General features: G+C 65.9%; 105 protein-coding genes and 1 tRNA gene (2 of these 106 running past the window's edge). 33 read left to right on the top strand and 73 right to left on the bottom strand.

What is annotated here, in order from left to right; all coding sequences use genetic code 11:
* Nucleotides 1-257 carry the final stretch of a dimethyl sulfoxide reductase anchor subunit family protein gene (locus BKM74_RS12525; RefSeq protein WP_086466049.1) on the top strand. It extends 691 nt beyond the left edge of the window, so only the last 257 of its 948 coding nucleotides appear in the window; its start codon lies off the left edge, out of view; it ends in the stop codon at nucleotides 255-257.
* A 3-nt stretch (nucleotides 258-260) separates the two neighbouring features.
* Here BKM74_RS12525 and BKM74_RS12530 read toward each other — a convergent pair whose 3' ends face one another.
* Nucleotides 261-2,570, bottom strand: coding sequence for a molybdopterin guanine dinucleotide-containing S/N-oxide reductase (locus BKM74_RS12530; protein WP_086466050.1), 2,310 nt, complete (start codon nucleotides 2,568-2,570; stop codon nucleotides 261-263).
* 142 nt (nucleotides 2,571-2,712) lie between these two features.
* On the opposite strand from BKM74_RS12530, the gene BKM74_RS12535 reads away from it, so the two are divergent.
* The 3 genes from BKM74_RS12535 to BKM74_RS12545 all read left to right on the top strand — a co-directional run bounded on the left by BKM74_RS12535 (nucleotide 2,713) and on the right by BKM74_RS12545 (nucleotide 5,912).
* Entirely contained in the window at nucleotides 2,713-3,738 is a 1,026-nt protein-coding gene (locus BKM74_RS12535; RefSeq protein WP_086466051.1) for a ligase-associated DNA damage response exonuclease, read from the top strand.
* A 1-nt stretch (nucleotide 3,739) separates the two neighbouring features.
* Nucleotides 3,740-5,332 carry a cisplatin damage response ATP-dependent DNA ligase gene (locus BKM74_RS12540; protein ID WP_086466052.1) on the top strand — a complete coding sequence of 531 codons (1,593 nt, stop codon included), beginning with the start codon at nucleotides 3,740-3,742 and terminating at the stop codon, nucleotides 5,330-5,332.
* Nucleotides 5,333-5,417: 85 nt separating this feature from the next.
* The gene (locus BKM74_RS12545) at nucleotides 5,418-5,912 is read left to right on the top strand and encodes a PAS domain-containing protein (RefSeq protein ID WP_245825925.1); all 495 of its coding nucleotides are present in this window, start codon (nucleotides 5,418-5,420) and stop codon (nucleotides 5,910-5,912) included.
* 22 nt (nucleotides 5,913-5,934) lie between these two features.
* Here BKM74_RS12545 and pdeM read toward each other — a convergent pair whose 3' ends face one another.
* From pdeM to BKM74_RS12565, 4 genes are all read right to left on the bottom strand, one after another.
* Nucleotides 5,935-6,621, bottom strand: coding sequence for a ligase-associated DNA damage response endonuclease PdeM (gene pdeM, locus BKM74_RS12550; protein WP_322096665.1), 687 nt, complete (start codon nucleotides 6,619-6,621; stop codon nucleotides 5,935-5,937).
* An 18-nt stretch (nucleotides 6,622-6,639) separates the two neighbouring features.
* Entirely contained in the window at nucleotides 6,640-9,114 is a 2,475-nt protein-coding gene (locus BKM74_RS12555; protein WP_281251460.1) for a ligase-associated DNA damage response DEXH box helicase, read from the bottom strand.
* Nucleotides 9,115-9,177: 63 nt separating this feature from the next.
* A complete protein-coding gene (locus tag BKM74_RS12560) occupies nucleotides 9,178-9,450 on the bottom strand; it encodes a MoaD/ThiS family protein (RefSeq protein WP_086466056.1) in 273 nt (90 codons plus the stop codon).
* An 11-nt stretch (nucleotides 9,451-9,461) separates the two neighbouring features.
* Entirely contained in the window at nucleotides 9,462-10,547 is a 1,086-nt protein-coding gene (locus BKM74_RS12565; RefSeq protein ID WP_086466057.1) for a WD40/YVTN/BNR-like repeat-containing protein, read from the bottom strand.
* A 131-nt stretch (nucleotides 10,548-10,678) separates the two neighbouring features.
* On the opposite strand from BKM74_RS12565, the gene BKM74_RS12570 reads away from it, so the two are divergent.
* From BKM74_RS12570 to BKM74_RS12590, 5 genes are all read left to right on the top strand, one after another.
* The gene (locus BKM74_RS12570; RefSeq protein WP_407668695.1) at nucleotides 10,679-11,083 is read left to right on the top strand and encodes a MarR family winged helix-turn-helix transcriptional regulator; all 405 of its coding nucleotides are present in this window, start codon (nucleotides 10,679-10,681) and stop codon (nucleotides 11,081-11,083) included.
* A gap of 146 nt (nucleotides 11,084-11,229) precedes the next feature.
* On the top strand, nucleotides 11,230-12,195 hold the full coding sequence (locus BKM74_RS12575) for a dihydrodipicolinate synthase family protein (protein WP_086466059.1): 966 nt from the start codon (nucleotides 11,230-11,232) through the stop codon (nucleotides 12,193-12,195).
* A gap of 12 nt (nucleotides 12,196-12,207) precedes the next feature.
* Nucleotides 12,208-14,001, top strand: coding sequence for an NADH:flavin oxidoreductase (locus BKM74_RS12580; RefSeq protein WP_086466060.1), 1,794 nt, complete (start codon nucleotides 12,208-12,210; stop codon nucleotides 13,999-14,001).
* 5 nt (nucleotides 14,002-14,006) lie between these two features.
* Nucleotides 14,007-14,771: an SDR family NAD(P)-dependent oxidoreductase gene (locus BKM74_RS12585; RefSeq protein ID WP_086466061.1), complete on the top strand. Its 765-nt coding sequence runs from the start codon at nucleotides 14,007-14,009 to the stop codon at nucleotides 14,769-14,771.
* A gap of 34 nt (nucleotides 14,772-14,805) precedes the next feature.
* A complete protein-coding gene (locus BKM74_RS12590; RefSeq protein ID WP_086466062.1) occupies nucleotides 14,806-15,567 on the top strand; it encodes an SDR family oxidoreductase in 762 nt (253 codons plus the stop codon).
* A 12-nt stretch (nucleotides 15,568-15,579) separates the two neighbouring features.
* On the opposite strand, the gene BKM74_RS12595 is transcribed toward BKM74_RS12590, so the two are convergent.
* Nucleotides 15,580-17,259 carry a glycosyltransferase family 4 protein gene (locus BKM74_RS12595; RefSeq protein ID WP_140056081.1) on the bottom strand — a complete coding sequence of 560 codons (1,680 nt, stop codon included), beginning with the start codon at nucleotides 17,257-17,259 and terminating at the stop codon, nucleotides 15,580-15,582.
* Nucleotides 17,260-17,339: 80 nt separating this feature from the next.
* Nucleotides 17,340-19,514 (bottom strand): alpha-ketoacid dehydrogenase subunit alpha/beta, encoded by a 2,175-nt coding sequence (locus tag BKM74_RS12600; protein ID WP_086466064.1) that lies wholly within the window; start codon nucleotides 19,512-19,514, stop codon nucleotides 17,340-17,342.
* Nucleotides 19,515-19,625: 111 nt separating this feature from the next.
* Here BKM74_RS12600 and BKM74_RS12605 point away from each other — a divergent pair, with 111 nt between their 5' ends.
* Nucleotides 19,626-20,360, top strand: a complete 735-nt coding sequence (locus BKM74_RS12605) for an SDR family NAD(P)-dependent oxidoreductase (protein WP_086466065.1) — start codon at nucleotides 19,626-19,628, stop codon at nucleotides 20,358-20,360.
* Between the two features lie 19 nt (nucleotides 20,361-20,379).
* Here the strand turns inward: BKM74_RS12605 and BKM74_RS18760 are convergent, their stop codons facing one another.
* The 4 genes from BKM74_RS18760 to BKM74_RS12620 all read right to left on the bottom strand — a co-directional run bounded on the left by BKM74_RS18760 (nucleotide 20,380) and on the right by BKM74_RS12620 (nucleotide 24,351).
* Nucleotides 20,380-20,556, bottom strand: coding sequence for a hypothetical protein (locus BKM74_RS18760; RefSeq protein WP_176342519.1), 177 nt, complete (start codon nucleotides 20,554-20,556; stop codon nucleotides 20,380-20,382).
* A gap of 73 nt (nucleotides 20,557-20,629) precedes the next feature.
* Nucleotides 20,630-21,037 (bottom strand): hypothetical protein, encoded by a 408-nt coding sequence (locus BKM74_RS12610; RefSeq protein WP_086466066.1) that lies wholly within the window; start codon nucleotides 21,035-21,037, stop codon nucleotides 20,630-20,632.
* A 131-nt stretch (nucleotides 21,038-21,168) separates the two neighbouring features.
* On the bottom strand, nucleotides 21,169-23,466 hold the full coding sequence (locus tag BKM74_RS12615) for a xanthine dehydrogenase family protein molybdopterin-binding subunit (protein WP_086466067.1): 2,298 nt from the start codon (nucleotides 23,464-23,466) through the stop codon (nucleotides 21,169-21,171).
* 96 nt (nucleotides 23,467-23,562) lie between these two features.
* The gene (locus tag BKM74_RS12620; protein WP_086466068.1) at nucleotides 23,563-24,351 is read right to left on the bottom strand and encodes an N-acyl homoserine lactonase family protein; all 789 of its coding nucleotides are present in this window, start codon (nucleotides 24,349-24,351) and stop codon (nucleotides 23,563-23,565) included.
* Nucleotides 24,352-24,514: 163 nt separating this feature from the next.
* Between BKM74_RS12620 and BKM74_RS12625 the strand changes: the two genes are divergently transcribed.
* On the top strand, nucleotides 24,515-27,220 hold the full coding sequence (locus BKM74_RS12625) for an HAD-IC family P-type ATPase (RefSeq protein ID WP_086466069.1): 2,706 nt from the start codon (nucleotides 24,515-24,517) through the stop codon (nucleotides 27,218-27,220).
* A 33-nt stretch (nucleotides 27,221-27,253) separates the two neighbouring features.
* On the opposite strand, the gene BKM74_RS12630 is transcribed toward BKM74_RS12625, so the two are convergent.
* From BKM74_RS12630 to BKM74_RS12675, 10 genes are all read right to left on the bottom strand, one after another.
* Nucleotides 27,254-27,643 (bottom strand): hypothetical protein, encoded by a 390-nt coding sequence (locus BKM74_RS12630; RefSeq protein ID WP_086466070.1) that lies wholly within the window; start codon nucleotides 27,641-27,643, stop codon nucleotides 27,254-27,256.
* A gap of 92 nt (nucleotides 27,644-27,735) precedes the next feature.
* The gene (locus tag BKM74_RS12635) at nucleotides 27,736-27,939 is read right to left on the bottom strand and encodes a hypothetical protein (protein ID WP_140056082.1); all 204 of its coding nucleotides are present in this window, start codon (nucleotides 27,937-27,939) and stop codon (nucleotides 27,736-27,738) included.
* A 155-nt stretch (nucleotides 27,940-28,094) separates the two neighbouring features.
* Nucleotides 28,095-28,661 (bottom strand): hemerythrin domain-containing protein, encoded by a 567-nt coding sequence (locus tag BKM74_RS12640; RefSeq protein ID WP_086466072.1) that lies wholly within the window; start codon nucleotides 28,659-28,661, stop codon nucleotides 28,095-28,097.
* Entirely contained in the window at nucleotides 28,658-28,966 is a 309-nt protein-coding gene (locus tag BKM74_RS12645; protein WP_086466073.1) for a hypothetical protein, read from the bottom strand. The genes BKM74_RS12640 and BKM74_RS12645 overlap by 4 nt, the downstream gene beginning before the upstream one ends.
* 15 nt (nucleotides 28,967-28,981) lie before the next feature.
* On the bottom strand, nucleotides 28,982-29,839 hold the full coding sequence (locus tag BKM74_RS12650; RefSeq protein ID WP_086466074.1) for a peptidylprolyl isomerase: 858 nt from the start codon (nucleotides 29,837-29,839) through the stop codon (nucleotides 28,982-28,984).
* 12 nt (nucleotides 29,840-29,851) lie between these two features.
* Nucleotides 29,852-30,553, bottom strand: a complete 702-nt coding sequence (narI, locus tag BKM74_RS12655) for a respiratory nitrate reductase subunit gamma (protein ID WP_086466075.1) — start codon at nucleotides 30,551-30,553, stop codon at nucleotides 29,852-29,854.
* Nucleotides 30,554-30,572: 19 nt separating this feature from the next.
* Entirely contained in the window at nucleotides 30,573-31,268 is a 696-nt protein-coding gene (gene narJ, locus BKM74_RS12660) for a nitrate reductase molybdenum cofactor assembly chaperone (protein ID WP_086466076.1), read from the bottom strand.
* Nucleotides 31,268-32,794, bottom strand: a complete 1,527-nt coding sequence (gene narH / locus BKM74_RS12665) for a nitrate reductase subunit beta (protein WP_086466077.1) — start codon at nucleotides 32,792-32,794, stop codon at nucleotides 31,268-31,270. The genes narJ and narH overlap by 1 nt, the downstream gene beginning before the upstream one ends.
* Entirely contained in the window at nucleotides 32,791-36,564 is a 3,774-nt protein-coding gene (locus tag BKM74_RS12670) for a nitrate reductase subunit alpha (protein WP_086466078.1), read from the bottom strand. The genes narH and BKM74_RS12670 overlap by 4 nt, the downstream gene beginning before the upstream one ends.
* A 30-nt stretch (nucleotides 36,565-36,594) precedes the next feature.
* Complete coding sequence (locus BKM74_RS12675) at nucleotides 36,595-39,339, bottom strand: nitrate/nitrite transporter (RefSeq protein WP_086466079.1); 2,745 nt, start codon at nucleotides 39,337-39,339, stop codon at nucleotides 36,595-36,597.
* A 247-nt stretch (nucleotides 39,340-39,586) separates the two neighbouring features.
* Between BKM74_RS12675 and BKM74_RS12680 the strand changes: the two genes are divergently transcribed.
* Nucleotides 39,587-40,282 carry a cyclic nucleotide-binding domain-containing protein gene (locus BKM74_RS12680; RefSeq protein ID WP_086466080.1) on the top strand — a complete coding sequence of 232 codons (696 nt, stop codon included), beginning with the start codon at nucleotides 39,587-39,589 and terminating at the stop codon, nucleotides 40,280-40,282.
* A gap of 96 nt (nucleotides 40,283-40,378) precedes the next feature.
* Nucleotides 40,379-41,608, top strand: coding sequence for an NnrS family protein (locus BKM74_RS12685; RefSeq protein WP_086466081.1), 1,230 nt, complete (start codon nucleotides 40,379-40,381; stop codon nucleotides 41,606-41,608).
* A gap of 97 nt (nucleotides 41,609-41,705) precedes the next feature.
* On the opposite strand, the gene BKM74_RS12690 is transcribed toward BKM74_RS12685, so the two are convergent.
* The gene (locus BKM74_RS12690; RefSeq protein ID WP_245825926.1) at nucleotides 41,706-41,924 is read right to left on the bottom strand and encodes a LysR substrate-binding domain-containing protein; all 219 of its coding nucleotides are present in this window, start codon (nucleotides 41,922-41,924) and stop codon (nucleotides 41,706-41,708) included.
* Nucleotides 41,925-41,963: 39 nt separating this feature from the next.
* On the opposite strand from BKM74_RS12690, the gene BKM74_RS12695 reads away from it, so the two are divergent.
* Entirely contained in the window at nucleotides 41,964-42,803 is an 840-nt protein-coding gene (locus tag BKM74_RS12695; RefSeq protein ID WP_176342521.1) for a molybdopterin cofactor-binding domain-containing protein, read from the top strand.
* A gap of 511 nt (nucleotides 42,804-43,314) precedes the next feature.
* On the opposite strand, the gene BKM74_RS12705 is transcribed toward BKM74_RS12695, so the two are convergent.
* The 10 genes from BKM74_RS12705 to BKM74_RS19210 all read right to left on the bottom strand — a co-directional run bounded on the left by BKM74_RS12705 (nucleotide 43,315) and on the right by BKM74_RS19210 (nucleotide 48,904).
* Nucleotides 43,315-43,836, bottom strand: a complete 522-nt coding sequence (locus tag BKM74_RS12705; protein ID WP_217895476.1) for a hypothetical protein — start codon at nucleotides 43,834-43,836, stop codon at nucleotides 43,315-43,317.
* Nucleotides 43,833-44,525, bottom strand: coding sequence for an SCO family protein (locus BKM74_RS12710; RefSeq protein WP_086466184.1), 693 nt, complete (start codon nucleotides 44,523-44,525; stop codon nucleotides 43,833-43,835). The genes BKM74_RS12705 and BKM74_RS12710 overlap by 4 nt, the downstream gene beginning before the upstream one ends.
* Nucleotides 44,526-44,572: 47 nt before the next feature.
* Complete coding sequence (locus BKM74_RS12715; RefSeq protein WP_217895477.1) at nucleotides 44,573-44,869, bottom strand: hypothetical protein; 297 nt, start codon at nucleotides 44,867-44,869, stop codon at nucleotides 44,573-44,575.
* Nucleotides 44,866-45,411: a TlpA family protein disulfide reductase gene (locus tag BKM74_RS12720; RefSeq protein WP_086466083.1), complete on the bottom strand. Its 546-nt coding sequence runs from the start codon at nucleotides 45,409-45,411 to the stop codon at nucleotides 44,866-44,868. The genes BKM74_RS12715 and BKM74_RS12720 overlap by 4 nt, the downstream gene beginning before the upstream one ends.
* The gene (locus tag BKM74_RS12725) at nucleotides 45,408-45,872 is read right to left on the bottom strand and encodes a c-type cytochrome (protein ID WP_086466084.1); all 465 of its coding nucleotides are present in this window, start codon (nucleotides 45,870-45,872) and stop codon (nucleotides 45,408-45,410) included. The genes BKM74_RS12720 and BKM74_RS12725 overlap by 4 nt, the downstream gene beginning before the upstream one ends.
* Nucleotides 45,872-46,027, bottom strand: coding sequence for a hypothetical protein (locus BKM74_RS18765; protein WP_176342504.1), 156 nt, complete (start codon nucleotides 46,025-46,027; stop codon nucleotides 45,872-45,874). The genes BKM74_RS12725 and BKM74_RS18765 overlap by 1 nt, the downstream gene beginning before the upstream one ends.
* Before the next feature lie 12 nt (nucleotides 46,028-46,039).
* Nucleotides 46,040-46,486: a DUF411 domain-containing protein gene (locus BKM74_RS12730; protein ID WP_086466085.1), complete on the bottom strand. Its 447-nt coding sequence runs from the start codon at nucleotides 46,484-46,486 to the stop codon at nucleotides 46,040-46,042.
* A 24-nt stretch (nucleotides 46,487-46,510) separates the two neighbouring features.
* A complete protein-coding gene (locus BKM74_RS12735) occupies nucleotides 46,511-47,983 on the bottom strand; it encodes a multicopper oxidase family protein (protein WP_086466086.1) in 1,473 nt (490 codons plus the stop codon).
* Between the two features lie 141 nt (nucleotides 47,984-48,124).
* Entirely contained in the window at nucleotides 48,125-48,508 is a 384-nt protein-coding gene (locus BKM74_RS12740) for a hypothetical protein (protein WP_140056083.1), read from the bottom strand.
* A gap of 135 nt (nucleotides 48,509-48,643) precedes the next feature.
* Nucleotides 48,644-48,904 carry a hypothetical protein gene (locus BKM74_RS19210; RefSeq protein WP_416054095.1) on the bottom strand — a complete coding sequence of 87 codons (261 nt, stop codon included), beginning with the start codon at nucleotides 48,902-48,904 and terminating at the stop codon, nucleotides 48,644-48,646.
* 812 nt (nucleotides 48,905-49,716) lie between these two features.
* Between BKM74_RS19210 and BKM74_RS12755 the strand changes: the two genes are divergently transcribed.
* The 8 genes from BKM74_RS12755 to BKM74_RS12790 all read left to right on the top strand — a co-directional run bounded on the left by BKM74_RS12755 (nucleotide 49,717) and on the right by BKM74_RS12790 (nucleotide 58,102).
* Entirely contained in the window at nucleotides 49,717-50,271 is a 555-nt protein-coding gene (locus BKM74_RS12755) for a cupredoxin domain-containing protein (RefSeq protein WP_086466089.1), read from the top strand.
* 17 nt (nucleotides 50,272-50,288) lie between these two features.
* A complete protein-coding gene (locus BKM74_RS12760) occupies nucleotides 50,289-52,034 on the top strand; it encodes a copper resistance system multicopper oxidase (protein WP_086466090.1) in 1,746 nt (581 codons plus the stop codon).
* 9 nt (nucleotides 52,035-52,043) lie between these two features.
* The gene (locus BKM74_RS12765; RefSeq protein WP_245825927.1) at nucleotides 52,044-52,781 is read left to right on the top strand and encodes a copper resistance protein B; all 738 of its coding nucleotides are present in this window, start codon (nucleotides 52,044-52,046) and stop codon (nucleotides 52,779-52,781) included.
* An 88-nt stretch (nucleotides 52,782-52,869) separates the two neighbouring features.
* Complete coding sequence (locus tag BKM74_RS12770; RefSeq protein ID WP_176342522.1) at nucleotides 52,870-53,238, top strand: pseudoazurin; 369 nt, start codon at nucleotides 52,870-52,872, stop codon at nucleotides 53,236-53,238.
* A 128-nt stretch (nucleotides 53,239-53,366) separates the two neighbouring features.
* On the top strand, nucleotides 53,367-53,789 hold the full coding sequence (locus BKM74_RS12775) for a copper chaperone PCu(A)C (protein ID WP_176342523.1): 423 nt from the start codon (nucleotides 53,367-53,369) through the stop codon (nucleotides 53,787-53,789).
* An 88-nt stretch (nucleotides 53,790-53,877) separates the two neighbouring features.
* On the top strand, nucleotides 53,878-55,185 hold the full coding sequence (locus BKM74_RS12780; RefSeq protein ID WP_086466093.1) for an APC family permease: 1,308 nt from the start codon (nucleotides 53,878-53,880) through the stop codon (nucleotides 55,183-55,185).
* A gap of 65 nt (nucleotides 55,186-55,250) precedes the next feature.
* Nucleotides 55,251-57,584, top strand: coding sequence for a heavy metal translocating P-type ATPase (locus tag BKM74_RS12785; protein WP_086466094.1), 2,334 nt, complete (start codon nucleotides 55,251-55,253; stop codon nucleotides 57,582-57,584).
* Nucleotides 57,585-57,622: 38 nt separating this feature from the next.
* The gene (locus tag BKM74_RS12790; RefSeq protein ID WP_086466095.1) at nucleotides 57,623-58,102 is read left to right on the top strand and encodes a DUF411 domain-containing protein; all 480 of its coding nucleotides are present in this window, start codon (nucleotides 57,623-57,625) and stop codon (nucleotides 58,100-58,102) included.
* A gap of 26 nt (nucleotides 58,103-58,128) precedes the next feature.
* Here the strand turns inward: BKM74_RS12790 and BKM74_RS12795 are convergent, their stop codons facing one another.
* From BKM74_RS12795 to BKM74_RS18990, 19 genes are all read right to left on the bottom strand, one after another.
* On the bottom strand, nucleotides 58,129-58,332 hold the full coding sequence (locus BKM74_RS12795) for a hypothetical protein (RefSeq protein ID WP_217895484.1): 204 nt from the start codon (nucleotides 58,330-58,332) through the stop codon (nucleotides 58,129-58,131).
* Nucleotides 58,295-58,552 carry a hypothetical protein gene (locus BKM74_RS12800; RefSeq protein WP_086466097.1) on the bottom strand — a complete coding sequence of 86 codons (258 nt, stop codon included), beginning with the start codon at nucleotides 58,550-58,552 and terminating at the stop codon, nucleotides 58,295-58,297. Before BKM74_RS12800 ends, BKM74_RS12795 begins: the two co-directional genes overlap by 38 nt.
* On the bottom strand, nucleotides 58,549-59,190 hold the full coding sequence (locus tag BKM74_RS12805) for a YcbK family protein (RefSeq protein WP_245825929.1): 642 nt from the start codon (nucleotides 59,188-59,190) through the stop codon (nucleotides 58,549-58,551). Before BKM74_RS12805 ends, BKM74_RS12800 begins: the two co-directional genes overlap by 4 nt.
* Before the next feature lie 107 nt (nucleotides 59,191-59,297).
* On the bottom strand, nucleotides 59,298-59,609 hold the full coding sequence (locus BKM74_RS12810; RefSeq protein WP_232315203.1) for a DUF6127 family protein: 312 nt from the start codon (nucleotides 59,607-59,609) through the stop codon (nucleotides 59,298-59,300).
* 125 nt (nucleotides 59,610-59,734) lie between these two features.
* On the bottom strand, nucleotides 59,735-62,008 hold the full coding sequence (locus BKM74_RS12815; protein WP_086466098.1) for a phage head spike fiber domain-containing protein: 2,274 nt from the start codon (nucleotides 62,006-62,008) through the stop codon (nucleotides 59,735-59,737).
* A 1-nt stretch (nucleotide 62,009) separates the two neighbouring features.
* On the bottom strand, nucleotides 62,010-64,196 hold the full coding sequence (locus tag BKM74_RS12820) for a phage head spike fiber domain-containing protein (protein ID WP_086466099.1): 2,187 nt from the start codon (nucleotides 64,194-64,196) through the stop codon (nucleotides 62,010-62,012).
* Complete coding sequence (locus tag BKM74_RS12825; protein ID WP_086466100.1) at nucleotides 64,193-68,704, bottom strand: phage tail tape measure protein; 4,512 nt, start codon at nucleotides 68,702-68,704, stop codon at nucleotides 64,193-64,195. The genes BKM74_RS12820 and BKM74_RS12825 overlap by 4 nt, the downstream gene beginning before the upstream one ends.
* Before the next feature lie 77 nt (nucleotides 68,705-68,781).
* Nucleotides 68,782-69,444: a DUF6441 family protein gene (locus BKM74_RS12830; RefSeq protein ID WP_086466101.1), complete on the bottom strand. Its 663-nt coding sequence runs from the start codon at nucleotides 69,442-69,444 to the stop codon at nucleotides 68,782-68,784.
* Complete coding sequence (locus BKM74_RS12835) at nucleotides 69,441-69,740, bottom strand: hypothetical protein (RefSeq protein ID WP_086466102.1); 300 nt, start codon at nucleotides 69,738-69,740, stop codon at nucleotides 69,441-69,443. The genes BKM74_RS12830 and BKM74_RS12835 overlap by 4 nt, the downstream gene beginning before the upstream one ends.
* A gap of 11 nt (nucleotides 69,741-69,751) precedes the next feature.
* Nucleotides 69,752-70,489: a hypothetical protein gene (locus BKM74_RS12840; RefSeq protein WP_086466103.1), complete on the bottom strand. Its 738-nt coding sequence runs from the start codon at nucleotides 70,487-70,489 to the stop codon at nucleotides 69,752-69,754.
* Nucleotides 70,489-71,889 carry a hypothetical protein gene (locus BKM74_RS12845; protein WP_086466104.1) on the bottom strand — a complete coding sequence of 467 codons (1,401 nt, stop codon included), beginning with the start codon at nucleotides 71,887-71,889 and terminating at the stop codon, nucleotides 70,489-70,491. The genes BKM74_RS12840 and BKM74_RS12845 overlap by 1 nt, the downstream gene beginning before the upstream one ends.
* A 323-nt stretch (nucleotides 71,890-72,212) precedes the next feature.
* Nucleotides 72,213-72,674, bottom strand: a complete 462-nt coding sequence (locus tag BKM74_RS12850) for a hypothetical protein (RefSeq protein WP_086466105.1) — start codon at nucleotides 72,672-72,674, stop codon at nucleotides 72,213-72,215.
* 3 nt (nucleotides 72,675-72,677) lie between these two features.
* Entirely contained in the window at nucleotides 72,678-73,031 is a 354-nt protein-coding gene (locus BKM74_RS12855) for a head-tail joining protein (RefSeq protein ID WP_176342524.1), read from the bottom strand.
* Nucleotides 73,032-73,087: 56 nt separating this feature from the next.
* Nucleotides 73,088-73,423, bottom strand: a complete 336-nt coding sequence (locus BKM74_RS12860) for a DUF2190 family protein (protein WP_086466107.1) — start codon at nucleotides 73,421-73,423, stop codon at nucleotides 73,088-73,090.
* Between the two features lie 83 nt (nucleotides 73,424-73,506).
* Nucleotides 73,507-75,558: a prohead protease/major capsid protein fusion protein gene (locus BKM74_RS12865; RefSeq protein ID WP_086466108.1), complete on the bottom strand. Its 2,052-nt coding sequence runs from the start codon at nucleotides 75,556-75,558 to the stop codon at nucleotides 73,507-73,509.
* A 15-nt stretch (nucleotides 75,559-75,573) separates the two neighbouring features.
* Nucleotides 75,574-77,091 (bottom strand): phage portal protein, encoded by a 1,518-nt coding sequence (locus BKM74_RS12870; RefSeq protein WP_245825930.1) that lies wholly within the window; start codon nucleotides 77,089-77,091, stop codon nucleotides 75,574-75,576.
* Nucleotides 77,091-77,297, bottom strand: a complete 207-nt coding sequence (locus BKM74_RS12875) for a phage head-tail joining protein (protein WP_086466110.1) — start codon at nucleotides 77,295-77,297, stop codon at nucleotides 77,091-77,093. The genes BKM74_RS12870 and BKM74_RS12875 overlap by 1 nt, the downstream gene beginning before the upstream one ends.
* A 79-nt stretch (nucleotides 77,298-77,376) precedes the next feature.
* A complete protein-coding gene (locus tag BKM74_RS12880) occupies nucleotides 77,377-79,371 on the bottom strand; it encodes a phage terminase large subunit family protein (RefSeq protein WP_086466111.1) in 1,995 nt (664 codons plus the stop codon).
* Nucleotides 79,322-79,897, bottom strand: coding sequence for an elements of external origin (locus BKM74_RS18990; protein ID WP_245825931.1), 576 nt, complete (start codon nucleotides 79,895-79,897; stop codon nucleotides 79,322-79,324). Before BKM74_RS18990 ends, BKM74_RS12880 begins: the two co-directional genes overlap by 50 nt.
* A gap of 89 nt (nucleotides 79,898-79,986) precedes the next feature.
* On the opposite strand from BKM74_RS18990, the gene BKM74_RS12890 reads away from it, so the two are divergent.
* The gene (locus BKM74_RS12890) at nucleotides 79,987-80,262 is read left to right on the top strand and encodes a hypothetical protein (RefSeq protein WP_245825932.1); all 276 of its coding nucleotides are present in this window, start codon (nucleotides 79,987-79,989) and stop codon (nucleotides 80,260-80,262) included.
* A gap of 94 nt (nucleotides 80,263-80,356) precedes the next feature.
* On the top strand, nucleotides 80,357-80,878 hold the full coding sequence (locus BKM74_RS12895; RefSeq protein WP_086466112.1) for a DUF3489 domain-containing protein: 522 nt from the start codon (nucleotides 80,357-80,359) through the stop codon (nucleotides 80,876-80,878).
* On the opposite strand, the gene BKM74_RS18995 is transcribed toward BKM74_RS12895, so the two are convergent.
* The 16 genes from BKM74_RS18995 to BKM74_RS12975 all read right to left on the bottom strand — a co-directional run bounded on the left by BKM74_RS18995 (nucleotide 80,860) and on the right by BKM74_RS12975 (nucleotide 95,310).
* A complete protein-coding gene (locus BKM74_RS18995) occupies nucleotides 80,860-81,180 on the bottom strand; it encodes a DUF7220 family protein (RefSeq protein ID WP_245825933.1) in 321 nt (106 codons plus the stop codon). The genes BKM74_RS12895 and BKM74_RS18995 overlap by 19 nt on opposite strands.
* A gap of 145 nt (nucleotides 81,181-81,325) precedes the next feature.
* Nucleotides 81,326-82,654, bottom strand: a complete 1,329-nt coding sequence (locus BKM74_RS12905) for a site-specific DNA-methyltransferase (protein ID WP_086466113.1) — start codon at nucleotides 82,652-82,654, stop codon at nucleotides 81,326-81,328.
* 424 nt (nucleotides 82,655-83,078) lie between these two features.
* Nucleotides 83,079-83,459 (bottom strand): DUF6362 family protein, encoded by a 381-nt coding sequence (locus tag BKM74_RS12910; protein WP_067559316.1) that lies wholly within the window; start codon nucleotides 83,457-83,459, stop codon nucleotides 83,079-83,081.
* Nucleotides 83,452-83,652: a hypothetical protein gene (locus tag BKM74_RS12915; protein ID WP_067559318.1), complete on the bottom strand. Its 201-nt coding sequence runs from the start codon at nucleotides 83,650-83,652 to the stop codon at nucleotides 83,452-83,454. Before BKM74_RS12915 ends, BKM74_RS12910 begins: the two co-directional genes overlap by 8 nt.
* Nucleotides 83,649-84,188 carry a crossover junction endodeoxyribonuclease RuvC gene (locus BKM74_RS12920; RefSeq protein WP_067559321.1) on the bottom strand — a complete coding sequence of 180 codons (540 nt, stop codon included), beginning with the start codon at nucleotides 84,186-84,188 and terminating at the stop codon, nucleotides 83,649-83,651. The genes BKM74_RS12915 and BKM74_RS12920 overlap by 4 nt, the downstream gene beginning before the upstream one ends.
* Before the next feature lie 341 nt (nucleotides 84,189-84,529).
* On the bottom strand, nucleotides 84,530-86,851 hold the full coding sequence (locus BKM74_RS12925; RefSeq protein ID WP_232315204.1) for an AAA family ATPase: 2,322 nt from the start codon (nucleotides 86,849-86,851) through the stop codon (nucleotides 84,530-84,532).
* On the bottom strand, nucleotides 86,848-87,618 hold the full coding sequence (locus tag BKM74_RS12930; protein WP_067559327.1) for a PD-(D/E)XK nuclease family protein: 771 nt from the start codon (nucleotides 87,616-87,618) through the stop codon (nucleotides 86,848-86,850). The genes BKM74_RS12925 and BKM74_RS12930 overlap by 4 nt, the downstream gene beginning before the upstream one ends.
* A complete protein-coding gene (locus BKM74_RS19000; RefSeq protein ID WP_245825934.1) occupies nucleotides 87,615-88,025 on the bottom strand; it encodes a DUF6511 domain-containing protein in 411 nt (136 codons plus the stop codon). Before BKM74_RS19000 ends, BKM74_RS12930 begins: the two co-directional genes overlap by 4 nt.
* Before the next feature lie 3 nt (nucleotides 88,026-88,028).
* Entirely contained in the window at nucleotides 88,029-89,711 is a 1,683-nt protein-coding gene (locus BKM74_RS12940) for a DEAD/DEAH box helicase (RefSeq protein WP_067559334.1), read from the bottom strand.
* Between the two features lie 13 nt (nucleotides 89,712-89,724).
* On the bottom strand, nucleotides 89,725-90,345 hold the full coding sequence (locus BKM74_RS12945; RefSeq protein WP_067559337.1) for a hypothetical protein: 621 nt from the start codon (nucleotides 90,343-90,345) through the stop codon (nucleotides 89,725-89,727).
* 101 nt (nucleotides 90,346-90,446) lie between these two features.
* Nucleotides 90,447-91,322, bottom strand: coding sequence for an ATP-binding protein (locus BKM74_RS12950; protein ID WP_067559341.1), 876 nt, complete (start codon nucleotides 91,320-91,322; stop codon nucleotides 90,447-90,449).
* The gene (locus tag BKM74_RS12955; protein ID WP_067559344.1) at nucleotides 91,322-91,657 is read right to left on the bottom strand and encodes a hypothetical protein; all 336 of its coding nucleotides are present in this window, start codon (nucleotides 91,655-91,657) and stop codon (nucleotides 91,322-91,324) included. Before BKM74_RS12955 ends, BKM74_RS12950 begins: the two co-directional genes overlap by 1 nt.
* A complete protein-coding gene (locus BKM74_RS12960; protein ID WP_067559345.1) occupies nucleotides 91,657-91,851 on the bottom strand; it encodes a hypothetical protein in 195 nt (64 codons plus the stop codon). Before BKM74_RS12960 ends, BKM74_RS12955 begins: the two co-directional genes overlap by 1 nt.
* 84 nt (nucleotides 91,852-91,935) lie before the next feature.
* The gene (locus tag BKM74_RS12965; RefSeq protein WP_067559348.1) at nucleotides 91,936-92,658 is read right to left on the bottom strand and encodes an RNA polymerase sigma factor; all 723 of its coding nucleotides are present in this window, start codon (nucleotides 92,656-92,658) and stop codon (nucleotides 91,936-91,938) included.
* A gap of 98 nt (nucleotides 92,659-92,756) precedes the next feature.
* A complete protein-coding gene (locus BKM74_RS12970; RefSeq protein WP_099045579.1) occupies nucleotides 92,757-93,002 on the bottom strand; it encodes a hypothetical protein in 246 nt (81 codons plus the stop codon).
* Nucleotides 93,003-93,081: 79 nt separating this feature from the next.
* The gene (locus BKM74_RS12975) at nucleotides 93,082-95,310 is read right to left on the bottom strand and encodes a hypothetical protein (RefSeq protein ID WP_140056086.1); all 2,229 of its coding nucleotides are present in this window, start codon (nucleotides 95,308-95,310) and stop codon (nucleotides 93,082-93,084) included.
* 398 nt (nucleotides 95,311-95,708) lie between these two features.
* On the opposite strand from BKM74_RS12975, the gene BKM74_RS12985 reads away from it, so the two are divergent.
* The 6 genes from BKM74_RS12985 (at nucleotide 95,709) to BKM74_RS13010 (ending at nucleotide 102,190) form a co-directional block, all read left to right on the top strand.
* Entirely contained in the window at nucleotides 95,709-96,161 is a 453-nt protein-coding gene (locus tag BKM74_RS12985; RefSeq protein WP_086466116.1) for a DUF2924 domain-containing protein, read from the top strand.
* Nucleotides 96,158-97,465: a recombinase family protein gene (locus tag BKM74_RS12990; protein WP_086466117.1), complete on the top strand. Its 1,308-nt coding sequence runs from the start codon at nucleotides 96,158-96,160 to the stop codon at nucleotides 97,463-97,465. Before BKM74_RS12985 ends, BKM74_RS12990 begins: the two co-directional genes overlap by 4 nt.
* Complete coding sequence (locus BKM74_RS12995) at nucleotides 97,462-97,845, top strand: hypothetical protein (protein ID WP_086466118.1); 384 nt, start codon at nucleotides 97,462-97,464, stop codon at nucleotides 97,843-97,845. Before BKM74_RS12990 ends, BKM74_RS12995 begins: the two co-directional genes overlap by 4 nt.
* A 222-nt stretch (nucleotides 97,846-98,067) precedes the next feature.
* Complete coding sequence (locus tag BKM74_RS13000; RefSeq protein WP_086466119.1) at nucleotides 98,068-99,435, top strand: DNA cytosine methyltransferase; 1,368 nt, start codon at nucleotides 98,068-98,070, stop codon at nucleotides 99,433-99,435.
* A gap of 26 nt (nucleotides 99,436-99,461) precedes the next feature.
* A complete protein-coding gene (locus BKM74_RS13005; protein ID WP_086466120.1) occupies nucleotides 99,462-100,892 on the top strand; it encodes an McrB family protein in 1,431 nt (476 codons plus the stop codon).
* The gene (locus BKM74_RS13010) at nucleotides 100,892-102,190 is read left to right on the top strand and encodes an McrC family protein (protein WP_086466121.1); all 1,299 of its coding nucleotides are present in this window, start codon (nucleotides 100,892-100,894) and stop codon (nucleotides 102,188-102,190) included. The genes BKM74_RS13005 and BKM74_RS13010 overlap by 1 nt, the downstream gene beginning before the upstream one ends.
* Nucleotides 102,191-102,585: 395 nt before the next feature.
* Here BKM74_RS13010 and BKM74_RS13015 read toward each other — a convergent pair.
* Nucleotides 102,586-102,677: transfer RNA gene (locus BKM74_RS13015), tRNA-Ser, on the bottom strand.
* Between the two features lie 160 nt (nucleotides 102,678-102,837).
* The gene (locus BKM74_RS13020; RefSeq protein ID WP_086466122.1) at nucleotides 102,838-103,458 is read right to left on the bottom strand and encodes a glutathione S-transferase family protein; all 621 of its coding nucleotides are present in this window, start codon (nucleotides 103,456-103,458) and stop codon (nucleotides 102,838-102,840) included.
* Nucleotides 103,459-103,772: 314 nt separating this feature from the next.
* Between BKM74_RS13020 and BKM74_RS13025 the strand changes: the two genes are divergently transcribed.
* Both BKM74_RS13025 and BKM74_RS13030 read left to right on the top strand, forming a co-directional pair.
* Nucleotides 103,773-105,062: a tetratricopeptide repeat protein gene (locus BKM74_RS13025; protein ID WP_176342525.1), complete on the top strand. Its 1,290-nt coding sequence runs from the start codon at nucleotides 103,773-103,775 to the stop codon at nucleotides 105,060-105,062.
* A gap of 89 nt (nucleotides 105,063-105,151) precedes the next feature.
* A complete protein-coding gene (locus BKM74_RS13030) occupies nucleotides 105,152-106,111 on the top strand; it encodes a DMT family transporter (RefSeq protein WP_086466124.1) in 960 nt (319 codons plus the stop codon).
* Here BKM74_RS13030 and BKM74_RS13035 read toward each other — a convergent pair.
* Nucleotides 106,108-108,555, bottom strand: a complete 2,448-nt coding sequence (locus BKM74_RS13035; RefSeq protein ID WP_086466125.1) for a mechanosensitive ion channel domain-containing protein — start codon at nucleotides 108,553-108,555, stop codon at nucleotides 106,108-106,110. The genes BKM74_RS13030 and BKM74_RS13035 overlap by 4 nt on opposite strands.
* 260 nt (nucleotides 108,556-108,815) lie before the next feature.
* Here BKM74_RS13035 and acs point away from each other — a divergent pair, with 260 nt between their 5' ends.
* Complete coding sequence (acs, locus tag BKM74_RS13040; protein WP_086466126.1) at nucleotides 108,816-110,762, top strand: acetate--CoA ligase; 1,947 nt, start codon at nucleotides 108,816-108,818, stop codon at nucleotides 110,760-110,762.
* A 121-nt stretch (nucleotides 110,763-110,883) separates the two neighbouring features.
* Here acs and BKM74_RS13045 read toward each other — a convergent pair whose 3' ends face one another.
* The 3 genes in view from BKM74_RS13045 to BKM74_RS13055 are tightly spaced (each overlapping or abutting the next) and all read right to left on the bottom strand, a layout consistent with a single transcriptional unit that may run on beyond the window.
* Complete coding sequence (locus tag BKM74_RS13045; protein ID WP_086466127.1) at nucleotides 110,884-111,672, bottom strand: ABC transporter ATP-binding protein; 789 nt, start codon at nucleotides 111,670-111,672, stop codon at nucleotides 110,884-110,886.
* Nucleotides 111,669-112,700: a FecCD family ABC transporter permease gene (locus BKM74_RS13050; RefSeq protein ID WP_086466128.1), complete on the bottom strand. Its 1,032-nt coding sequence runs from the start codon at nucleotides 112,698-112,700 to the stop codon at nucleotides 111,669-111,671. Before BKM74_RS13050 ends, BKM74_RS13045 begins: the two co-directional genes overlap by 4 nt.
* A protein-coding gene (locus tag BKM74_RS13055; protein ID WP_176342526.1) for an ABC transporter substrate-binding protein crosses the window boundary here: on the bottom strand, nucleotides 112,697-113,260 show its 3' portion. 264 nt of this gene lie beyond the right edge of the window; only the last 564 of its 828 coding nucleotides appear in the window; the start codon falls outside the window, past its right edge; it ends in the stop codon at nucleotides 112,697-112,699. The genes BKM74_RS13050 and BKM74_RS13055 overlap by 4 nt, the downstream gene beginning before the upstream one ends.

Genomic DNA, 113,260 nt, shown 5'->3' on the forward strand with positions numbered 1-113,260 from the left:
ATCTGCTGAAGGAAATGGGCTTCAAGGTCGGCCGCAAGCATGCCGCGAAGCTGCGCCGCATCGCGCTGATCGCGGGCTTCTACATCCCGATCCTGCTGACCATGCTGGCGCTGACCTCCGCCGGGCAGAGTGTGGCGGTGGCCTCGTCCCTGCTGTCGGTCCTCAGCATCGCCATCGGCATCGTGGCCGAACGCTGGCTGTTCTTCGCCGAGGCGAAGCACACGGTCATGCTCTATTACGGCGCCGAACGGGTCTGACCGTCAGGCCACAGCCGGCTGGTTGAAGGCCGTTATTTCCGGCAGATCCTCGCGCCACAGCTCTATCTCGACCAGGCAGCTATGCGCCACCGGCCCCTGCGCCAGGCGCGAGGTGCCGCGGTCGCGGGTCAGCACGTTGGGGTTGCCGTGCTTCTCCAGGCTGCCGGGATGCTCCGGCTCCAGCGGGTCGAACCAGGCGCCGGTCGCCAGCTGCACCACGCCCGGCCTCACCACGTCGGAGACGATGACACCGGCCAGCAGCGCGCCGCGCCCGTTGAACACGCGCACTACGTCGCCATCGGTCACGCCGCGCGCCTTCGCGTCGTCGGGGTGGATCCAGACCGGCTCCCGCCCCTGGATCTTGCTGGCGCGGCTGACCGTGCCATTGTCGAGCTGGCCGTGCAGGCGGGTGCGCGGCTGGTTCGACATCATGTGCAGCGGATAGTCGCGCGCCTTCTCCGAGCCCAGCCATTCCTGCGGCGCGCGCCAGACCGGATGGCCCGGGCAATCGTCATAGCCGAAGCCGGCAATGGTTTCCGAGAAGATCTCGATCCTGCCCGACGGCGTGTTCAGCGGCTGCGCGTCCGGGTCGGCGCGGAAGCCCTCGAACAGGGTGAAGGGCTTGTCCGGTGCCGGAATCTCGACATGGCCGGCCTCCCAGAATGCATCGAAGGACGGCACCGTCACCTCATGCTCGGCGATGCGCTGCTGCCAGACCTCATAGAGGTGGCGCACCCATTCCATCTCGTTGCGGCCCTCGGTGAAGGCATCGCGGAAGCCCAGCCGCTCGGCCATGCCGGCAAAGATGTCGTGGTCGTGCCGCGCCTCGCCCACCGGCTCGACCGCCTTGTGCATGGCCATGACGAAACGGTCGCGCGGGCTGGAGCCGAGATCGTTGCGCTCCAGAGTCGTGGTTGCCGGGAACACGATATCGGCATGGCGCGCCGTGGCGGTCCACCAGGGCTCGTTCACGATCACCGTGTCGGGCTGGCGGAAGGCACGGACCAGCCGGTTCAGATCCTGATGATGATGGAACGGGTTGCCGCCGCACCAATAGACGATCTTGATGTCCGGGTAGGTGCGCTTCTCGCCGTCATAATCGTAGGTAGCGCCCGGCTCCAGCAGCATGTCGGCGATGCGCGCGACCGGGATGAAATTATCGGCAGCGCCCCTGCCGGCCAGCATGTTCGGCGTCGGCAGCTTCCGGCGCGGTGCGCCCATCGCCGCCTCGCAGCCATAGCCGAAGCCGTAGCCGCCGCCGGGCAGGCCGATCTGTCCCAGCATCGCCGCCAGCGTGACGGTCATCCAGTAGGGCTGTTCGCCATGGTCGGCGCGCTGCAGCGACCAGGCGGTGGCGATCATGGTGCGGGTGCCGGCCATGCGCCGGGCGAGGCCACGGATGGTTTCCGCCGGGATGCCGCAGAGACCTGCCGCCCAGCCGGCGTCCTTCGGCTGGCCGTCGGTCTTGCCCAGCAGATAGGGCAGGAATGCGTCGAACCCGACCGTATAGCGGTCGAGGAAGCCCTGATCGTGAAGATTCTCCGTCACCAGCGTATGGGCCAGCGCCAGCATCAGCGCGGTATCGCTGTTCGGGCGCACCGGCAGCCATTCGGCGCCGAGGAATTCCTCCGCATCGTCGCGCAGCGGACTGATGTTCACGAATTCGACGCCAGCCTGCCTGCAGCGTTCCAGCCAGGGCTTCGACACATGCGAACCGACGCCGCCGGAATCGATCTGCGCGTTCTTCAGCGGCACGCCGCCGAAGCAGACCATCAGCTTCGTGTGCTTGGCGATGCCGTCCCAGGAGGAGAGCGGCCCCTGCACCGATTCCAGCGAGCCGACGATGCGCGGCAGCAGGGTGATGGCAGCGGCATAGCTGTAATTCTGCACCTGCCGCGTGAAGCCGCCCATGCCGTTCAGGAAGCGGTGCAGCTGGGTGCGCGCATGGTGGAAGCGCCCGGCGCTCGACCAGCCGTAGGAGCCGCCGAAGATCGCCTCATTGCCATGGGTATCGCTGACCCGCTTCAGCTCGGCGGCGGCGAGGTCCAGCGCCTTGTCCCAGGAGACCGGCACGAAGGCCTCCGCTCCGCGCAGATGACGGCGGCCACCCGGCCCTTCCTCCAGCCAGCCCTTGCGAATCATCGGCTGGCGGATGCGACTTTCATCGTACAGCGCCTCCGGCATGGAGGTGATGAGCGGCGACGGATCCTCATCCTTCTCGAAGGGGGTGACGCCGACAACCCGCCCGTCCGTTACCTGGGCGCGGAACGCGCCCCAGTGCGAGCTGTGAATGACGCCCTTGCCGCCGGCCATGAATGCCTCCCTTTTGTAACCGCATCTTCTCAATAAGAGAGGAACGGGCGCACTTCAATATCCGCCGATGCGAACCAGCCCTGCAATACACTCCCCTCGGCGCTGGCCGAACCTTGGCGCCGGGGCCATATAGTGTCGCGTCATGTCGAACACAAAAGCCGAAAACTGGCCGGGAAACTGGGTCGAGACGCGGCCCGAGGGGCTCTATGTCCGCCCCGGTGGCTTTTATGTCGATCCCCTGCGCCCGGTGGACCGTGCCGTCATCACCCATGGCCATGCCGACCATGCCCGCCCCGGCCACAGGGCGGTGCTGGCGACCGCGGGCACGCTGGCGATCATGCGCGCCCGCTATGGTGAGGAGGCCGGCCAGGCGCGGCAGGCGCTGGCCTATGGCGAGAGTATCCGCATCGGCGAGGTCGATGTCGCCCTGCATCCGGCCGGCCATGTGCTGGGCAGCGCGCAGGTCAGCCTCACCTGGCGTGGCGCGCGCCTCGTTGTCTCCGGCGACTACAAGCGCCGGCGCGACCCGACCTGCTCTGCCTTCGAGCCCGTACCCTGCGATGTCTTCGTGACCGAGGCAACCTTCGGCCTGCCGGTGTTCCGCCATCCGCCCGACACTGAGGAAATCGCGAAACTGCTGCATTCGCTGGCGGTGTTCCCGGAACGCGCGCATGTCGTCGGTGTCTATGCGCTGGGCAAGGCGCAGCGGCTGATCCGGCTGCTGCGCGAGGCCGGCTATGACCAGCCGCTCTATGTGCATGGCGCGCTGCAGGCGCTGTGCGACCTCTATGAGGCGGAGGGCGTGCCGCTGGGGCCGCTGCGCCCGGCGCTGGCGGCGGAGAAGGAAGCCTTCCGGGGGCAGATCGTGCTGGCCCCGCCCTCGGCCATTGCCGACCGCTGGTCGCGCCGCCTGCCCGATCCGCTGACTGCCGCCGCCTCGGGCTGGATGCGGGTGCGCCAGCGCGCCAAGCAGCGCGGCGTGGAGATGCCGCTGGTGATCTCCGACCATGCCGACTGGGACGAGCTAATGCGGACGCTGGACGATGTCGGCGCGCCGGAAGTCTGGGTCACGCATGGCCGGGAGGAGGCGCTGGTGCATGCCGCCCGGCAGCGCGGCATCGCGGCGCGCGCGCTGTCGCTGATCGGTTTCGAGGAAGAGGGGCAATAGCGTGAAGCCCTTCGCCACCCTGCTGGATGCGCTGATCTTCACCCCGTCACGCAACGCTAAGCTGCGGCTGATCGCCGACTATATGGCCAACACGCCCGACCCGGACCGCGGCTATGCGCTGGCGGCGCTGACCGGCGACCTCACCTTCCGCGCGGCGAAGCCGGCGCTGATCCGCCAGCTGGTGGCCGAGCGTGTCGATCCCGAACTGTTCGGCTGGTCCTACGATTTCGTCGGCGACCTGGCGGAAACGGCGGCGCTGATCTGGCCGGAAAGGCCCAGCATCCGGGGCAGCAACCGCGACTGGCCGCATCTGGCCGAAGTGGTGGAGCGGTTGGACAGTGCGGGCCGTGCCGAGGTGCCGGGCCTGCTGGCGGAATGGCTGGACGCGCTGGACGCGACCGGGCGCTGGGCGCTGCTGAAGCTGATCACCGGCGGCCTGCGCGTCGGCGTCTCGGCGCGGCTGGCCAAGACCGCCGTAGCCGCGCTGGGCACTATCGATCCCGCCGAGGTGGAGGAAGTCTGGCACGGGCTGGAAATGCCCTATGCCCCGCTGTTCGCCTGGGTGGAGGGCAAGGCACCCCGCCCCGCCGTCGAGGCCGGCGCCGGGTTCCGCCCGCTGATGCTGGCCAACCCGCTGGAAGAGCGCGAGATCGAGGCGCTGGACGCAGCCGCCTACCGTGCCGAATGGAAATGGGACGGCATCCGTGTGCAGATCGCCGCGCGCGGCGGGCAGCGGCGGCTCTATTCCCGCACCGGCGACGATATCTCGCGCACCTTCCCCGATATTCTGGAGGCGATGGATTTCGACGCGGTGCTGGATGGCGAGCTGCTGGTGCTGCGCGCGGGCGAGATCGCCCCCTTCAACGACCTGCAACAGCGGCTGAACCGCAAGAGCGTGACGCCGAAGCTGCTGCGCGAACATCCGGCGCATGTGCGGCTCTACGATCTGCTGTTCGATGGCGACGAGGATCTGCGCCCCCTGCCCTTCGATACCCGCCGCGCAAAGCTGGAGGGGTGGCACGCCCGCACCGGGCCGGACCGCATGGATGTGTCGCCGCTGATCCCCTTCGCGCATCTGGACGAATTGAAGGCGCTGCGAGCCGGCGCCCGCGACGCCGCCATCGAGGGGCTGATGCTGAAACGCGGCGACAGCCCCTATCTGGCCGGTCGGCCGAAAGGCCCCTGGTTCAAATGGAAGCGCGATCCGCTGACGCTGGATGTCGTGCTGATGTACGCCCAGCGCGGACATGGCAAGCGCTCCTCCTTCTATTCCGATTATACGTTCGGCGTCTGGCGCGGAACGGAGCCGGGGGCGGAGCTGGTGCCGGTCGGCAAGGCCTATTCCGGTTTCACCGATGCGGAACTGCTGGAGCTGGACAAATGGGTGCGCAATCACACGACCGACCGGTTCGGCCCGGTGCGCGCGGTCGAAGCCGGCCTGGTGCTGGAAGTCGCCTTCGACAGCGCGCACCCCTCGCCCCGGCACAAGAGCGGCTATGCGCTGCGCTTCCCGCGCATCCACCGCATCCGCTGGGACAAGCCGGCGGAGGAAGCCGACCGCATCGAGACGGTGACGGGACTAGCCATGACATAATCAAGTATGATTCAATCGATTCGCTGTGCAGAAGATTAGGATGCCACACCTTGCCTTACGGTCGTTTGCCCCTGGGAATGACTTCGTGACCGAGACTGAACGTGACTGGTTTCTGGTCGAAGAGACGACGGACCGTCAGGATTGGCACCCCCTTGTGCGCACGCTGCACGATTACTGGCGGCAGATCGCGCCCCCTGGTGGCCTGCCGGGCCGCCAGCATATGGACCCGCTGGACATACCGGACCTGCTGCCGCGCATCTGGCTGCTCGATGTGGTGCAGCCGGGACCGCGTTTCCGGTTCCGGCTTGTCGGCAGCCGCATCGCGGACCGGCTCGGCTACGACCCTACCGGCGAATGGCTGGAGGACGCGCTCCTTGATTATGAGAGCAATCCAAGCCTGACGGACCGCTATAGGGCGACCGTGGAAAGCGGCCGCCCGACATACCGGCTGGGTCCGCAAAGACTGACCCGCACCCGGGATTTCGAGTTCGTGGAGAACATCTTCCTGCCGATGGCGGAGGATGGGCGGACGGTCGATATGCTGATGGCGCTGTCGGTGCTGGTGGAGAATCCCGATTAATACCGGCGCTTAACGCCGCCGCTTAACGCCGCCTGGGCAGGCTGTGCACCTTGGCGCGGCCGATCAGGTGGATATCGAAGCCAGCTGGAAACAGCCGGCCAATGGCCGGGTCGGAGACGTCCAACCCACCAGCATAGGCGCCGAAGGCCGGCAGGATCAACCGCCTGCCATCGGTCACGAAACAGCGCCCCGACACCCGGCGTGCCCGGGTCTGCACCGTGGCCTTCGGGTGGTAATGGCCGCTGACCTCGCCTTCCGCGCGGCCGGCCAGCGCCTCGTGCCGGAACACCAGCGGCCCCAGCACGATCTCGGACTCAACGCGCCCGCCCCAGTCCGCCGGCGGAGCGGGATCGTGATTGCCGGCGATCCAGCGCCAGTCGCAGGACGAAGTTAACCGTGACAGCACCGTGATATCATCCGTATCCAGCCGCGTCGCAGCGCCGCCATCGTGGAAGCTGTCGCCCAGGCAGATCAGTGTTGCCGGCTTCAGCCGCGCCATCACCGCCTCCAGCCGGGCCAGCGTCTCCCGCGTGTCGTAGGGCGGCAGCAGCGTACCGCGCGCAGCGAAGCCGGTGCCCTTTTCCAGGTGCAGATCGGCAGCGACCAGCAGCCGGCGCTCCTCCCACCACAGCGCGCCGCTGAAATCCGCGGTCAGGAGGGTGCCGTTGAGCAGGAATCGGGCGGCACTATCCATAGGATCCTGGTTCACGCAGGGTTCACGCAGAGTTCACAGCGGCAGGCTGGCTTGCGGCGGCAGGCGGGTGGCGTCGTCGATCAGCGCTTCGGCGGCCTCATCCAGCAGATCGTCAAGGCCGGCACCATAGACCTGCTCCCGCCCGATCTCCAGCATGACCGGCACGGCCAGCGGCGAGATACGGTCGAGCCGGCGATGCGTGATCCGGCCCTTGATGCGGCCCAGCATGGCGGACAGGCGGGAAATGTCGGTGAGGCCACCCGCCGCGTCGGCGCGGGTGGCGCGCAGCAGCACATGGGATGGCTCGTGCTTCCTCAGCACGTCATAGATCAGGTCGGTGCTGAAGGTGACCTGCCGGCCGGTCTTCTCCTGCCCCGGCGCGCGTTTCTCGATCAGCCCGGCAATGACCGCAACATTGCGGAAGGTGCGGCGGAGCATGCTGCTCTCATCCATCCATTCTTCCAGATCGTCGCCCAGCAGATCCTCCGCGAAGAGGTCGTCCATCGCGGCGGCCGGCACCGGCGTCACGCTCCAAACCGCCAGCACATAGTCGGAGGCGACGAAGCCCAGCGGGCCGAACCCCATGCGCTCCATCCGCCGCGTCAGCAGCATGCCCAGCGTCTGATGCGCGTTGCGGCCCTCGAAGCAATAGGCGACCAGGAATTCCTTGCCGCCGCGCGGGAAGCTCTCGACCAGCAGCCCGTCGCGGCGCGGCATGACGGAACGGAACTGCTGCATGCGCAGCCATTCCTCGACCGGCGCCGGCAGGGTCGGCCAGTTCGCATCATCCTGCAACAAGCCACGCACCCGGTCGGCCAGAGAGGTGGACAACGGCAATCGCCCGCCGGCATAGGCCGGTATCTTCGGCGCATCGCCCGTGGCCGGGCTGGCCTGCACCATCGTCTCCCGCAACCCGTCAAAGCGCAGCAGCCGGCCGGCGAACAGGAAGGTGTCGCCGGGTTCCAGCCCCATGACGAAATATTCCTCGACCTCGCCCAGGATCGGCCCGCGGTTCAGCCGCACCTTCAGCGTCACCGCCTCGACGATGGTGCCGACATTCATCCGGTAGCGGCGCAGGTGCGACGGGTGCGACAGCCGCCAGCCGCCGTCACTCCCCTTTGGTCCGTCGCCGATCAGCCGCCGGTAGCGCTCATAGCTGCGCAGCGCATAGCCGCCGGTGGCACAGAATTCCAGAACATCGTCAAAGGTCTGGCGGTCGAGGCCGGCATAGGGCGCGGCTCTGGCGATCTCGGCATACAGCGCGTCGGCCTGGAATGGCCCGGCGCAGGCGGTACCGACAATATGCTGGGCCAGCACGTCCAAGCCGCCGGGGCGCGGCGGGTCGCCATCCAGCTCCATCGCGCGGATGCCGTCCAGCGCCGCCTTGCATTCCAGCACCTCGAAGCGGTTGGCTGGCACCAGCAGAGCGCGGCTCGGCGTATCCAGCCGGTGATTGGCGCGACCAATGCGCTGCAGCAGCCGGCTGACCCCCTTCGGTGCCCCGATCTGCACCACCAGATCGACCGCTGCCCAGTCGATGCCGAGATCGAGCGAGGAGGTTGCCACCACCGCACGCAGGGCGCCGCGCGCCATCGCCGCCTCAACCTTGCGGCGCTGCTCGACGGCGAGGCTGCCATGATGCAGGCCGATGGGCAAATTGTCGTCGTTCAGCCGCCACAGCTCCTGGAACACGATCTCCGCCTGGGCGCGGGTATTCACGAAGATGATGGCGGTTTTCGCCGCCTTCACCGCCTCATAGACCTCCGGCAGGGCAAAGACCGCCATATGGCCCGACCAGGGCATGCGCCCGCGCGGCAGCAGGATCTTCACCTCCGGCTTAGCCGCTTCGCCGCCTGCCACCAGCGCCACATCGCCGGCATCGGCCCGGCCCTCCGCCGACAGATAGGCCAGCAGCGGATCGCGGTGCGCCACCGTGGCCGACAGGCCGACGCGCCGGCAGCCGGGGGCCAGGCTCGACAGCCGCGCCAGACCCAGCGCCAGCAGATCGCCGCGCTTCGTGCCGGCAATCGCGTGCAGCTCGTCCAGCACCACGCATTTCAGCCCGGCGAACATCTGCGGTGCATCCGGGTAGGACAGCAGCAGCGCCAGCGATTCCGGCGTGGTCAGCAGCATCTGCGGCGGTTTCGTGCGCTGACGCAGCCGTTTGGATTGCGGCGTGTCGCCGGTCCGCGTTTCGATGCGGATCGGCAGGCCCATCTCGGCCACCGGCACTTCCAGATTGCGGTGGATATCGACCGCCAGCGCCTTCAGAGGCGAGACATAGAGCGTGTGCAGGCCCGAATAGTCACCATCCGCCAGTTCGACCAGACTGGGCAGGAAGCCGGCCAGCGTCTTGCCGCCGCCGGTTGGCGCGATCAGCAGCGCCGAGCGCCCCGCCCGCGCCGCCGCCAGCATGGCCAGCTGATGGGCATGCGCCTGCCAGCCACGCCGGGCGAACCAGGCGCGGAAGCTTTCGGGCAGCAAGTCGCTGATCGGACCTGTGGTCACATATTCGGGCATCGCCGCAGATGTAAGCCGAAGCAGGGCGCGGTCAAAGCCCCATCCGCGCGCTCACCCGCCGCTGACCGCCGTGATGATGAAGACCTCCGTGCCCGGCGGCAGCGGTGTGGCGAGCGTTGCCCGCCTGCCCTCCACGAACACATTGATGTGCCGACGGATGGCCGGGCGGCTGTCGCACAGCCGGTCGCGCATGCCGGGCCAGCGCGCCTCCAGCGCGTCCATCACCTCGTCCACCGTGCCGGCTTCCAGTTGCAGCAGACCCGGCGCGCCGGGAAACAGCGGCAGCAGCGCCGCCGGCAGGGTGACGGAAACCATTTTGCCCATTACGCCACGCGTCACGCCGCCCTGAGCAGCGTCTCGACCGAGAAAATCGCCGGCAGGTGCTGGGCCAGGCATGTCCAGTTCTCGCCCTCGTCATTGCTGGCGTAGAGCGCGCCGCCGCTGGTGCCGAAATAGACCCCGGCCTTGTCCAGCCGGTCGGTTGCCAGCGCCTGCCGCAACACACCGAAGAAGGCGCCCTGCTGCGGCAGGCCGGCGCGCTTGTCCTGCCAGCTTGCCCCGCTATCGCTGGTGCGCCAGACCGCCGCCTTGGCGCCGGGCATGTAGCGGCCGGCGATATCGCCGTTTAGTGGCAGCAGGAACAGCGTGTCGGGATCGCGCGGATGGGCCGCCGCCGGAAAGCCAAAGCTGGAGGGCAGCCCCGCCTCGATGCTGTGCCACTGCCGCCCGCCATCGTCGCTGCGGTACATGCCGCAATGATTCTGCTGGTACAGCCGTTCCGGCATGCCGGGCGCCATCACGATGGAATGGACGCACTGGCCAATCTCCGGATAGCGCTGGTCCTCCGGGTTGTAGTCACAGCGCGTGCCCTGGTTACGCGGCTCCCAGCTCTCCCCGCCATCCTCGGTGTAGAACACGCCGGCGGTGGAGATGCCGGCCCACAGCTTCTTCGGGTCGGTCGGGTGCGGCACCAGCGAGTGCAGGATCAGCCCGCCGCCGCCCGGCATCCAGCGATCACGGGTCGGATGCGCGTTCAGCCCGGTCACCGGCACCCAGCTCTCGCCGCCATCGGTGCTGCGGAACAGGCCGGCCGGCTCCACCCCGGCATAGAGGCTGCCATCGGCCGCCCGGGCCAGGCTCCAGACCGACTTTATCGGCTCCTGGCCTTCCGGATAGGCGAGGCCGGCGCTGGAATGGCTCCAGCTCTCGCCGCCATCGGCCGATTTCCACACCGCCGGCCCGAACCAGGCATCGCCGCCGCCGGCATAGATGGTGCCGGTCTGTGGATCGCCGATCACATGATTGACCGGCCAGGTCTGGCAGAACGGGCCGCGCAGCGTGAAATCCTTCCGGGCCGGATCGCTTTCCAGAATGAAGGCGCCCTTCTTGGTGCCCAGCAGAACCAGCAGTCTTTGCGTCATCCCATCCTCCACGCTTGATTTTTCCTGCCCCGCCTGCCTCTGTCATGTCTGGGGCTTGACTTAAAAGTTGATATCAACATTAATTAAACATGTCAAAACGAGAAACCGTTCCGTTTGAGACGACCTTGCATGTGCGCGACACCTGCCTGTGCCTGCATGCCCAGCGCGCCGCCCGATCCCTGGCGCGCCGCTTCGACGACGCGCTGCGGCCGGTCGGGCTGAATAACGGCCAGTTCTCCCTGATGATGTCGCTGAACCGCCCGGAGCCCGCGCGCATGGGCGATGTCGCAAGCCTGTTGGCGATGGACCGCACTACCTTGACCGCCGCGCTGAAACCGCTGACGCGGCGCGGCCTCGTGGAGATCCTGATCGACCCGAAGGACAAGCGCAGCCGCCGGCTGGTGCTGACCGATGCCGGCCGCGCCCTGCTCGCTGAGGCAGTGCCGATCTGGGAAAAAAACCACGCCGAGATCGACAAGCTGCTGGGCGATGCTGAAGCGCAGCGGCTGCGTAACGGGCTGGTCACGCTTTCCTGATTTTTACCATGCGTTATGCCGTCACTGCGCAGGCCCATGACGAATTGCGCTGGCTGCCTACTTACACATAAGTCAGTCACATGGCATACTGATATAAGACAATACGCCGGCAAGGCGTATGGCACGCGACAGAACGGGAGGGAAAGATGCGACGCTTCAAGGACTTCCAGCCGAAGGGCGTGATTCCGGCGACCCTGCTGGCGCTGAATGACGATTACTCGATCAACGAAAAAGAATCGCGCCGCCACAACGCGCATGTCGCGGCGACGCCCGGTCTTGCCGCCGTCACGGTGAACGGCCACGCCTCGGAAGTGCATGCCTGCACCTTCGAGGAGCAGAAGCGCATCCTGGATTTCTGCCTGGATGAAATGGGCGACCGGATTCCCCTCATCAACGGCATCTATGCCGATGGCAGCCACGAGGCCGCACGCCTGGCCAGGATGGCGGACGAGGCCGGCGCATCCTGCCTGTTGGTGTTCCCGCCGCAGAGCATGACGATGGGCGGCCAGCTAAGGCCGGAGATGGCCGTCGCCCATTTCAAGATGATCGCCGACGCCACCGACCTGCCGATCATCCTGTTCCAGTACCCGATGGGCACCGGCCTCGGCTATCCGTTCGAGACGCTGCTGAAGCTGTTCGAGGAAGTGCCCTCGATCAAGGCGATCAAGGACTGGTCGAACGATGCGATGCTGCATGAGAAGCACATCCGCACCTTCCAGAACCTGCCGCGCCCGGTGACGGTGCTGACCACCCATTCCTCCTGGCTGATGGCCTCGCTGACCTTGGGTGCGGGCGGATTGCTGTCCGGTGCGGGCAGCGTGATCCCTGACCTTCAGGTCGCGCTGTTCGAGGCGGTGCAGGCCAAGGACCTTGCCAAGGCGCAGGCGATCAACGACCGCATCTACCCGCTGGCGCAGGCCTTCTACACCCCGCCCTTCCTCGACATGCACAACCGCATGAAGGAATGCCTGGTGATGCTGGGCCGGGCCGAGAAAGCAGTGATGCGCCCGCCATTGATGAAGCTATCGGCGGAGGAGCTGTCGCGCCTGCGCGCGGCGCTGGCCGAGGCCGGCATCGGCCGCGACGGAGCGATGCCGCTCGCCGCCGAGTAAGGCGCCCGCCCCATGGCCGACCTGTTCGCGCCGGGCCGGATCGGTCCGGCGACGCTCCCCAACCGTGTCGTGATGGCCTCGATGACGACCCGCGCCGCCGATGCGGAGGGTTTCGTCACCGAGGACGGCATGGCCTATTACCAAGCCCGCGCGCGCGGCGGCGTCGGCCTCATCACCGTGGAGATGGCGGCACCGGAAAAGGCCGGCAGGCACCGCTTCCACGAACTTGGCCTGTATGACGACCGGTTCCTGCCAGGTCTGACCCGGCTCGTTGCGATGATCCATGAGGAAGGCTCCGCCGCCAGCATCCAGCTTGGCCATGGCGGCGGCCACACCCGCAAGGATATCTGCGGCGAGACGCCCATCGCCCCGTCGGCCGTGCCGCATCCGGTGCTGGAGATCACGATGGAGACCATCGTGCCGGAGGCGATGACGAAGGAGCGCATCGAGCAAACGGTCCGCGCCTATGTCGAAGCCGCCGACCGGGCCAGGCGCGCCGGTTTCGACTGCGTCGAAATCCACGCCTCGCATGGCTATCTGATCTCGCAGTTCCACACCCCGGCCGAGAATATCCGCACCGACGACTATGGTGGCAGCCTAGAGAACCGGGCGCGCTTCGGCCTCGACATCACCCGCCGCATCAAGGCCGAGGTGCCCGGAATCGGCGTGATCTACCGGCTGACGGTGGAGGATTATTTTCCCGACGGTCTGCCCTTCGCGGACGGGTTCCAAATTGCGGTCTGGGCCGCCGAGGCCGGGGCCGATGCCCTGCATATCTCCGCCGGGCATTACCGCTCGCTGCCCTCCGCCGCGCGCATGATCCCGCCAATGTGGATGGGCGAGGCGCCGTTCCTCGATTTTGCGCGCCAGATCAAGCGGGCGGTGAAGATACCGGTGATCGCCGTCGGCAATCTGGGCGACCCGGCCCTCGCCCGGCAGGCGGTGGCGTCCGGCGAGGTCGATTTCATCGCGCTTGGCCGCCCGCTGCTGGCCGACCCCGACTGGGTGAACAAGGCGAAAGCCGGCAAGGCCGTGCGTCGCTGCCTTGCCTGCAACAGCTGCATCGATGGCATGCGCGGCGGCGGCAGGCTGCATTGTCTGGTGAACCCGACGGTCGGGCGCGAACTGCTGTTCGCCAATGGTCGCCCGCCCGCCCAACCGCCCAGCGGCGAGAGGATCGCGGTGATCGGCGGCGGGCCAGCCGGCCTCAGCTACGCCGCGCTGGTCGCCGGGGATAATGCGGTGACTTTGTTCGAGCGTGACGCGCATCTGGGCGGCAGCTTCCGGCTCGCCGGTCTTGCGCCAAAATTCCAGGAAGTGGAGACGCGCGCGGGCAGCTTCCTTTCCTACATCAATGCACTGGAAAAGGACTGCCGCGACAAGGGCGTGATCCTCCACACCGGCGTCGATGTCACCCGCGACCCCGCACTGCTGGACGGTTTCGACCGCGTCGTCGTGGCGACCGGTGCTGCCTACCGCTATGGCCTCGGCCTCGCCATCCCCGCCCTGCTGCGCGCCGGGGCCGGCAAGTGGCCCGGCCTATCCAGACTGATGGCGCGGCCGGGCCTGCGCGACTGGTTCTATCACCGTGCCCGATACGGAACCGGGCATGCAACCAGTGACCAGCTTGCGTCGCGGCCCGGCCAGACGGTCGAGGTGATCGGCGATGCCCGCCGCGCCGGCAAGGCGATTCCCGCCCTGCAAAGCGCCTTCGCCGCCGCCCTGCTTGGCGATCCCGCAGCACTCGAACAGAGGGAACAGGCGATGCCGAATCTCCCTGCCCGCTCCCCAAGAAAGGAAGACTGACCGCCATGTATGATCTCACCGGCAGGAAGGCGCTGATCACCGGCGGCGCCAACGGCATCGGCCGCGCCACCGCACTGCGCCTCGCCAGGGAGGGCTGCGACATTGCCCTGCTCGACCGCGAGCCGGCGGAAGAAACGGCGGCTGCCGTGCGCGCGCTGGGCCGCGAGGCCCATGTCGCGGTCGGCGATGTCACCGACGAGGCCTCGGTCACGGCAGCGGCCAATCAGCTCGTGAAGGCGCTGGGTCCTGTCGATGTGCTGGTGAACAGCGCCGGCATCCTGCGCCTCGGTTCGCTGATCGAGATGGATCCGAAGGACTGGCGCAACAGCTTCGCCGTCAATGTGGACGGCATCTTCTGGACCTGCCGCGCCGTGCTGCCCGCCATGGTCGCGCGCAAGCAGGGCCGGGTCATCAATATGGCGTCCTGGCTCGGCAAGAAGGCGATCGCCAATTACAGCGCCTATTGCGCCAGCAAATTCGCGGTCATCGGCGTGACGCAGAGCCTGGCGATGGAGATGGCGCCGCACGGCATCACCGTGAACGCGGTTTGCCCCGGCCTGATCGTCGAGACCAGGATGCGCGATGAATCCGAAGCGCAGCACCAGGCGCTGGGCCTGCCGATGGCGAAGGACCGGGTGAACACCATCCCGATGGGCCGGCTCGGCCTGCCGAACGACGTCGCCCGGCTGGTCTGCTTCCTGGCGTCGGACGAATCCGATTATATGACCGGCCAGTCGATCAACATCACCGGCGGCCTCTGGACCAGCTGACTCCATTCGCTTTCGCAAAAGAGGAAAAGAAACCATGCGCTTAAAAGACAAGATCGCCATCGTCACCGGGGGCGGCTCCGGCATCGGCCATGCCACCTGCCTGACCTTTGCCCGTGAAGGGGCGTACGTCGTGGTCGCCGACCGCAATGCGGAGGCCGCCGCCAAGGTCGCGGAGGCGCTAAAAAAAGCCGGCGGCAAGGGCGAGGCGCTGGCCGTCAATGTGGCCGACTCCAAGGCCGTGAAGGCGATGGTCGAGGATGTCGCCGCGCGTCACGGAAAGCTGGACATTCTGGTGAACAATGCCGGCTATGGCATCGCCGGCACGGTGGTGAACACCACCGAGGAGGACTGGGACGCGCTGATGGCGGTGAATGTGAACGGCGTGTTCTATGGCTGCAAGCACGCCATCCCGATCATGGAGAAGCAGGGCGGCGGGGTGATCGTGAACACCGCCTCCACCGTCTCCAAGGTGGGCATCCCGAACCGCGCGGCCTATTGCGCCTCGAAGGGTGCCGTCGCGTCGCTAACCCGCGCCATGGCGCTGGATCATGTGGACGCCAACATCCGGGTGAACTGCGTGGCGCCGGGGACAATCGAATCGCCCTATTTCGACGAGATTTTCCGCAAGAGCAACGATGCGGCGGCCCTGCGCGACGGGCTGGAAAAGCGTCAGGCGATGAAGCGGCTGGGCAAGCCGCAGGAGATTGCCAACGCCATCCTGTTTCTGGCCAGTGAGGAAAGCAGCTTCTGCACCGGCTCGATGATGCTGGTCGATGGCGGCTGGACGGCGAAGTAAGGCTCAACGGCCCTAGCGGCGGATCGTCACGATCCCGCATTTCGCCAGCCATGCCAGCCCCCGGAAGCCGATGGGCTGGCGCTCGGCCGGCAAATGCCGCACCAGATCCTCCGCCCGCCATTCCGGCACCTCGGCCAGATGCCGGCACAGGATTCGGGCATCCTCTACCGGGAGCAGCGCATTCCTGGCGTAGGTGATATGCGGCGAGGCATAGGCGGCCTCCAACTCCCATAGCCCCTCCGGCGCCAGCCGCACGAGGCTGTCCGCCGTCAGCACCCGGCTGGGGTAGGCGGCGAATTGCTGGAAAGGATCGAGCCGCCAGGGGTCCGCCGGCCTGTCCGGCGAAGGCGGTACAATCTCCACCGCCCGGGCGCGGCGTTCCGCCAGTTCTGCCCAGAGCACCTGATAGGCCGGCACGATGGCCGACCAGTCGAAATGTGCCCGCGCCCGCGCCCGGCCGCTTTCTCCCATCGTCCGGCGCAGATCGGCATCCTCAGCCAGCTTCAGGCAGGCCTCCGCGCAAGCCTCGATATCGACGGCGGTAAACAGGCTCGCCTTGCCGATATAGAGGTCATAGCGATCCATCCCCAGCGCATGACGCGCGGCAAGATCGCCACCGCCGCCCGCCATCGGGGTCAGGGTGGGAATGCAGAATCCGTCAATTCCGTCTCGCACCGTATCGCGATAGCCGTCCCAGTCGCTGACGACGACCGGCAGCCCCGCCGCCATCGCCTCCAGCGGCGTCAGCCCGAAAGTCTCCTGGATATTGTCGCTGGGCGAGACGAAGAAATCCGCCGCCGACCAGATCTGCCGGTGCGCTTCGTCCTCCAGGGGGGAGACGATATGCACGCCCACCGAGGGGGCAAGTTGTGCTGCAGCGCTTCGGAAGCCGCGTTCCAGCCCGGCATTGTGGAACCATCCTGCCTGGATCAGATGCAGCTTGCGGGTGGTCCGCTGCGCGGCACGTTCCAGCGCCATGTACATCGGATCGGGATTGGCCTTCGCGTGCGCGCTCAGCCGGCCGACGAACAGCGCCACGACATCCTCCGGGCCGATCCCCAGCCGCCCGCGCCAGGCGGCACGCTGTGCCTCGTCCCGGCCATAGGCCGCGCAGTCGATGCCCAGCGGGATCGTCCGCAGCTCGGGCAGGGACGGCGGGGCGGCGCCCATCCTCTCCTCCAGATAGGCGGCAACCGCCTGAAGCTGCCGCTCCACCGCATCGCGGCCGGCCCGTGAGGTGCAGATCAGCGCATCCCAGGGCTGGATCGGGGCCAGCAACAGGTCGCCGATGGCATCCATTGCTGCAGTCGAGGCAAGGGTGTGCGTCACGCCGCACAGGCTGTAGGCGCGTTGATTGAAGCCCCGGCGCAGGAAGGCCGCGGGGCGCAAATTCGGGCCGGAGAGGAACAGGCATCCCGCCTCCGCGATTGCCGATGCGCTGTCCATCGGTGCCCAGCGCACCTCACGGTGCGGCCCACCCACCGATGCAGCGATGGCGGCAAAACGCCCGGCATCGTCCGGCGAGGCGGCACAACAATACAGGCTGTCCGCGACCGCATGCCGGGCATAGCCGCGCAGGAATCCCTCCTCCGCCACCTGCCGGCCCATCGGCCTGTCCATGACATTGTCCGGACGATAGAGAATGGCCGCGTTGCCCTGCGCGCACTCAGTCATCACGTCGTTACGCTCCACCCGCTTTTCCCCGGCGGCGAGTATCCCCTATCCAGACAATACCCGGAAGCTGCGTCGGGCGGCGTGGGGCGGTGTGGCACCTATCCGCCCTGGGCCGCCAGCAGGCGCAGCAGCGCCGCCTCAATCTCTTCCTCGCCGGCGATGGCCGCGCGTTCCAGCACCTTGGAGACGCTGGGCGAGGCCTCCCCACCCATCAGCCGCTCGACCGGCTGGTCCAGCCAGTCGAAATAGCGGCGCTGCACCTCGTCGGCCAGCCAGCCGCCATAGGAGGTGCCGCGGGCGCCCTGCTCGACGATCAGCACGCTGTTGGTCTTCTCGATGCTGGCACCCACCGTCTGCCAGTCCAGGCTGGCGCGGTCCAGGCTGCGCAGGTCGATCAGCTCCACATCGAGCCCCAGACGCTCGATCACGGCGAGGCATTTCGGCACCATGGAGAGATAGGTCAGCACCGTCGCCCGGCGCCCTTCGCGGCGAACCAGCGCCTTGCCCAGCGGGATAACATAGTCGAGATCGCCGTCGGGAATGCGCCCCATCGATTGGTAGAGATCGACATGCTCGATCACCAGCACCGGGTCTCGGCAGGCCAGCGCCGCATTCATCAGCCCGATATAGTCAAAGGGTGTGGCCGGCGCCACGATGCGCCAGCCCGGCGATGTCGCGAAGATGCCGGCCGGATCCATCGAATGCTGCGAGCCATAGCCCGTGCCCATCGCCACCTTGGTGCGCAGCACCAGCGGCACCTCCGTCTCGCCGCCGAACATGTGGCGGGCCTTGCCGATCTGGTTGAACACCTGGTCGGCGGCGACCCACATGAAATCCGGGTACATGAATTCCACCACCGGCTTGTAGCGCCCGTCGGCAGCCAGCCCGCCGGCAAGGCCGAGGAAGGCCTGTTCGGCAATCGGCGTGCCCAGCACCCGGCCCGGGAAGGCATCCGCCAGCCCGCGCGTGGCGCCGTTGGTGCCGCCCTTCAGCCGGTGGATATCCTCGCCCATGAGCAGGATCGACCGATCCTCTTCCATACGCCGGTGCATGACATCGGCCGCCGCATCGACGAATTTCCGCTCGACCAGGCTGCCCTTGTAGCTGTGTTCCTCTGCCGTGCGCCTGCCGGACAGTTCCGACAGATCGCCCCTGATGCCGACATCGCGGAAGCCGGGATCGGGCCAGAGCGACGGCACGATAGACCGCCGGTTGCCGTCCGCCTGGGTCAGGCCGGCGCTGGCCGCCTGCATCGCCGCCACGGCGCGGGCCCGTAAGCCATCCACATCCTTCTGTGTGATCAGCTTGCGGGCGATCATCTCCCGCGCCACCCGGTCCAGCGGATCGCGGGTGCGCCAGTCGGCCTCCTCCTCCTTCGTGCGGTAGCCGAAGGCACTGCCCGGCAGCGGGCCGTTCTGGTGGAAATAGCGATAGACCTCGGCCTCGATGACCGTCGGCCCCTTGCCGGCGCGCATATGGTCCAGCGCCTCGCCCATCGCCAGATGGACAGCCAGCGGGTCCATGCCATCGACCCGCCAGGCCGGAATGCCAAAGCCCAGCGCCCGGCCCGACAACCGCGCCTCGCGCGTCGATTCGGCAACCGTGGTGGCAACCGCGTAGAGATTATTCTCGATGAAGAAACAGATCGGCAGCGACCAGGCGGCGGCAATGTTCATGGTCTCCAGCACCGCGCCGATATTCACCGCGCCATCGCCGAAATAGACCACCATCACATCACCGGTACCGGCCAGCTTGTGCGCCAGTGCCGCCCCCGCCCCCGGCGGCACGCCGCCGCCGACGATGGCGTTGGTGCCCAGCGCCCCGGCCGCATCCCAGCGCAGATGCATGGAGCCGCCGCGCCCCTTGCAGTAGCCCGGCGAGAGCCCGAGGATTTCCGCCAGTGTCTTGGTCAGCACCGCCTGTACCTCGCCCTCGACTGCACCGCGCGGGTCATACCCCTGCGGGCTGACATAGGACAGGGCCTTGGCGAGGAACTGGTGATGGCCGCGATGCGAGCCGCTGACCTGATCGGTGGCGCGTAGCGGCAGGATGGAGCCGACCGCGCCACCCTCCTGCCCAATGGAGGAATGGGCCGGGCCGTGCACCAGCCCCTCGCCGGCCAGCACCAGCACCTCCTCCTCGAAGGCACGGATCAGATGCAATTGCGTCAGCAGCGAGCCGAGCAGCGCCGGATCGGCCTTGTCCCAGTCGCGTTTCGTGGTGCGCAGCGACCGCCAGGGGGCCAGCGGCGAAAGCTCTTCATAATCGGGCACGGAACCCCTCCCCGTCAGCCGCCGGGCTTTACCGCGCCCGCAGCCGGTTGCTTAAATCTTTGATTAGCGTGACCTTACGGTCCGGGCTGGTGGGGAACAAGGGGACAGGCCATGATTTCATTCGAGGGCAGGGTGCTGCTGATGAGCGGTGCCGCCGGCGGCATCGGCCTCGCCACCGCGCAGGTCTTCGCGCGTGCCGGGGCCAGCCTCGCGCTGGGCGATCTGGATGAACAGCGGCTGGCGGAAATGTGCGCCGCACTCGGCCTGCCGGAAGATCGCCTGCTGCTGGCCCGCCATGACGTGACCGAGCCGGAAAGTTCGCGGGATCTGGTGCGACAAGCGCAGGAGAAGTTCGGCGGCGTCGATATCGTGGTGCCGAATGCCGGGCTTTATCCAACCGATCCGTTCGACAGCATGAGTGCGGCAAGCTGGTCGCGGACACTGGCGGTCAATCTGGATGGGGTGTTTCATCTCTGCCAGGCGGCGCTACCGGTGTTGCGGCCCGACGCCGCGATGGTGCTGGTCGCCTCGATGGCCGCGCATTATGGCAGCCCGACCCATGCGCATTATGCCGCCGCCAAGGGCGGGGTGCTGTCGCTGGCGAAATCACTGGCGAAGGAGCTGGCGCCGGTGCGGGTGAACGCGGTTTCCCCCGGCCTGATCGACACGCCGATGGTGCAGCCGCTGATGCAGGCGCGCGGGCCTGAATTGCTGAACGCCACCCCGCTCCGGCGGCTAGGAACGCCGGAGGAGGTGGCGAACTGCATCGCCTTCCTGGCCAGCCCGCTTTCCAGCTACGTCACCGGGGCGACGCTGCATGTGAATGGCGGGCTGTATATCGCCTAGTAGTTCTTACTCGGACCGATTACTGGGGCCGGTCGCAGGGGCCGTTGTTCAGCCCTTCATAACTGCCGTCCGCATTGGGATATTCGTACCAGACGACAGAGCCGTCAGCCGAACATTTGTCGAAGCCGACAAAGCGGCCGCCGCAGGCGCTGAGCACGCCAACGGCAAGAATCACGATGAGAGTGCGTACCAACATAACTCTACCTTTCGCTTGAGGCGGCGCGGGCGCGCCGCCAGATCCGGTTGCGGGGAGGCTCTATCGCGTCAGATCAGAGCTGACGGCCCGCCTCGAAGGTCAGAAGCTCGACAGAGTTCAGATTGTGGAACTGATAGACCGGGCCGTTCTTATAGACACGCTGACAGTAATCCTCGCCGCCACGGAACAGCTCCCACTTCACGCAGAACTTGCCGTCCGGGGTGATCTGCCAGTTGCCGTCCTCAATGCCGGTCGGGCGCCGCAGTTCGGCCTTGCCGCCAGGCATCACATACATGGCGTAGGTTGCGTTGGAACCGCTCATCGTGCCGGTGCCGGTATTGCCGACGACCAGTGCCTGCACATCCGGGGCGGACAGGGCGGGGCCAGTGGGCTCGTCGGGAATAGACGGGCCGAGCGGCGCGGGCTGCGTGGCGCAGGCGCCAAGCGCAAGCACGGCGGCGCACAGGATATAGGATTTCATGGGTCAACTCCCTGATTGGCAGTTCGGGGGTGTGTCAGCTTCCGGCCATCGCATGGCCTTGCTTGCTCCCCCGTATAACGGGCGCTGCCGTCATACGGTTCCAGGGTACCCTACGCGCTTTCTTATATTATTTAACGCTTGTTTATGGACTGCCACACTTTCCCGGCCGTCATCGGAATATCGATGTGCTTGATTCCATAGGGTTTCAGCGCATCCATCACAGCGTTCATGACCGGCCCCGGCCCGCCGATGGAGGAGACCTCGCCCACGCCCTTCGCCCCGATCAGGCTGTTCGGGCTGGCGGTCGGCGCCCAGCCGAGATCGAGTGCCGGCACATCGTCGGCGCGCGGCACGGTGTAGTCCATGAAGCTGCCGGACAGCAGCTGGCCGGTTGCAGGATCGTAATGCGCGGCTTCCAGCAACGCCTCACCGACCGACTGGCCGATGCCGCCGTGCAGCTGGCCCTGCGCCGTCGCCTCGTTGATGACGCGGCCCAGATCGTCGATACCGGTCCAGCGCCGCACATCGACCTTGCCGGTATCGGGATCGATCTCGACCTCCACCGCATAGGCGCCGTTCGGGAAGGTCGTGTGCAACCCCTCGAAATCCAGCTGCACGGCGCAGCCGGTGCCCATCTCGGTATCGCGCGCGCCCTCCGGCAGCGCTTCCCAGCCGGCCGCGACTTCGCCCAGGCTCAGCTTGCGGTCGGTGCCGGCGATGCGGAACTCGCCCAGCCCATATTCGATATCCTGCACCGCCGCTTCCAGCATCTGCCCGGCGACCGCGCGGGCCTGGCGGATCAGCTGTTCCGCCGTGCGATGCACCGTGTTGGCGGCAATCGGCATCAGGTTGGAGCCGCCGGTGCCGCCGCCCTTTGCGAGGAAGTCGCTGTCGCCCTGCTCGACGCGGATGCGCTCGACCTGGATTTCCAGCGTCTCGGCGGCGACCATGGCCAGCGCCGTGCGATGCCCCTGCCCGGAATCCTGCGTGCCGCTGCGCACGATGACCGTACCGTCGGGCTGCGCGATGACCTCGCTGCGCTCCGCGACCGAGCCTCCGGTGGCGTGCAGGTGCAGGGTCAGGCCAAGCCCGCGCCGCAGACCGCGTGCCTCGCTGTCCGCGCGCCGCGCCGGGAAGCCCTCGACATCGGCGGCCTTCAGGATGCGGTCCAGGACAGCGGGGAAATCGCCGCCATCATAGGTCTCGCCCATCGCGGTCTTGTAGGGCAGGTCGGCGGGCGTCACCAGATTGCGGCGGCGCAGCTCGATCCGGTCGATGCCCAGACTGTCGGCGGCATAATCGATCAGCCGTTCGGTGGTGGAGACCGTCTCCGGCTTGGAGGCGCCGCGATAGGCGTCGGTCGGCACGGTGTTGGTGAACAGCCCCTGCACCCGGTAATAGAGGCCCGGAATCTTGTAGCAATGGCCGAATACGCGCACCGCGCCCTTGGTGACGATGGTGGCCGCCACATGATTGATATAGGCGCCCATATCGCCCAGCGCGTCGATCCTGAAGGCGAGGAACTTATAATCCTTGTCCAGCGCCAGCGCCGCCCGGTCCACGCGGCCACGACCCATCGCGTCCGACACCATGCCCTCGGTGCGGCTGGATATCCACTGCACCGGCCTGCCCGTCGCCTTCGCCGCGACCAGCGCCAGCACCTGTTCCGGATAGGGCCAGATCTTCACCGCGAAGCTGCCGCCGACATCCTCGGTGACGACCCGTACCTTGTCGGTACCGACGCCCAGGCAGTCGGCCATGCTGGCGCGGATCGCGACCACACCCTGGCTCGGCGTTGTCAGCGTATAGCGCCCGCTGGCCGGGTCATACTCGCCCAGCGCGCCGCGCGTCTCGACCGGGGCGATCACGATGCGCGGATGCCGCACCGTCAGCTCCACCACATGGGCGGCTTCCGCGAACAGCCGCTCGGTCTCCGCGCGGTTACCAATCTCCCAGTCGAGGCTGCGATTGTCCGGCAACTCCGGCCAGACCTTCGGCGCACCGGATTCGGCCGCCTGTTCCAGATCGACAATGACCGGCAGCTCATCGAGGTCCAGCACGATGGCTTCCAGCGCGTCCAGCGCCTGATCCTCGGTTTCGGCGATCACGGCGGCGACCGGCTCCCCGGCATAGCGCACCGCGCCCTCTGCCAGCACCGGACGATGGCGGACCACCATCGGGCTGCCATCGCGGTTCGGCACCTCGCCCGCCACCTTCAGCGGCCCGATGCCGGCCGCCTTCATATCCTCCGCCGTCAGCACCAGCCGCACGCCCGGCATGGTGCGCGCGGCGTCCACATCCAGCAGCCGGATCGTGCCATGCGCCAGCGGCGACCTCAGCAATGCCATGGTCAGCATGCCATCGGGCCGGCGATCGGCGACATACCGGCCCTTGCCGGTCAACAGGGCTTCATCTTCGAGACGCAGCATTCGCTTCACTATTCTGGCTGGGTATGGCTGGAACGGATGGAACAGCGACTTTAGTGTGCAAACCGTCACGTTTGAACCGTCCGCGTGCGGCCAGCTTTATTTTTCGCCGTCCAGCCGCATGACCCAGCCTTCCAGCCCGGAAGCCGCTGCCGGATAGCGCTCAAGCACCATCGGATCGTGACCGGGAATCACATCGCCATCCGGCCCGGCCAGCGCCTTCACCGCGCGGTGCCCCTCCAGCATGTCGGCGACGTTATAGACGATCGGGAAGGGCCGGCCCTGATCCATGTTGGCGTAGAAATGCGAGGCATCCGACGCCAGTACCAGCCAGCCGCGCCGCGTGCGCACCCGCACCACCTGCAGCCCCGCCGTATGGCCGCCGACACGATGCACGGAAACGCCCGGCGCCAGTTCCGACGCGCCGTCATGGAAGCGCACCTGCCCCTCGAACACGCGGCGCACCATCGCCGTCACGTCATCGACCGCGAAAGGCTGGCTGAGCGCCGGATGGCACATGCAGCGCCCGGTGCAATAGGCCATCTCGCTGTCCTGAAGATGGTAGGTGGCGTTCGGGAACAGGCCGTGATTACCGGCATGGTCGTAATGCATATGGGTGATGACCACGTCCGACACGCTCTCCGGCGCGATACCGATGGCTTTCAACCCTTCCGCCGGCGACCTGGTGATGGTGCGGCCGCGCTTCTTCGCCTCCGTCTCGTCGAAGCCGGTATCGACGATGAAGCTGTGCGTCTCGCCGACGATGGCCCAGACGAAATAATCCAGCGGCATCGGCCCGTCATGCGGATCGCCGCCGATGAAATTCTCCGACGCCTTGCGCGCATGGTGCGCGTATTTCACCGCATAGACCTTGTATTCTTCCGTCACGCCCTGTCCCTCCCTGGGTATTTTGCCGCCATTTTGCCAGCAGTGTAGGACAGGATATCGCGGCCCGTGAAATGCTTTGGGTGAAACGCTTTGACATCGGTCAAGGTGCCGGGCCGTCATCGGCCTATAATCAGCGCGCAACCGACAGGACGTCACCGTGACCATGCAGGATGCCGCCACGCCACAGGAAGACCGCCCCTGGCACGCTCTGGAGCCGGCGGAGGTAATCCGCCGGCTCGACACGACGCCGGACGGGCTTGCCGATATCGAGGCGGAGGAGCGGCTGGCCCGGTCAGGCCCGAACCGCCTGCCGGCAACCGCCCGGCGCGGACCGCTGATGCGCCTGCTGCTGCAGTTCCACAACCTGCTGATCTATGTGCTGCTGGCCGCCGCGCTGGTCACGCTGCTGCTCGACCATCTCAGCGACGCGGCGGTCATCCTGGCGGTAGTAATCCTGAACGCCATCATCGGCTTCGTGCAGGAAGGCCGCGCCGAAAAGGCACTGGACGCGATCCGCGGCATGATCGATCCGCACGCCACCGTGCTGCGCGACGGCCGGCGGCTGACTGTCTCCGCAGAGCAGATCGTGCCCGGCGACGTCGTGCTGGTGGAAGCCGGCGACCGCGTACCGGCCGACCTTCGGCTGATCCGCGCGCATGGCCTGAAGATCGACGAGGCGGTGCTGACCGGCGAATCCGTCGCCGCGGACAAGGCGATACCGCCGGTCGATAACTCTGTCGCCCTGGGCGACCGGCATTCCATGGCCTATTCCGGCACCTTCGTTGCCGCCGGTCAGGGCACCGGCGTTGCGGTGGCGACCGGCAAGGATACCGAACTGGGTCACATCAGCACCCTGATCGGCACGGTGGAGGTGCTGAAGACCCCGCTGATCCAGCAGATGGACGGGTTCGCCCGCCATATGACCTATGCCATCCTGGCGGTCTCCGCGGCGGCCTTCCTGTTCGCCTTCTATCTGCAATCCTATTCCGCCGACGACGCCTTCATGATCGTGGTTGGCCTTGCCGTATCGGCGATCCCCGAGGGGCTGCCGGCGATCATGACCATCACGCTGGCCATCGGGGTGCAGCGCATGGCCACGCGAAACGCCATCATCCGCCGGCTGCCGGCGGTGGAGACGCTGGGCTCGGTCTCGATCATCTGCACCGACAAGACCGGCACGCTGACGCGCAACGAGATGATGGCGCAGGCCGTCGTCACCGCCGGCGGCGAATGCGAGGTCACCGGCGCCGGCTATGGCCCGGTCGGCAGTTTCCGCACCATGGGCAGCGAGATCGATCACCAGCGCCACCCGCTGCTGATGGAGCTGGTGCGCGCCGCCCTGCTGTGCAACGACGCCGATATCCGCCAGACCAGCGAGGGCTGGCGGGCGGAAGGCGACCCGATGGAGGCGGCGCTGGTGGTGCTAGCCGCCAAGGCCGGGCTCGATACGGCGCTCATCCGCAAGCAATTGCCGCGCACCGACGAGATCCCGTTCGATGCACAGCACCGCTTCATGGCGACGCTGCATCACAGCCACGAGGATGGCGGTTTCATCCTGATCAAGGGCGCGCCGGAGGATGTCATCGCGATGTGCGCGCACGAACGCCAAGTCGACGGCGACCGGCGGCTGAACGCGGCGGCCTGGCACAGCGGTTCGGAGGAGCTGGCGGCGCGCGGCAACCGGGTGCTGGCCTTCGCCATGAAGCCGGCGCGCCCGGAGCAGCGGAACCTGAATTTCGCCGATGTCGATTCCAACGCCACCCTGCTGGGCCTTGTCGGCTTCATCGATCCGCCGCGCGCCGAGGCGATACACGCCATATCCAGCTGTCACAAGGCCGGCATCCGGGTGGCGATGATCACCGGCGATCATGCCGCCACCGCCCGCGAAATCGCCCGGCAGATCGGCCTGTCCGACGATCCCCGGCTGCTGACCGGCACCGATATCGACCGGCTGGACGAGGAAGGGCTGATCGCCGCGGCCCGCGATGCCTCGGTCTTCGCGCGCACCACGCCGGAACACAAGCTGCGGCTGGTCAGCGCCCTGCAGGCAGACGGCCATATTGTGGCGATGACCGGCGACGGGGTGAATGACGCGCCGGCGCTGACCCGCGCCGATGTCGGCGTGGCGATGGGCCAGAAGGGCAGCGAAGCGGCCAAGGAATCGGCCGGGATGGTGCTGGCCGACGACAATTTCGCCTCCATCGTCGCCGCCGTGCGTGAGGGCCGCACGGTTTACGACAATCTGATGAAGGTGATTTCCTGGACGCTGCCAACCAATGGCGGCGAGGCGCTGACCATCCTGGGCGCCCTGGCGCTGGGACTGACGCTGCCGATCACGCCGATACAAATCCTGTGGGTGAACATGGTGACTGCCGTGGCGCTGGGCCTGGCGCTCGCCTTCGAGCCGACCGAGGACGGCACGATGCGCCGCCCGCCACGCCGCAAGGGCCAGCCGATCCTGACCGGGGAACTGCTCTGGCGCGTGCTGTTTGTGTCGATCCTGTTCGTGGCCGGTGCCTTCGGCCTGTTCTTCTGGGCCGAATCGCGCGGCCTGCCGGTCGAGCAGTCGCGTACCATCGTGGTGAACGCCATCGTCGCGATGGAAGCCTTCTACCTGTTCAGCGTGCGCCACACCCACGGCACCGCCTTCACGGCGCGCGGCTTCCTGGGCACGCCCGCCGTGCTGATCGGCATCGCGACAGTGGCGGTGGCGCAGACCGCCTTCACCTACCTGCCGTTCCTGCAGAATGTGTTCGACACACGCCCGCTGTCGCCGCTCGATGGGGCGGCGGTGATCGGCGTTGGCATTGCCTTGCTGATCGCAGCCGAGATCGAAAAACGCGTGCGTTTCGCGGTCACCAGGCGATAGGCGGGAGACTGGCCCGAGGCGCCGGAACGGCGGTTACTTCTTCGCCTTGACCGGCTCATTGGTCAGCCCACCTGGCTTCACCAGCATGGTTTCCGCCTCGGCGAGAATCTGGCGGCAGCTGTCCTGCTTGCCCTTCTGGTCGGCGTCGATGGCGGCCTTCAGCTTGTCGATGGCGCTATCGTCGCTGCTGCGTCCCCCGATCCAGCTGTCACGCGGCATCGCGGCATCGGTGGCGCCCGTCACATCCTTCTGGCCCTTGGTGGTGTTCAGCACCACCTTCGCCTTGTCATCGACCATCTGCTGCTCGCCGGATTTCGTCTCGGCGATCAGCTGTCTGGCCCGATCGGCGCAGTCCGAAGCGGCGGCGACGCCCGGCAGCAGGCCAAGCCCGATGAGGGCGGCAAACAGGCTGCGTCCATACATGATACTTCTCCGGTTGATTGTTTGGCTCTTGCCCTAACCAACTAGCTGGAGAGGTCCTTGGTTCCCTCGGGAGGTAAAGGAGGCAGGTTGCGCTATGGCCTTTCCTGGCCGGAAAACAACCCGGCGGCAGCCCGGACGATGGCCCGCCAATAGACCAGCAGTACAAAGCCCAGAAGGATCAGGCCGACGGCGACGAAGCCATTCACGATGTGGAAATCATGTGCATCCTCGGCGACGAACAGCCCGGTGAGCATCGCCGACAAGGACAGCACGATTCGAACGATCCAGCCCAGCATTTCAGTCTCCGTATCGGGTTTCCGCGACAACCGGATCATAGGAGGAAATTTCCAGATTCCATTGCGATGGATCAACCCTTCACCAGCAGCACTTCCGGGCAACGGCACTGAAAGCCCTGAAGCAGGCCGCCGCCACGCAAGCTGAATGCCGTCCGTCAGGGCAATTTTTCCACCACGGGGTTCAGCAATATCCCGCGCCGGGCCGCCATCCGGCCGCCCAGCGCCTTGAGATCGACCGGTGTCAGCCGCTTCTTGGCCAACGGCATGACCACGGCATTCTCCAGCGCCAGATGCCGGCGCTGCGACGCCGCGAAACGGCACAGCTCGGCGCGCAGCGACTCGTCCAGCGCCTCATGATGGCCGGCCAAGGCGGCTTTCAGCCCGGCGATGATATGGTCGGCGTGTGCGCCATCCTCGGCATGTTCGGTGGAGAGCTGCCCCAGCACCGGCTCCAGATGATCGTCCGGCTCGGCGCGGCGGCGCAGCAGCGGAAACAGATCCTGCTCCTCGTCGATCACATGGATCGCCATGTCGGTTTCGATATGCGCCAGTACCTCGCGGGCAATGTCCATCTCGAACCGGTGGCGCGCGGCCAGCCGGTCCAGCAGGCTGCACACGACCCGCTGGCGCAGATGATCGGCCAGGATGAAATCCAGCGGCGAGGCCAGAAGATGCTGCGGCAGGGCCGAGAGGTAGCCCTCCTGACCGGACGGCGCGGTCATGGCCGGATATTGGCTGCCACCACTGGCGATGTGGATGGCTCCAGCCCCTGCCGCAGGATCGCCTCCAGCGCCGCGAGGCCGGGCTCGTCCGACCGCCCCATGATGCCGACGATCTGCAGCCAGCGATCATCGTCGGCATGGTCCATGAAACCGCGCACCATCGCGGCGACATAGTCCGGCGTTTCCAGCCCGGCCGCTTCGGCCGCCGCCTCAACACGGCTGGCGAGATCCGGGTCCGGCAGCGACTCCAGCGCCGCCGCCGCAACCTCCGGCCGATGCAGATGTGCGATCAGGTCACCGAACATGATGCGCCCCCTGCCCTACTGCACAAGCGGCGTGGCGCTGGCGCCAAGATCGACGCCGGTGATCGACGCCCGGCCCGCCAGGATCGACACATATTGCGCCGCCGCCCGGCGCCAGACCGACTCCGCCAGATAATCCGCGATCTTCTCGCGCACCGCCTCGAACGGCACCGTGCGTCCGTCGATGCGCCGGTCCAGCCGGATGACATGCGCGCCATAGGGGGTTTCGACCGGCTCTTCGGTGGTCTCGCCCGGTTCCAGGTGGATCAGCGCCGCCTCGAAGGCGGGCGTGGTGTCGCCGGGGCCGATCTGGCCCAGCGATCCGCCGACCGCGCCGGACGGGCAATCGGACAGCCCCTTGGCGATCTCGGAGAAGCGGTCCGGTGCCGCCTGCAGTTCGGCGATGGCGGCGCGCGCCTTTTCCACCGCCCCGGCATAGGCGGCCGTGTCGCGGCTGTCGGCGGCAAACAGGATATGCGCCGCCTCGTACAGCGCCGGGCTGCGGAACCGCGCCTCGTTCTGCCGGTAATAGCGCCGGTAGCTCTCCTCGTCCGGCACCGGCAGCACCAGTTCGCGTTCCAGCAGCACGCGTTGCGCCGCCTCCTCCGCCGTTTCGCGCCGTCCATCCTCATCGGTCAGCGGTTCGGCAACGATGTCCAGACGCTCCGCTTCCTGCCGCAGCAATTCGCGGATCGCCAGCGCCCGCACCGCCTGGTTCCAGGCGATATCGGGATCGCCGGACGGGTGGTTCTGCGCCTCCCGCGCGATGGCCGAGGCGGGAATCTCCACCCCGTTCACCGTGACCTTGACCGGGGCGAAGCGCCGGCGGGGCGACCCGCCGGGCTTCTGATCGGATTTCTGTTCAGCGATGGTCATGCCAGCCTCCCCTCAAACCGGACGCGCGCCGCCACGGGTGCGCACGATCTGATAGCCCTGCCGGCCGAGATACCAGATCGGGGCGCTCCAGACATGCACCAGGCGGGTGAAGGGGAAGATCAGGAAGACGGTCATCCCCAACACTAGATGCGCCTTGAAGATCGGATGCACGTCGGCGACATAGGCCGCCGCATCCGGGCGCAGCGTGATGATGCCCTGGGCCCAGTTCATGAATTTCACCATCTCCTCGCCATCGAGATGGCCGAGCGAGATGAAGATCGTCGCCAGCCCCAGGATCAGCTGGGCATAGAGCAGCAGCAGCACGGCGATATCGCTGAAGCTGGAATTGCGGCGGATGCGCGGGTCGAACAACCGGCGGTGGATCAGCAGGCTGAGCCCGATGAAACACGCCACCCCGGCGATGCCGCCGACCACGATGGCCAGAATCTGCTTGGCGCCGTGGCTGATGCCGATGGCGTCGAAGATCCAGATCGGCGTCAGCAGACCGCCGGCATGGCCGAGGAAGATCACCAGGATGCCGACATGAAACAGGTTCGAGCCCCACATCATCTGGCGCCGGCGCAACAGCTGGCTGGAGCCGGTCTTCCAGGAATATTGCTCACGGTCGAAGCGGATCAGGCTGCCCAGCAGGAACACGCCGAGGCAGAGATAGGGATACCAGCCGAACAGAATGTGATTAAGCGTCGCTTCCATCGAAGTCTCTCCCTCTTCCTCAGGCCGTCGGGGCGTCCGGGCTGCGCCGGGCGGCGCGGACCTGGGTCTTGATGCGGGTGAGCGAGCAATCGTCGGTCATCTCGCCGGGGCCGAAGGTGACGGCTGCCTCCTCCCACTCCCGGTCGAGGGCGGCCAGATCGTCCGGCATCACGTCGCTGGCCGCCGCCTCGGCCGCCGCCTTCGGATCGGCACGCACTGCCGACAGCGCCTCGACCGCCGCGAACAGCGCGGCATAGGGGCTTTCGCGTTTTTCCAACCGCTGCCGGAGAACGGCCAGGATATGCACCGTCTCGCCCAGCAGCGCCGTCGCCTCGCCGAACGGCAGGGTGGACAGGAACTCCAGGAACAACGGCAGGAAGTCCGGCAGCTCGTTGGCGACGATGAAGAAGCCGTTCTTGTCGTAGAGCTGCGACAGATCGACCAGCGCCTGCCCACGGTCGCGGCTCTCGCCATGCACATGCTCGAACAGGTGCAGCGACAGGCTGCGCGAGCGGTCGAACAGCAGGACATAGCGCTCCTGCAGATCATACAGCTCCGCCGTCTCGAAACTGCTGAGCAGCGGCTCCAGCGCCTTCAGTGAAGACCGGGGCACCAACCCCTCCCCGGTCAACACCGCGCGGATTTCCGGCATGGCGGCAACAAGCTCCGCCGACGGATAGTTCAGCAGGGCGGACAGCGCCTTGAAGCTTTTCATCACCGCACCTCCATCGGGGTTTTCACCCTCGCCTTCTGCGGCGCGCCGAACAGGCTGGGGGCGGACTGGCCGTCGGAGCAGCCATTGCCGAAGGAGAAGCCGCAGCCGCCACGCAGCTGGTGGGCATCCTCGCTGGTCTCGCGATGGGCGGTCGGGATGACGAACCGATCCTCGTAATTGGCGATTGCCATGATCTGGTACATATCCTCGATATCGGCACCGGTCAGACCAACCTTCTCGGCCAGCCGCTCGTCGAGCATGCCGTCCACCGTTTTGGCCCGCATGTAGGCGCGCATCGCCAGCATGCGCTCAAGGCCGAGCGCGACTGGCGCCTCGTCACCGGCGGTCAGCAGATTTGCCAGATATTTCAGCGGGATGCGCAACGAGCGCACATCCGGCATGGCACCATCCACGCCCATCTGCCCGGCCGCTGCAGCCGACTGGATCGGCGATAGCGGCGGCACATACCAGACCATCGGCAGGGTGCGGTATTCCGGATGCAGCGGGAAGGCGACCTTCCATTCCATCGCCATCTTCCAGATCGGCGAGCGCCGCGCCGCCTCCAGCCAGCTTTCCGGCACGCCATCGGCACGCGCCTGTTCGATCACCTTCGGATCGTTCGGGTCGAGAAACAGATCGAGCTGGGCCTGATAGAGGTCCTTCTCGTCTGGCACGCTGGCCGCCGCTTCGATACCGTCGGCGTCATACAGCAACACGCCGAGATAGCGGATACGCCCGACGCAGGTTTCCGAGCAGACGGTGGGCTGGCCGGCCTCAATGCGCGGGAAGCAGAAGATGCACTTCTCCGATTTGCCCGTGGACCAGTTGTAATAGACCTTCTTGTAGGGGCAGCCGGAGACGCACATCCGCCAGCCGCGGCACTTGTCCTGGTCGATCAGGACGATGCCGTCCTCCTCGCGCTTGTAGATCGCCCCCGACGGGCAGGCCGCAGCACAGGTCGGGTTCAGGCAATGCTCGCACAGGCGCGGCAGGTACATCATGAAGGTGTTTTCGAACTGGCCGTAAATCTCCTTCTGGATGCCCTCGAAATTCACATCCTTCGAGCGCTTGGAGAATTCGCCGCCCAGGATTTCCTCCCAGTTCGGCCCCCATTCGATCTTCTCCATCCGCTCGCCGGAGATCAGCGAGCGCGGCCTCGCCGTCGGCATCGCCTTGGATTCGCCGGCGGTCTGCAGATGCTCGTAATCGAAGGTGAAGGGTTCGTAGTAATCGTCGATTTCCGGCAGGTCGGGATTGGCGAAAATCTTCGCCAGGATGCGCCATTTCGGCCCGATCTTCGGCTCGATCTTGCCGTTGGCCTTGCGCCGCCAGCCGCCGTTCCAGACCTTCTGGTTCTCCCATTGCTTGGGGTAGCCGATGCCGGGCTTGGTCTCGACATTGTTGAACCAGGCGTATTCCATGCCCTCGCGGCTGGTCCAGACGTTCTTGCAGGTGACCGAGCAGGTGTGACACCCGATGCATTTATCGAGGTTCAGCACCATGGCTATCTGAGCGCGGATTTTCATTCTGCCGCCTCCTTGGCGTTGGTGTGGGCCGGAAACGGAGCCATCTCGCCAGCGTCGAGCGGCTGTTCCAGCCAGTCGACCCGGTCCATCTTGCGCACCACGACGAACTCGTCGCGGTTGCAGCCGACCGTCCCGTAATAGTTGAAGCCATAGGATTGCTGGGCGTAGCCGCCGATCATGTGGGTCGGCTTCAGCACCGTGCGGGTGACCGAATTATGGATGCCGCCACGCTGGCCGGTGATCTCCGAGCCCGGCGTGTTCACGATCTTCTCCTGCGCGTGGTACATCAGCACCATGCCGGGATTGACCCGCTGCGACACCACGGCCCGGGCGGTCAGCGCGCCGTTAAGGTTGAACAGCTCGACCCAGTCATTGTCCTCGATACCGGCCACTTTCGCGTCGGTCTCGCTGAGCCAGATCACCGGCCCGCCGCGATTCAGCGTCAGCATCAGCAGATTGTCGGTATAGGTCGAGTGGATGCCCCATTTCTGGTGCGGCGTGATGAAGTTCAGCACGATCTCGGTGTTGCCGTTGCTGCGCTTGCCCTTCACCGGCACGATGGTCTTCAGATCCACCGGCGGCTTCCAGACCACCAGCGCCTCGCCGAAAGCCCGCATCCAGAGATGATCCTGATAGAGCTGCTGGCGGCCGGTCAGCGTGCGCCAGGGGATCAGCTCATGCACGTTGGTGTAGCCAGCGTTGTAGCAGACCTTCTCGCTCTCCAGCCCCGACCAGGTCGGCGAGGAGATGATCTTGCGCGGCTGCGCCTGCACGTCGCGGAAGCGGATCTTCTCGTCCTCCTTCGGCAAGGCCAGATGGGTGTGGTCGCGCCCCGTCGCCTTGGACAGCGCCCCCCAGGCCTTCACCGCGACCTCGCCATTGGTCTCGGGCGCCAGCATCAGGATCACCTCGGCGGCGTCGATGTCGCTCTCGATCCGGGGCATGCCCTGGCTGACCCCGTCCTCCAGGACGGCGCCGTTCAGTGCCCGCAGCAAATCCACCTCATGCTCGGTGTTCCAGGCGATGCCCTTGCCGCCATTGCCGATCTTGGTCATCAGCGGGCCGAGCGCGGTGAACTGCTTGTAGAGGTTGGGATAGTCGCGTTCGACCACGGTTACCTGCGGCATCGTCTTGCCGGGGATCGGCTCGACCTCGCCGCGCTTCCAGTCCTTCACGTCATAGGGCTGGGCCATTTCGCCCGGCGTGTCGTGCAGGATCGGCGTCAGCACAACATCCTTCTCAACGCCCAGCACTTCGGGCGCCACTTCGGAGAAACTCTTGGCGATGCCGCGATAGATGTCCCAGTCGGAGCGCGATTCCCACACCGGATCGACCGCCGCCGACAGCGGGTGGATGAAGGGATGCATGTCGGAGGTGTTGAGGTCGTTCTTCTCGTACCAGGTGGCTGTCGGCAGCACGATGTCGGAATAGACGCAAGTCGTGGACATGCGAAAATCCAGCGTCACCAGCAGGTCCAGCTTGCCTTCCGGCCCGTCCTCGTGCCAGACGACCTCCTGCGGCTTGGCGCGCCCTTCCTGGCCCAGATCCTTGCCCTGCACGCCGTGCTGCGTGCCCAGCAGGTGCTTCAGGAAATATTCGTGGCCCTTGCCGGAGGAGCCCAGCAGGTTGGAACGCCACACGAACAGGTTGCGCGGCCAGTTCTGCGGATCGTCGGGATCGTGGCAGGACAGTTCCAGCTCGCCGTCCTTCAGCCCCTTGGCGATGTAGTCCTTCGGCTCCATCCCCGCCTTCGCGGCCTTGGCCGCGATGGTCAGCGGGTTGACCTTGAGCTGTGGCGCGGAGGGCAGCCAGCCCATCCGTTCGGCCCGGACATTGTAGTCGATCATGCTGCCCGACCAGTCGCCCTCGGGCGCGGTCGGCGACAGGATCTCCCCGACCGACAGGGTCTCGTAGCGCCACTGGTCGCTGTGCGCGTACCAGAACGAGGTCGAGTTCTGCTGACGCGGCGGCCGGACCCAGTCCAGCCCGAAGGCCAGCGGTTGCCAGCCGGTCTGCGGGCGCAGCTTCTCCTGCCCGACATAATGCGACCAGCCGCCGCCCGACTGGCCGATACAGCCGCAGAACACCAGCATGTTGATGGCGCCCCGGTAGTTCATGTCCATGTGGTACCAGTGGTTCATCGCGGCGCCGATGATGATCATGGACCGGCCGGTGGTCTTCTCCGCATTGGTGGCGAATTCGCGCGCGACAGTGATGATGGCGTCGCGCTTCACGCCGGTGATGTTCTCCGCCCAGGCCGGCGTGCCCGGCACATCGTCGTCATAGCTGGACGCGACATGGTCGCCGCCGAAACCGCGATCGACGCCGTAATTGGCGCACAGCAGATCGAACACGGTGGCAACCTGCGCCTCGCCATCCTTCAGCGTCAGGCGGCGCACCGGCAGGTTGCGGGGCAGCACCTCGCCATGCTCGGTCTTCACGAAATACTCGCTCGCGCGGCCGCCAAAATAAGGGAAGGCGACCGAGGCGATCTCGCTGCCCTCGCCGGAGAGGCTGAGCAGCAGCCGCGTGTCGCGGCCCTTGCCGTCCTTCTCCTCCAGGTTCCACTTGCCCTGCTGCTCGCCCCAGCGATAGCCGACGGCGCCGACCGGCGAGACGACCTCCCCGGTGATCTCGTCGATGGCGACGGTCTTCCAGTCCGGATTGCCGGTCTCGCCGAGCCCGTCCTCGAAATCGGCGGCGCGCAGCAACCGGTCGGCGATCAGTTGGCCGTCCTTCTCGACCAGCTTCACCAGCATCGGCATGTCGCTGTATTTGCGGACATAGTCCTGGAAATACGGCACCTGCCGGTCGATGTGATATTCGCGCAAGATGACGTGGCCCATCGCCAGCGCCAGCGCCGCGTCGGTGCCCTGCTTGGCGTTCAGCCAGATATCGGCAAACTTGGTCGCCTCGGCATAGTCGGGCGAGACGACAGCGCTCTTCGTGCCCTTGTAACGCACCTCGGTATAGAAATGCGCGTCGGGCGTGCGGGTCTGCGGCACATTGGAGCCCCAGACGATGATGAAGCCGGCATTGTACCAGTCGGCCGATTCCGGCACGTCGGTCTGCTCGCCCCAGGTCTGCGGGCTGGCCGGCGGCAGGTCGCAATACCAGTCGTAGAACGACATGCACACGCCGCCCAGCAGCGACAGATAGCGCGACCCCGCCGCGTAGGAGATCATCGACATGGCCGGGATCGGCGAGAAGCCGATCACCCGGTCGGGGCCGTAGGTCTTGGCGGTGTAGGCATTGGCGGCGGCGATGATCTCGTTCACCTCCTCCCACTTCGCCCGCACGAAACCGCCATGGCCCCGGATCGCGGTGTAGGATTTGCGCTTGTCCGGATCCTCGACGATGGAGGCCCAGGCGGCGACCGGGGTGCGGATCATCCGCGCCTCACGCCACAGCTTCAGCAACCGGCCACGCACCAGCGGGTATTTCACCCGGTTGCCGGAATACAGGTACCAGGAATAGCTGGCGCCGCGCGAACAGCCCCGCGGCTCGTGGTTCGGCAGGTCCGGCCGGGTGCGCGGATAATCGGTCTGCTGGGTTTCCCAGGTGACGATCCCGCCCTTCACATAGATCTTCCAGGAACACGACCCGGTGCAGTTCACGCCATGCGTGGAGCGCACGATCTTGTCGTGCTGCCAGCGCTTGCGGTAGCCGTCCTCCCAGCTGCGGTCCTCGGCGGTGCGAATGCCGTGTCCGTCGGAGAAACTATCGACGTTCTTCTTGAAGAAGGTCAGGCGATCGAGGAAATGGCTCATGGCTATACGCTCCGATCTTTCGTTCGGCGATTAGGCTTTTCTGGCGGAAGTCGCGGCAGACGCACGCCCCCCGCGCTCGATGTCGTGCAGCAGCCCGCCCTTGCGGGTATAGGCGACCCAGGTCAGCGCCACGCAGCTGACATAGAAGATCAGGAAGCCCCACAGCGCGGCTTCGGGGCCGCCGGTCATGGCGATGGAGGAGCCGTAGCTCTTCGGGATGAAGAAGGCGCCATAGGCGGCAATGGCGGAGGTGAAGCCGATGATCGCCGCCGATTCCTTGTCGCCCTGGCGCTGCCGGACAGCCGCATCCGTGCCGGGCATCAGCCGGTCCATCTCGCGGCGCATGATCGCCGGGATCATCTGGAAGGTGGAGGCGTTACCCACGCCGGTGGCGAAGAACAGCACCATGAACATGGCGAAGAAGCCCCAGAACGCCATCGGATGCTGCTTGATCGACAGGAAGTAGAGAACACCCGCGACCGCCGCGATCATCGCCACGAACACCCACAGGGTGACGCGACCGCCGCCGAACTTGTCCGAGACCCAGCCGGTTGCCGAGCGCGACAGCGCGCCAACCAGCGGGCCCAGGAAGGCGAACTGCAGCGCGTCAATATGCGGGAACTGCAGTTTCATCAGCAGCGGGAAGCCCGCCGAATAGCCGATGAAGGAACCGAAGGTGCCGGTATAGAGCCAGCACATGTACCAGTTGTGCCGGCGCTGGAAGATGACCGCCTGCTCCGCGAAGGAGGCCTTCATGCTGGCGATGTCGTTCATGCCGAACCAGGCGGCGAAGGCCGAGGCGACGATGAACGGCACCCAGATGAAGCCGGCATTCTGCAGCCAGAGCTCGCTATTCGTGTTCACAACCTGCTGCGGCGCGCCGCCGATGAAGCCGAACACGCCGACGGTGATGACCAGCGGCACCACGAACTGCACGACCGAGACGCCGAGATTGCCGAGGCCGGCATTCAGCGCCAGGGCGTTGCCCTTCTCCGCCTTCGGGAAGAAGAAGGAGATGTTGGCCATGGAGGAGGCAAAATTGCCGCCGCCGAAACCGCACAGCAGCGCCAGCAGCACGAACAGCGGATAGGGTGTCGCCGGATTCTGCACGGCAAAGCCGATACCCACCGCCGGCACCAGCAGCGACCAGGTGGCAAGCGTCGTCCACAGACGCCCGCCGAGCATCGGCGGCATGAAGGAATAGAAGATGCGCAAGGTCGCCCCCGACAGGCCGGGCAGCGCCGCCAGCCAGAACAGCTGGTCCGTGGTGAAGCTAAAGCCGATCAGCGGCAGTTTCGCCACCACCACCGACCAGACCATCCACACCGCGAAGGACAGCAGCAGCGCCGGGATCGACAGCCAGAGATTGCGCTGCGCGATCTTGCGCCCCTTGTCCTCCCAGAACTGCTTGTCCTCGGGCCGCCAGTCCTCGATCAGGTGCGGGCCGAGCACGCCTTCCTGACTTGGGGTATGGATGTCCCGCATTTCCGGCAGTTCCGGGAGCTTGCGCAGCTCGGCATCGACAACGTCGCGTTCCATCCGCCGGATCGCCAGATGCATCCAGGCCAGCGCGATCGCCACCAGCAGGAACAGCAGCATGAAGCAGCTGGTCCAGATGCCGGTCAGGTCGTTCAGCGCGCCGAAGGCAATCGGCAGGATGAAGCCGCCGAGACCGCCCATCATGCCGACCAGCCCGCCGACCGCGCCGATATGGTCCGGGTAATAGACCGGGATGTGCTTGTAGACGGCGGCCTTGCCCAGGCTCATGAAGAAACCCAGAACGAAGATCAGGGCGACGAAGGGGACGATTCCCATGGCCAGGGTGAAGCGGATATCGCTGTCGATGCCGTGGATGACATAGTCGGCCGCCGGATAGGACAGCAGGAACAGACAGGCGACCGAAACGCCGAAGGTCCAGTACATCACCCGGCGGGCACCATAGCGGTCCGACAACACGCCGCCATAGATGCGGAACAGCGAGGCCGGCACGGAATAGAAGGCGGCCAGCATGCCGGCGGACTTGATGTCCATGTCATAGACGCCGACCAGATAGCGCGGCAGCCACAGCGCCAGCGCGACGAAGGCGCCGAACACGAAGAAGTAATAGAGTGAGAAGCGCCAGACCTGGAGACTCTTCAGCGGCGCCAGCTCCAGCAGCGCGCCCCGCGCCTTCACGCCGCGCCGCCGCCGTTCGACCAGCGCCGGATCGTCGCTGGTGGTGAACCAGAAGATCGCCGCCGAGATCAGCAGGACGATGGCCCAGACCTGCGCCACCATCTCCCAGCCATAGGCGACCATGACGAAGGGGGCGACGAACTTGGTCACCGCGGCGCCGACATTGCCGGCACCGAAGATGCCGAGCGCGGTGCCCTGCCTCTCCTTCGGGTACCAGCGCGCGACATAGGCCACGCCGACCGCGAAGGAACCGCCCGCCAACCCGACCCCGAGGGCGGCCACCAGCATCATCGCGTATGTATCGGCGTAGGACAGCAGGAAGGTCGCCGCCGCCGCCAGCGCCATGACGATGACATTGACGATGCGGCCGCCATACTGGTCGGTCCAGATACCGAGGAAGATACGGGTCAGCGAGCCGGTCAGGATCGGCGTGCCGACCAGCAGGCCGAACTGCGTGTCGCTCAGCCCCAGCTGCTCGCGGATACCGACGCCGATGATGGAAAAAATCGTCCACACCGCGAAACAGACGGTGAAGGCCAGGGTACTCATGCCGAGCGCGCGTGTCTGGTCGCTGCGGCTGATGGTGGCGAGATCGTGCATGGCTGTCCCCGTATTAGGGTCCGTGAAATGCGGGAATAAGCTCCGCGCCATGACTAAGCGATAATCAGCCTATGCCCATCTTTGACTCAGATCAACTATTGGCCCGGATTTCGATGAAATAATAAAAAATAACAAGAGCAATCTGAATGAGATATATTGTATCAAATGTTAAATTGACAAAGTATTACTCTAGAATTAACATTTATCAATTAATTGCCTGCCTTTTGGGAGCCAACGGGACGGGACCATGCAACCAGATGATGTAGACGCCATACGCAACCTGCCGCTTTTCCGGGATTGCACATCGGAAACCTTCGAGGCGCTGATAAAAATCAGCTTCCTGCAGCGATTTCCCCAGGGCGTGCTGCTGATCAGCGAGAACGACCCCGCCGATTTCCTGCATGTCGTCCTGGAGGGAATGGTGGAGATGTTCGGATCGTCCGGTGGGCGGGAGACGACGCTCAGCTTCGTGCGGCCGGTCAGCACCTTCATCCTCGCCGCCGTCCTGAAGGATCAGGTCTATCTGCAATCCGCGCGCACGCTGGCGCGCTCCCGTATCCTGATGATTCCGGCCCAGTCGGTGCGTCAGGCCATGCAGCAGGACCAGGCCTTCATGCTGTCGATCGTCAGCGAACTGGCGACCGGCTATCGCCGGGTGGTGAAGGAACTGAAGAACCAGAAGCTGCGCACCAGCAGCGAGCGGCTGGCGAACTGGCTGCTGGCGCATGGCCGGCTGTCGGGAGATGGAACCGTCCGGCTCGGCATGGAAAAGCGCGTGCTGGCCTCGCGGCTCGGCATGACGCCGGAAAACCTGTCGCGGGCCTTCTCCGCCCTGCGCGATATCGGCGTGCGGGTGGAGGGCAACACCATCCGCTTAGAGGATATGAATGCCCTTACCGATTTTTCGCAGCCCAACCCGCTGATCGACGACTGGAATATATAAACCGCAGCCAAGAATGTGTTCTCGGTGCTTGTTATTGTTACCCCACTAAGATACATACAATATATATCTTTTAATCCACAGCCAGTGGAGCCTGTCATGCCCGCTTCGCCTGCCGCGCCAACCCTGAGCGAACGCCCCCTACAGCTTCCCACCCGGCGTTTCGTCCTGTTCGCCTATGGCTTCCGGCCGTTCTTCCTGCTGGCCGGCCTGTTCGCCGTCTTCGGCGTACTGGCCTGGCTGCTGGCCTTCGCCCATGGGGTCTGGCCGGCGGAAGGTCCGGGCGCCCTGTCCTGGCATGCCCATGAGATGCTGTTCGCCTTCGTCGTCGCCGCGATCGCCGGATTCCTGCTGACTGCCGTGCCGAACTGGACCGGCCGTGGCAGCTTCGGTCCGCCGCTGCTGATCGCGCTGACGCTGCTCTGGCTCGCCGGGCGCTGGGCGATGAGTCCGCTGTTTCCCTTCGGCCCGATGGCAGCCGCAGCGCTTGACCTCGCCTTCCTGCCGGCGCTGGCCGTGCTGATCGGCGGGCAGTTGCTGCGGGCCGGCAATTACCGCAACCTGCCGATCCTGGCGATGCTGCTGGCCTTCACCGCGGCCAATCTGCTGATCCATCTGGAACGCACGGGTATCACGGCGGATACCGCCCAGGCCGGCCGGATGCTGGCGGTGAACCTGACGCTGCTGCTGATCGTGCTGATCGGCGGGCGCATCGTACCGTCCTTCACGCTGAGCACGCTGCGGCGCCTGGGACAGCCGGTGGAAATCGCCCAGCCGCGCACGCTGGAAATCGCCTGCCTGCTGTCGGTGCTGGCCGTACTTGCCATCGATCTGGCGAGTCCGGACGGCAGTGCCGCCGGCATCGCGGCAGCGGTGGCTGCCGTGCTGAATGGCGTGCGGCTCGGCCTGTGGAAGGGACACCGCACCGCCGCCGATCCGCTGCTCTGGGTGCTGCATGTCGGCTATCTGTGGATTCCGCTTGGCCTTGCGCTGAAGGCCGTGTGGCTGCTGGCCGGGGCGGAGATCGGCCTGAACTGGCTGCATGCACTGACCTTCGGCGCGTTCAGCACGATGGTCCTGGCGGTGATGACCCGCGTCGCGCTGGGCCATACCGGACGGCCGCTGCGCGCGGCGCCGGCGACCGTCGCCAGCTACGTACTGCTGACGCTGGGGGCGCTTGTCCGGGTGTTCGGTCCGGCCCTGTTCCCGGCGCTGACGCTGCCGTCCATCGCCGCCGCCGGCCTGCTGTGGATGACGGCCTTCACGCTGTTCCTCGCCGTCTATGGACCGATCCTGCTCCGCCCCCGCGCCGATGGCCGCCCCGGCTGAACGCGGTGGATTGGCACGGGGCGCCCGCTGTTTGCTTTGGCGCAAAGAAGCAGCGGATGATGGGGAAAATCTCGATTCAACGAAGGCTGGCCAGGGATCATTTTCCTGCAAGGATATCCCGGTAGAAATCGAGGAACGCACGCAGGGCCGGCGGCACATAGCGGCGGCTGGGATAGTAGATGTGCCAGGCGGGCAGGGTCGCGGCATAGCCCTCCAGCAGCCGGACCAGCCGGCCGGAGCGGACATGCGGCTCCGTATACTCCGTCGCCAGTCGCGCAATGCCAGCCCCTGCCATCGCGGCGGACAGGAGACGCATTCGGCAACCTACAGCACCACCCATCTCTACCATGCGCAGATGGAGCCGCTGAACGCCGTCGCGTCCGTGGATGCCGATGGTGGGGTGACGGCGATGAGCCACCGGGTCGTATCGCCGTCGATCATGCAGTTCGCCTTTCCGCAGCGCTGGAACCCGGAGACCGGGCGCGACCTTCTGGTCATGGAAGGGACCGAGAGCACCGACTATGCAATCCCGGATTTCCGCGCGGAGCATGTAATCACCCCGCGCCGCTGCCGCGTGTCGGCATGGCGCGGCATCGGCTGGGCCCCGAACTGCTTCGCCCGGGAGTGTTTCATCGACGAACTGGCGGAACAGGCCAGCAGCGATCCGGTGGCCTTCCGCCGAAAGCTGCTGCGCGACAGTCCGCGCGGCCTTGCGGTCCTCAATGCCGTGGCCGCCATGTCCGGCTTCGGACAGGCGCCGCAGGGGCGCGCCCATGGCCTTTCCTTCGCGGGCTACAAGGCGACCCGGGGTGCCGGTGTGGCGGAAGTGTCGGTCGAGGATGGCCGGTTCCGCGTGCATCGGTTCTGGGCGGCGGTGGATCCGGGCTTTGCCGTGCATCCGGAGAACCTGCGGGCGCAGGTCGAAGGCGGCATCCTGTTCGGGCTCTCCTCCCTGATGCGCGAGCGTGCAAGCTTCACGGACGGAATGATCGACCAGAACAATTTCTACGATTATGAGCCGATCCGAATCGGCGAGATTCCGGAGATTGAGGTGCGGATCGTCGAGTCCGATTCGGCACCGAGCGGCGCGGGCGAGATCGGCGTCCCGATGACCGGCGCGGCCGTGGCAAATGCCTTAAGGCTGCTGACCGGCACAGCCCCCCGGCAGATGCCGTTCAAAGTGGAGAATTCCTGACGGCGAAAGCGAAGTCGGCAAGCGGGAAGAAAGGATGGGCTAAATTCCCATCCTGGAAAAAATATAAGATAATCAAATAAATAGAGAAGAAATTGGCGGAGGGGGAGGGTCCGGAATCGAACGTTCTCTGAGCGCGAGACGATCCAGGATGCCTCCGCCTTCAGTCGAAGCCGATAGGCGTTCCATCCCTTAACGGCCAGCGCGGCATCCGCCACCATCCCGGAAGGTGTCGCCCTCAAACAGCCTCAAACAGGATGACAATGGCGCCGCCAACGAAATTGAGCTCGCACCGGTAGCTCAACAGCATCTAACCGAGCGCGGTCGCGCTCGCGCCAAGAGCCAATGGTGGAGAACCCGACGACAAAGTAGAGGCCCATGCTCAATGCCTGCCGTCGACGGTGGGCAGACTCGATATCGATCGCGCCCGCCGTGTGTCCGGCGACATAGCCCGGCATCAAAGGCAGGACGCAGGGCGAGACGAACGACACCGCGCCGGCCAGAAATGGGGCTGTCAGGCCGATGCCGGAGGGTCGAGGGTCTCGCCCCTTTGAGAGGTTGCCGGGAACGCCATGGCAAAACGGAAGCCGGCGAGCGGGACGACGATCCATTGCAGGGCCGGGCTGACGCCGGCGTCGAGACCCGGGATCACCGGCATCAGGTCGCGATAGGCCCATGCCTGGCGCACCTCGATATTCAGCCATTCGCTGAAGATCGTGTAGGCAAGCCCGAAGGCAACAGTCCCCGCGACGACCGGAAGCCGGCGTTCGGTTGGCCACGCCCCGTTGCCGAGAAGGAACAGGGAAAGCATGACCGCGCTAAGGGCGATGAGAATGTCGCCACCGGTGCAGTGAACGGCAGCGAAGATGATCTCCCAAGCCGAGCCGGTTTCCCACAACCTATAGAGCGGCATGTGGGCGAACTCCCAGACCAGGTTCGCGGCGGCGACAAAGGCCATGTAGCGGCGCAGCGCCGAAAGCCAACTGATAGATCTTTCACCGCGCACCCGGTCCATGTCCGAATGGACGCCGGTCATCGGAACAGCCCCTTCACGCTGCCCCACCAGCCAGCCTCTGTCGGCTTGGATGGGCGATAGGGGGCGTTGGTCAGCCCGTTGATGTAAAGCACCAGGTTCAAGGGCTCGAAGCGCAGGCCATGGCACTTGGCGGCGAAGCGTCCGCCACGGTCGATCACATGCGTGACGACGCCATGCATCTGCTGTCCGTCATCCAGCGGCTCGAACCTGACGTTATAGGTCCCCGAGAGCTTTCGCGTTGCATCCTCGGGATCGCCCGGGCGGCGGGTCAGGAACATCCAGTTGTACGGGTCGAGGCCGTGCGCCTCGCCATAGCTCTTCAGGACATCCGACGTGTCGGCCCCGGGGTCGGTCGTCACCGTGATGAACTGGACCATGTCCTTCATCGGCGTGGCGTTGATCTTCGATTGCACGTCGGCGATCAGGGCGGAGTGCAGCGGGCAGACATCCGTGCAGCTGGCAAAGATGAAGTTCAGCACGACGATTCTGTCGGCGAAGTCCGATAGTTTCACGATGTTCCCGTCGGCATCGGCCAGATCGAAGGGCGGGGCCAGGCTGTCGATGGCCTGAAATAACTGCTCCTTGCTGCCCATGACCCGGTCGAGGTCGGCGCCCGGATGGTGCGCCAATGCCGGCATGGCAAAAGCGAACGCGCCGATCAGAACAGCGGTAAATCGAGCGAAACTCATACGCTCTCCTTGGCCATCCTTGCGGTCGATGACACCGGTCGGCGACATCACTCCTGTCGGCTCCGCGGCGACGGGCCTGCATCCGTCTCGCCATGGGTCGCGCAGGACTTTGCCCCACCGCCGCGCATGCACAGGCCGAGGGCGCACATCGCGGCGCAGGGCGCGAGGGCGAGCAGGATCGGCGCCACGCCGACCGCCGTCAGCCAGCCCCAGTTCAGGGCAAGTCCAGCGGCGAGCGTCCCGAGACCCGCAAGCAGCACAATCCGACGTTTCGACAGCCAGGGCATCCGGAGGAACAATGGGATGCGCGGGGTCGCAATTGCGGCGGTCCGTTTCGTGATCATCGTGTCGATTCCTTTCCTGTGTGTTCGGCGATGACGTCCTCGAAGAAGGCGACCATCTCCGGTGTGTCCCGTTCGGCCGGTCCGATCAGCCGGCCGAGCTCCCGCCCGTCCGGTCCGATGAGCAATGTCCCCGGGAGGCCGTAGATCCCGAGGTCGCGCGATGCCTTCATCGTCTCGTCGATGAAAATGCCCAGATGTTGGATGCCGATCTCATCGAAGAATCTGCGGACGGCACCGACGCCGGCGCGGTCTATCGACAGGGCCACGACCTCGAAGCGCCCGCCGCCGAGCGTTGTCTGAAGGCGGTCCAGTGTCGGCATCTCGTGTCGGCAGGGGGCACACCACGTGGCCCAGACGTTGAGAAGGACGACCTTGTCGCGCCAGCGGTCGAGCGTGAGCGCGTTGCCGTTCTCATCTGCGAACGAGACGGTGGCGAGCGGCTGCGGCGTGTCGTGCAGCGGGACGGCATTCGGCCCGTCCGCCATCGTCGCGGTCGACAAGACCAGCGCCAGCACGAACCCGAGCGCGGGTAAGGGCTTCATTGGCCTGCCTCCCTTTCGCGGCGGCTCATCTCGGCCTGGTATTGCTGCTCCCGCTCCGGCCAAGTGCTCTTGATGAAGTCCAGAACCGCGTGGATATCCTCGTCGGACAACACGCCAGCGAATCCAGGCATGTCGCTCTGATAGCCGCCGCCGACGACCGCGGCGGGTCCTTCCTTGGTGATGCGGAACAGGACACCGTCAGGGTGGTGCCAGGTGTGTCCCGAAGCGTCGTGCGGCGGCGCGGGCAGGCGACCCGACGGCAGTCGACTCTTCCAGTCCGGCTGGCCTTCGAGCTTCGCGCCATGGCAGGACGCGCAGTTTGCTGCGTAGATCGCTCGCCCGCGTTCGAGTCGTTCGCCGGATACCTTCGTCGGACCGCTCCGGTCAAGTCCGGCCCAGAGCAGCCCGGCCACGGCGCTTCCGCCGAGCAATATCGTGGCGCCAATAACGGCGCGGTTCATCAGCGCTTGCCTCCGAATAGGTATTTGAACAGCGCCGCGATGCCGAGGACGAGCAGGACGATCACGAGCAGCCAGACAAGGCCCATGCCCCACATCATCATGCCGCCCATGCCATCCATCATGCCCATACCCATGCCGGTCGGTGCGTTGTTCATCGGAAAATCTCCCTATTCGACCGCGTATACGGACGGCTTGCCGTCACCCACGGCGTAGATCGTAAAAGGTTCGGTCTTGGCGCCGCTCATGCCGGGTGATCCCATCGGCATGCCGGGCAAGGTCACGCCCTTGATGTCCGGATGCTCCGAGAGCAAGCGATTGACGGTCGCGACAGGCACATGGCCGCTCACCACATAATCGTCGATGAAGGCGAGGTGGCAGCCCTGGAAATCGTCCGGGATGCCGGCCTCGCGGCTCATGGCGACCAGTTCATGGGTCGGCTTGACGGTCACGGTGAAACCGTTGTCGCGCAGATAGTCGGCATAGGCTTCGCAGCAGCCGCATTGCGGGTTCTTGTAGAGGGTCGCTTCCTGGGCGACCGTAAAAGATACGTTCGTGAAATAGACGCCCGCCCCGAGGAAGGCGGCGGCGAGGGCGGCGACGATGATCCTGTGCATGGTGGTTCTCCCTGAATCTGTGGATCAGGCGACGCGGATGACGCCCATCATCCCGCCGACCTGGTGTTCGAGGATGTGGCAGTGGAACATCCAGTCGCCGGGATTGTCGGCGACGAAGGCAATCTCGACCTTCTCCCGAGGCGCCATCAGCACCGTGTCCTGCCATGCGCGGTGCGGCGTCGGCGCACCGTTGCGCGAGATCACCCGGAAGGAATGGCCGTGCAGGTGGATTGGATGGTGCCACGCCGTCGCATTGGTCATGGCGATGACATGCGAGCGGTCGCGGGTGAGCGTCAGCATCGGGTCGAGCACATGGCCTTCGGCGGCCTTGCCGTTGACGAACCAGATGCCCTGCCCGTGCATCATGCCCATCATCCCACGCATCATGTCGCTGCCCATGCCGTTCCGGCCGCCTTCGCCCATGCTGCCGCCCATCTCCGCCATCACCATCCCGCCCATCATGCCGCCGTTGAAGATCACTTCATGGCGATGGGCGACGGCGATATCGGGTTCGGGCAACGGGTTCGCGGGAAGCGCGACGGACCGGTCAAGTGGATTGTCCCTGAGCGGTGTCCCGTCATAGACTAGGTCGACCAGCTCGTATTCGAGGCCCCGGTAGAACCGGTCGCTGACCGTGACACGGCTGCCCGGCTTGCCGGTCATGTCGAGCACGATATCGGCCCGCATGGCAGGCCCGAGCACGACGAGACCGCCCGCCGGCGCATGCGGCGTCACCGGCTGGCCGTCGAGCGCGATGACCGTCGGCGCGTGGCCATGGAAGTCGAGCCCGAAGATGCGCGCGTTCGCGGCATTGATGAGCCGCAGCCGGATTCGCTCGCCGCTGCGCACCGGAAGCGCGTCCGGCACGTGACCGTTGATGGTGACGGTGTTGCCGATCCGGCCATTGTGGCTGATGTCATGGCCGTTGCCGAAATCGTCGCTGATCTCGGCTGACCCGGTGAGGCGCCAGTCGTCGAGCACCCAGACGAGTTCCCGATCGACTCGGGGAGGTTCAGGCTCCTCGACAATCAGCGGCCCGTAGAGGCCGCGCCCGACCTGCTCGAAGCTGCGCTGATGCGGGTGATACCAGAAGGTGCCCCCATCGACCGCGTCGAACTCGTAGACGAAGGTCCCGCCCGGCGCGATCGGCGGTTGGTTGAGATGCGGCACGCCATCCATGGCGTTCGGCACCCTGAGCCCGTGCCAGTGGACGGTGGTCTCCTCGGCGAGCCCGTTCTCGACGGTGATCCGGAGGCGCGCGCCCTGACGCACGCGAATCTCAGGTCCGGGGACAACGCCGTTGTAGCACCAGGCGGCCGTCTTGCCATGCGGCTCCGGTACGAGCCGCGCCTGTCCCGGTGCGGCCCGCAAGGAGAACTCCCGGACGCCGGCCGCCCGTGCGGGAAACATGAGGCCAGGCATTCCAAGGCTGGCAGCGCCGGCGGCGCACGCCTTCAGTAAAGTCCGGCGCGATAGCGCCAGGGTGATCGGTGACATGGTTCGCTCTCATCTTATTTCCGCTGTGCTTCGGATGCGCAGACTCGGGTCTGCACTCGCATTGAGCGGCGGCTGCCCGCGCGGTCGCCCGGGAAGCGCAGCAGGGCGCAGCGGTCGGAGCGTACCCCGACCGGCGTCCGATCAGATGAGCGTTCGGGGAGGGTAGGGTTCGGGCGGACCTGTCCGTCCGGCAAGGTCGTAGAAGGCGCGGACCGACGGAGATATACCGGTCACCAGCGGAACACTGCCCTCGGGGCTGAGACTGGCCAGGAGTGGAGTGACGCACACCATGCTACAGCTAAGCCCGCCGTCGTCGCCGTCACCGTCGGAGCCGCAGCCCTGACAGTCGGCCATATCCATGGCGCCGCCATCAGCGAGCGCCATCTTGATCGACATGGTGGTTGTGCTCGTCGCGTGCGCGACCGAGCCGACCGCGAATGCGGCGAGCAAGGCGAACACGAATATCCGTACAAGCTTGACCATTGTGTATTCATAGGCTGTCGCCGGAAACTTGTCGAGTTCCAAGGTGTCGCGGCTCCTTGAGGATCTTACCCGACGCAGCAGGAGAGCTTGGCCACGCCCCTGTCGAAAGTCTGGGCGGCAAGCTTCAGCCCTTCGACCTCAGGTACGGGAAGATCGTCCCGGCAAGCGCCTTGGCGGTCATGCCGAACTTAAGCGCCGGCGCCAGCGTCTGGATGCTGTCGGTGCCCTCGGGCGCGAGGTCTGACCGTCCGGCAGACGGTCGGTCTTGGCGTCCGCCACCAGCTTGATCAGTCCGCGCGTGTCGCGGGCTGCCCGTGCGCGTGGTACATGGTCGAGCGGCACGATGGATGTCTTGACCTCATGGCCGGCGGCCCTCGCCGCGGCCTCGCTCAGGCCGACGCCCGCCACCTGCAGGTCGGCGAACACCACCCAGGGCATGGTGCTATTGTCCTAGGCGAGACTGTTCCCGTAGAGCGCATTGAGCGCCGCGAGCTTGGCCCCGCAGGCGGCCATGTAGACGAACTGGTTGCGTCGCAGCGGCGCGGCATCCATTTGATGAGGCAGAACCGTTGACCTGCCAGAAGCATCATGCTAGCCAAGCTCCATGGGAAGAACCTTCTTCACGCTAAATGATGGTATGAGGCGCCTTTTAGGCGCACTCGTCGCTGTGGCATTTCTCATGGCGAGCGTCGGCATTGGCCACTCCATGCCCGCATCAGGTCCCTATGACCATCCGGTCGAGACCACATCGCCCCATGCGGACGACTGTCATGCCGGCATCTCGCAAGCAGCGGATTGTGCCGACAACGCTGCACAGCAGGACCAAGGGCAGCCCGCGAAGCACGGGGCCCTTGGAAATTGCTGCGTCGTCGCTTGCTCTCCGACTATTGTAGTTGCCGCCATTACGGAAGTCGCCGTCATCAACTTTTCTTTGGTACGGCTTGGTGTTTATGTAGACCAGTTCGCGGGCTTGGATGCCCCGGACGGCCTTTTCCGTCCTCCCCGCGCCCCCGTCTGATCTCCGCGCGGCTGCCCTGGTCGGGCGGGATTCGGACATCGAGAGCTTCACGTTCCTGCTGACATAAGAACTGCGCTCGTTCGGGCGCGGCAGGTTCGGAAGTGCGCTATCGCACGTCCCGTCTCCCTTCCAATCCGCTTGTCGCGCCCGCCGGAGATCCGATCCCGGCCACTGGAGGTCTGTGTCCTCAAGCAGCCTCGGTTCTATCAATGTGACAAACAGGATTCGCAAAATGTCGAAAACACTCCCGAACCTTCTCCGCATTTCTCTCCTCGCCGGCTTCACGACGATCGCCGCCGCGAGCGCCGCTTTCGCATCTCCCGGTCATGGCCTGCCGTTCGGCGAGGCCGCCAAGGCCGAGCAGGCGACGCGCACCGTGACGATCACCATGCGCGACAATCTGTACGAACCAGAAAGTCTGACCGTGAAGCCGGGCGAGATCGTCCGCTTCGTCCTCGTGAACAAGGGCGAACTGCTTCACGAGTTCAACATCGGAACCGCCGCCATGCACGCCAAGCACCAGGAAGAAATGGCGATGATGATGCAACACGGCATGCTGACGCCGACGGGCATGAATCACGACATGTCGAAGATGGACCATTCAAAGATGGGCGGCATGAACATGGGCGATATGAAGCATGACGATCCCAACAGCGTCCTGGTCGAGCCCGGCAAGACGGCTGAGCTGGTCTGGAAGTTCACGAAGCCGACCGAACTCGAATTCGCCTGCAACATCCCGGGACACTACGAGTCCGGGATGGCTGGCCCGATCAACTTTACGAAGTGAACGGGGAGGGGCAGACGATGAACAAGCCAATCACTGTTTTCTCGCGACGGGACGCGCTCAAGCTCGCCGGAGCGGCAGGCTTCGCCGGCACCGTCGCTGTCTATCCCAGCCGCCGCAGCTTCGCCTCTTCGACGAAGGAGTACACGCTGAACGTCGACGCTGATCGCATCGCCGTCGATGGCGTTAGCAGCAACGCCATCCTGATGGGCGGTTCCGTGCCGGCGCCGACGATGCGCTGGCGCGAGGGTGACGAGGTCGTGGTCTATGCGACCAATCGTCTGGATGCGCCCACGTCCATCCACTGGCACGGACTCCTCATCGAAGGCGTCATGGATGGCGCACCCGGCTTCAACGGCTATGTCGCCATCCAGCCCGGCGAGACCTACACCTACCGGTTCAAGCTGCGCCAGGCCGGTACCTATTGGTACCACAGCCACTCCGCGATGCAGGAGCAGCAGGGCATGTACGGCGCCATCGTCATCGAACCCTCCGGGCGCGAACCGGTTCGCGCGGATCGCGACTATGTTGTGGTCCTCTCGGACCATACCCAGGAAGACCCGATGCGCGTTCTGTCCAACCTGAAGGCCGATGCCGGCTACTACAATTACGGGAAAAGGACCCTCATCGACTTCTTCCGGGACGCAAACCGCGACGGGTTCAATACCGCTCTGAAGGACCGCATGGAATGGGGCGACATGCGGATGGACCCGACCGACCTCGCGGACGTGACCGGATACACCTTCCTGATCAACGGCCGTGGACCGAAAGACAACTGGACCGCTCTGTTCAACCCCGGTGAGCGTATCCGGCTCAGGTTTATCAACGCATCGGCCATGAGCTTCTTCGACGTCCGCATACCGGGACTTCCCATGACCGTGTTCTCCGCCGATGGGCAGAATGTCCAGCCGGTTCGTGTCGACGAGTTCCGCTTCGGTGTCGGCGAGACATACGACGTCATCGTGCTTCCACGCGATGACAAGGCGTTCACGATCTTTGCCGAGCCGATTGATCGTTCGGGCTATGCCCGGGCGACGCTGGCGCCGCGTGAGGGTATGGAGGCTGCTATCCCCGAACAGCGACCGCGCACGATCCTCAGCATGGCGGACATGGGCATGGCGCACGGTGGCATGGACCACGGTTCGATGACGGGGATGGACCATGGCTCGATGGCGGGCGGCGCCATGTCCGGTGGCGCCATGGGTGGCATGGACCATAGCAAGATGGGCGGGGCTCCCATGGCTGGCATGGACCACGGCGCCATGGGTCATGGCGGAGCGGCGGCCGAGGGAGGAGAACGCCGTCCCTTCGGCTGGGCCGATGCGAGCACCCCACCGGGAATGAAGGCGCTGGACTACGCTGACCTGAAGGCATCGACACCGAATTCGGACGACCGCGAGCCGACCCAGGAGATCGAAGTGCGGCTGACAGGCATCATGGAACGATACATGTGGAATCTGAACGGCCGTCCCTTCGGGAAGGACGAGCCGATCCGCGTGGCCTATGGAGACCGTGTACGCCTGAAGTTCATCAACACGACCATGATGGCGCACCCGATGCACCTGCATGGCATGTTTGTCGAACTGGAGAACGGCCAGACCGACAGGAAGCCACGCAAGCACGTCGTCGTGGTACCTCCCGGCAAGACCGTCTCTGCGGTGTTGACGGCGAACGAGCCGGGCGACTGGCCGTTCCATTGCCACCTTATCTATCACATGGAAGCTGGGATGATGACGCGTTTCATCGTCGAGCCGAAAAGCGCGTGAGGCAGAACGATGAAATCGATGATTGCACGATACAATTCTCGGCAGGAACTTGCGTTCCTTGCCGGTTTTCTTCCCGCCCTGTTCCTGTTCGGCCCGGCCCAGTCCGCCGAGCCCGATCAGCTGTTCACCTTCTTTCAGGCCGAGCAGTTCGAATACCGGGCGAACGACGGGCAGGACAGTCTCAACTGGGATGCCCAGGGCTGGATCGGTAACGACGACCACAAGGCCTGGCTGAAAACCGAGGGCGAGAAGCCGACGGACGGACGACTGGAAAAGGGAGAAATCCAGCTGCTCTACAGCCGCCGGATTTCCGATTTTTTCGATGCGCAGGTGGGTGTGCGCTATGACCTGGAACCCGGCCCCGAACGGGGGTTCGGCGTCTTCGCCCTGCAGGGACTGGCACCCTATTGGTTCGAAGTCGATGCCTCCGCGTTCGTCAGCAACGAAGGCGAGCTTTCGGCTCGCTTCGAGGCCGAATACGACCTCCTGATCACACAGAAGCTAATCCTGCAACCGACGGCCGAGGTCAACCTCGCAGCCCAAAGCGTACGGGAGCGGGGCATCGGCTCCGGCATCAACGATGTCGAGCTCGGGCTTCGCCTCCGCTACGAAATCGAGCGGAGCTTCGCTCCGTATATCGGCATCAGTTGGGAGCGCAAAATCGGCGAGACGGCCGATTTCGCGCGGGACGAGGGAGAAGATATCGACAATCTATCCTTCGTCACCGGAATCCGTTTCTCGTTCTAAGCAGGAGATTTCTATGTTTCCGAGAAGTTTATTCGCTTTCGCCACCATACTGCTGCTCAGTAGTCCGGCAGTGGCTGGCGAAGTGCGCATGGAGATGCGCAATCAGTCTGGAAGCGAGCGGTTCGTCTATGAACCGGATTTCATCCGAATATCGCCTGGTGACACGGTCGTCTTCGTCCCCATCGACAAGGGCCACAACGCCGTCTCCATCGACGGGTTTGGCGCCGACGGCGATCAGCCGATCAATGTCGGCTTCAACAAGGAGGTATCGGTCACTTTCGACAAGCCCGGCATCTATGGCGTGAAATGCACACCTCATGTTGGGCTCGGCATGGTCGGCATCATTGTCGTGGGCGAGGTTGAGGTGCCGGAGGCAGCGCGGGCGAGCATCGCAAAGCTTCCGCCGAAGGCACGCCAGCGGCTCGAATTGCTGCTCGGACAGGTCGGGCGCTCCTGATGCCCGTCGCCCGAAAAGAGCAGGAGGGGCGCCTAACAAGCGCCTCTCCGCCTCCATCGACGGAGGATAGTCCTAAACTGCTGAATGGTGCGCGACCCGACCGGCGGCGGTTGGGACAGGTGATCAGAGTGTTGGTCGCTGTCGGCGCTCTCAATCTCCTTGTGGGCCTTGGAGATGCCTACGCCGACGCCCCGCCGCTGTCATTGGGAAACGAGATCCAAGTCGAGAACGCCTATGCCACCAGTGGTCCCGTAGGAGGCTCGACGGAAGTTCGGTTCCGACTGGTAAACGAAAGCGGCACAACCGTCGTGCTGTTGGGGGTGAGTTCCCGGATCGCCGAAAACTCAAGACTCATCGCCCGAATCGGAGCCTCGGACACCACTGAACTCCAATCGATCAGCGTGCTTGCAGGGGAAGTACTCGATCTCACGACTTCGCACCTTTGGTATGAGCTGTTTCCTCTACGCAATAAGCTCGAAACGGGGGACGTCTTCGATCTTGAACTCGATCTTGTGAATGCGCGCGTTATGACAGACGTCCACGTTCACTGACTAAGAGGAACCGTAAAATTCGCCTGACAGACGACGTGCGAAGGGATTGTCCGATAAGAGAAATCTACGCATAGAGTATGGGTCGCCGATGACAGAAGAATACCAGAAAGAGAGCATCAGCCTTTCCGGAGCGGTGGCCATGGGCACCGGCGTCATGATCGGTGCGGGGATCTTCGCGCTTACCGGACAGATTGCGCAACTGGCCGGACCGCTCTTTCCGCTGTCGTTCGTTGTCGGCGCGGTCGTGACTGCGTTCAGCGCTTACACCTACATCAAGATGTCGAACGCTTATCCGTCGGCAGGCGGCATCGGGATGATCCTGAAGAAAGCCTACGGGCCGACGACAGTTGCGGCGGGTGCGGCGCTGCTGATGGCGCTTTCGATGGTCATCAACGAAAGCCTCGTCGCCCGGACGTTCGGCACCTACGTGTTGCGCGGTTTCGGCGCCGACCCGAACAGCTTCCTGGTGCCATTGCTGGGCGTCGGGCTCATCGTCTTCGCCTATCTCGTCAACGTCTCGGGCAACCGGTCGGTCGGGCTGTTGTCCATCCTCATGGCTGTGCTCAAGGTCGGCGGCATCGCGTTGTTCGGCGCGGCGGGCCTCTGGGCCAGCGGCATTTCCTTCGAGGCGACGGGTGGGGATACGGATGAAGGCGGTTTCATAGCCTCGGTTGCGCTGTCGATTCTTGCCTTCAAGGGATTCACGACGATCACCAACAGCGGAGCGGAGGTCACGAACCCGCACCGCAACGTGGGCCGGGCCATCGTCTTTTCCATTGCGATCTGCGTTGTCGTTTATCTGCTCGTCGCGTTCGCCGTCGGATCGAGCCTGCCGCTCGATAGAATCGTGGTGGCCAAGGATTATGCACTGGCAGAGGCGGCCGAGCCAGCGCTCGGGCAAACCGGCTTTTACCTGACGGTGGCGCTTGCCGTCGTGGCGACTGCTTCTGGCCTGATTGCGAGCGTCTTCGCGGTCTCTCGCATGTTGGCCATGTTGACGGACATGAAGATGATCCCGCACAGCCACTTCGGCATGCCGGGCGCGATCAAGGACCACACGCTCGTCTACACCGTCGTCATCGCCGGCTTCCTGACAGTGTTCTTCGACCTTAGCCGGATCGCCTCGCTCGGCGCGTTCTTCTATCTCGTAATGGACATCATTATTCACTGGGGCGTCTATCGGACGCTCCGCAAGGACATCGGAGCACGCGGCGGGGTGTTGCTGACCGCGATCGCGCTAGACACGATGGTTCTGGCGGCCTTTGCGGCGATGAAGTGGCAGTCCGATCCGCTGATTGTCGTACTTGGCGTTGTTTGTATGATGGCGGTGTTCGTGTTCGAGCGTGTTTTCCTCGCGCGCAATCCCGCCCCTGAAGGTTCGCACGACCACCATTGAAGTGCTTGAGCTTCCAACGAGTGGACGCCGCAAGCTGAAACGAATTACCGAAAGTCTGGCAGACCATGGAGCACGATCATCATCACGCAGCGCCCGACATACCGGCGCGAGCGAACACTGCAACAGACCCGGTTTGCGGGATGACGGTCGCGATCAAGCCGGACGGACGTCGCGCCGAGTTCCAGGGCAAGACCTTCCATTTCTGCTCGGAGAAGTGCCACACGAAGTTCAAGGCCGATCCTTGGTTCTATGCCTCAGGCCGCGCTGCCAGTCAGAAGAAAGCAGCCCCGGCCAACGTCCAGTACACTTGCCCGATGCATCCCGAAATCGTGCGCGATGCGCCGGGTTCATGCCCGATCTGCGGCATGGCGCTGGAACCGATGGTGCCTTCGGACGAGCCAAGCGAAGAGCTGACGGATTTCACTCGCCGGATGTGGATCTCAGCGGCTGCCGCAGTACCGCTCATCATCCTGACCATGGGCGAACTGGTGGCGCTGCCGGTACGCGACTGGATCGGGCACCAGATGGCCAGCTACCTCGAGTTCGTGCTCGCCACGCCGATCATCCTCTGGGCGGCGCTTCCATTCTTCCGGCGCGGCTGGGATTCGATCGTGAACCGCAGCCCCAACATGTGGACGCTGATCGGCATCGGCGTGGCGGCGGCCTACCTCTACTCGATCGTCGCCACCTTCCTGCCGGGCGTGTTTCCCGAAGAGTATCGGATGGGCCACGGCGTCGGCACCTACTTCGAGGCGGCGGTCGTGATCGTGGCGCTGGTCTTCGTCGGCCAGGTTCTCGAACTGCGCGCGCGCGAACGCACCGGGGATGCGATCCGCGCACTTCTGGACCTCGCGCCGAAAACCGCGCGGCGAATTCTGCCGGACGGCACCGAATACGACGCTCCGCTGGAAAACATCATGGAGGGCGATCGGCTTCGCGTGCGCCCGGGCGATGCTGTCCCTGTCGACGGGACAGTGATCGAGGGGCGATCCTCGCTGGATGAAAGCATGCTGACCGGTGAGTCAATGCCGGTGGAGAAAGGTCCGGGGGATGCGGTGACCGGGGCCACGATCAACAAGAACGGCTCTCTGGTGATCAAGGCCGGCAAGGTCGGGTCCGATACCGTGCTGGCGCAGATCGTCTCGATGGTGTCGAACGCGCGGCGGTCCCGCGCGCCGATCCAAGGGCTGGCCGACCGCGTGTCGGCGGTCTTCGTGCCAACCGTGGTCGTCATCGCCATCATAGCCTTCATCGTCTGGATGATCTTCGGCCCGGAACCCGCGCTAGTCTTCGCCATAGCATCCGCCGTTTCAGTCCTCATCATTGCCTGCCCCTGCGCTCTGGGGCTCGCGACGCCGATCTCCATCACCACGGCAGCGGGACGAGGCGCACAGGCGGGCGTGCTGATCAAGGACGCCGAGGCGCTGGAGCGTATGGCGGGTGTCGATACGCTCATCGTGGACAAGACCGGCACCCTGACCATGGGCAAGCCGAAGCTGACCGACACCGTGGCGCTTGCGGAGGTCACTGAGATTGACCTGCTGTCGCTGGCTGCGGCCCTGGAGCGCGGCTCTGAACACCCCCTGGCAGAGGCGATCGTCGAGGGCGCCGAGGCGCATGACGCCCCGCGTCGGGAGGCCAAGGACTTTGACGCCGTCACCGGCAAGGGCGTACGTGGCAAGGTTGGCGAACGCGGGGTGGCGCTCGGCAATGCCGCGATGATGCGGGAGATGGGTCTGGACACGGCAGCGGCTGAAGCGAAGGCCGACGCTCTGCGCGCCGAGGGCAAGACGGCCATGTTCGTGTCGGTCGACGGCGCGCTTGCCGGCATCGTGGCGGTGGCCGACCCAATCAAGGACAGCACCGCGGAAGCGATCAAGGAACTTCACGCCCAAGGGCTGCGCGTCATCATGGCGACGGGTGACAACGAGCGCACGGCGCAGGCAGTGGCGGGCAAGCTCGGTATCGACGAGGTGCGCGCGGGCATCCTGCCCGAGGGCAAGAAAGACCTGATCGACCAGTTGCGCCGCGATGGCCACAAGATCGCGATGGCGGGCGACGGGGTGAACGATGCGCCCGCGCTGGCCGCCGCCGATGTCGGCATCGCCATGGGAACCGGGGCCGATGTGGCGATGGAAAGCGCGGGCATCACCCTGCTGGGCGGCGACCTGATGGGCATTGTCCGCGCGCGCAAGCTGGCGCGCGCCACCTTGCGCAACATCAAGCAGAACCTGTTTTTCGCCTTCGCCTACAACGCGCTCGGCGTGCCGGTCGCGGCGGGGCTTCTTTACCCGGTCACGGGGATGTTGCTGTCGCCGATGATCGCGGCGGCGGCAATGAGTCTGTCCTCCGTTTCGGTGATCACCAACGCCCTGCGGCTCCGGCGGATAGACCTCTGACCACATAAAACAACGTCCAATCTGGAAAGGTAAACCAGATGACTCAAGACGCTCTTTCGCGGCGCGCGATCCTGATCGGCGGAGCAGCATTGCTGGCTGCATCGCCGCTGGGGACCTTCGCGCAGGGCTTTGGACCGGCGATCCATGTGATGAAGGACCCGAATTGCGGCTGCTGCTCGGCCTGGATCGAGATACTCGGGAACGACGGCTTCGCCGTCACGACCGAGCCGAGCCCCGGGGCTCTTCTGATGCGCTACAAGCTGGACAACGGCATTCCGCAGGAGATGGTCTCCTGCCATACGGGCCGCGTCGAGGGCTACATGATTGAGGGCCATGTCCCTGTCGCCGAGATTCGCCGCCTGCTGGATGAGCGCCCTGACGCAGCGGGCTTTGCAGTGTCCGGTATGCTCTACGGATCGCTTGGCATGGGGCCGGAAAGCGAACGCGAAGCCTATGACGTATTCCTCGTTCGGCGCGGCGGATCGACCGAAGTCTTCACCAGCTACGCTGCCGCCTGACCTTGAAGCTGCAATTTCGCTCCTGATCAGGGGCGAGGACACGTACGCGCCTGCTCCCGCATGACGGCGTAATCGCTCAGCATCTCGGCGATCGCCGAATGTTTCGGCAGCAGATCGAGCTCCTCGGCTGCCCGCGCCTGGAACTCGCGGCTGTACTCGACGACCGGCGGACAGACGGTAGCGATACACGGTTCAGAACCGCCCGTCGCGCAGCCGGTCAGCGAGATCATCGCTATCGCGAGGGCGGCGAGCCGCCGCATCGAGCATCCGGCGCTGGACATCATTGGTCTTCTCCGTGGTTTCGAGGCGCTCCGCCATGCGACCGGCGCGCTCACCGGCGCGTCGGAGCGAGAGCAGGAAAAGGAGCACGGCGATCGCGATGGCGCCGTAGCGCAGGGCCGCCCGCGCCCAAGGGCTGGCGGCAAGCCCGGTGAACAGAGCAGCGATCATCGAAGCCCCCGCTTCCAGTCATCGATGCGGGCGTAGATGGCGACCGCGATGCCGGCGAGGGCCACGGCGATGAACACCCAGCGCAAGGTGTCGAGATAGGGGACGAGCGGCAGGATCGCGGTCTGGGTTTCCGCCAGGACGTTCTGCGCCACCTCGACGCCAGCGGCGCCAAGCGTCGCCACGCCAGCCGCGCCACCGCCTTTCATCGTACGGCTCTCGGCCAGCACCTCTCGCGCAGGCGGGGTCTCTGCCGCGAAGGGCACGGGCCGCGCCGGGAACCGCTCGCCCCACTGCCGCGCGGGGCCGAGATCGACGTGCATGAACCCTGATCGCGGGTAGAGGCCAAAGCCGAGGAAGCCGACCTCCCGCGCCGCCGCCTCAAACGCCGCTGGATCGTGGTTCGCCATGGCAATGTCGAAGGCTGTACCGTCGAGGTGCTTCGAGTGTGGCGCGCCGCCGACGGCCCGGTTGTGCGCCGGGCTCCGGTAGGCCGAGCGGACGATCAGCGGCCTGCCAAGCTGGTCGCGCAGCGCCTGGAGCTTGTCGAGCGCTTCCTCGTTGATGCGCAGGGAGCCGGTGCCCCGGCAGGCGATCTCGGCGGGGGAGAAATTCTTCCAGCGCCATGAGCGCTCGGGCACGTCGCGCCAGTGTTTGTAGGTCATGGTCGTCATCGCAGGTCTCCAGGCACAAAAAAGCCCGCTCCTCGACGAGGGCGGGCGGTGGTCTGATGGGTCGGGCGGATCGGTTAAGGCGTCGGCCCGAAAAGCTTCAGCTTGATGGCGATGCCGGCCATCAGGGCGAGCAGGATTGCGGTGGTGATCAGCCGCACGGAGGTCTGTACGGCGGTCTGTTTCGCGAGGCGGAAACCCGCGAGCAGCGAGCGAAGATCGCGGATGTCCTCGGCGGCATTTTTGCCGTCGAGGCCAACCTCGCGCAAGGCGCGCCGTGCGCCCGTCTCGGCCGCTCGCTCAAGCAATTTTTCCAACATTTCGCCGGACAGGTTTCCGGGAGCGGTTCCGGGCATGGCGAAGCCGTCACGATCGTTGGAACGGATCATTCGGTCTTCCTTTCGTCGAAGGCCAGAGGGACAGGCCGGGCTCATGGGAACAGGCATATGGCCAAGGCATCCTTGTCTGCGCCTGCGCTGCTCTTCAAGGGAATGGATCGGTTTAAAGCCTTCCTTCAGGTCAGCCTTTCCTCCAGTTCGAGTTCGGTAGCGTATCCCTGGAAGTAGCTGTTGCGAATCGGGTTCGTGGCGCGCAGCCGGGCGATGAACACCCGCTCGGCGCGGAACTCGACATCCTCCGGGTCAGGGACAGTGAGCACCTCACCGGACAACCGGGCTTCGCGCTGCAGCGTCAGCAGGGGGCGGTGCGCCTCACCGGCAGAAGCATGCTCCAGCGTCAGACGCATGATCCTTGGCGCGGCGCCATCCTGGAACCGGCTGACCCCGCCAAGGCTCCGGATGATCTGTGTATCCGGCTCGGCCCACAACCCGGCTCCATAACTGTAATTATGCTCGAACCGTACCGCCGGCCCCAGCCACAGCCGGGCGAGATCGAGGAAGCCGTCGGTGCTGGCCCCGTCATCCAGGTCGAAACGCCAGTAGCGTGCCGCCACGTCCGGCGGGGTAGCCAGCATCATGGCGGCATAGCCCTCGCGCCGCCAATTCCCCTGCCAGACATCGAGCCAGCCGGAATCGTAGGCGACGGGGCCGAGCTGCAAGGCAAGCGCGGTACTGGCGCCTTGCAGTTCGCCATCGCCCAGCCGACGGCCATAGAGCTGCAGGCGGGCGAGATGACCGTCCAGCCGTTCGCCGGCAGGACGGCTTCCGAGATCGAGGCCGGTGACGGCAGGCAGCGTGCCCGGCGTGCCTGTGATCACGGCGCCGCCATCGGCGGCGGCCGAGGCATTACCGGCGGCGAAGGCGATCCCGGCCACGGAGCCGGTATCGGCGGCGGGACTGCCGGTGGACAAGGCGGCCTGCTCGACCCCGCCGGTGACGATATAGCCCAGCCTTGCGCCGCCCGCGCCGTGGCGCAGCTCGATACCATTGTCCGTCGTACCGTCATTCAGCCCGGCGATGGCGACCGAGCCGGCGCGCCGGCTGTGATAGGCGGCCAGCAAGGTGCCTTCCGCCATCGAGCCGTCGAGCGCCAGCCTTGCACTGTCGGCGGCGCGGGTGGCGGGATCGCCTTCTGTCGGGATATAGCTGCTGGCGTCCGGCCCTTCCTCGGCCTGCGCGCCCCAGACCAGCAGCCCGCTCGTACCGTCGCCGGCATAGTTGCCGCCGGGATTCAGCAGGCGGCAGGCGGCGAGATAGGACGTCTCCCCGGCGATCGATCCGGTCAGCATGCAGCGCGCCCAGCCCCCGGCCAGCGGGACCAGCCGCGCCGAGAGCGCCGTGCCCGCCCCGCCCTGCGCGGTTGTCGCGGTGCCGGCGGCAAGGTCGAAGGTGCCTTGCGCATAATCGCCGCCGCTGGACAGCACGAGCGCAAGGCGCGTCCGCTCCGCCGGCTTCACGAACAGGCTGAAGGTGACCGCAGCGCCTTCCGTCACGGTGGCGGATTGCGTGATCTGGTGGATGCCGGTGGTGGCGCTCTCGACCAGCATGTCGGCTTGCAGGCTGCCATCCGGCGTGGCGCCGGCGTCGGCGGTGATGGTCGCATTCTGCTTCGTCCAGACGGCATCGCCGAACTGGGCGCTGCGTGCCAGCAGGTTGGTGCGCTCCCCCTCGATCAGGAAGCCGCGCGGCGTGCCGCTGGCCGGCTCATGGTCCTGCCGCCACCCATAGCGCGCGGCCAGGCTCTCCAGCCGCCAGGTGATGGTGGAGCTGCCGGTTCCGGAGACGCTGGCGATGGCGAGGCAGGCGCTGCCGCTCTGCTTCTCGAAGGCGGTCAGCGTGCCGTCGAGATAGCGGCCAGCATCCTCAGGATCGGCCAGTCGCACCGCCTCGCCAGCCCAGAAGGCACGGTCCTTCTGCTGCAGCGTCACCTCCAGCGTGCCGGGCGGATCGAAGCCGTCCAGATTGATGGTCAGCGGCTCGGTCAGCCCATAGCCCTGAAGCCGGCCGTTCCGGTCGAAGCGGGTGGCGAGGCTGGACCGGGTGAAGGCGATGCGCGGATCCTCCGGCCCATAGCCGGTGAAGTCGAGATCGAGAAGCGGTCCCGCCAGGCGTGCATCGTCGCCGGCCCGCACACGATAGCGCGCCGTGGAGCCGGGGCAGCCGGGGGCGGGGGCGGCAACCGCCCCGAACAGGGCGGCCAGGCCGATCGCTTTCGCCTCGCCCAGATCCGCGACAATGGCGGTGTCGGCGGTCCGGTTGCCCAGCGTGCGCGCCGCCTTCGACAGGCGGTCATCCGCCAGTGCCGTTTGCGGCAGCGATTCTGCCCAGCGCCCGCCGGCGAGATCCGCGCGGTCAGCCTCGTTCACCCAGCCGATCAGAAGCTTGCCCATGTCACCCCCAGGCCTGCAGGATCGCGCGTCCCTGCGCGTGGGATTCGGTCACACCGATCAGGATCAGCGGCCGGCCCGCCGCATAGTCGAGGAAACATTCGTCGCGATAGAATATCTCGTCGCCGAGCCAGGGCGCGCCGGCCAGGAGATACTCATCCACAGTCACCTCAAGCTCGACCAGGTCCCGACGCACCGACATCAGCGCCAGCTGCCGCTCCGCCTCCCCATCGGCATCCGTCTCGCTCTCCAGCAGCGTCATGCGGCGCAACTCGGCGGACAGCGGATGCTTCCGTTTCACCGCCGGCGCATCCCGCTGCACAATTCGGTATTCCTCCTTCAGAAAGGCGCGGCGGTCGGCCGAGACGCTCCCGGCCAGCTGGTCGCCTTCCTGTACCGTCCAGTTGCGCCGCCAGCCCAGAACCACGCGATGGTTCGGCAGACCCTGGCCTTCGTCATTGCGCGACAGCAGCCGCACATCCTGGACCTGAGTGCGGTCGAACGTGGCCGCCGGATTGCCCGTAGGCGCTTCCAGCCGCCGGACCGCCAGCTTGCCGTCGCGGGTGAAGTACCAGAAGCCGCCGATGCTCCCGCAGATCAGATCGAAGGCCTCGGCTATCGTCATCTCGCGGTCGATGAACAGGCCGAGGCCGATGCCCGCAGTGGCCTCGTTGAGCGCCTGGAAGCTGGCATGGTCGAGATCGAGGAAATCGACGAGATCGGAACGGGTGACGGCGATGGTGCGCAGCATGTCGGCAGGCTGAGCGGTATAGCTCGACGGGTGCGGCGTGCCGCCGGTGACGATGCAATTCTTCGCCACGTTGCCCAGCTCGATCTGTGCGCCCCAGGCATAGATCGCCGCAGCATCCCCGAGGCTGAAGATGCCGGGCGACACGCTGGAGCCGGAGACGGTCTCGGTCAGGGTGTAACGCCGCCAGGTCTCATCCAGATGGATTGCCTCCTCGGTTGCCGCTTCGATGCCCATGCCCAGCGTGACGCTGCCGATGACGCTGCGCAGATAGATCGAGAAGGTGTAGGGCTGGCCGGAGGTCACGCTGACGCTCTGGCGGAAGCCGGCACCGTCATCGGCGGGGATGTCGATGCGCTCGGCAGTATAGCCGCCATTCGGGCCGATGATGACGTCGTTCTGGACCGTCACACCTGTATCCTTCACCCAGGCCGGATTCATGAACTGCTCCGACCAGAGGAAAAGGTTTTCCAGCCGCTCGCCCGAGACCTTGGCGGTGATGGTGCCGGCCGGGCTGCCGCCCAGCGTGACATGGCCCTCGGTCACGTTCTCCCGGTACTGGCCGGCGGCGGGCGTGCCGGTGACTTTCGACAAGGGCGCGCCCCGGTCATAGAGTTCGTCCACCGAGAAGATCGAGCCGGTATGCGCGCCATAGCGCAGCGCCGCCGTGTTCAGCGGGGCCAGCGGCACATTGTGGCACAGGCCGTAGCACAGGATCTTCGGTCGGCCCCTTATATCCTGCGGCGTGCCCTCGTTGCCGGTCGGGCCGCTGTTGGTGCCGGCGTAAGTCTCGCGCTGGATCGGCACCTCGAACTGCGCCTGCCGGTCGCGCAGGAACAGATGCAGGTGCAAATCGCGCCATTCCGCCTGCGCTGCCGTGCCGGAAAACAGCAGGACAAAGTCCCGCCACCGCCCGCCCGCAGGCCCTCGGAACAGCCTGAACCGGCGACCGTCCCAGCCCGCGCCGGCGAAGCGGTCGAAGAAACGGTCGGCATTGTTCAGGATCATCTCGCCGCCACCGCCCGCCGACCGGCCGCCGATCCGGCCATCCCGGAAGGCGAAGGCCTGAAAGCTGGGAGGTTCGACGATCAGCGGCATGGCCTCGATGCCGGGACGGTCGGGATCGTCCGGTCCGGTTCGCCAGCGACCGGTTGCCACCAGCAGGGTTCTGGCTCCCTCGACCCGCCAGTCGCTGTAGGTGCCGTCACCGGAAACCCCGTGGACATCCAGCGCCAGACGGCGATCCGTCTGGACATAGGCCATGACGACCGCGTCCAGCCGCGCTGCGCCTGATGCCTCGTAAACGGAAACCCGCATGCCGGGCTCGAAAGGCTGGTCCGTCTCCAGGATCAGTTCCGCAGGGCCGGTTCCGACCGTGATCCCGGAGGAGCTGGTGCCGACCAGATAGAGATCGATTTCGGCAAGATAGATCGCATCGCTCATCGGATGGCTATCAGCCTCCCCAGCTGCTGACGCAGGTCGGTCATCTCACGGCGCATCGCCGTCAGCTCGTTGCGCGACTGGCCTTCCTCGCGGCGCACGGTCTCGGCGGAGGCGCTGCCGGCCTGCAGGATGGCCGCGGAGAGTGCCTGCTGCAGCGCGCGGATATCCGCCCGCAGCCCCCTGATCTCATCCTCCGGCATGGCGCTGCTGCTGCCACCGGAGCGGATCATGTCGACCAGCCGTTCGGGCGAATAGATGCGGGCCGGGCCGGTCACTTCCAGTTCCGGCCCGCGCTCTCCGACCAGGCGCAGCCCGCCGGCATGGGTGCCGCCATAGGCGAAGGTGGGGGTGCCGCCAGCCGCGATCAGGGCGGCCCGGTAGGCGTCGCGGAAATCGGAGTCGCTGGCGATGCGGGCCTGCACCACGCCGCCACCGGCGGAGGTCTGGCCGAGGCTCACCAGGATGGCGTCCCGGACCTCGCGTGGCACGCCCTGGATCAGGTCGCCCGACGTGCCGACCGTGGCGCCATAGCTGCCCGGCACATAGCTCACACTGCCACCGCCGGATCCGCCGCCTCCGGACCCGCCAGTGCCGGAGCCCAATTGCGCGTTCTGGATCGCTGCGGCAATCTCTGCCAGGAGGGCATTGGCCTGATCGAGACTGGCGATCACCAGCCGGTCGCCATTCACCAGCTGGTCGAGACGGTCCAGCTCGGCGCGGGTAGCCGCCAGCTGCTGCTCACCAATGGAAAGATGCCGTCCGGCCAGATTCTCGGTGTCGCGCAGGACCTCCTGCACCCGCTCGAAATCCCGGTAATACTCTTCCGACGAGGCATAGAAGGCCCGGCTCGCCTCCAGCAGACGGCGGCTGGATTCCGGCAGTCCGGCCAGCGCCTCCTGATCACCCAGACGGGCCCGGCGTTCCAGATCCTCGAACTGCCGGCGGGCTTCTTCCAGCCGGTCAGCCGGTGATAAGGGCGACAGCGATTGATCCACCAGCAGCCCCTCGCGGGCGCTGCGCAGCTGCGCCGCCAGCCGGCGCCAGCCTTCGACGATGCGTTCCTGCTCGCCCAGGAACTGCCGTGTCGCGCGCAGCTGCGTGTCGATCTGGCTCCGCTGCTCTGCCGACAGGAAGGCCGCTGCTTCACCCATCTGCGACAGCAGCTCGGTCGCCGCGCGGACGATCGGCGCATTGTTCTCGATGGTGCTGTAATACTCGATGACATTGCGCAGCGTCTGCCCGTCCACCCCGGACAGCGCCTCGCGCAACCCGGCATCGCGCAAGGTGCGCAGCGTGCCCAGCACCTGGTCGGATACACCCAGCTCCGCCGCCGTATCGCGGTCCGCCCGGAAGTCGGCCAGCACTTCGCCCAGACCGCCCGTAACCCCGCCATTCAGGCCCATGCCGCGTGCCGTCACGCCACGCACGAAATCACCCGCCACCTTCTCCTGCGCGCGTTCCAGCGCCGCGATCCCGGTCTCTGCGGAAATCCCGACCTCGGCCAGCAGCGGCCCGATCTCCTCCATCAGCGCCGCGATCCGCCGCCATTCCGCCTGCACCGGCGTCAGCGTCTCATAGGTCGCCTGGCGCAGGCCGATCAGGATCTCGACATAATCCCGCGTCGCCTGCGCGGCGCGGCCGGTATCCAGCCCGGCATCGGCTGCGTTCTGGCGATAGGTCTGGATATCCTCCAGCGTGCCCAGCACCTGGTCACGCACCTGCCCCTCGATGACATCGCCCAGCGACAGGGCACCCTGCGACAGTGCCTTCAGGCTGCTCTCGAAACTCTCCGCGAAGCCCAGCAGCTCGGCGCTGCGCTGCAGCCCCAGCTCGACGAAATCCAGCCCTTCGACAACCTTCCGGGCATTTTCCGACAGGCCTTCGGACCGGCGCAGGATCTCCTGCAGCATGCCGGCGGTCAGCTGATCGGCGCTGTCGAACTTGCCCTCATACAACTTGTCGTCGCGATTGACCGACCCGTCCGGATTGGTGCCGAACAGCCAGCCCCGGCGGCCATCGCGGCTGCCCGTTGCGAAATCGATATAGAGACCTTTCGGCAGCTGCGCGCCCAGCGTGCGGGTCAGCTCATCCAGCGAGGCCTCGAACACGCCCTGGATCTGGTCGCGCTCGGACCTCGTCTGGTCGTTCGCCTTGTCCTCGGTCTTGATCAGCCGGCCACCCAGCGGCCCCTGGAAGCTGGCCGTATAGTCCGAGGGGCGAGAACCGAAGAGCTTGCCGAGCACGAAGGGGGCGGCGATCGCCATGATCGGCAGGGCCACGGAGAGCATCGGCGCGATCCCGGCCAGCGGCGCCGCCGCCGCGATACCCATATTGCTGGCGCCACCGGCAACGGCCGAGACACCCAGGCTGGCAGCCGTGGCCCCACCGGCCATGGTGCCGACGGCAGTCGCGCCGAACAGCGAAGGCACGGCGCTGGCCAGCCAGTTGCCGTTATGCAGCATCTGACCGAAATCCCAGGCCGACTTCGCGCCGGAAATGGTGGACAGCATCCCGCCGCCATTGCCCGATACCATGTCGCCCAGCGTCGGCAGGGTGGCGCTGCCGGTCACCGCATTCTTCAGCGGGTTGATGGCCGCCAGCTGGATGAAGCTCTGATACAGCTCCGACGCCATGGCGCGGCCGATATTGCCCATGTCGAGCAGGTCGCGCTTGCCGGTGGCCAGCGCCTGGGTCAGCGCCTCGCCGATCCGGTCGAAGCCCCGCGTCAGGCTGTCGCTGAAGAAACTGCCGGCCTCGCGGGTGCGCGCCAGCTCGTCCTGCGCATCCACCATCTCCGTTGCCAGCTTGCGCGCGGCCTCGGCCGTCAGCAGCGTATCGCGGCGCAGCAGCGCCTGGGTCTGCTGTACCACCTTGTACTCGCGGTCGGAGATCTTCAGCGCCGCCGTCAGGGCGCGGGTCTCGCCGATCTCGCGCGTCGTCGCCTTGACCAGGTCCTCGCGTTCCTTGATCAGGGCCAGCGCGCGCTTCGAGGCATCGGCCCGCGCCTTCTCATCCTCGACAGCGGCAGCGGTCGCGGCCTCGGTCGCCAGCTTGCGCCGGTTCAGCGCCGCCGCGATCTGCCCTTCCAGCTCCACCTGCTGGCGCGCCTGAGGCAGGTAGCGCTCGACCAGCGCGCGCAGCTCCTCCTGGCTGAGGCCGGTCAGGCCCAGCTGGGCGGCGTGCGCCTTTGCCGCCTGCCCGGCGATCTTCAGCGCCTTTTCCTCACGGTCCAGCGCTGCGACCTGCGCCAGGCTGCCCTGGCTGGCCGCAAGATACCGCTCCTCCAGCGCCGCGATCGCCCGCGACAGATCCTCGGCCGCACGGATCGTCGGCTCGGTCTGCGCCGGCGGCGGTGCCGGCGCGCCATCGGGCGGGCCCTGCAGATAGGCGCGTCGGGCTTCCAGGCCCCGGATCGCCCGCTCGACCTTTTCCAGTTCGTCGCGCATCCGGGCCAGCGCGTCCGGATCGCCGAACAGCTGGTCGAACAGACCACCGCCGGCATGTTCCTGGCTGCCGATGGCCTGCCGCAGCCGTGTCGCCCGTTCCTGCAGCTCGGCCAGGTTGCGCTCGACGGTGACGATCGAATGCTCTTCCGGCGGCTCGAAGGCGTCCCACAGATAGCGGGCCTCCTTCGCTGCCGACAGCAGCTTGGTGGCGACCCCATCAATGAGCGGCGTCAACTCCAGCAACGCCACCTTCAGCTTGGTATCCATCACCTGCGCCAGCGTGCCCAGGTGATTCTCCGCTTCGGCGGCGCGGGCCACCATCTCGCTGTCGATCACCAGGCCCAGGTCGCGGGCATCTTGCGCAAAGCGGTCCAGGCCATCCGACCCGTCCTTCAGCATGCGCAGCATCGCCACGCCTTCAGAATCGAACAGCTTGAAGGCGATGCGTACCCGGTCGGCCTCGGTCGGCACGCGCTGCAGCGCGTCCGCGACCTCGCGCAGCAGCTGCTCCGCCGGCTTCATCTGGCCGTTGAAGTCCCGGACCGACACGCCCAGCTCGTTCAGCGCACCCAGCGCCTCGCCGGTGCCGCGCGCGGCCTCGGCCGAACGGCGGATGAAGCGCTGCAGCGCCATGTCGGCGGTGCCGATGGCGATCCCGCTCTCGCTCGCCGCGAATCGCAGTTCCTGTAGCGCCTCGACATTGATGCCCAGCGTCTGCGCGACATCGTCCAGCGCTGCAATCTCGCGCGCGGCGCGCAGGAAGCCGGCGAAGGCCAGCGTCACCGTGCCGATACCGGCAGCGGCAGCGATGCCCGCCGGACCCAGCGCCCCCAGCACCGTGCCAGCCGGCCCGACCCGGGATGCCAGCCCGGCAATACCGTCCCGTGCCGAACTGCTGGCCGTGTTCAGCGCCAGCAGGCCGCGCGTCGGCTCTTCCGTCGCACGCGCGATCTTGCGCAACGCCAGTTGGCCCTCGGTCCCCAGCTCCTTCAGCGCCTTTTCCACGACCTCCTTGTCGCGGATCGACAGCCGGATCGACACGCCCCTCGACTGATTGGCCATGAAACACCCTTCGGACACAAAAAACCCCGCCGAAGCGGGGTTCTGTTACCAGCAAAAAATCAAAAATGGCGATTCACCTAATCGGCCTCACCGCCCCCATTAACTGCGCGCGCGACCGTGCGGTAGAGAGTGTCGAGCGCCCGCTTTTCTGCCCGCGCCACGTCCAGCACTTTCGGCAGCGTCACCTGCGGCAGCAGGATGAAGATCGGCACCGTCGTGCGCCCCCTCAGCCTTGTGTAGGTCCCGGTCCTGGAGCGGGTGACATTGGCCCGGGCGACGCCCCTGCCATCCAGCCGCGCATTATCGGCCACCAGCAGCGAGGGCGCGCCCCGCCGGTACACCAGCCGCAGCCGCTGGCCGTGCCGGCGCTCCCACTCGCCAGGCGTCAGCCGCTTGCCGCCGCTGCCGCGACCAGCCGCATCAGTCGGCACCGCCAGAAAGAAGCCATCACGCGACCGAATCGTCATCCCCTCGTCGAAGGCCCGCACGATTTCCGGCGCCTTGGAATAGACCAGCGCCGCCGGCCCCAGCGTCTGCTTGTGGCGTGGCGGGTAGATCTTGTCCTGCCAGGTCCGCGCCAGCCGCTCGCCCATCCCGGCCCCGGTCACCTGGCCGCGCAGCTCCTGTTTCAATCCCGTCGAAGCCTCGGTGACCCCGGCCCGCAACCTGTCGGCCAGATCGCCCCGCTCGCGGGCCAGAACCTCCATCAGATTGCCTTCCAGCGCCGATCCCAGCCTCATGACCGGTCCTTTTCCTCGAAAGGCCGCACCGCCTCGCTCATCAGGGCGAAAGCGTCCAGCATGATCGCCGCCTGGTCGCCCGTACCGCCGGCTTCCGGCAGATGCCCCACGCCGCCGAGCCCGCCGCCGCGATACTGACCCCACAGCCTGGCCATTGCCCAGTCCTCCGAGGTCAGCCGCAGCACCGGATTGCGGCGATAGCGCCAGCCGGCGATCTCCCAGCAGCTGCCATCGACGGCCCGGCCCTCCCCGTCCATCATCTCGTCGCCGAAATCCCCGGGGCGCAGGGCCGCCACGGCGACGATGGTCAGTTTTTTACCGTCTGCTCCGGGATCTGGTGCATCAGCTCCAGCGCCTTGCGGCCGATCGCCGACACATGCTCCGCCGGCAAGGCCGAGAGGCAGGCCGTCGTCACCCGACCGGCCCGGGCCTCGTACTTGATGGCCAGCCCCTCCCACCCACGCAGGAAAAGCTGCGCCGCCACGATAGGCGCGGTGCGGGTATAGCGCTCCCGCGCCGCCAGCAGAGCATCCAGGTCGGGGAAGTGCCCGCGCAGCTGCGCCGTCATGTCGCCGATCCGCACCTCCAGGGACGCCGGCCAGCGCTCCTCCGGCAGAACCTCCGCCTCATCCAGGATATCCGCCAGCTCCGGTTGCTGCTGCGGCTCGACGCAGAATTCGACGGCGCGGCGCAGAGTGCGCACCACCTCCCCGCCCGCCGGGAAGCGGCAGCCATGCTCGGTCATCGCCGCCGGGAAGGCGGCCCGCTGGAAGGCATCAGCAGCGGCGATCAGATAGACCGGCTCTTCCGGCTCCGCTTCCTTGCGGGCCTTCAGCGCCGCCAGCTCCGCCTCGCCTTCCTCCAGCATCCGCTGGAAGCGCTTCCGGTCAACCTCGCCACCGGCGGTCAGTTCGGTGGCGGAATCGGCTATGACCTCCATCCCCGAGGCAACAGCGCGCAGTGCCTCCAGCTCGCGCTCGCCGCGCGTCACTGCCTCCGCCAGAACCTGGAAGCGCACCGGCGTTTTTGCACTGACCGGCAGCATCACCACACCTGCAGGAAGAGGCCGCTATCCTGCCCCTGGAGAAAGAAGCCGATCTGTTCGGTCTGCACCCCCTGCCGGTCACCCGGCTGATAGGAGGTGTAGAGCGCCGACGGGATGGCGAGGCCGACACGCTGGCCCGGCCGGGCCGCCGAACCGCCGGCCAGGCGGGCGGCGACCGGCTGCGCCGTGCCGTCACGGAAGGCGGTCATCAGATCCCGCGTCGCGACCAGGGTAGCGTTCGGGTCCATCGAACCGGTCATCCGGCGGCGGGTGATGATCGGCGCGTCGAAGCCCTCCTGCCCGTTCGGGTCCGGCGGGAAGATCACCTCATTGCCAAGATCGACCGAGAGGGTCTGCAGGGCGGCGCGGCGCTTGTTCACCAGCATGGCCGAATTCCGCCAGATGCCCGGACGGGTGCCGTCATAGGTAACGGACGGCACCGCCGCATCATCTTTCTCATGCATCAGCGCCGAGATGGTGTAGGTGCAGCGCGCAGCACCGCCGGCGGTCTGCTCGATTGACAGGGTCGCCTTGGCCCCGGTGCAGCGATAGACCACGCCGTCCATGTAGAGCGTAACCGACGCTGCCGGGATCGAGCTGCTTGCCGGCGCATAGCGGATATTGGCCGGGATCGAGGCCACCGTGCTGGCGCTGAGCGGCGTCTCGAAATAGTCCGCCAGCGTCGCTACCCGGCCCGCCGTATAGTCGAGGATCTGGCTGATATAGGGCGCAGCCGGATTGCCCGACAGCGCGACCGGCATGCCGCGATAGAGCTGCGCCGTATTCGCCCAGGGCGCCTGCAGCGTGATGCTGTCGACACCGCCTGCGGTCGCCTCCACCGCGGCGATGCCCCGGCGCAGGGTGACATTCTCCCCCGCCGCCTCATCCACCATCGCCGTGGCGCCGGTTAGCCGCGCCACCACGATGGCGCCAGCCGCCGAGGTCGTGACGATGAACTCGCCATTGTTCGCCTCATTGGCGAAGCCGGAGACATGGATCACTGTGCCGACGGTCAGCGCCGCCAGCCCATCACCGCTGTCGGCGATCTCCGCCGAGGCGCCGGTGACCGAGAAGGTGACGCCGGTAATGTCCGTCCGGGTCTGGGTCGCCGCCATGCCGGCGATGCGCATCAGCAAGTCCCATTCCGGATATTCGCCCGGAACGCCGGGGCCCTTCAGGTAGAAGGCACCGCCGATGGTGACCTGCATGCCGCCGACGATCGGCGCTGTCGAGTCGAGCGAGCCCTGGACCTCATCCGTCTCGACATTCTGCGTCGTCGGGTTGATTGTCGGGGCCTCGACCAGGATGCCGTCGGTTGCCGGATCCGGGGCCTCATAGGTGCCGGGCACCGATTCCTGCTTCAGCAGCAGCGCGCCATTGCGGGTGCGGAGAGTGGCCATATCGGATTACTCCTTCTTGCCGGAGGACGGGGCGCCAGAGGATGTGGAAACGGGCTTGCCAGCGGGTGCACCGGACCTGACAGGCCGGGTGACGGCCTCAGCCCTGGCGGGAGCCGCACCACCGGCAGCAGTGCCAGCGGGCGTCGCGGGCGGAAGTACGGGCTGCGCCGCGGCGGCCCCATCGATCAGTTCATGGCGCAGTGCGCCGCCACCGGGCACAGCGGCCCGGCGGAAGGTCGGAATGGTCATCTGAACCTCCATGAAAAAACCGCGCGGTGCGCGGAGGGTTGGCGGGCGGCGCTGCGCACCGCGCGAAACATCAGCTAAGGCGCGGGTTCGTAAGGATCGCCGTCGTCGGTGGCGTAGATGATGGTCAGGGTGAGTGCAAAGACGATGCCTGCCTCCGTGCCTTCCTCGCGCACCAGCTCCTGCGCGAAGCCGGCCTCCTCGATATCGACGGCAATATTGCCGAGCGTCGTATCAGCCAGCGCCGCCGCCAGCGTCTGGCCATAGAGAGTGCTCGCCGCCGCCCCCAGATCCTCGTCCCGCCCGGCCGCGACATGGCCTTCCAAATAAGCGGTAAGCCGGAAAGGCCAGAAATGCGTAGCCCTGCCCTCGAAATCCGGCTCGTGCCCGCCATCGATCAGGATAACCGCCGGCATCGACTTCCTGTCAGGCCGGCGGCGGCGGTTGCGCGTGACCGTGATGCCCTGCGGGGCCAGGCTGGCCAGCAGCTGCTGGTGCAGGGCATCGAGGCACCGCTCGCGGACAGTCATCTCCGGCATGGTCTACTCCTCATCTTCCGTGGCAGGCACAAGCCAGAGCCGCCACAACAGCCGGTCCGGCTCCGGCCGCTCCGCCATATCGACCCGCAGCGTCTCATCCACACCCCCATCGGCGTCCAGCAGATCGACCAGGTCGTCCTCATCGACCGACGCCAGCTCCGCCACGCGGATCTCACCGATCCGCGTCGTGCTGCCGGTACCGGTCTGCAGCAGGGGGATCGCCGCATCGCCCGTCATCCAGGCCATGCGGCAAGGGGTGGGATCGCCGCCGGCCGCCGGGCGGACCAGGACATCCACGGCCATAAACGGGTCCGCATGGATCGCGGCCAGCATCGAATCCCAGGAGCCACCTGCCATGTCCATACTCATCCGGCATGACCTTTGCGGAACATTCCCATCATCGGATGCCGGCATCAGAAGCTGCCGTTGAGCCGCACCCGGCCGATGGTATCGGATGCACCGCCGCCGACGGCATCCACCGCGACGCCGATCGCCGTATTCCCCGAGGCGGTCTTCGTTGCCACCTTGGCGGTGTTGTCCCAATAGACCTTGTCGCCGACCGCCCAGGCTTGCGACGCCGCCTTGATCAGATCGAAGATGCCGACGAGTGCGGCCTCGACCATCTCGCCATTCACGGCGTTTCCGGCGGCCACACCGAACATGGAGCCGACGAGCATGCCGTCGCCGGACGCGACGTCGTAGGGCGCGGTGAGGGTGATCGTGTTGCCGGGTTGAACGTAGTTCTTCATCGCTGGTGTCCTCTTGAAAAGACGAAGGGCGGCTCAATGGCCGCCCGTCTCGTCAGGGTTCAAATGTCAGTGGTCGGCCCGGCTTATGCACCCGGGTTCTTGTAGAGGCCGCGCCAGTCGATGGCCTTGGCGCCGAAGTCGAGGCGGCACTTGATTTCGACGCCGTCGACGTCGAAGCCGTTGCGCGTCTCGATGTAGGCGCCCTGCTGGCCCTCGAGATAGGCGTACTCGATGGTGTCGATCTGGTTCGGCGAGGCGGCCAGATACCAGGCGGTCTCGCTCGCCGCGTCGAGCCGCGGCTCGGCGATGGGCGCGAGCGTGCGGATGGACTGCGGCACGACGTTGCCGCTCTGCGCGGGTACCAGGTTCTGGGCGACCAGCTGCTCGGCCTTGAGCTCCAGCGATGCCGGCACGATCAGGAAGGCGGGGCGGATGTTCAGCACCGTCTTCCTGTCGAGCCCGGTCTGCTTGCGCATCGCCGCGCGCGCCAGTCCCACGCTGTCCACCCCGAGCGCCGCGCCGGAGCCGGCGAGGTTCTTGTGGGTCGAATGGAAGAGCGCGGTCCCGTCCGCCATCGCCGGGTTGGAGGTGACGATGTCCCAGACCACGTCGCTTTCGAGCTGGGCGATCGAGTTGCCGTACATCGCCGGGATCCGGGTGAAGGCGTCGAGATCGTCGTTGATCAGTACCTGCCGGGTGATGGCAACCACGCGGCCGTAGGTCTCGATGCGGTAGCTCTCCTTCGATTCGCCGAGCGTGCCGCGCTTGAACTCGCCGCTCTCGCCGACCTTGAGAAGCTGGGGCGCCTCGCCGAGCTGGACCCGGTGCATGGCCTTGAAGTCGGTGGCGAGCACCTGCCGGCAGAAGAGGGGGAAGGTTCGCGGATAGGCCTCGTATGCCTGCCGCAGCGTCTTGTTCGTGACCGCCGCGAGGATCTCGGGGAAGTCCGAGGTCGAGTGCAGCGCGCGCGTCGCGACCTCGTCGCGCGAGAGGCCACGGGTGCTGGCGCCCGCCGTCTCGAGGCTTTCGCGGGCGAGCTCCATCAGCGTCATGCCGCGGTACTCGCGCGCCGCATCTTCCAGCGGGAAGAGCGTCGGACTGTAGCGGTGCAGGAGCGCGTTCGAGATCGCCTCGCGCCGGGTGACCGTTGCGTCGCGCCCGCTGAGCGGGATCGAGACATGGGAGAAGGTCCGGGTCTCGTCGGCCCTGGCCGCGACCTGGTCGAGGATCAGCCGACGCGCCTCGTCGATGGACACACCGCGCCTGATCAGATCATCGGCGAAGCCGCGCTCGAGATGGAGCTTGTCGGCGAGGCCATGGATCGTGGAGACACGCTCGCGCTCCTGCGCACGGACCTCAGTCACCAGTGCGTCCGTGTCCAGGCTGCGGGTCCGGTCTTCGGGCGCCGGGTCGGGCGCGGGCTTCGGCTGGCTGCGGGCACTTGTCTCCTTCGGCTTCTGCCGGAGTCCGGCGTCCTTCGCCTCGGTGGCGTTGTCCGTGGGCGTGTCGGTCGCATCGCGGGTCGTCGCTTCGATCTGATCGGTGTCGTGCATCACATTGGTCCTTTGCTGGGTTTGGCCTGCGGCGCTGCGATGCAGGACGCAGTCATGGAGGTTCCGGTTGGCGCGGAAGCCGGCGGCGGGATCGGCGCCGACGGGAACGGCGGAAATCTCGAACGGGGTCCAGTCGACGGCGCGCCAGAGCTCGCGGCCGCCCTCGGGCTTCGAGACCTCGTAGCGATGGACCTGGTAGCCGATGGAGACCGCGCGGATGTGTCCGGCCTCGATGTCCCGCCAGATGTCGCCGACCGCATCGCGCTCGGATATCCGGATTCGGGCGATGCCCTGGCCGTTCTCGATCCGCGCCGAGCCCGGCACGACAGAGCCGATCACCGCTTCGAGATCGCCCGCATCGTGCACCTTCAGGAACGGCGCGCCGTTGTTCAGCCGTTCGAGCCGCACATGGTCCGGTGCCATGCTCAGCTCCTCGTCGTGCGGCTCGCCGAAGAGCGAGATGCGCCGAACCCGAGCGCCGGTCGACCAGACCACCTCGACGCTTCGCGTCTCGGGATCGATCGTGTTCGGGGCGAGTTCGGCTGCCCGGCGCAGGGCCGGCAGTTCGATGGTCTGCTCCATCATGGTTTCCTCGGATCAGGTCTCGTCGCCGTCCGGGGCATCCGGATCGGTCGCGGGGTCGGGTTCGGCCAGGGCGCTCGCCTGCGCGCTGCCCGTCTTGGTGACGCGGCGCGGGTCGCTGTCGAGCACGAGACCCAACGCGTCGAGCTTGGCGTTGGTGGCGGCGATCTCGACCAGAACCGCGTCGGGGTTGCGGCCCTGCCGGGCAATGGCCTCGGCGAGCGTCATGGTGCCGGAGCGGATGGCGAGCAGATCCGCCATCGCGTCCTTCTGCGGATCGACCGCCTCGAACTTGGGCGGCGACCATTCGACCGGCACGTCCGGCCTTGGGATGCGGTCTGCTGCCCAGGCCGCTTCCGTGAACCAGCGCCAGACCGGCGCGCAGAACATCGGGATGAAGAGCTGCCACTGCACCGCGTCGATCATCCGGCGGAACTCGACGAGCCCCGCCCGGATCGAAGAGTAGTTCACCTGGGAGAGATCCCCGGTCAGCAGTTCGTAGGGCACGCGGAACCCCGCCGAAATCGTGTGCAGGCTCGCACGCTTGTATTCGCCGTAGCCGCCGGTCGCGGACGGTTGGTTGAAGCGGATGTCCTTGCCGCCGCGGGCATAGGCGATGAGTCCCGGCTCGAACTGCTCCACCCGGTTGCCATCCGCGTCGACCACCGCCGGCGCGATCCCCTGCTGCGCTTCCTCGTCGCCGAAGACGATCGCGGTGACGCAGGCCTCGGTCTTCTTGCGGACGATCTCGGCGACCTCGTAATCGTCGAGGTCGCGAAGCGCGCGGATGACCGGCGCGCCCCAGGGCACGCCGCGCGCCTGCGTGCGCTGCTTCTCGTAGACATGGGCGATCTCGCTGGCCGGCACCGCCCGGCTGGTGAGCCCGCCCGTCAGGCTGAGCGTGGCGTCGCCCGGATGGGCGCCGAACAGCCAGTAGGCCCGGCGACGGCCGAGCGCGTCGAACTCGATTCCCTGGACCGCCTGCCCGGAGCCGAGCGCCCCGTTGCGGGTCGCGTCGAGGAAGTCGGCCTCGAGCAGTTGCAGCTGCACCGGCGGCATGACCCCGTCGCCGAGGCGCCGCGGGCGGCGGCGCACCAGCACCTCGCCCGCCTCGACCATCTCGCGGCAGGCGAGCGTCTGCAGCCCGTAGAAATCGAGCTGACCATCGGCATCGCAGTCCCGCGCCCAGATCTCGAACAGCCGGTCGACCTCGCGATCGAGCGCGGCGTCCCCGCTGGCGGCGCGCGGCATGATGCCGGCGCCGACGATATTGTTGACCAGCACCGAGACCGCCTTGGCCGCATGCGGGTTGTTGCGCACCAGGTCCCGCATCCGGTCGCGCAGCAGCGCGCCCGCCCGACCGATCTCGGCGTCGGCCGAGGATCCCGGCGCGTGCCAGCCATCGGTGCGCCGGCCGCGGGCCGCGCCCTCATAGGAGCGGGCGAGCCCCTCGAAGGCCTGCCGCGCCAGGACGCGCCGGGTGGCGGCCCGTGGCGCGACGGTCGCGATCGCCCGGTCGAGCCACGATACCATCAGCGGTCCCCGCGCGCGAAGCCGGCGAAACCCGCGATGGGGCGGTTCGCCGCGCCAGCGATCTGGCGCTCGATGGTCCGTATGCGCCCGAGCAAATCCTCGGCGGAACCGTATTCGACGGTCTTGCCGTCATAGCTCACCCGCGTGGTCCCGCTCGCATAGGCGCGCCGGAGCGCCGCCAGCTCCGCTTCCGTCCAGTCAGCCATGTCCTATTTCCCTGTCGAGCCAGAGCCTGTCCTCGGTCGGGCCTCCGGCCCGACCCGGGGGGCTCTCCGCGCCTCTTGCTCAGAGCCATCCTTCACGACGCCCGAGCCAGTCGGAGCGGCGCTTGCCTTGCTGTTGCGATGCCGGACGCCCGATCATGCCGGCCGGCGTATCCATGCCGGTCGGCACGCCGAGCTGCGCCTCGAGATCGGCCCATGTCGCCTCGGGCCAGCGGTCCGCGCCCGCGATCCAGGCGGCGGCGCGCGCGTAGATCCGGCAGTCCAGCGCCTCGTTGCGTTCGCGCAGCTTCTGCCATTCGAGCTTCGCGAAGCCACGCCTGTTCCTGACCGTCACCAGCTGCTCGGCGGCAAGCTGCCTGATCCATTCGGTATCCGCCCAGCCGGGCAGATGCACCGTGCCGGGCGGAAACGAAGCACCCTCGTTCAGCTCTTCCGCCGTCGGCCGGGCCAGCCGCAGGAAGCGGTAGGTCTCGGTCTTGAAGGTCGAGGTGGCCACGGTCCAGAGACGCGCGCCCCGGCGCAGGCGTTTGCCGCCCGCGGTCGCATCCACGAAGGTCGGCCCAGAAACCGGGCTTGCCCGGTTGAAACCCTCGAGCCCCTTGACCGGCGCCACCTGCGCGAAGCCGACCGAGCGCGCCCAGCCGTAGACGGCGGCCGTCTCGTAGCCCGTGTCGATGGCCAGCCGGGCAAGCCCCAGCTCCGCGCCGCCCGCATGCCGCCAGCTGCGCCCCAGAAGATCGGTCAGAGCCTTCCAGCTCTCCGGGCGCGCGGGCCCGCCTCCGATCACGACATGATCGACGAGCCAGCTCTCCAGCCCGCGGCCCCAGGCCCAGACGTCGATCTCGATCCGGTCCTTCTGAACGTCGGCGCCGGCGGTCAGGAACAGCCCGCCGGCGGGCACGATGCCTACCGGCCAGTCCTCGCGCCGCTCGGCGATCCGCTGCCAGTCCGGGGCGTCGCCGGTCTCGATCCAGGTCTCCCCGAGCACCGTGTTGCAGAACACGCGCTCGGCCTCGTCCGAGCCCTTCGCGGTTTCCTTGTCCCGCGCGATGTCGGCCCAGCTCTTCCAGCCCGGCGGCGAATAGAGCGCCGAGAGATGAAACCCCACCGTCCGCGCATCGCGGGCCTCGGCTGTGGCCCTCCATTCGCCTGCGGCCAGCATCGCTGGCTTGTGGTGCTCCTCGATCGGCTCCTCGCAGGCATCGCATTGGTATGCCGCCGTCTCCGGTTTGCCCTTCTCCCAGCGCAGCCGCTCGAACCTGAGCCACTGCATCTCCCCGCAATGCGGGCACGGCACGAAGAAACGGCGCTGGTCGCTCGCCTCGTATTCGCGTTCGATCCGGCTCACGCCGCGGATCGTGGGCGTCGAGACCAGGAAGACCTTGCGCCGGTGCGCGAAGGTCAGCGACCGCGCCTCGGCGAGCCCGACCGGGTCGCCTTCCTCGTCGGCCGAGGCCGGATAGGCGTCGACCTCGTCGAGGAAGACGTAGCGCGCCGGCATCGAGCGCAGTCCCACGGCCGAGTTGGCGCCGGTCAGCACCAGCACGCCGCCCGGGAAATCCTTCGACAGCTGCGTGTTGCCGCTGTCGCGCGCCCGCGCCGGGCGGACACGTTCCTTCAGCGCCGGGCTCTCCTCGATCAGCGGGTCGATCCGCTGGCGCGAGTTGCGCTTGGCCAGCTCCACCGTCGGCTGGACGGCGAGCATCGGCCCCGGCGCATGGTGGATCACGAAGCCGATCCAGTTGTTGCCGGCCTCGGTCGCGCCGACCTGCGCGGCCTTCATGAACACCACCCGCTGCGTCGGATCGCCGGGCGAGAGCGCGTCCATGATCGCGCGCATGTAGGGCGTGCGTTCGGTCCGGTACCGGCCGGGCTCGGCGCTTGCGCGCGAGCTCAGCCAGCGATGCGTGTCCGACCATTCCGAGACGGTCAGCCAGGGATCCGGCGTGAGGCCGCGTCCCCAGGCCCGGAGCAGATCTTCAGCGCCGTCGAACCGTGTGACCTCCTCAGAGGGCGATCCGGGGCTGGGCGAGTTCCTCGAGATGGGCGCGGACATGGGCCTCCAGAACCTTCTGCATGGCCGCCGTTTCCGTCCCCAGCTCCGCCGCCATCAGCGCAGCCACCCGCGCCGGCCAGTTGACCCACGCGTCGCGTTCCTCGCGCGCGAGCCGGAAGACCAGCGCCGTGGCGCGGTCGCGGTCGACCAGCTCGCCCTTCAGCCTGGCCAGCCGGATGCGCCGCTCCTGCGCCTTCAGCACCTCATGCGCCGTCTTGGCCTGCAGGAAGGTCGTCCCGCCGCCGGTGACCGGCGCGGCCATGCCCTGTTCCCGCAGCGTGTCGCCGACCGCCGAGACCGCCGCCTCCGGCACCGGCTTCAGCTTCGGCGTTGCAGCCCTCCTGGTCTTCGACGGATCGGTCGTCTCGGCCCGCCGCCTGTCAGAGGCCGCGGCGTCGATGCTGCCATCGGCATGCAGGACCAGCCGGCCGGCGGCCTTCGCCTTCTGGATCGCGCCGCGCGACAGCCCGACATGGGCGGCGTACCGGCGCTCGCTCATGCCCTGCATCGCCAACCCGATCATCATTCAAAGTCAGTCGCTTATGTCGTTGATAAGCCTCCGGGATAGAGCGAACGTTCATCCCAAAAGGACGATGCAACTTACCCGGAGCCACCATGATGACGACCCGCCTGAACCCGATCACCACCCCGCGCTTTGAGCCCCGCGCCGAGAAGGCCCGGCGCAACCGAGAGGCCGCGCTCAACGCCTTCATCGGCAAGAAGGCGGAGATCGACGAGATGCTCGCCCGCCTGCAGGCGCTCAGCGACGACCACTTCAACGCCCACCCCGACGAAGTGAACTGGGGCCATGTCGGCACCCTCGAACACTACGCCAGCCTTCTGAAGCGCATCACCGACAGCGCCTTCGGCGAGGGCGAGCACGCCCGCTGATCTCCGGCGCTCCCGGAACTCCCGCCGCGCCCAAGCGCGGCTCGGGGTCATAGGAGGGCCGCGACGGTCGCGGCCCCGAAACCGGAGACCCCAGATGACCAAACTTTCCGACACCCAGCTCGTGATCCTCAGCGCCGCCGCGCAGCGCGAGGACCGCAACGTCCTGCCGCTGCCCGGCAGCTTGCGTGGAGGCGCCGCACAGAAAGTGATCGGTGCGCTCATGAAGCGCGGGCTGATCGCGGAGACCGTGACGGACCAGCGCGCGAAGGCCGACCCCGCCCTGAACCGCATCTGGCGCAACGACGAGGACGGCTGCGCCATCCTCCTGCACATCACCGAAGCAGGTCTCGCGGCGATCGGCATCGAGCCGGAGCAAACGGATGCCGGATCAGCGTCCAAGGCGCACACACCGCGCACCGGCACGAAACAGGCGAAGCTGATCGAGATGCTCCGTGCCGAGGGCGGTGCCACCATCGACGAGATCGCGGCCGTGCTTCAATGGAGGCCACACACCGTGAGAGGCGCCCTTGCCGGCGCGCTCAAGAAGAAGCTGGGCCTGACGATCACCTCCGAAAAGGTCGAGGGGCGCGGGCGGGTCTATCGTTTGGAAACCTGACCTCGCCTTATATCTGGGCCGAAATCACGCCGATAAGGTAACGGACGACAAACATGGCCGCCGCTTGCATCGAGCGGCGGTCTTGTCGTTCCGAGCCGGATTGCCTCGAACAGCCGCCGCAGGGCAAAGGAGCGCGCGATGCTCACCACCGTGAACACCGCGCCCATCTTCAGGTTCTGCCCCAGCGTCGTGTGCAGCCCGAAGACCGGGAAGATCAGGATCTGCGTCACGACGGCGATGCCGTATCCGATCATGACGTTGGCGACGGACTCGACCAGCGACATGAGGCGGGACTGCTTCATGCCACGTCCTCATCCATCTGCCAGCAGTTGATCTGCGAGAGTTCGGAGCGCATGCGCCGCGACCAGCGGGACCACTCCGTTGCCACAGAGCCGAAGCCGGTCCACCCGGTGGGCCAGCCCATCAGCGCCTCAACGAACAGCGGGTTCAAGGTCCGGCGCGGGTCGGAGGTATCGTGCCCAGCCGCTCGGCCTTCACTTCGGCGAAGGTTCGACCGTCGCCGTCGAGGGTCGCGTTCTTGCCGGTCCCGGCCTGCCAGCGCTCGATGGCGACATCGACATAGGCCGGGCTGATCTCCATCGCGAAGACGCGACGGCCGTTGGCCTCGCCCGCCATGATCTGCGACCCGGAGCCCGAGAACGGCTCGTAGCAGAGCCCGCCGCGGGCAACGTGCTGGCGCATCGGGATCCCGAAGGCATCGAGCGGCTTCGGCGTCGGGTGGTCGGGCCTTTCGTCCTTGGCGAAGGACGGCATCTCCCAAGTGGACGGCAGCGTTTCCTCGGCCACCTTCGGCGGGCGGTTAGGGCGGCGCCAGCCCATGAAGCAGGGCTCGTGCTTCCACAGGTAGTGAGAGCGGGTGAGAACCCCACGGTCCTTCACCCAGATGATCTGCTGATGGACGAAGGCACCAGCCTTCTCCCAGCAGGCCTCCAGCATCGCCTGGCGGCGGGAGGCGTGCCAGCAGTACCAGGCCGCGTTTTCGGTGATGGCCTCCGCTACGGCCGCTGCGATGAAGCCGTCGTAGAGTTCGGCTCCCTGCGAACTGTCGTCCCAGGTGGTGCCGTAGGACGCGGACCAGTCCTTGTTCCGCGTCGGATGGTTCGAGCCGTCATAGTCGACGAGATACGGCGGATCAGTCGCGAACAACACTGCGCGCTCACCATTCATCAGGCGGCGCACATCGTCGTGGCTTGTGCTGTCGCCGCAGAGCAGGCGGTGGTCGCCGAGGATCCAGAGATCGCCCGTGCGCGAGGCCGGATTGCGCGGCGGCTCGGGGATGGTCACCGGAGGCACGGATCCCCCGGCGCCACCTTCTTCTTCACCGTGCCCGTCCGCGTCGAAAGCCAGCAGCTTGTCGAGCTCGCCGTCGGAGAATCCGACCAGCGACAGATCGAAGTCATCGGCCAACAGGTCCTGCAGCTCGGCCGAGAGCAGCGCCTCGTCCCAGCTGCCGAGTTCCGTGAGCTTGTTGTCCGCGATCCGGTAGGCGCGGCGCTGCGCCTCGGTCAGGTGTCCCAGCACGATGACCGGCGCCTCGGCAAGCCCGAGCTGCGTCGCAGCCAGCACGCGCCCGTGGCCGGCAATCAGCTCGCCATCCTCGCCGACGAGGCACGGCACGGTCCAGCCGAACTCGGCCATGCTGGCGGCGATCTTCGCGACCTGGTCGGCTCCATGCACCTTCGCGTTTCTCGCGTAGGGTTGCAGGCGCGCAAGCGGCCAGGTCTCGATCCGCTCGGGAGCAAAGGCGAGGGTCATGCAGGTTCCTGTCGATGGTCGAGTGGCATCCGCCGGGTGGACTCCGGCACGGCGGAGTCCACCGGCTTCCGGCTGGACTCCGGTATCCGCTGGGTATCCACCTCGCGTGGCCGGTCAGATGTTTGAATTCACAAGGATTTCAGGTGCCGGGGGTGGACACCGGACTCCGGTGGCTTCCCAAAAATCCGGCCCTGTCGCTGGCGAAATACCGCGCCAAGCCCTCCCGAATACAGAGTCGCCAGGAAGGACCCGGAAACTGCCGCAGATTGACCTACGGCAGATGCTCGCTGGATGCAAAAGGTCAGAGACAATCCGCAAAGCAAAGGGGAGAGCGAGCTTCTCAGCACACTCTCCCTACAATGCCTTCAGAATAGATTGATCCTGTTGCAAGTGTCCAAGGAAAAAATGTTGCAACACATTGGACTTATTGCGCATTCAGCCGCGCCGCGATCTTGGTCAGCGCCAGCTGCCAGCGCCGCCACGCCGTGGTGCGGTCGCATCCGAGCTCGCCGCTGATCTGCTTCCACGGCACTCGGGCGGCGCGCGACCAGACCAGCCGGCGCTCCTCCTCGTTGACCCAGAGCGCCCAGTTGAAGGTCTGCTCGAGCCGGGTGATTGCTGCGGCCGAAGGACAGATACGCATCGGCTGCGGCTCCATCATCGCGATCTCGCGGTCAGTGCGCACGATGTCGGGCCATGTGTTGAAATAGCCCCGCACCTTGACAGGCGGCAGCTTTCGCAGGGTACGGAACGCCTCTTCGAAATGATCGGCTACGCAGTCGGCGGTCCATTCGCGATCAGCCATGGCGCGCCTCCTTAGCCGAGGGACGTGGGCCGTAGAGCTTCTCGCCCAGCTGCCGGACCAGTTCGCGTTCGGGCCAGGTAAGGCGGCCGTCGTCGGCCGAGACGGCGAGAACGCCTTGTTCATGCCAGCCCTCGCGCTTGACCTGCTCGGGGTCACGGCGCTGGCCACCATAGCCTTTCGGGAACCACCTCATGCGACACCTCCCTTCGTCTCGATCGCCCAGAGCAGGATGGCGATGGCATCCGCCTCGTTGTCGTCGGCCGGGTTGAAACCGCGGGCGCGAACGGCGACGACCATGGTGGCCTTATCAGCGTTGCCCTTACCGGCGGCATGGCGCTTGATCGTCCCGACAGGGACGCCCTGGTAGGAGATACCGCGCAGCTCGGCCCATCCGGTCAGCGTGGCCATGAGCCCGCCATAGATGTGGCTCGCGTCGGTGCCGACGTGGCGGCGCACCTCCTCGAACCAGATCGCGGCAATGGGTCCCGACAGCCGGTCGATCTCGGTAAGCCAGTTCGTGAAACGCAGATAACGCATCCCACCGCCGTCGAAGCGGCCGGGGCGCAGCGAGACGGTGCCGCTGGTGATTTGGCCGTCATGGCCGCGCATCGCCCAACCGGTCGTGGTGCCGAGGTCGAGCGCGAGGATGCATTGGTTGCGGCGGGCGTCGAGCGGCAGCGATTCAAACCTTGCGCCGTCGCAATTGGGGATCAGAGTCGGCTGAGCCATGATGGGTCTCCTTTGCCGGTGGCCTGTGGTGGTGGAAGACAACGGCGGTCTGGTGCTTGGCGGTACGGTGCCGCCGTCGTCGGATGGGGAAAGCACAACAGGCCGTCACGGCGGTGCGCGCGGCTGGCCCGGACGTATGGGAGGAGTGGGCAACCCTGTGGGGTGGCCCTCCCATACGTAGTATGGGGGTTTGACACCTAACTGTTCCGAGGCGTTCAAGTGGCTGAAATCATTGCGGAATAAGACTTCATGAAGTCTTCGGGCATGAGTCAGGGACCTGACTCTTATTTGCCCGTAATCTATTGATTTCATTGAGTAAACAGTTCGCGCCGTCATATGAGTCAGGCCTCACTCATATGAGTTAGGTCGTCCTCGAGCCCCTCCGGGTAGACCCAGACGGCAGGGTTTTCGACCTGCAGGCAGAGCCCGGATTGGGGGCACTTGAAGTGGCTGGGCAGGACCGGACGGGCGGTTGTGTTGACCTCGCCGGTGTCCGGATCGACCTCCTCGACGGGCGCGCCGAACTGCATGCCCTCGACGCAGAGGTAGCCGAACCGCGACCGGGTGACGGGGAAGCCGAACCCCGAGGGGTCGCGCAGGAACTTCACGAAGCCCTTGGTTGCCAGCACGCTGAGGCGCTCGCGGATCGTGTGCTTGCTGCCCAGACCGCCCCGGTTCTCGAAGGTCTCGGCGAACTGCATGGCGGTGTAGAGGCGCTCGCTGGCCGCCTCATCAAGCAGCATGCCGAGGATGACATCGTGTTTGCGCAGCCGCTCGGCATCGAGCCTGGCGCCGACCTCCTTGCGCACCAGACGCTCGTTCAGTGGGTTCAGCTCGACCCATTCGCCCTTCTCCTTGTCGATCAGCTTCCCAGGCAGCGCAGGGCCGTTCCGCAGCTCGATTTCCAGCCTGCGGACGGTGCTGTCATCGTCGGGCCGGTGCATGAGCAGCCCCGAGGTATAGAAACCGCGCAGCGCGCTTGCGCCGGAGAGCGCGAGGAAGGGATCGTCCTTGACCTGATGCCTGGTGGCCTTGCGGGTGTGGTGGGCGAGGATGACGCCCGCGTCCGGATTGACGGCATCGCGGAGAAGCTCCACCCGGTCCTTAAGGAAGAACATCATGGCGCTGTTGTCGTTTTCGCCTCCGCCCTCGGGGCCGCCATCGAACAGGTTGCGGATCGGGTCGATGACGATGATGTCGGGCAGTGCGTCGGGGAATGCGGCCCGGATCGCCTCGGCCACGCGGGCGACGCCCTCCGCGTCGAGCAGCAGCTTCAGCTTCGGCGTGGCGACGAAGGTGTCGCGCGCGGCGGCGATCACGGCGGCAGACAGCGCGATCTGCTGCATGCGCTCGCGCAGATAGTGATACTGGATCTCGGCCTGCAGGTAGAATACGCGCAGCGGCCGGGGCGGCGTGAACCCGAGGAACGGCACGCCTGCCGCCATGTGCACGAGCCAGGAGATCAGGAAGTCGCTCTTGCCGACCTTGGGCGCGCCGCCCAGCACCAGGAGCCCGCCCGGCGTCAGCACCCGCGGCCCGATGATGTCCTCCGGCATCGGACTGGTGTCGTCGAGCAGCGCGCCGAGGCTGAAGGTCTGCAGCGGGCTGGCCGGGGCGTGGACATGGGCTGCGCGCAGGAGCGGCGGACCGTTGCGCTTCACATGCAGCGCCCAGAGCCGTTCCGCTTCGGCCTGTAGCCGATCGAGCGGCCAGGACGGGCGCAGCATGGCGGTGTTGTAGCCGCAGATCGCCTCCCAGCCCGTGAAGGGGTCGAGGCGGCCCTCGTGAACCAGGCGGATGTAATGGCCGATGGCGGCGCTGGCTCCCTGGAACCGGGACCACTCATCAACCGCGCCCTCGCGCACCGGCGTGGTGAGCACCGCGTCGATGCCGGGCTTGGCCTGCGGGGCCGAGACGTCGCTGGCGAAGCCCACGCCGGGAAGCGGCGGCATCGCGGCGACTTGTTCGGCGAACTCCGCAAGGTCCGCCTCGACCGCGCGATATTCACGGATCTGCACGAGGCGTTGATGACCATGCTTGTGATAGACGGTGCCCGGCACCCGAATCGGCTGGTGTGCCGAGCGGAAATGGGTATCGCCGCCGACCTTCACGGCGATCTCGCCCCGCAGGCGGCAGAGGGTGGCCAGCTCTTCGCTCTCGGCGGGTTCGGTCAGTTTCCACCAGACATGTAGCTTCGCCGCGCCCTCGGGCGTGCGCCCGCCGCTTTCGATGATGAGCGTCGGCGGGCCGAGGTGGCGGGTGACATGGTCCAACTTCGCCGGGATGTCGCCCGCGTCGAGATCGACGACGATGGCCTGCATCTGCAACACGTCGGCGGCTCGGGCCTGACCCTGTTCGGCGACCGTGCCGGGGATGACATAGACCGCCGCCCCCTCGCGGTTCGCCCACGCGGCGAAGGTCGCGAGTTTCCCTGGTGCGGTGTCGTCGGCCGCGATCCAGATGTTGTGCGGCTTGCCGTCCCGGCCCTGACCCTTGTCGACGAAGCCGCGAAGCGGGATCAGCCCCTCGCACCAGCTGAAGACCGTGTCGAGAAAGAGGGCGATCTGCTCGGGATCGGAATCGCAGCCGAACGGGTTCTCGGATGGCGGCCCATCGTTGAAGTCCATCCACGGGTTGAAATGCAGGATGCCGTCGTCGCTCATGGCTCGAGCCTCCAGCAGCGCTCGAGCCATGAGCAGAAGCGGCACTCGAAGTAATCGGGCGTGGTGGCGACGCGCGGCAGGACTTCGCCCGCATCGGTCGCCTGCAGGATCCGGACACCGCGGTCGGACATGCGCTGCGCGAGATTGGCGTCGAAGGGGACGAGCTCGTGGTGGAGCTCGGCCGTGTCCTTGTTGATCGCGGTGAAGAGCGCGGGCGCATCCGAGAGTCCGGGGACTGTCCCCTCCATGTAGGCCTGGTAGAGCGCGATCTGGGCGGCGTAGACCGGCTTAGACTTCGTGATGCCGTCCTTCACGCAGGCGCGCCAGTTCTTCGCGTTCATCGTCTTGCATTCCCAGAGAGCGGGAACGGCGAGACCGAGGTCCTCGGGTCCGGTAGCGATGATGCCGTCGACATGACCGCGGATGCGCCCGCCGGCGACGGAGAAGCCGAACTGGCCGCCATCGGGCCGGTTGCCCCTGCGCGTGTAGAGGTCGAAGCCCGCGTCGCGCAGCCAGGCGACCGCCAGATCCTCGAGCGCGTGGCCGATAGCGAAAATGCGCAGCGACTGGCCCGAGAAGTCCTTGCCCTCGTCCTTCGGTGTCGCCGTGAACTCGAACTGCAGGGCGCGCTCGCAGGCATGGCCGAGGCGGGATCCGCCAAGGTAATCGCGGCGCGGCCGCATGGCCTGATCGGCGGTGAGCGCCCGATCCACGGCAGCATTGACCCGTTCGGCGAAGCTGGGCCGGTGATTGTAATCGAGGGTCAAAATGGCACCTCCGCCGTCTGCACCCAGGCGATGTCGGACATGGCCTCACGGAAGCCCTCGACGGCTTCCTCGATCAGCGCGCGCACCTGTGCCTCGGTCAGTTCGGACAGCGGGGTGGCCCAGCCGATCTCGTCCATCAGCAGCGCCACGCGCTGCATGGTGGCGGTGATCGCGGCGCGTTCTTCCTCGGTCAGGTCAACCATGGCGAAACCCTCCCGTGCCAAACGCGTCCAGAAGGACTGGCAGGGAATCGAGCAGAACCAGACCGGCGGCCGGGGTCGTTTCGACCGGCGCGGATCGAACCAGCCAAAACCACGGGTGGGTTGCCGGCAGACAGCACAGAGCATTCCACGCGGATACCAGAGCCGCCACCGGTCCGCGGCGATGGTGGGGGTGGCAGGTGTCATCGATCATGCCGCCCTCCGTTCGGGGCTTGCGGCCGTGTCGATCAGCTGCCGGATGGCGCGCTTGTTGAAACCGAAGGTCATCAGCGCCGAGGCGCGATAACGCGTCAGACCGAAGTCGTGCCGGCACTCGGGCGGCAGGTACTGGAGCTGTTTCTCGGTCGGCGGCTGGCGTAGCCAGGAGCGGGTCTTGAAGGCGCTCTCGTCGGTCTCGTGGGTATTCAGCCAGTCGTCGGCCTGCGCCAGGCAGACGGTGCGCTCGCCGACACCCAGCAGATGCGGACGTTCGCCCTTCGCGCCACCGATGGCATACCAGATTCCGTCCATCCAGAAGATACCACCCCAGGCTGCGAAGCCCGCCGCCATCAGCGCGTCGTCCGTGCCGAAAAGGTCGACCCAGGCGAAGCTGGACCGCTTCAGCAAGTCGATCTCGGTCATCATGAAGCCCGAGAGCGGCGCCGTGCCCCCGCCCTCGCCAACGCCCTCACGCGGGAAAACCTCGCCGCAGAGCGGGCACTCGGTGGTGGCGAGCGGAATCTCCGCCGCGCAGGCCGGGCAGGTCTTTGTCGGCGCCTCGCCGGTCTCGGCCCTGCCGTCGAGATCGACGTCCTGCTCCAGCGTGCCGTGGATCAGACTCGACGTCCCGAAATCGAGGATGATGCAGTCGGTCTTGACGATGCCGGGGTATTCCTCGGGATCGACGGTGCGCAGGCCGCGCCCGACCATCTGGATCATGGTGGACTTGTAGGAGCTGGGACGCAGCAGCACGACGCAGGATGTGGGCGGGTGGTCCCAGCCTTCGGTCAGCACAGCCACATTGACGACGACGCGGATGTCGCCCGCCGCGTAGCTGGCCAGAAGCGCTTTCCGCGTCTCGGCCTCCAGATCGCCATGGATCAGCGCGGCGGAAACGCCCGCCGCCTTGAACGCCTCGGTGACGTGTTCGGCGTGGGCGACGGTGGAGCAGAACACCACGGTCTGCCGGTCGCCTGCCTTCTCCTTCCAGTGCCGGATCACCTCGTCAGTGACCGGCGCGCGGTCCATGATGCCCGCCACCTCCGCCATGTCGAAATCCGACATCGTCCTGCGGACCGAGCGCAGCTCGTCCTGCACACCGACATCGATGACAAAGGTGCGCGGAGGAACGAGGTGACCGGAAGCAACCATCTCACCCAGTCGCACCTGGTCCGCGACATTGTCGAAGACCTCGCGCAAGCCCCTCCGGTCACCCCGGTTCGGCGTCGCCGTGACCCCGAAGACCCGCACGTCGGGATTGGCCTCGCGCACCCGGCCGATGATGCGGCGATAGCTGTCGGCGACGGCATGGTGTGCCTCATCGACGACCAGCAGGTCGAGACGCGGCATGTCGGCGAGGTTCGGGGCGCGCGCCAGCGTCGGCACCATGGCGAAGGCTACCTGGCCCTTCCAGCTCTTCTCGGTGGCGTCGATGACAGAGGTCGACATGCCCGGCACCACGCGCTGGAAGCGGGCACGGTTCTGTGCCGTCAGTTCGTCGCGGTGCGCCAGCACGCAGGCCCTGGCGCCGCTGCTGATCGTCTCGCCGGCAACCGCCGAAAGCATGACGGTCTTGCCCGCGCCCGTAGGCGCCACGCCCAGCGTATTGTCGCGGGAAGCGAGTGCAGCAACGCAGCGCTCGACGAACACCTTCTGACGGGGGCGCAGACGCATGGCTGGGTTCTCCTTACTGCGCCCAGCTCGGGCGACCGGCTGCACCTTGCACAGGCTCGATCTGGCTGGGCTGGGAGGTCGCCGCAACCTGCGGGGCGCTACCCTGCGCCGGGGCGGCAGAGAACTGAGGCGCGACCGCGCCCATCAGCGCGGCATAGTCGCGGTGATCGGGCGTGACCGCGGCACGGATCTCGTTCTTGTCTTCCCCATTGGTGTCCTGGCCGATGTCAATACGGGCGATGAAGTCGATCCCGTCGAGATCGCCGAAGCCGTTGATGCGGCGGCGCGCCTGCGCCTCAGGCGAGTTATCCTTGTCGGACACGCCGCGCGCCGAGTTGAGGATTCCGCGGATCAGGCCGCGCCCCATGTTGGCCCAGTCCGGGCCCTTGGGGCTGTACAGGCCGATGAGCGACCAGATCTTGCGCCGGGCGTATGGCCCCTCAAGCACCGTATACTCGGCGTCGAGATAGACGGCGCCGGTGGCGGCGCGGCGCGCCCAGCCGCCGGTCCAGCCCTGCGAGGCGTCGTCGTAGCCGCCGGGGCGGAGCGTCAGGCGCACCTTGGCGAGCGTGCCCTTCGGGATGACATTGGCGTTAGATTGCGCGGAGTTGAAGTCGTTCCAGGGTCCGGACATTGCGCGGCTCCTTTCAGTTGCAGGATCGGACGCGCAGCGGCGTCAGAGGGGAAAAGCCAACCCGGCGACCGGATCGGGACACCGGGCGTGGCGAGAGGCGCTCAGCCATGACTGGGCTCCTCAGCGGGCGCGGGATCGGCGGGCGTCACCGGCGGCCAGGTCAGGCGTTCGGAGGCTGGCGCCGCGGGGCGCTGGATCTTCTCCATCAGCCGGCCGAGATGCGGCGGCTCGACCATGTCGAGACGGCCGGAGCGGTCCTTGGCCGGATAGCCCCAGGGATTCAGCGTCTGGCAGACGAAGGCGCGCTGCGGCTGGCCGCCGGGGTCCGGGATGTCGGCCATGGTGATGACCTGATCGACGATTCCGGGCAGTTCGAGCCCGGTCTTCGAGCCGTCGATCTGCGGCTGGAACACCTTGCGATTGAAGTCGTCGAGCCGCTCGTCGAGGATGCCCACGAACCAGACATGCTTCCCGCGCGTGTGCTGCAGGTGGGTCAGCCAGCCGATCATCTCGCGGCCATGCAGCCCGTAGGCGCCGCGAATGTCGGGCTTGCCGGTCTTCTCCGAGAATGCCTCGGGCTGGCCACGGCACCACTGAAAGCAGAGCCGCCCAGCCACGGTGATCGAGTCGATGAAGACGGCCTCGTACTTTCCGATCACCGTCGGGTCGCCGTAGCGCCCGCAGACCTCGTCGAAATGCGCCTGGCTATAGGGCTGCTCCTCGCGCAGCGCCGGATTCGGCCCGCCGATGAACACCGCGAAATCCCGGCATTCCTTCCAGGTGCGAGGCCGGAGCGTGTCGATCTCCAGCCCCTCGACCGCCAGATCGCCGGCCTCGAGATCGAGGAAAAGCGTGGTCGAGGCGTTCAACGTCCAAAGCAGGCTGGTCTTGCCGATGCCGGACCGGCCGAAGATCACACCCTTGATGCCCTTGCGCTGCGCGAGCCGTTCGTCGGCGCCGATGATGGGAAGGGCCATCACTGGCCCTCCTTGTTCTGCACTGCTGGCGCGGCGCGGTCAGAGCCGATGCACCCCGCCTCGCGGGCGAGCTTGTAGAGCCGCTGGAGCGCGGCGGAGCGGCGATAGGCTGCAGAGCATTCCTGTTCTGCCGCGATGATTCCGAAGGCGATTTCGTCGACGGTCGCCTCCACGACCTGCAACGGCGCGCGCGCTTCACCGCCGGGCTGTTGCGCAAGGATGATGGTTTCGGGAAGATCCTCGAGCGCATGGTGCGCCTGGCGAAGACGCATGATGTCATCCGGTTGGTCCGGCATGGCTTTTCTCCCTGAGATGAAATGATCGAAAAAACCCATCACGCCGCTTTCCTCGCGTCGGGCGCGGGATCGGCGACATAGATCGCCAGCAGCGGCGTCCCATCCGCATGGGTACCGGCGTCCTCGATCTGGTAGCTGCGGTTGGGCTCGCAGACCTCGGTCAGTTCCCAGCGTCGGTAGAGCCCCGGGAGCCGCCGGAAGTCCTCAAGTGACAGGTCGGCAGTACGGTTCATGCGTGTCTGCTTTCGGTTGGAGTGAAGGCGCTCCAGGCACTCGAACTGGAAAAGCCGTCGGTGGAACCGGATCGGGACATCGGCTCAGTGGATTTCCTGAAAGGCGGCGCGCAGCCTGCGCATGGCGCGCTGGTATCGCTTGCGGGCGGCTACCTCGGTCAGACCGAGCTCGACAGCCACCTCGACCTGCGAGAAGCCCTCGATCGCCACACGGATCACCAGCAAGGCATCCGTGCCGAGCAGCTTGTGCAGATCGTTCTGCAGGTGTGTGGCTTCCGGAGCGGGCTGTCCGCCGATCAGATCGGTGCACATGTCGTCGGGTTCGACGTCGCTGGCGAGGCGTTCACGCGCCACTTCGCGCTGGCGCGCGCGGACGATGTCGCGCTCGACGTTGCGCAGGATCGTGGCCGCAATCCAGTTGACGCGGCCGAGGTCGAGGCCACGGACCGCTTCTACCGTGCGCGCCAGAAGATCGGAGGGGATCTCGTCGGCAGGACCGATCCTGCGCCAGATCGACCGGCGCCGGATGGCGTCGAGGCCGGGCCAGAGCGCCAGCAGCAAGATCGTCAGCGCGCAGTCGGACGCGGGCCCGTCGCCCTGCGCCGCCTCGACGAGGGCCGCGAGGATGAGGTTCTTCCGGCCTTGATCGCCTTGGGTGCGGTGCAGCCCATCCAGCAGGGCCGCCGGATCCCGGAACGGCACGAGCACGGCTTGATCGCGCCGTATGACATCGAAGCTACGCTGGAAGTGAAGGTTGGTGGATGAATGCATGAGATGCTCACGAATCTTGTGCCACGCGAAGGACATCGGACGCCTGCCTTGCGGCCAGGCGTCCGGCGCCTTCTGGTGGCCAAGTCAGGACGTCGCGCGTCTCTGCTGTTTCGGGGGGTAGGTGAATGCGCGCGTCAGCGTGCGGGCGCGGTCGCCTGGTTCAGCGTGCCGCAGCCGCGGCAGGTGGCCTGAGCCGGAAAGCCCACGAGATACTCATGCCCCCGCGCGAAACGCAGATGCATGCGGCCATCCCGGCTGACGCCGAGCAGCTTGTCACAGCGCGTACAGCGCCATTCCGAGTTGTCAGTGGTGGGCTTGATCTTCGTGGCGCCGGCCCAGCTCGTCTGGGTTGCCTGGCGCGAAGGGACGGGAGTCGGCATGGAAGTGCTCCTCTGATTTGGAGCCCTTTCAGTAATCAGTGGTTTGTCAGACCGTCTCCCGCCACATGTTAGACCGTTGTTAGACGGCGGCCTCGGGTGACGCCCCGTCGACCACCAGACGCCAGTAGCCGCGCTTCTCCCCCTTGGCGATGTAGACGTTCAGGATGCTCTTCCAGGTCTTCGTTCGGAATGCCTGCTGCGGGCTCCGAGAGCCGGTCCCATCCATCAGCGTGTTGACATGAACATCGGGGCTCCCGGCCAGCGCGGCGGCGACAAGGCGCTCGAAGATCCGGATCTGATCCGCGCCAGTCAGCGCAAGCGGCGGCTTTCCCGGAACATGCAGCGTCGCCGATTGCGGACCGGACGTCAAAACACGCGGAACCGCGCCACCGGACGCGAGTTCGCGACCGCCGCGCCAGGCCAGTTCGAGCCCGTCGCGCGACAGGATGAACTCGTCTTTGTCCGGCGCGAGTTGATCGAGAATCGATACCACGACATTCGGGCCGAGATGGGCCGGTCTGTCCTGGCTGGCAGACAGCACGATACCCACACCCGCCTGATTCCTCGCACGCATCAGGACATCGAGCCGGGCCAGCGTCTTCAGATCGTTCAGCCGCCGCGCGAAATAGAGCGGGACCTCGGCGCCTCCGATCTCCATCGCGCCGAGCAGAGTCAGGTCCTGGTCGAGAACCTGCTGCGATCCGCGCCGAGTCAGCAGCGGTTTCAACAGGCGTACCAGCGTCTCCATTAGCCACTCGCGATTAATCGCGTAGAGGTCGAGATCCCCAGCCGGGATGTCTCCAGCGTCCTCGCCGAATGGCCCGATGGCACGAACCATGCCGGCATGCTCCGACGGCTCGATTGTGCCTTCGCCCTCGATGCCGTCCTCCTCGATCAGCACTCCGTCCTGCCGGTCGCGACGCTCGAGAAGTCCGCCCTCGATCAGCCGCCGAGGATCCAGGCCCAGCTCGCGCAGGTGCTGACCGCTCACTTCGTCCTCGACCCGGTCGTGAAGCCTGACAAGTTCGGCGAACATCGCGCGCAGATCCGCCGGGTCGATCTGGCGAAAGGCGTTCAGGATTCCCCAAGCCTGGAGAAGCGCGAATCCCAGGCTTCTTTCCGCGGGATCCTTGTGGCTTTGCAGATTGCAGCTCTTCGTGCCGGAAATCGTGATGGTCATGGTGCGCTCCCGAGGGTCGCCCGCGCGACTGTAGGCTACCGAAATCCCGATCCGGCTGAAGCCATCGGCGCGACGAAACACGTTGTGGGCACCGAGACACCGGTCCGCCACATCCTCGATATCGTCGTCCATGGTCACCTTGAGTCTAAGCTTGCGGCGCCATAGGCCGAGCCGCACCTCCACCTCGATGACGCGGACGCGCGTAATGTCGTAACCCTCGACATCCGGACGCTCGAGGTGCAACGAGGACCTGAACCGCGAGAGATTGTATTGCTTCCATGTCAGGGGTTTTCCGGAAATGTCGTGGCCAAGCGCGACATCGGCGAAGATGTCGCCGACCTGGCGGCGCTCGACAGGGCTGTCGGCGCAGATTTCGATCTGGCGCAGCGAGGGTGTGTAGATCAGCGTCACTTCGTTCGGCGGGCGATAATACATCGCCCGCCTGCGACCATCGTCGCGCAGGTGGAATACGCTCGAGAGTCTGCCACCATGGCGTACGATAAGCATGACCGAGGCCGGATGCGCGTCCGTGGCGGGCAGATCGACCGTACTGACGGTGCAGGACACCTCGCGCCTGATCGAAAGTTCTTCCCTCAGTCTGTTCACCAGCGCGGTGGTGTTGATATTCCCCGCGTCAATCGGCAAGACCTCGTCGAGATCAACCTCGAAGGCGTCATAGAGCTTACGGTGATCACGGAATTGCCGCGTGAAGTGAAAGCTCTCCGCGTCCTCGAAAATGCCGCGAGCGTTCACGAACGTCCAGATGCTGCGGCACAGCGGATCGGGCTGATCCTCGAAAACGCAGATGTGTTCATCATCGAGCCTCTGCGCGACGATGGTCTCAAGCGAGGTAATGCCCTTGCCTGCGGCCAGATGCCGGATGCGCCGCGCGCGCATCTCGAGAGGCTCAAGTTCGTCAGTGTCGCGTTCCGCAAGCGCCTCGGCCAACCGGTCGCGGAAGGCATCGACCGCATCCTCATCGTCGATATCCGGCACTTCCGACGGCAGGGGGATTTCCGGTTCGTTCTCGCCATCCTTTACGGTGAGAGCCGCGTGGAGCAGATCGGCTCGCGCCTCCTCGATCAGGGCGTGCGTTTCCGGACCGAGTGGCGATGTCCTTCGTGGCATGAACTCACCCCTACCAAGAGATGTGTAAAAATAAAATAACTACATATGATTGTGCCCAGTAGGCAAGAGCACAAGCAAAATGTTCATTAAATGTTCCCTTTTCTGATACCGCCTGTCCCGGCCTGTCGCCGCAATTGGCTTTTCTCAGGTGACTATCCGGTTTCAGGTAAATATCCGAAAAGGGCACGCCGCGATCCGATGAAACGCCCCAATCCCCTGCCGCCTGACATGATGACCCCGGCCGAGCGCCGCTCGGAACTCTGCCGCCTGCTGGCCGGCGGGCTGGTCCGGCTGAGGCTACGGGAGAAGCGTCAACTCTCCGCGGAACATGGAGAATTTCCGCTACACAACTCACCCGACCAGAGCGGTAGTGCAGGTCCAACTCAACGGAGGACCGCATGAATTCGTACGATCCCATACCTGCGCGCCTAGCCGCGCTGAAGACCGCCACGACGCCCGAACTGAAGACGCAGTGGCGCGACCTCTTCGACAGCGAGCCACCGCCGTTCAACCGCCGCTATCTGGAGAGCCGTCTGGCCTACCGGATTCAGGAACTCGCATATGGCGGGCTGAAGCCCGAGACCGTCCGGCGGCTCGAACAGCTGGGCGAGGAACTCGAAGGCGGTAACCGCAAGAAGAGTCGCGTTCGCGCTGACACCATACCCATCGCCGGCACGCGGCTGATCCGCGAGTGGCAGGGCGTAGAGCACGCCGTCACGGTCAAGGCCGACGGCTTCGAATGGCAGGGGCGGCCTTACAAGTCACTCTCGGCCATCGCCCGTGCCATCACAGGCACGCGCTGGAACGGGTGGGTTTTCTTCGGGCTCAGTAACCGGCGGGGGCGGAGATGACCGACGTGAAGATCAAGCGCCGCTGCGCCGTCTACACCCGCAAATCTTCCGAGGAGGGTCTCGATCAGGAATTCAACAGCCTCCACGCCCAGCGGGAGGCATGCGAAGCCTATATCGCCAGCCAGCGCTCCGAGGGCTGGGTGCTGATGCGTGATCGTTATGACGACGGCGGCATATCCGGCGGCACGCTGGAACGTCCTGGCCTGCAACGGCTGCTGGAGGACATCGAGGACGGGTTGGTCGACGTGGTCGTTGTCTACAAAATCGACCGACTTTCGCGCTCGCTTGCCGACTTCGCCAAGCTGGTCGAGGTATTCGACCGCAACGGTGTGACCTTCGTCTCGGTGACGCAATCCTTCAACACCACTACGTCGATGGGCCGCCTGACGCTGAACATCCTGCTGAGCTTCGCCCAGTTCGAGCGCGAGGTCACCGCCGAGCGCATCCGAGACAAGGTCGCCGCCAGCCGGAAGAAGGGGATCTGGATGGGCGGCGTCCCGCCCTATGGCTATCGGGTCGAGAACCGGAAGCTGGTACTGGACGACGAGCGCGCCGAACATGTCCGCTGGATATTCGAACGGTTTCTTGAGATCGGCTCGGGCACCGAACTGGCGCGCGAGATCGCGACGCGCAATATGCGCACGCCCCGTGGGAACAGCGTCGACAAAAAACATATTTACCGGATGCTGAACAACCGCGCCTACATAGGCGAGGCAGTTCACAAAGGTGACAGCTATCCTGGTGAGCACGATGCCATCATCGATCGCAAGACATGGGATCGCGTCCACACCATATTGCAGGAAAGCCCCCGCAGGCGCGCCGCTCGGAGCCGCGCCAATACACCGGCACTACTGAAAGGCCTCCTGTACGGCCCCGATGGCGCAGCCTTTTCTGCCACTCACACCCGAAGAGGCGGCAAGCTATACCGCTATTATGTCAGCCAGACGGTGCTGAAACATGGTGCCGGATCCTGCCCTGTGGCCCGCGTTCCTGCTGGAGAGATCGAGGCCGCCGTCATCGACCAGCTCCGCGCCGTATTCCGCCAGCCGGAGATCATCGCCGGAACCTGGAAAGTCGCACGTGCACATGCCGACGATATTACCGAAGCGGAAGCTCGCACGGCGCTGCCGCAGATGGACCTGGTGTGGGACGAACTGTTCCCGGCCGAGCAGGCTCGCATTGTGGCGCTGCTGGTGGAACGCGTGGACATCGGCACGGACAGGCTGAACGTCAGGCTCCGCGTGGACGGCCTCGGCGGCCTTGCGCGCGAGATGATGGCCGGCGACATAGAGGCGGTCGCATGACCCGCGGAGCGCCGATCCCCGAGACTGTGACGCTTCATGTCCCGTTCCGGATCGTGAAGCGCGGCGGGCGAAAGGAGATGCATCTGCCGGAAGGCGCCGCGCAGCCGCGCCGGACGGACAGCACACTAATCAAGGCGCTGGCCCGCGCCTTCCGCTGGAAGCGGATGCTAGAGGCGGGCAAGTTCGCTTCTATCACCGAACTGGCTGAGAGCGAGGGCATCGCGCCCTCGTACATGACCCGCATCCTGCGCCTGAACCTGCTCGCCCCGGACATCATTGAAGCGATTATGGACGGCAAGCAGCGGGCGGAGGTAACGCTTGCACGGTTGATGTTCTCGGTTCCGGCGGAGTGGCAGGACCAGTCGGCCCTCTTCGACTGACGGCCGAAGTGTCTTTAGGAGTCAATCGGTTCAGGCTTGGCAACCTAGGCTCTTCCTCTGTGCAATCGCCCTAGCCGCAACCGTCATCTTCTGGTTATGAGTCATGAGTCCTGAGCCTAGGCAGTAAGCCGGCTGAAAAGGAACGAGAATCTGTGACCGAAGGCCCGCGGGGGAGCAACCCTCCGCTTGCCACCGCGGCAGACCTACCATACTGTCCAAAACATGAACAGGATCGACTATTCATCATTTGACCTGACCGTCGGCGTCCGTGACGCCTCGGACGAGCAAAGCGTTCCTGTCGCTCGCGGGAAGACTACCGTCGGCGTTATCTCGCTCTTCGCCGGCATCGGCGGTTTCGACCTTGCCTTCGAATGTGCCGGCGCCAACATCCTGCTGCAGTGCGAAGTGGACAAATTTTGCCAATCGGTGCTGAAGCGCCATTGGCCAAACTCGAAGCTAGAGGCCGACATCAAAAAGATTGACACTTCAACGATGCCGGATGCTGACGTTTGGACTGCAGGGTTCCCTTGCCAAGACGTATCACTCGCTCGAGGAAACCATGGTCGTAACGGACTGAAAGGCGCTCATACTAGCTTGTTTTTTAAGCTTATGGAGCTCGCTGAGGTCAAAAAGCCGAAGGTTATCCTGTTAGAAAACGTTGTCGGCCTGCTAAATTCTCATAAGGGTTGTGACTTTGCGATCATACTAAATGAGCTGACAAGTCGCGGCTACGCAGTTGCATGGCGGGTCCTGAACGCCCGTTATTTTGGGGCTCCCCAGTCTCGGTCGCGCGTGTTCCTTTGCGCATGGCTTGGCGATTATGCAAGTGCAGTAAGAACCTTGTTCGAATCCGTTCCCGGAGAGAAGCCCGGCAAGGAACGAGTCGGTTTCATGACGCCTACTAAAGATCCTCGCACTGGCGCAATCGTTCCTGAAGTCGCCTATTGCGTTGCAGCAACCAGCGGCCGACACACGGGCAATGACTGGAGCCGCTCATACATATCTTACGCCGACCGCGTGCGTAGGCCAACCCCGACTGAGAGCGAACGCCTTCAGGGCCTTCCGACTGACTGGACCCTTCCGGATGCAAGCTTTCCAGAACCGGCCAGGGGTCTTGATTCTGAGCGCTACCGCGCCGCCGGTAATGCCGTTGCCGTTCCGGTTGTGCGGTGGATCGCTGACCGCATCATGGATCTCCTGAAGGCGAAGAAGCAAGAGTTGGGGGGTAGCTTTGCCACCTACGTGCGAAGTGCAGCTCCTGATCTCAACAAGGAGACCCGCCGTGTCGTTTTCTTGGAAGTGCTGAAAGGTGTCGAAGCCGGCGGTTATTCGTACCGTTGGAAGAGCGGTGGTTGTGCGTGGGGGCATGATGTGATCGAAGGAGCCGCGTCGGTTGCGCCATCAAAAATCATTCCCTCTCGGTTCGTAGATGTTCTCGATCCGGTGATCCCGCCGGAGCGCTACTTTCTGACACCTAACGCCGCTGCCGGCATCGTCCGGCGAGCAGATAACGTTGGCCGCACACTATTTCCGCCCATGCGCAAGGCGCTGGACAAAATGGCTGCGGTCGCTCAAAAGCAATCAAACTAAGATCCTAGCAGTGAGATTGCCGAAGAATGGTGAGCCCAGCCTTCGTTCGTTTAGGTCCGTCCAGTGCAGCACTTACTCGTCAGCTGGATGAGGCAAGTTCTGGCATCTACAACGAAGATGTCGAGCTGACTTGTGCGCAAGTTCCAAACCAATTCAGCCCCGGATCCCCGATTTGGTTGTGGCTAGGAAGTGACAACAACAAAGGCGCCGCGACTGACTGGGCCCAAGGCATTCGGGCCTACGGCGTTTGCAAGAGAAATGAAAGAATTGAGGGCAACAAATACGAGATTGTTATCGGTGACATCTTGCTGCTGCCACGGTCTGTCTCGAAAATTGAGCTATTAGAAGCTTCACCTGAGACATACGCGCGCGAGCTTGCCGAAGCGGCTGTCATCGGGCTGAACAATTACAGCTCTCAAGTCGTGCAGATCTTAAGCGACAGCGAATTTGCCGCCATCGGCGCGATGATCGCTGATATGATGCCGGAAATTGCCGAAGAGGTGAGGAAGAGAATACCCGGGTCTGCCGGGATCAAGATCATCGCTCGTCCAGAGGAAAGCGGCGAGTTGACCGAGAATTCTGCGGAGGAAGGCGAGCCCGAGCTCCCAAATTACAAGTCCGAGTTGGAAGATGATGACCCCATTCTTCGTGAGGTGCGCCACCTAATTGAGGATGACAACTGGGGCGGAGTGATGCTTCAAGGCGCTCCTGGCACGGGCAAGAGCTGGTACGCTCGCCAGATCGCTATTAAACTGACGGGTGGTGATCGCTACCGAATGCGCGAGGTTCAATTTCATCCTAGTTACCAGTACGAAGATTTCGTTGAAGGCTATGTTCCCAAGGGGTCGACCGGCTTCACCCTTCGCGACAAACATCTGCTCGAGATGATCCAGGTCGCGAAGCGCAGCGAGGGCTCAGTTGTTCTTGTAATCGACGAGTTCAGCCGTACCGATCCTGCGCGCGTGCTCGGCGAGGCGTTAACGTACATGGAGGGGTCGCTTCGGGGGGTCGATTTTCGCCTACCTTCTGGGCGCCGCGTTAACATACCGAAAAATCTGATATTCCTCGCTACAATGAATCCCGATGATCGGTCAGTGGACGAAATCGACGCTGCTATGGAGCGTCGATGGGCCAAAATCCATCTAAAGCCAGATGTCGACAAGCTGCGATCTTTCCTCGAGAGCAACGGGGTCGAAGGCGCAATGATCGGTGCAATTATTGAATTCTTCGTTGCGCTGCAAAATCACGTTGAGATCGGGCATGCGTTCTTCCGAACTGTCAAGGATGAGGCGTCTTTGAGGAGGCTTTGGAACCGACAACTCAAATATATGATTCAGAAACGGTTCCGGTTCGACAACGATACAAAAGAGGAGATTGGGGTTCTGTGGGACAAGTGTCTCAGTGCCTTGAATCCTAATCCTGCTGTGGCCGCAGCTGCGTCAGGCGATAGTGCCTAATGGCGGCAGTTTCTGCCGCAGCACTGCCGAATGGCCGCCCAAGGCGGAGGATCATTCCGCTAGACTCACGCTCTACCACCGACCTTCCGATTACTGATCTCATCGTCGATGGCAGGCTCGATATCTATCCGCATGTTGAGGAGAAAGGTCTGCTCTTTTTGCAGTTCCGACGCAACATGCTGACACTAGCTGCTGGTCCCTATGTGGGCCTTATCCCGTTGACGCCCACGGTTTCGGTCGATGTTCGTCCCAAGCTCCCGATAGGAAATTTTGCACGCGTCCTCGATGCGGCCCGTGGATCGATGAGTTCGATTACGGGAGTGGATCGGCTTTATATGTCGGACGAATTGACCAGCAGCAGCGTGCTAGAGTTCCTGGCCGCGAACTTTCTTGGCGCCTTACGGCCTGTGCAGGAGAACGGGCTTCTTAAGGATTACATTCGCATTACGCAGATGACGTCCAGTCCCCGTGGGCGCATCAACCCTTCCGGTACGATGGTGCGAGCCTGGAGCCGCGGGCAAAAGCACAACGTTGAAGCGCAGCGTTTCGAACAGACGTCCAACATCCCGGTTAACCGAGTTTTGAAGGCGGCTCTACGGATGCTTTTGTCCCGGATGAAGTCCAGCGGTCAGAACGGTCGACAGCTTATCTCTGAGGTCAACCGTGCATATTTTGACATGCCGAGCAACACTGGTGACCTGAAGCCGACCGACTTTGAGCAGGCTAAGCATACCCTCCTATCCCGCCTACTGCCGGCTTCTAGGATGTACTACAGACGAGCTCTCGAGATCGCACTGCTGATCATCTCGAACCGCGGGATTTCACTGCAGGAGCAAGGTGAAGACGTCCTGCTCGAGACTTTCATCGTAAATTTCGAGCGGATGTTTGAGGAATACCTTTTGCGCGTGTTGGAGCAGCGAGCTGATCCAAAACTGCTCAGAGTTCGAAGCGGGAATACCAGCGGGAAAAAACCACTCTTCGATGATCGTAGGGAACCGCTAGCCCAGCCTGATATTGTGATCAGCTCAATCGCTTCAGGCAATAAGCTTATAGCCGAGGTGAAGTACAAAGAAAAACCGACCAGAGAGGACTATAACCAAGCGATTACTTATGCGGTGACCTACCGTTCCAATCGAGTGATTCTTGTGCACCAAAACAAGGTAGGCGCGGCAACTGGACTGCGGCACATCGGCACCATGAACGGGATTGCGTTAGACGCATATGCTTTCGATCTTTCAAAAGCTGATCTGGAGAGCGAAGAGCTAGCATTCGCAGGTGTCCTGCTCAGCAGCGTTTGACCGAGTGGAGGGTCTGCAGGGAGAGGTGGTCGCGCTGACGGGCGCCGATGGCAAACGGATTCGGGGCGTAGCTAGCTAGATGAAGATCGGGGGCAGGTGAAGCACTGCCCAGATAGATGGCAACGCGCCCAATGTTCGATTTCTGTACCTTTTCTAAACATGTCCCTGAAATCTAAGTGCTCAGCAGGCAGGAGATTAAGTAGTGCCATTTCAAAGGCTTGTAAAAAATTCACCAAATCCGCGCAGTCATGAGGTCCGGAGAATATCAGCCCTGAGAGACCGCTTTCGTCCCTCTTGGCACCGGGGCCGGTTAACAGCCCCTCCCGCATAACCCTCGGCAACAACAAAAAAATCCGGCCGGAGCCGGATCGATAGAAGTATTCTTCAAGGTAAATTGGCGGAGGGGATGGGATTCGAACCCACGATAGGGGGTTAACCCTATAACGGTTTAGCAAACCGTCGCCTTCAGCCACTCGGCCACCCCTCCGCCGTGAGGGGCTTACGTTCACGACGTATGCGGACGCTCCTTCTATAGGCCGCCCCTGCCCCTGTCAACGAGAGAAGCCGTACACGTCTGACAGGACTGAAGATTGTCTGAAACGGGTCGCCCCGGCGCGTCACTGGCCGGGGCGAATCGTCTCTGAGCCTCAGGCCGGAACCGCCATGCCCTTCTGCACAGCCGGCCGGGCGCCGACATTATCGAACCAGCGCTTCAGGTTCGGATAGTTCGCCCAGTCGATGCCGTGCCATTCCCAGCGCGCAACCCACGGATAGGTCGCCACATCGGCGATGGTGTATTCCTGCCCCGCGAGATAGGGCACCTCGCCCAGCCGCTTGTCCATGACGCCATAGATGCGGTGCGTCTCGTTGGTGTAGCGGTCGATCGCGTAGGGCACCTGCTCCTTGGCGAAGCGGCGGAAATGATGGGCCTGGCCAAACATCGGGCCGACGCCGGCCTTCTGGAACATCAGCCACACCATGGTCTCGTAACGGCCGGCCGGATCGGCGGGCAGCAGCTTGCCGGTCTTCTCGGCCAGGTAGAACAGGATGGCGCCGCTCTCGAACAGGCTGATCGGCTTGCCGCCCGGCCCGTCGGGATCGACGATGGCGGGGATCTTGTTGTTCGGGCTGATCTTCAGGAAGTCCGGCGCGAACTGCTCGTCCTTGCTGATGTTCACGGCGTGCGTGTTGTAGGGCAGGCCGGCCTCTTCCAGCATGATGGAGACCTTGCGGCCGTTCGGCGTACCCCAAGTGTAGAGTTCGATCATTTCGGTTCCTTAGTGTTGGTTAAGGATGGATGGCCGCACCTTAGTGCATGGACCGCCGCGATGGAACCGCATCGCCTTCGATTAACGCCCTCTTGACGGAACCCGGGCGAAGGCGCATTTCTCCGGCGGCCCCACTCTCTGCTACCTCGCCGGATTTCCCGGCGGGTTCTTCATGGACACAACGCCCCATGTCGTCCGCGTCGTCGCTTCCTTCGGCGCTGCCGCCCTTTCTGGCGGCCACCCCCGATTCCGATCCGCTTGCCCTTCCGCCTCTGGATGCCCCCCTCGATGCCCCATTGGGAGCGGGCGACGGCATGGCGGCCGCGCTTGTGCTGCGCGACGCGGGCACACCCGGGGCCGCCCTCGACCGGCTGCTGGCCGTGCTGCGCGACTGGCCGGCCGAGACGGAGGCCTGCCTGCTGGCCGGCGAGATGCTGATGGAACTCGGCCGCTCGGCAGCGGCGGCAAGCTGCCTGACCCGCGCCATCGCGCTGGCGCCCGGCGATATAAGGCTGCGCCTCGCCCATGCCGAAGCCCTGGCCCACGCCGGACGGCCGGCCGCCGCGATTGCCGCCTATGAAGCGCTGCTGCGCCTGCGGCCCGGCCATGCCGGTGCGCTGCTGGCCCTGGCCCGGCTGCAGGCGGTGACCGGGGAACAGACCCGCGCTGCCGGGACCTATCGCGACCTCTGCCGGCTCGATCCGCGCGATCCAGTACCGGCGCGGGAGCTCGGCCTGCTTCTGATCGGGCTGGAACAACTGCCGGAAGCTGTCGAAGCGCTGCAGCGCGCGCTGCGGCTCGACCCCGACCAGGCGGAGACCCATGCTCATCTCGGCCGGGCCTGGATGCTGCTAGGCGAGCGTGGCAAGGCCGCAGCCAGCCTTGCCTGCGCGCTGGAAATCGACCCCGGGGACCGGCAGGACGCGCGCGGCCTGCTGGAAGCGCTGGACGCGCCCAGCAACAGCCTGCCCGCCTCTTATGTCCGCCACCTGTTCGACCAGTATGCCAGCGGTTTCGACAAGGCACTGCTGGAGGTGCTGGACTATCAGGGGCCGCGTCTGCTGCGCCGGGCGCTCGACCGGCTGGTGCCGGCGGACCGGCACGGCAGCCTCGCCATGCTGGATATCGGCTGCGGTACCGGGCTGGTGGGGCGCGAAATGCAGCCCTTCGCCCGCCACCTTGCCGGCATCGACCTTGCCCCGCGCATGATCGAACAGGCCGCCCGCACCGGCGTCTATGACGCGCTCGCCGTGGCCGATGCCGTCGCCGCCCTGCGTGACGGGGTGGATGGCCAGAGGCGCTGGGATGTGGTGGTCGCCGGCGATGTGCTGGTCTATCTGGGCGACCTGACACCGCTGATGGATGCGCTGGCTGCGTCGCTGAACCCCGGCGGGCTGTTCCTCGCCACCGCCGAAGCCCTGCCGGCAGGCGCCGACGCGCCCTGGCTGCTGAAACCGACCCGGCGATTCGGCCATGCCGAGGGCTATATCGCGCGGCTGGCCGCCGAACGCGGCCTGTCCGTGGCGCTCGCCGAGCAAGCCGTATTGCGGCAGGAAAAGCGCCAGCCGGTGCAGGGCTTCATCATCGCCCTAAGACGGAACTGATACAGCAGGGTTGACTCCGGTTCTTTCCATCTGGCCGTACGGCGGGTTTGGCCGCAGACTGGGAAAAACGCCAAGGAAGCGCCCCGCCCGTGACCACCGTCCCCCCTGCCCCGTCCCTAGCCGGGGCCGACCGCCCCTTCACCGCGATCGCCTTCACCCTGGCAGCGATGCTGCTGTTCAGCGTGATGGACGGCATCGCGAAGCACATGACCGCCAGCGTACCGCCGCTGCAGGTGGTCTGGGGGCGCTATTTCTTCAACACGCTGTTCCTGCTGCCCTGGCTGATGCTGGTGTGGCGCGACCGGCCTGTCGCCACCACCCAGCCGAAGCTGCAGCTGACGCGCGGCCTGTTCATGCTGGGCTCCTCCACCTTCTTCGTCACCGGGCTTGCCCACCTGCCGCTGGCGCAGGCAACCGCCATCGGCTTCGTCGCCCCGCTGATGGTGACGGCGTTGTCGATCCCGCTGCTGGGGGAGAAGGTGGGGCTGCGGCGCTGGCTGGCCGTGCTGGCCGGCTTCATCGGCATGCTCATCATCATCCGACCGGGCAGCGACCAGTTCGACCCGGCCGCCTTTTATCCGATGTTCTCGGCGACCAGCTGGGCGCTGGGCCTGATCATGACGCGCCGGATGCGCCATGCCGAACGGCCGGTGACGACGCTGTTCTACACCGCGCTGGTCGGGCTGGTGATCATGAGCACGATCCTGCCGTTCCTGTGGGTGCCGGCCAGTGCGGCCTACTGGGGCTTCATGGTGGTGATGGGCTTCCTGTCGGTGACCGGACAATATCTGCTCATCCGCGGCTTCAACCTGGCCTCGGCCTCGCTACTGGCGCCGTTCTCCTACAGCAACCTGATCTGGACGACGCTGATCGGCTACACCGTCTTCGCCACGATCCCCGATGGCTGGACCTGGGTGGGGGCTGGCATCGTCATCGCATCGGGCGTCTATGTCTGGCACCGCGAGCGGGTGAACGCCCGCCCGGTGGTGGTCGCAGGCGCCGCCATCGCGCCCGCGACCGTAGCCAGACGGCGTTGGCGGCGCAGTTAGCGCGGCTTCTTCTCGGCTTCCGCTTCAGCTTCGGCTTTCGCCTCGTCCGCCTGCTTTTCGTCTTCCACCTCTTCCTTCGCGGCCTGCACCTTGGCGGCGGCGGCATCGCGCATCTCCGGCGGCGGGCCCTTCGGCTTCTTCGCCTCGGATGTGGCGGCTTCGAGTGACGCCTCGTCCTTCTCCACCGGCTTGGCCTGCTTTGCCCGGTCGATCAGCAGCCGCGCCGGCGGCGCTCCGCCGTCCTTGTCCACGCCAAAATACAGCGTCTGGTGCGGGAACGGAATCTCGATGCCCAACTCGTCGAAGCGGTTCTTCACCCGCCGGTTCATCTCGCGCTCGATGGCCCACTGCATGCCGGCCTTGGTGGTGAAACGGCAGCGGATGACGACGGCGGAATCGCCCAGCGACTGGACGCCGAAAATCTCCATCGGCGCGGTGATGTTGGCCTTGAAGTTCTCGTCCTCGGCCAGTTCCTCGCCGATCTTGCGCAGCACCTCGATGACATCGTCCACATTCTCGCGGTAGCCGATGCCGACATCGACCACGGCGCGGCCGAAATCCTTGGTCATGTTGGTGATGATGTCGACCGACCCGAACGGGATGACATGCACGTTGCCGCCCAGGTCGCGCAGCCGGATCGCCCGGATCGACATCCCCTCGACCACGCCGGACTGGCTGCCGACCTGCACCACATCGCCGACATTGATGGTGTCCTCGACCAGCAGGAACAGCCCGGTGATGACATCCTTCACCAGCGCCTGCGAGCCGAAGCCGATGGCCAGGCCGATAACGCCGGCACCGGCCAGCAGCGGCGCGATATTAACGCCCAGTTCCGAAAGGATGATCAGCGTGACCAGCGTTATCAGCACGATCATCAGCGCGTTGCGCACCAGCGGCAGCAAGGTCTTGGCGCGGGTGCTGGTCTGGCCCTGATCGTCCAGCCGTTTCAGATAGCGCTCCACCATCAGGCTGACCGCTTCCCAGATCGCGGCGGCGACGCCGAGGATGATCAGGATGGTCACCACCGTGGTCACGAACCGCTGGCCGCCGCTTGACGTCACATAGGCGAAGGCGTCCAGCCCCCAGACCTGCAGCAGGGCGACGGTGGCGATGACAGCGACGATGGCGTGCAGCACCGTGCTGAGGACCGGCACATAGCGGTTGGCGCGGTCCTCGAGACTTGGGAAGTCGCGGCGCATCTGCTCGCTGACCGAAAACAGTTGGGTGACCAGCCTGTCTATGCCCGTCCAGACCAGCCGGGCCAGCACCAGGATGACGCAGGAAACCAGGGTCGCGCGGATCAGGAAGGCAAAACCGCCCTGAACATCCATGATCAGAATGCCGAACAGCGCGAAGATGTAGAGCAGCGCCACGAAATGCCAGATTCCGGCAATCCGCTTCCGCACCCGGCGCATCGCCCGGGCAGCGGCGGGCAGTTCGGGCTGCGGCGCGTCACCTTCCGCCTGCCAGGCCGTGGACGGATCGACGCCACGCAGCGCCTCGGCCACCGGCTTGCGGTTCTGCAGCACGAAGATGATCGCCATGACTGCCAGCACGATGTAGATCAGCTTCACGAACACATCGGCCACGGCATCCGGCAGGCCCAGCGGCACCGCCGCCTCGACGGCGAACAGGCCGAACACGGCAGTAATCGTGAAGCGGCGCAGCCAGACATGCAGATAGGCCGCGGTCTCATCGGTGATGCGCAGATGACGGCGGTCGCGATGCTGCGGCGAGAGCAACAGGTCGATGGCCGCCATCACCGCCTTGTAGACGACGAAAGCGAAGATCAGCGCGACCGATGCCAGCCGCACCGAGGGCGGCATCTGCGCCAGCACGATCACCGCCTGGGCCGCGCCGAAAAAGGCGAGGACCGGAATCAGGTCGAACACGCCGCGCACCAGCAACATCAGCCAGCTCAGCCAGCGGGTCTGGGTCTCCTTCTCCGCCGCCTGGCGCCGCAGCCGCCGGAACAGCAGGCGCACCACGTAATAGGCGACATAGCCTGACAGCACGACCACCAGAATCTTGGCCAACCCCAGCAGCAGCCGCTCGCGGCGCTGCTCGTCGCGCGCCAGCGTCATGCCCCAGTCGAGAACGCGGTCATAGTTGAAAACCGCCTCAATGCCCTGCACCAGCGCGCCGCTCAGCACGCCGATCCGCTCCGACACGCGGCCCAGCAGGCTGGAGACCGGCACCGGCCTGTCCGGCTCCGCGCCAGCCCCCTGGACCTTGACCAGCGCCTCGATCTGCCCGATCAGCGCCTGGCGCTTCTGGTCATCCTTCAGCGTATCGGCCAGCTTCTGGAGTTCCTGCTGACCCGGCACCTGCGCCGATTCCTGAGCCTGACCTGCCTGTTGCGCCAGTGCCACGGCAGCCGGCGCGAGGACGGCACAGGCGAGTATCCAGGCGAAGAGCACGGTTCGCAGGCCAGAAAGCATCATCAAAAGTCCCTTTGTGGTTTTGCGTCACTATAGGGGTTCGTCCCGTACGCTCAAGGGCGGGGCCGCATTCCCCGATGCCGGCCCCGATGCCGGCCCCGATGCCGGAGCGATCCGCAAAGCGATTTCGGCGGGCTTGTTTCGCGCCGTGCGAGCATGGATAATCGCCCCGCTAACCGCGTGATTGGCCAGATCGCTGGGAGCCCCAGACAGCCCGTACGGTCAAATAAACGCATTTCGGAAATTAGGGAGACGGCCGCATCATGTCAGACGCCTCAGTGATACCGATTCGCGAAGACCGGGCTAAATCCGCCTGGATTGACGAAAAAGGGTATTTCGACCTCTACGAACGCTCGATCAAGGATCCGGACGGATTCTGGGCCGAACACGGCAAGCGCATCGACTGGATCAAGCCCTACAGCAAGGTCAAGGACATCTCCTTCGACCGCAGCAATCTGCATATCCGCTGGTTCGAGGACGGGACGCTGAACGTCGCGGCCAACTGCATCGACCGGCATCTGGCCAAGCGCCGCGACCAGGTGGCGATCATCTGGGAAGGCGACGATCCGTCCGAGCACAAGAACATCACCTACGGCCAGCTCCATGAGGAGGTCTGCCGCTTCGCCAATGTGCTGAAGGCGCAGGGCGTGAAGAAGGGCGACCGGGTGACGATCTACCTGCCGATGATCCCGGAAGCGGCCTATGCCATGCTGGCCTGCGCGCGCATCGGCGCGGTGCATTCCGTGGTGTTCGGCGGCTTCTCCCCGGACGCGCTGGCCGGCCGCATCGTCGATTGCGATTCCACCATCGTCGTGACCTCCGACGAGGGGCTGCGCGGCGGCCGCAAGGTGCCGCTGAAGGCGAACACCGACGAGGCGCTGAAGAAGTGCCCGAACGTGAAGAGCGTCGTCGTGGTGAAGCGCACCGGCGGCAAGATCGACTGGGCCGACGGGCGCGATGTCTGGTACCACGAGGCCGCATCCAAGGTGCCCGGCGACTGCCCGCCGGAGGAGATGAATGCGGAAGACCCGCTGTTCATCCTCTACACCTCCGGCTCGACCGGCAGCCCGAAGGGCGTGCTGCACAGCTCGGGTGGCTATCTCGTCTATACCTCGATGACGCACCAGTATGTCTTCGACTATCACGATGGTGACGTCTACTGGTGCACCGCCGATGTCGGCTGGGTGACCGGCCACAGCTACATCGTCTATGGCCCGCTGGCCAATGGCGCCACCACGCTGATGTTCGAGGGCGTGCCGAACTATCCGGACGGCTCGCGCTTCTGGCAGGTCTGCGACAAGCACAAGGTGAACATCTTCTACACCGCGCCAACCGCCATCCGCGCCCTGATGCGCGATGGCGAGGAGCCGGTAAAGAAGACCAGCCGCAAAAGCCTGCGCCTGCTGGGCTCGGTCGGCGAGCCGATCAACCCGGAAGCCTGGCTGTGGTACTACCGCGTCGTCGGCGACGAGAAATCCCCCATCGTCGATACCTGGTGGCAGACCGAGACCGGCGGCATCCTCATCAGCCCGCTGCCCGGCGCCACGCCGCTGAAGCCGGGCTCCGCCACCCGGCCCTTCTTTGGGGTGCTGCCGGTACTGGTGGACCATGAAGGCAACGAGCTGAAGGGTGCTACCGACGGCAATCTCTGCATCGCCGACAGCTGGCCTGGCCAGATGCGCACCGTCTATGGCGATCATCAGCGCTTCATCGACACCTATTTCTCGACCTTCCCCGGCTACTACTTCACCGGTGACGGGGCACGGCGGGACGAGGATGGCTATTACTGGATCACCGGCCGCGTCGATGACGTGATCAACGTGTCCGGCCATCGCATGGGCACGGCCGAGGTGGAAAGCGCGCTGGTCGCCCACGCCAAGGTGGCCGAGGCCGCCGTGGTCGGCTATCCGCACGACATCAAGGGCCAGGGCATCTACGCCTATGTGACGCTCACCGCCGGAGAGGAGCCGACCGAGGAACTGCGCAAGGAACTGGTGCAATGGGTGCGCAAGGAGATCGGCCCGATCGCCAGCCCGGACCTCATCCAGTGGGCGCCGGGACTGCCAAAAACGCGCTCAGGTAAAATTATGCGTCGCATTCTGCGCAAGATTGCGGCAAATGAGTATGACGCTCTTGGCGACACCTCAACGCTGGCCGATCCGGGCGTCGTGAATGATCTGATCGAAAACCGGATGAACCGCGCGTCCTGACCGGACAGTGGCTCGAGGTGGGGGTAAAACTGCCCCATCACCAAAGCGCGAACGAACACCGACAAAATTCGGCCCGGGGAGCAATCCCCGGGTTCTTTTTTTATGGCCCCGGGTTCTTTTTTTATGGACGCTCCGCAATGATGGCGGTGTGGCCGCCCAGCGTGCCGACCGTCGCCTCGATACCATAGGCGGCGCGCAGGTTTTCCGGCGTCAGCACCGCCTCGGGCAGGCCCTCGGCCAGCACCGCGCCGGCGCTCAGCAGCACCAACCGGGTGAAATAGCGTGCCGCCAGCGTCAGGTCATGCAACGCCACGATCACGATGCCGCCCGCGCTCGCGCGGCGCGCCAGCACGTCCATCACATCAAGCTGATGACCGGGATCCAGCCCGGCCACCGGCTCGTCGGCCAGCAGCAGTTCGGGATCGCCGGCCAGCGCCCGCGCCAGCAGCACGCGCGCGCGTTCGCCGCCGGAAAGCCGGGTCACCGGCCGGCCCGCCAGATCGAGCACGCCGGCAAAGCGCATCGCCGCCTCGATGGCGGCAAGATCGGCCTTCGACAGCCGGCTCCAGGGCGTGCGGTGCGGCAGGCGGCCAAGCGCCACCAGCGCCTCGACGGCCAGCGGCCAGCGGCAATCGTCCCCGGATGCCAGATAGGCCAGGCGCCGGGCCAGCACCGCCGGCGGAATCCCGGCCAGCGGCACACCGTCCAGTGTCACCGATCCGGCGGTCGGGGCCAGCAGCCCGGCCAGCGTGCGCAGCAGCGTCGTCTTGCCGGCCCCGTTCGGCCCCAACAGCCCGATCACATCGCCCGGCCCCGCCGTAAGATCGACGCCGGACAGGACAGGCCGGTCGCCGAGGGCAACGGCAAGACCGGTGGCGGCAAGGCCGGTGGCATGCAGCAGGCCGTTCATCGCATCTGCCGCCGCGTCGTGTAGAGCAGGTGCAGGAAGAAGGGCGCGCCGACCAGCGCCGTCACCACGCCCAGCTTCAGCTCCACCGCGCCGACCGGCAGCCGGACGGCGACGTCGGCGGCCAGCACCAGCGCCGCACCGCCCAGCGCGCTGAGCGGCAGCAGGCGGGCGGGATCATACCCCACCAGCGGTCGCAGCAGATGCGGCACGACCAGCCCGACGAAGCCGATGGCGCCGCTGACCGATACCGCCGCCCCCACCGCCAGCGCCGTACCGCCGATCACCAGCAGGCGCAGCCGGCCCAGCCGGACACCGAGGCTGCGCGCGGTATCCTCGCCAAGACTGAGCGCCGCCAGGCTGCCGCCACTGGCCAGTAGCAGCGCCATCCCGATCAGGATGAACGGGGCGGCCAGCCAGACTTCCCGCATGCTCCGGTCGGCCAGCGACCCCAGCAGCCAATAAACGATCTCCAGCGCGGCATAGGGCGACGGCGCCAGGTTCAGCGCCAGCGCGGTCAGCGCGCCGGCCAGGCTGTTCAGCGCCACGCCGGCGAGGATGAGGGTCAGCACGCTGGCATCCCGCCCGGCCAGCGCATAGAGCAGCAGGACCGCCAGCCCGGCGCCGACCAGCCCGCCCAGCGGCAGGACAAGTGACAGGCTGCCGGCGAGGCCGAAATAGAACACCGTGACCGCCCCCAGCCCGGCGCTGGCCGAAATACCGATCAGCCCCGGCTCCGCCAGCGGATTGCGCAGCAGCCCCTGCAGGGCAGCACCCGACAGGCCCAGCGCCGCCCCCACCAGCAGGCCCAGCAGCGCGCGCGGCAGGCGGATATCCAGGAGGATGGAGCGGGCGATGGCCGCCTCCTCTCCGCCCGCGCGGAACAGTTCGAGCAGCGCCAGCGGTGCCCGGCCGATCAGCAGGGAAGCGGCAAACAGCAGGACAACCAGCAGCGCCAGCCACAGTCCGGCATGCCGGGCGGACCGCCTCGCCTGCGACAGGGATGCTGTAATAGCGGGCTGACCCGTCACTTCCTGGCCTCCGCCAACAGCTCCGCCGCCACCGCCAATCCCGGTCCGGGGCAGGTCAGCAACCGCCCTTCCAGGGCAATGCGCCGATAGGCCGAACCGCGCAGCGCCGCATGGTCAAGACGATGCCGGGCCAGCGAGGTGCCCTCGCCAATCGCGGTCTCCAGCACCAGAACCTCCGGGCGGGCGAGCAGAATGTCTTCCAATGTCAGGAACGTGCCATGACGGACAGCGTGCCCGGCCGCGAGGTTGCGATAGCCAGCCTCTTCCAGCAGGTCGCCCGCCAGCGAGTCCGGGCCGCTGGCATAAAGATTGGGCTGCAACAGCAACGCCCCCGGCGCCGCCCCTGGATGTCCCCCTGGATGCCCCCCGGGCCGCCCTTCCGGCAACGGGCGGGCGGCCGCGATGCGCCGTTCCAGCGATCGCACCAGGGCTTCCCCCTTTTCCACCGCGCCAATGGCGCTGGCGACATTGCGAATCTGTGCCAGCGACTGAGCCAGGGAGTCCGCCGGCGGCAGTTCCAGCACGGCCAGCCCAAGCCGGCGCAGCATCCCGTTGGTCAG

Source organism: Oceanibaculum nanhaiense (assembly GCF_002148795.1).
GTDB lineage: Bacteria > Pseudomonadota > Alphaproteobacteria > Oceanibaculales > Oceanibaculaceae > Oceanibaculum > Oceanibaculum nanhaiense.

Excerpts from the sequence above, each read along its gene's own strand:
- narH (WP_086466077.1), bottom strand. The coding sequence starts at position 32,794 with ATGAAAATCCGCGCTCAGATAGCCATGGTGCTGAACCTCGATAAATGC.
- BKM74_RS12560 (WP_086466056.1), bottom strand. The coding sequence starts at position 9,450 with ATGGGCAAAATGGTTTCCGTCACCCTGCCGGCGGCGCTGCTGCCGCTG.
- BKM74_RS13005 (WP_086466120.1), top strand. The coding sequence starts at position 99,462 with ATGGTGAGCCCAGCCTTCGTTCGTTTAGGTCCGTCCAGTGCAGCACTT.
- BKM74_RS18760 (WP_176342519.1), bottom strand. The coding sequence starts at position 20,556 with ATGTTGGTACGCACTCTCATCGTGATTCTTGCCGTTGGCGTGCTCAGC.
- BKM74_RS12830 (WP_086466101.1), bottom strand. The coding sequence starts at position 69,444 with ATGAGGCTGGGATCGGCGCTGGAAGGCAATCTGATGGAGGTTCTGGCC.
- BKM74_RS12910 (WP_067559316.1), bottom strand. The coding sequence starts at position 83,459 with ATGGCTGATCGCGAATGGACCGCCGACTGCGTAGCCGATCATTTCGAA.
- BKM74_RS12895 (WP_086466112.1), top strand. The coding sequence starts at position 80,357 with ATGACCAAACTTTCCGACACCCAGCTCGTGATCCTCAGCGCCGCCGCG.
- BKM74_RS12890 (WP_245825932.1), top strand. The coding sequence starts at position 79,987 with ATGATGACGACCCGCCTGAACCCGATCACCACCCCGCGCTTTGAGCCC.
- BKM74_RS12920 (WP_067559321.1), bottom strand. The coding sequence starts at position 84,188 with ATGGCTCAGCCGACTCTGATCCCCAATTGCGACGGCGCAAGGTTTGAA.
- BKM74_RS12865 (WP_086466108.1), bottom strand. The coding sequence starts at position 75,558 with ATGGAGCAGACCATCGAACTGCCGGCCCTGCGCCGGGCAGCCGAACTC.
- BKM74_RS12630 (WP_086466070.1), bottom strand. The coding sequence starts at position 27,643 with ATGTATGGACGCAGCCTGTTTGCCGCCCTCATCGGGCTTGGCCTGCTG.
- BKM74_RS12650 (WP_086466074.1), bottom strand. The coding sequence starts at position 29,839 with ATGACCATCGCTGAACAGAAATCCGATCAGAAGCCCGGCGGGTCGCCC.
- BKM74_RS19210 (WP_416054095.1), bottom strand. The coding sequence starts at position 48,904 with ATGCCCTGGGTGGTGTTCGCCGACCTGCAGGTGGCGGGCGTCGGCCTG.
- acs (WP_086466126.1), top strand. The coding sequence starts at position 108,816 with ATGTCAGACGCCTCAGTGATACCGATTCGCGAAGACCGGGCTAAATCC.
- BKM74_RS18995 (WP_245825933.1), bottom strand. The coding sequence starts at position 81,180 with ATGAAGCAGTCCCGCCTCATGTCGCTGGTCGAGTCCGTCGCCAACGTC.
- BKM74_RS13010 (WP_086466121.1), top strand. The coding sequence starts at position 100,892 with ATGGCGGCAGTTTCTGCCGCAGCACTGCCGAATGGCCGCCCAAGGCGG.
- BKM74_RS12955 (WP_067559344.1), bottom strand. The coding sequence starts at position 91,657 with ATGGGTTTTTTCGATCATTTCATCTCAGGGAGAAAAGCCATGCCGGAC.
- BKM74_RS12840 (WP_086466103.1), bottom strand. The coding sequence starts at position 70,489 with ATGCTGCCGGTCAGTGCAAAAACGCCGGTGCGCTTCCAGGTTCTGGCG.
- BKM74_RS12675 (WP_086466079.1), bottom strand. The coding sequence starts at position 39,339 with ATGCACGATCTCGCCACCATCAGCCGCAGCGACCAGACACGCGCGCTC.
- BKM74_RS12690 (WP_245825926.1), bottom strand. The coding sequence starts at position 41,924 with ATGCGTCTCCTGTCCGCCGCGATGGCAGGGGCTGGCATTGCGCGACTG.
- BKM74_RS13035 (WP_086466125.1), bottom strand. The coding sequence starts at position 108,555 with ATGATGCTTTCTGGCCTGCGAACCGTGCTCTTCGCCTGGATACTCGCC.
- BKM74_RS12785 (WP_086466094.1), top strand. The coding sequence starts at position 55,251 with ATGGAGCACGATCATCATCACGCAGCGCCCGACATACCGGCGCGAGCG.
- BKM74_RS12585 (WP_086466061.1), top strand. The coding sequence starts at position 14,007 with ATGTATGATCTCACCGGCAGGAAGGCGCTGATCACCGGCGGCGCCAAC.
- BKM74_RS12825 (WP_086466100.1), bottom strand. The coding sequence starts at position 68,704 with ATGGCCAATCAGTCGAGGGGCGTGTCGATCCGGCTGTCGATCCGCGAC.
- BKM74_RS12765 (WP_245825927.1), top strand. The coding sequence starts at position 52,044 with ATGAAATCGATGATTGCACGATACAATTCTCGGCAGGAACTTGCGTTC.
- BKM74_RS12970 (WP_099045579.1), bottom strand. The coding sequence starts at position 93,002 with ATGCCGACTCCCGTCCCTTCGCGCCAGGCAACCCAGACGAGCTGGGCC.
- BKM74_RS12535 (WP_086466051.1), top strand. The coding sequence starts at position 2,713 with ATGTCGAACACAAAAGCCGAAAACTGGCCGGGAAACTGGGTCGAGACG.
- BKM74_RS12795 (WP_217895484.1), bottom strand. The coding sequence starts at position 58,332 with ATGATCTCGCTGACCGGCTGCGCGACGGGCGGTTCTGAACCGTGTATC.
- BKM74_RS12770 (WP_176342522.1), top strand. The coding sequence starts at position 52,870 with ATGGAGATGCGCAATCAGTCTGGAAGCGAGCGGTTCGTCTATGAACCG.
- BKM74_RS12800 (WP_086466097.1), bottom strand. The coding sequence starts at position 58,552 with ATGATCGCTGCTCTGTTCACCGGGCTTGCCGCCAGCCCTTGGGCGCGG.
- BKM74_RS18990 (WP_245825931.1), bottom strand. The coding sequence starts at position 79,897 with ATGATGATCGGGTTGGCGATGCAGGGCATGAGCGAGCGCCGGTACGCC.
- BKM74_RS12710 (WP_086466184.1), bottom strand. The coding sequence starts at position 44,525 with ATGAGTTTCGCTCGATTTACCGCTGTTCTGATCGGCGCGTTCGCTTTT.
- BKM74_RS12845 (WP_086466104.1), bottom strand. The coding sequence starts at position 71,889 with ATGGCCACTCTCCGCACCCGCAATGGCGCGCTGCTGCTGAAGCAGGAA.
- BKM74_RS12640 (WP_086466072.1), bottom strand. The coding sequence starts at position 28,661 with ATGACCGCGCCGTCCGGTCAGGAGGGCTACCTCTCGGCCCTGCCGCAG.
- BKM74_RS12715 (WP_217895477.1), bottom strand. The coding sequence starts at position 44,869 with ATGATCACGAAACGGACCGCCGCAATTGCGACCCCGCGCATCCCATTG.
- BKM74_RS12530 (WP_086466050.1), bottom strand. The coding sequence starts at position 2,570 with ATGGCCGGCGGCAAGGGCGTCATTCACAGCTCGCACTGGGGCGCGTTC.
- BKM74_RS12820 (WP_086466099.1), bottom strand. The coding sequence starts at position 64,196 with ATGAGCGATGCGATCTATCTTGCCGAAATCGATCTCTATCTGGTCGGC.
- BKM74_RS12730 (WP_086466085.1), bottom strand. The coding sequence starts at position 46,486 with ATGCACAGGATCATCGTCGCCGCCCTCGCCGCCGCCTTCCTCGGGGCG.
- BKM74_RS12870 (WP_245825930.1), bottom strand. The coding sequence starts at position 77,091 with ATGGTATCGTGGCTCGACCGGGCGATCGCGACCGTCGCGCCACGGGCC.
- BKM74_RS13045 (WP_086466127.1), bottom strand. The coding sequence starts at position 111,672 with ATGAACGGCCTGCTGCATGCCACCGGCCTTGCCGCCACCGGTCTTGCC.
- BKM74_RS12590 (WP_086466062.1), top strand. The coding sequence starts at position 14,806 with ATGCGCTTAAAAGACAAGATCGCCATCGTCACCGGGGGCGGCTCCGGC.
- BKM74_RS12975 (WP_140056086.1), bottom strand. The coding sequence starts at position 95,310 with ATGCCACGAAGGACATCGCCACTCGGTCCGGAAACGCACGCCCTGATC.
- BKM74_RS12850 (WP_086466105.1), bottom strand. The coding sequence starts at position 72,674 with ATGCCGGAGATGACTGTCCGCGAGCGGTGCCTCGATGCCCTGCACCAG.
- BKM74_RS12855 (WP_176342524.1), bottom strand. The coding sequence starts at position 73,031 with ATGGCAGGTGGCTCCTGGGATTCGATGCTGGCCGCGATCCATGCGGAC.
- BKM74_RS12925 (WP_232315204.1), bottom strand. The coding sequence starts at position 86,851 with ATGAGCGACGACGGCATCCTGCATTTCAACCCGTGGATGGACTTCAAC.
- BKM74_RS12565 (WP_086466057.1), bottom strand. The coding sequence starts at position 10,547 with ATGACGCAAAGACTGCTGGTTCTGCTGGGCACCAAGAAGGGCGCCTTC.
- BKM74_RS12575 (WP_086466059.1), top strand. The coding sequence starts at position 11,230 with ATGCGACGCTTCAAGGACTTCCAGCCGAAGGGCGTGATTCCGGCGACC.
- BKM74_RS12985 (WP_086466116.1), top strand. The coding sequence starts at position 95,709 with ATGAATTCGTACGATCCCATACCTGCGCGCCTAGCCGCGCTGAAGACC.
- BKM74_RS12915 (WP_067559318.1), bottom strand. The coding sequence starts at position 83,652 with ATGAGGTGGTTCCCGAAAGGCTATGGTGGCCAGCGCCGTGACCCCGAG.
- BKM74_RS12760 (WP_086466090.1), top strand. The coding sequence starts at position 50,289 with ATGAACAAGCCAATCACTGTTTTCTCGCGACGGGACGCGCTCAAGCTC.
- BKM74_RS12780 (WP_086466093.1), top strand. The coding sequence starts at position 53,878 with ATGACAGAAGAATACCAGAAAGAGAGCATCAGCCTTTCCGGAGCGGTG.
- BKM74_RS13000 (WP_086466119.1), top strand. The coding sequence starts at position 98,068 with ATGAACAGGATCGACTATTCATCATTTGACCTGACCGTCGGCGTCCGT.
- BKM74_RS13020 (WP_086466122.1), bottom strand. The coding sequence starts at position 103,458 with ATGATCGAACTCTACACTTGGGGTACGCCGAACGGCCGCAAGGTCTCC.
- BKM74_RS19000 (WP_245825934.1), bottom strand. The coding sequence starts at position 88,025 with ATGACACCTGCCACCCCCACCATCGCCGCGGACCGGTGGCGGCTCTGG.
- BKM74_RS12880 (WP_086466111.1), bottom strand. The coding sequence starts at position 79,371 with ATGTCCGCGCCCATCTCGAGGAACTCGCCCAGCCCCGGATCGCCCTCT.
- BKM74_RS12940 (WP_067559334.1), bottom strand. The coding sequence starts at position 89,711 with ATGCGTCTGCGCCCCCGTCAGAAGGTGTTCGTCGAGCGCTGCGTTGCT.
- BKM74_RS12685 (WP_086466081.1), top strand. The coding sequence starts at position 40,379 with ATGCCCGCTTCGCCTGCCGCGCCAACCCTGAGCGAACGCCCCCTACAG.
- BKM74_RS12755 (WP_086466089.1), top strand. The coding sequence starts at position 49,717 with ATGTCGAAAACACTCCCGAACCTTCTCCGCATTTCTCTCCTCGCCGGC.
- BKM74_RS12735 (WP_086466086.1), bottom strand. The coding sequence starts at position 47,983 with ATGTCACCGATCACCCTGGCGCTATCGCGCCGGACTTTACTGAAGGCG.
- BKM74_RS12905 (WP_086466113.1), bottom strand. The coding sequence starts at position 82,654 with ATGACCCTCGCCTTTGCTCCCGAGCGGATCGAGACCTGGCCGCTTGCG.
- BKM74_RS12995 (WP_086466118.1), top strand. The coding sequence starts at position 97,462 with ATGACCCGCGGAGCGCCGATCCCCGAGACTGTGACGCTTCATGTCCCG.
- BKM74_RS12950 (WP_067559341.1), bottom strand. The coding sequence starts at position 91,322 with ATGGCCCTTCCCATCATCGGCGCCGACGAACGGCTCGCGCAGCGCAAG.
- BKM74_RS12860 (WP_086466107.1), bottom strand. The coding sequence starts at position 73,423 with ATGAAGAACTACGTTCAACCCGGCAACACGATCACCCTCACCGCGCCC.
- BKM74_RS12625 (WP_086466069.1), top strand. The coding sequence starts at position 24,515 with ATGCAGGATGCCGCCACGCCACAGGAAGACCGCCCCTGGCACGCTCTG.
- BKM74_RS12810 (WP_232315203.1), bottom strand. The coding sequence starts at position 59,609 with ATGATCCGTTCCAACGATCGTGACGGCTTCGCCATGCCCGGAACCGCT.
- narI (WP_086466075.1), bottom strand. The coding sequence starts at position 30,553 with ATGGAAGCGACGCTTAATCACATTCTGTTCGGCTGGTATCCCTATCTC.
- BKM74_RS13025 (WP_176342525.1), top strand. The coding sequence starts at position 103,773 with ATGGCGGCCGCGCTTGTGCTGCGCGACGCGGGCACACCCGGGGCCGCC.
- BKM74_RS12610 (WP_086466066.1), bottom strand. The coding sequence starts at position 21,037 with ATGAAATCCTATATCCTGTGCGCCGCCGTGCTTGCGCTTGGCGCCTGC.
- BKM74_RS18765 (WP_176342504.1), bottom strand. The coding sequence starts at position 46,027 with ATGAACAACGCACCGACCGGCATGGGTATGGGCATGATGGATGGCATG.
- BKM74_RS12695 (WP_176342521.1), top strand. The coding sequence starts at position 41,964 with ATGGAGCCGCTGAACGCCGTCGCGTCCGTGGATGCCGATGGTGGGGTG.
- BKM74_RS12720 (WP_086466083.1), bottom strand. The coding sequence starts at position 45,411 with ATGAAGCCCTTACCCGCGCTCGGGTTCGTGCTGGCGCTGGTCTTGTCG.
- BKM74_RS12705 (WP_217895476.1), bottom strand. The coding sequence starts at position 43,836 with ATGACCGGCGTCCATTCGGACATGGACCGGGTGCGCGGTGAAAGATCT.
- BKM74_RS12965 (WP_067559348.1), bottom strand. The coding sequence starts at position 92,658 with ATGTCCTTCGCGTGGCACAAGATTCGTGAGCATCTCATGCATTCATCC.
- BKM74_RS12605 (WP_086466065.1), top strand. The coding sequence starts at position 19,626 with ATGATTTCATTCGAGGGCAGGGTGCTGCTGATGAGCGGTGCCGCCGGC.
- BKM74_RS12945 (WP_067559337.1), bottom strand. The coding sequence starts at position 90,345 with ATGTCCGGACCCTGGAACGACTTCAACTCCGCGCAATCTAACGCCAAT.
- BKM74_RS12815 (WP_086466098.1), bottom strand. The coding sequence starts at position 62,008 with ATGGGCAAGCTTCTGATCGGCTGGGTGAACGAGGCTGACCGCGCGGAT.
- BKM74_RS12670 (WP_086466078.1), bottom strand. The coding sequence starts at position 36,564 with ATGAGCCATTTCCTCGATCGCCTGACCTTCTTCAAGAAGAACGTCGAT.
- BKM74_RS12615 (WP_086466067.1), bottom strand. The coding sequence starts at position 23,466 with ATGCTGCGTCTCGAAGATGAAGCCCTGTTGACCGGCAAGGGCCGGTAT.
- BKM74_RS12960 (WP_067559345.1), bottom strand. The coding sequence starts at position 91,851 with ATGAACCGTACTGCCGACCTGTCACTTGAGGACTTCCGGCGGCTCCCG.
- BKM74_RS12635 (WP_140056082.1), bottom strand. The coding sequence starts at position 27,939 with ATGCTGGGCTGGATCGTTCGAATCGTGCTGTCCTTGTCGGCGATGCTC.
- BKM74_RS12680 (WP_086466080.1), top strand. The coding sequence starts at position 39,587 with ATGCAACCAGATGATGTAGACGCCATACGCAACCTGCCGCTTTTCCGG.
- narJ (WP_086466076.1), bottom strand. The coding sequence starts at position 31,268 with ATGAAAAGCTTCAAGGCGCTGTCCGCCCTGCTGAACTATCCGTCGGCG.
- BKM74_RS12580 (WP_086466060.1), top strand. The coding sequence starts at position 12,208 with ATGGCCGACCTGTTCGCGCCGGGCCGGATCGGTCCGGCGACGCTCCCC.
- BKM74_RS12875 (WP_086466110.1), bottom strand. The coding sequence starts at position 77,297 with ATGGCTGACTGGACGGAAGCGGAGCTGGCGGCGCTCCGGCGCGCCTAT.
- BKM74_RS12645 (WP_086466073.1), bottom strand. The coding sequence starts at position 28,966 with ATGTTCGGTGACCTGATCGCACATCTGCATCGGCCGGAGGTTGCGGCG.
- BKM74_RS12790 (WP_086466095.1), top strand. The coding sequence starts at position 57,623 with ATGACTCAAGACGCTCTTTCGCGGCGCGCGATCCTGATCGGCGGAGCA.
- BKM74_RS12990 (WP_086466117.1), top strand. The coding sequence starts at position 96,158 with ATGACCGACGTGAAGATCAAGCGCCGCTGCGCCGTCTACACCCGCAAA.
- BKM74_RS12725 (WP_086466084.1), bottom strand. The coding sequence starts at position 45,872 with ATGAACCGCGCCGTTATTGGCGCCACGATATTGCTCGGCGGAAGCGCC.